The sequence below is a fragment of the Bradyrhizobium sp. 157 genome, from assembly GCF_023073815.1.
Classification (GTDB): domain Bacteria; phylum Pseudomonadota; class Alphaproteobacteria; order Rhizobiales; family Xanthobacteraceae; genus Bradyrhizobium.
This window is the reverse complement of sequence record NZ_JADPKF010000081.1, coordinates 1-111,734: the sequence shown is the minus strand read 5'-3', so window position 1 is coordinate 111,734 and position 111,734 is coordinate 1. Positions and strand designations below refer to the sequence as shown.

The window sequence follows — 111,734 nt, the reverse complement described above, 5'->3', positions numbered from 1 at the left end:
GCATGCCCCTACCGCGGAGAGAACCATGAACCCGGCAAGGATGTGGAGAGTCTTGACCGCAGGCCCGGAATTAGAGAACAGCCAGGGTCACTCTCGGACTTCGGCGTGCGCAGTTGCGAAGTCTGCTTTGGCGCGATGAACGGACATGGTCAGGCCGCTTCGGAAGGTCCGGGAAGGGCCAAAGCGGTCTTTCCGGCTTCCGGCTTCTCGCGGCAGGAGCGTTGTTGCGGCCACTTAGCCCTTTGTCTCTTCGATTTTATCGAGAACTCGCTCCGGCGCGATATCTGAGGCAGCTTCCTGAAGTTCTTCGTTCTGCGGGGGATCGATCTCCAATTTGGCGGCCATCTCATTCAGGAGCGCGACCACCTTTGTAATCTCATGTTCCGTGAGGAGACTGATCTGTAGATCCAACTCCGCCCTTCTATCTGCTTCGGCGGCCATACGATTTTGAGATATAAGCACAAAGGTCGAAAGAAAGATTGCCTCTACAGAGGCGATCATGGCAAGCACTACAAAACTTTGATCCCATGGTGAAATTCCCGGGAGCCAACGGACGTTTGCGGCTATCCAAAATCCAAAAGCAAAAAGGTGTAAGTACACAAATTGCATGCTGCCGGTGAACGAAGTTATCGCATCGGCAACCTTTTGCTGGATGGACGCATCGGATTGCTCGCGCTTTCTTCGTTCGACGAGCGCATGGATGTTCCGCTCGAGAGCGGGCTTCAGCCCCGGCGCAGCTTCTGGGCGGGGCGCTAAGGGTTTCTTCATGCTCGGAAACGGTCGCGCCTGAGGACGGTTCCTATTAATTGGCCTGCTCATGACGAACCTCACAGGGCAGATCGTCAGTCCTGAGGTCCCGATATCAGCGCCACCCTCATCAAGCGCTACGCGTCAAGACGCGCCTTTCGGGCGATGGTTCGGCTGCTTCCAGTTTGCCTCTATGAGCCGACCACGCAGAGCCAACCGGGCTTCGCTTTCCGCCAATAACAGAAAAACCCATTGTAAAGGAGGAGTTTGGTTCGATAGGATAGAGACAGGGGATGTCGCAGCCTCCCCGTTAAGTGGTGATCCCATGCAAGCGCTGCTCGCTTTCCTATGGAGCGAGCACCATGGATCTCCACCTACTTCTCCTCTTCATTTTCGCAACATTTTTAGGCGGCTTCGTCAGCGGCTTTTCCGGATTTGCGATGGGTATCGTCGTATCCGGCATTTGGCTGCACATCATCACGCCTATTCAAGTCGCGGCCCTAATCGCTGGCTATGGCCTGCTTACGCAAGGCTATGGCATCGCGAAGTTGCGTCACGCCTTGAACTTGCAAAGCGTTTGGCCGCTCACCTTGGGTACGGCCATCGGCATTCCAATTGGGGTTATGCTGTTGACGCATCTCAATCCCACCTATTTGCGTTTCGGTGTCGGCGTGCTGCTAATTCTTTACGCGACGTACAGCCTCGTACGCCCACCGCTGGGACCATTCAAGATTGGCGCTCCCGCTGACGTCGCGATAGGAATTGCGAATGGGCTACTCGGAGGCGTCACGGGCCTTGGCGGCATCATCTCAACGATCTCGTGCCAGTTGCGTGGATGGTCGAGGGACAAACAGCGCGCGGTCTTTCAACCAGTGCTGTTTTCAGCTTTCGTGATCATCTCGCTTTCGCAACTTCTCGCGGGGTCATACACGCCTCAAACCGTCAAGCTATATGGCGTTGGTCTTCCGTTCATGGTCGCTGGCATATGGATCGGCTTCAAGCTGTACGGAACAATCAACGATGAGACGTTTCGCAAAGCTGTATTGATATTGGTCCTCATAGCAGGCGCATCGCTGATCGTTTCGTCATCGGGATTTCTAAGTAAGACTTGAAAGGAGAGCTCCACGATCGAGCAGAAAGATTCTCCTCATCCGTTTGGAAACGATGATCCCGACCCGTGGTGCGTCGGATCAAGCGTTGTCTTTGCGGCGAGACAGCGCACGTAAGGGCAGGCTTTGCAATTGCGCTGAATCTGATGGGAATTGAGCTGCCACTGCCCGATATTGGGGCTTGCAACCTGCCCAAGCAGAATGAAGACAACTGAGTCCGCTTGGGTCAACAACGGACCTGGTCGCGCCCAGAAAAGAAGTCCGCTGTGCCCTCGTAAACGGACATCCTCAGCCTGAATGCTCAGGTCCGAAAAGTGCCAGGAACGGACATCGGAGATGCCTTCGAGACTGCGCGCCAGGCTCTAGAATTCAGGGTCGATGAGCGGGAAAAATGCTGAAAAAGTTGACGATTTTCCCCAATAATTCTGCCAAATATTGGCGTTTCGACTTCGAGGTTTACCCGACGAATTCCGACGGCTTTGCGTGGGGAGTATCTGATGAACTCGAGCAGCAACGCAGATTTTTCGACAATACTAAACCGCATTCTTGATACGGCGGCGGACAATCTCAGGATCGCAAAGATTCTGGTTCAAATGGGTCTCGATCCCAACAACATCACCTACGATGCCCTACTCAACCGGCTGCTAGAAATTGTGCTGGCCAACATCACGCTTGCCAATATGTTCGCTGTGATTGGTGCCACCTTTCTTGTAGCTACGTTGCTGATGCATACAATGGTGCCGCTGCGCATCGCGAACATGGTCGGCTGTACATTCTTCGTCGTCTTTGGCGCGCTCTCCGGAAGCGTCGGGACTTTTATCCTGTATCTGCTTTTCCTGCCGATCAATGCAATTCGCCTCCGCCAAATGCTCAAACTGATCAAGAGGGCACGCATAGCCACAGAGGGCGATACCTCATTGGAATGGCTCAAACCTTTCATGACCGAGCGCAAATATCGCAAGGGCGACAAATTGTGCAGCAAGGGCGATGCAGCCAACGAAATGTTTTTGATCATCACCGGAAAATTCCTGGTCACCGAATTCAGCGTAGAGCTTCCGCCTGGAAGTCTGATGGGCGAGCTTGGCTTCCTGACGCCGAAAAATCGACGGACGGCGACGATCGAGTGCATCGAGGGCGGCCATGTGCTGACAATTGAGTATGATAAGTTGCTGGAGATTTACTTTCAAAATCCGGAATTTGGTTATTACTTCCTCATCCTCACCAGTCACCGCCTGCTGGAGAATAATGCAAAGCTTGAAGAAATCATCGCACAGAACAAAATCGCACCGCCGATTGCAGTCGCGAGCGGTACGGTTGAACTTTAGAGGATGCTGAGCGAACAAGCCGATGTCCGCTAATCTGATGGTCCGGCCGTGCTCCTGCCCCGCCCGCGATACGCTTTGCAGCGGCGGCCAAATGCTCTCGATGTCGCAAATGGGTCATTCACGACCGGGTCGAGCCAGCAGCAAGTCCGGCCATGTCCGGAAAGCGGAAGTAAATTCAGAACATTGGCGGCACCATCGCTGGCCATTTCGGGTTGATGGGGCCGCCGCGAACGTGACCCAGCTCCAAAACTGGAGCCTCAAAAACTCGCGGCAAGCTATCTGGCGTTGATCAAGCTTGCATCAATCCGAATCTGGCTGCGTGCTAATGAGTCCACGCCTCTACCCCTTCACCGTCACCGCGCGCCCGATCACGGGCTGGGCGGCGACCGGCGGGTTGGCCGTTTGCGCCGCCAGCTCGCCGATCAGGCGGTCGGCGTCGGCTGCGATACCGTCTGGCGCGTGGATCACCAGCCGCTCCAGTGCCCAGCGATAGGAAGAAATGCGCCGCTCCAGGCATTGCTGGACCCATTGCACGATCAGTGTGTTCTCTTCCATGCGCGCGATCGCATCCGCCTGCTCGCGCGGCGACAATTCCGACACCATCTTCAGGCTGGCGCTGCGCTTGCGGTCGAGTTCTATGACGCGGCTCGCGGAGGCAAAGAACGGCTCGAACCTCGTGATGTCGTTGCGAACGTCCTCGATCAACTGCTGATAACGCGAGGTGTGCGAGCGGTGCGGCTCGTCGATCAAAGCGCGCCCGTAGGTGGTGCGGTCAAACACGACCTTCTGCCGCCATGGCGAAGGCAATGGCTGGTAATCGCCGAACACGCTCTTCCAAGCCGGCCGCGAATGCGGCGGTTCGATCAGGGGATACGCGAGATCGCGAAGCTGGCGTTCGTTTTCGGTGAGTTGGAAGTGTGAAGGCTTGAGGCCGACGCTGGCCGTGGCCTCGGCGCCCAGCCAGCGGTGCATGTCATCATTACGCATATCCGCGCGGGTGCGGCCGAAATCGCCGCCGCTGCAACCGCCGAGCGCTGCACTTACAACAAGCAACATGAGGGCCGGGAGTGACCGAAGCCCGGTGGTCCGGATCGGGAGGCGCAGCTCCGGCATTTCAAACGTCCGTCGTTCAGGGGCGCCGACGGCGACGGCGACCGGGCGCCGTCCCCTCTTCCGGCCCGCGTCCGTCGCCAGTTTCGCCGGCTTCGCGTTCGATGCGGACAACGGGAAGGATCAGCACAGTTCCCAGACCATCGCGTGGAGCGCCATCCATGATTGAGCCCAGCCGTCGCGAGGCCGCATCCGCCGGAAATTCAATGATGGTGCCCATATTCCGTTCTCTCTGGTTGCCGCGGTCACGATTTTGACCGGCGACATGCCATTATTCAGAACAGAACGTGGTTAACGGCATCTTAATTTGTGCAGGCGGTACAGTTACGGGTTCCGTGGCCCGCCGAAAGCTCACATTTTATCGGATTTCTTCAGGGGCTGTTTTCCTTAACCAACTCTTAAAACGCGCTGCGTAGGCTGACGCGAAGGATGATCGAAGTCGCGTACACCTGACATGACCGCAGCTCCATTGTTTCCCGGATTCGACGGGCTGATGACGCTCTCGCGCCGCGAGGGCGTCGATATCCGGCCGACTTTACTGCGCGTGCTGACCGATCTTTATGTCCAGACCAGCGCCCATTCCGCCGACGAGGAGCGGCAGTTCGTTGAACTGACGTCCCGCCTGATCGACCAGGTCGACGACGCCACCCGCGCGGCGGTGCGGGCGCGCCTCGCGATCTATCCGGCAACGCCGGTCGAGATCATGAACAGGCTCGGCCTGCGGCGTGCGCACCCCGACCAGCCCCTGCCGCTCGCGGCTGCGATTACCGCTACCCCGACCGACGCGCCGACCGTGAAGGCGCCGACCGAGGCGCAGTTGCGGATGGCGTCCAACCTGGCAATGCGGCCCAACGATGCTGCCGAAATCAGCGATATGTTCTTCGCGGCCGGTTCCAGCGAGCGCGCGCTGATCCTGCACAACATCGCCGATACGCCGCTGAAGGCCTCGGCGCGAATTCCCGCAGCCCGTGCCGCCCGCGCGCTTCATATCCTAGAGATGGCCGCGTTCGCCGAGGACGCTGAAAACTTCGCGCTCGAACTCGGCGACGCCCTGATCCTGCCCTCGCGGATCGCAACGCAAGTTGTCAATGATCCCGGCGGCGAGCCGCTGGCATGCGCGGCGAAGGCGCTCGACATGCCGAGCGCAATCTTCCAGCGCGTGCTGCTGTTCCTCAATCCGGAATTCGGCTCATCCGTGCACAACGTCTATCGCTTGTCGCGACTCTATGACCGTTTGAGCGAACGATCCGCGCTCGTCATGCTGGCCGCATGGCGCGGCTCGACCATGGCGGTCAGCCGCGCCAAATATCGCGCCGCGCTGTACGACGAAGAACGGCACCGCGCGCGTGCGGCGGGGTCGCAAACGCGTCCCGCGGTGCAGCCTGGAACCGCGCCGGCCACACGCACCGGCACCGACGGCTCAAAGCGCTAAGCTTTCGCCAGATCCAGGAAGTGCCGCCCTGCGCGGTCTTCGGTCTCGACGATCCAGGCGTCGGGATCGAAACGGAGTTCCTTGACGAGACGCTCCTCGACCGATTGCTCAGGCACCGGCTGCGGCGAGGCCGGCGCGAACAGCCGCTCGGCCGGGCGGCTCTCGTCGTAGACGGTCTGCGGCGCGGGCGCATACAGCATGGCGTTGCCGTCGAGCAGCGCCACCTTGACGAACACCGCCCCCGCCTCCTCCGCACCGCGCTTGCGCACGGCGCCAAAAATTCCCTCGGTCTGGCAGCGGCGCAGGTAAGCGGCCACCCAGATAGATGATTTCAATCGCATGGAAACGACGATAGGCCGACGAGCGACCGGAAGCTAGTCGATCGGATGCCCGATCATCGCCGTGAGCTCCTTCACCAGCCGATCGGACATCTGCCCGGTCACCGGGAGCTTGCGGTCGCGCTCGAATTTCGAGATCGCGGCTTGGGTGTCCGCACCGACCGCCCCGGTCGGCTTCAATTGGCCGTAGCCATATTGCGTCAGCGCGCGCTGCACCGCCGCCACGCGGCGCGCGCCAGCGCTTTGCCCATTTGCCGGAATCGGCGCCGGCGGACGCACCACATTGCTAGGCGGCGCGGCGGGTGCGCCGGTCGACTTGACCACCAGATTGGTCATCGGGTCGGCGTTCTTGGAATCGTTGTTCCTGGGCTCGGCGCTCTTGATCTCGACGTGTTTGGGATCGGCGCCCCTCACCTCGACCGGCCTGATTTCCGGCGGATCTAGATCGACCGGCCTTGCGGTCAATTCGACCGGGCGCGGACGCGGCAGTGGGTTCACGACGGCAACTTGCGGTGCCGGCAGCGTCACGACAGAGCCGAACATCGGCGAGGGATGGCGGCCGGCCTGCAGAAACAGCGCATTGGCGACGATGGCGCAGATTGCGGCAGCCGCGAGCAGGCCCGCGATCATGTCTTTCGGACTGTGCAGGAGAATGCGCATCACGAGGCCGCGCTCTTCCTCCGCTTCGATCGCAACCGCTTTCGCCCCGCGACGGCGGCGGCGCGGCATCTCGTCATCGTCGTCAATACGCCTAGGCACGTTTCTTCACCTGATGGACTTCATCCTGAGATTCGGGTCGCAGCGCCGGCTTCAGCGTCGCGACGTTGTTTGAAGTGGTCAGCGAAGGCGCAAAGTCAAGCGGCAAGGTCACAGCCACCGTGGTACCCTCGCCGACCCTGCTCTGCACAGTCATCTCGCCGTTGTGCAATCCAACCAGACCCTTCACGATCGACAGGCCGAGGCCGGTGCCTTCATGCTTGCGCTGATAGGTCTTGCCGGCCTGGAAGAACGGATCGCCGATCCGCGCGAGATCCTCCGCGGCGATACCAACCCCGGTATCGGTGACATTCAGCAACAGCCGAGATCCTTCGACCGCCGCGGAAACCGTCACGCTGCCGCCGCGCTCGGTGAACTTGATGGCGTTGGTGATGAGGTTCAGCGCTATCTGCTTGAACGCGCGGGGATCGCCGTTCATCACGGGCAAGTCCTCCGCTGCGCGGGTGATCAGGTCGACGCCGTTGTCGCGCGCCTTCAGCGCCAGCAAATTGCAGCAGTGCAACAGTGCCGCGCGCGGCGCGAACGGCTCCGGCGAAATCTCGAAATTACCGGTTTCCATCTTGGACATGTCGAGGATGCCGTTGACGACCGACAACAGATGCTGGCCGGAATCGTTGATCAACTGCGCATATTCCCTGCGCCGCGCAGCGTCGATCATCATCGCCTCTTCGTGCACGATCATCTCGGAGAAGCCGATGATGGCGTTCAGCGGCGTGCGCAGCTCGTGGCTCATGGTAGCCAGGAACCGCGTCTTGGAGGCATCCGCCTGTTCGGCGGCGGTGCGCGCCATTTCGAGGGCCTGCTCCTGGATCTTGCGGTCGGTGATGTCGCGCATCACGGCAACAACCTCGGCCTCGGGCGAAACCTGCTCGAGCGGCCGGCAACGCATCTCGACCCAGATGAAATCGGCGGAAGCATTCTGGCCGCGAGGCGCATCGCGGCGCAGGCGGAATTCGACGCTGCGCTGCTCGCTACCGCGCGCGGCATCCGACAGGGCCGTGAGATAGGCCGGACGATCGGCGACATGAACGCGGTCGAACAGGCCATGGCCGGTGAGCCGGGCGCCGGGCGTACCGAGCATGGCTTCCGCCGCCGGCGAAATGAACTCCACGGCGCCGCTGCGGTTATGACGCGAAATCACGTCGCTCATGTTTCGCGCAAGCAAACGGTAGCGATCTTCCTCGAGATAAAGCAGCGACACGGAAGTGCGCGCCAGCGATTCCGCGCTAACGGCCAGTCCCGCCGCATAGAGCGTTGCCGAAGCAACGCCGGCACCCATCAGGATGCCGTGCAGCGCCGCGTTCGGCTCCGCCATCGGCAGCAGGTGAAAATGCCCGAGCGCAATCAGCAAGGCGGCGCATGACAACGCAAGCGCAGAGGCAAACACGACCACGCGGCGCGAGGCCGACAGCGCCGCTTCCAGGGGAACGACGATGAGCCAGACCGCGGCGAACGATTCGATGCCGCCGGTGGTCACGGCGACCATCATGACAAGTCCCGCCAGCGCCAGCGCGGATAAAATATGCGCGCCCTCGTAGCGGCCGGTGCGCGACAGGAACCAGGACAACAGGATGGGTGCGATAAGCCAGGCGAAGGCAGCGACCTCGAGCGCTGTGGGCGCCCCGCGCATCGCCAGATAGACCGGAAAGGCCGCAAGCGCCACCAGGCTGCCGAGCAGCCGCGGCGCCATGAAAGCGCGATGGCGCGCACGCGTCAGCGCATCATATCGTGCCGAGGGATGCACCAGCGCATCGAGACAATCGCGGATGATACTCAAAACAGTCACGGCTCTCGCGCTTCGGCTTATTCGTCAGACAGACGCGCCGGAACGCCCCCTCAATCTTTGCGTCACCGTGTCAGAGTGAGCTTAAGCGAACGCTAAGGCCCGGCGCATGGCCGACCAACAACGCACATCCGCGGAGGTTTGACGTCTCACGCGACGGTCATTCGACGCGGATGGTGAACGACAGGTTTCCAGCGCGATCGAACTATGGTTTCGAAATGGTGGATGCGCGAGCGGCGCGAACTTTTCGCGCGGCGATGGTCGTCAATCGAAAATTTACGCCGAATCGAATCGTTGCGGTTTTCAGAAAATTTTCGGCGATTTTACCTCAATGCAAACACTTGCGATTTATCGAGGGCTGTTAGTCAGAAACAAAGCTAGCGGACTTAACCGCAATACAACCATAAGAGACGACCGGGGTCGCGAGATGTTTTTTCTGCTTCGCATGGCATTCTGGCTCGGGCTCGTGCTCGTGCTGTTGCCCAGAGAAAAGACGGCTGAATCGGCCAAGGTGCCGCAGATCGGCGCGTCCGAAGCCGTATCGGCTGCGACCGCCGCCGTCTCCGACATGGGCCAGTTCTGCAAGCGCCAGCCGGCGGCCTGCGAGGTCGGTGGCCAGGCCGCCACCGCGATCGGCCAGCGCGCCCAGGACGGGGCCCGCCAATTGTACAAGATCATCACCGACAAGAAGCCGGAGCCTCCCACCGTCCCCGACAAGAAGCCCGACCATACCAGCTCGATCGGCACCGCCGGCGACGCCGAGGCAGTGATCGCGGCCGCCTCACCCGCCGACGCGCTGACGGAGGACGATATGGCGATCGAATGGCGGATGCCGCGGATGCCATTGGCTTCAAAATAAGGCCGCGGAACCGGGTCCGTTCCGTCGCTTTCGTTCAATCCGCATCCTATATAAGACTTACGAAACGGATGCGGGCCAAGATGACGATCGACGAAATCAGAGACAATTTCGAGCTGCTGGAGGAATGGGACGACCGCTACCGGTACGTCATCGAACTCGGCCGCATGCTCGACCCGATGCCGGAGGCCGAGCATTCCGCGGAGAACAAGGTCAATGGCTGCGTCAGCCAGGTCTGGCTTTCCAGGCAGATCGACCGCAGCGGAAACGGCGAACCGCGGCTGAAATATCTGGGCGACAGCGACGCTCACATCGTGCGCGGCCTGATCGCAATCCTGCTCACGCTCTACTCCGGCCGCACCCCGCAACAGATCCTTTCAACTGATGCGCTCGCGGTGTTCGACGAATTCGGATTTCGCGAGCACCTGACGCCGCAGCGTTCCAACGGCCTGCGCTCTATGGTCGAGCGCATCCGCTCCGACGCGCGCGAGGCGCTTGCCGCGGCCTCGTGACCACCGTCATCGCGACCGTTGGCTTCTCGCAATAACTGGGCTTATTTCCGCTTCCGCGCCTGCTGGCCGAGGCCCATCTTCTTGGCGAGTTGCGAGCGCGCCACGGCGTAGTTCGGCGCCACCATGGGATAATCCGGCGGCAGGCCCCATTTGTCGCGGTATTGCTCCGGCGTCATGTTGTACTGCGTGCGCAAGTGACGCTTCAGCGACTTGAAGCGCTTGCCGTCCTCCAGACACACCAGATATTCCGGCGTCATTGACTTCTTCACCGACACGGCCGGCTTGGCTGGCTCGAGCGGCGTCTCGGGCCGGCCGCTCGACACCCGCATCAGCGCGGCATGGACCTGGCTTATCAGGTTCGGGATTTCCGAGGCCTGGGTCGGATTGTTGCTGAGATAGGCCGATACGATATTGGCGGTCAGTTCGACGGGCGTCTTGCCGGCGGGATCGGTCATGGCTCAACCTTTGGGATCACGAATGCATCTGTCGGCCACACGGTTCAGACAGTATCCAACCGCGGCAATACATCAGCGGAATCTCGTACGACTTGGCAAATATGAACGAAGTACCGGGAAACTGACAAGAACGGCGGCGCTTTATTTTCAACAACCGCTCTCGCGGCAAGTATTGCCGGTTCAGGACCGCTGATCGAGATGCGCGCGCAGTTCATCGATCGAGGCGAAGCGCATCATCCCCTCCGGCATCTGGGCCTCGATCGAACCGTCGGAGTAGAGGGAATATGCCATGCCATCGACGACGCCCGACTTCAGCACCGTCACCGCCGGCTGATCCTCCGTGCGCGGCGGTCCACCATTGGCTTCCGCAGGCGCTGGCGGCGTGCGGCCGCCGCGGCGCTGCAACGGGGTTTCACTGGGTTTTGCGCGCTCCGCTTTCGGCCAGGTATCCTCGAACGACGCCCGTGGCGGTTCGGCCGGCTCGACCGGCGGCACGGCGGGTGGACTGGAACGAAGGTCCGATGACAAAAGGTCCGGCGGCAGCGGCTCACTGGCGCGCCCCTGCGCGCGCTCGCGCTCTCTTCGCGACGTCGAAGAAAACAGCAAATTGCGCTTCGGTTTCGGAGCCGACGGTGCGGGTTCGGGGTGTGTCGGCTCCGGGATCGGGTGATCGCGCAGGACAGCCTCGTTCTGCCAAGGCGGCGGCACCGCTGGCGAGAAAAGCGGCGGTGCTGTTGGGGGGAATGGTCCGGGACCAGTGGGCTGTTCGGCGGCCGGGAAACCGCCGCCGAAGGAAGCGGAATCCCGCACCGCGGCCTCGCCGCCCGCTTCAGGCACGCCAGCGCCGAGCCGCCGCGCAACGTTCTTCAGCTCCCGGACCGCTATCCAGAGCGCGAGCATGATCGCGCCGGTGCAGACGCCGATCACGCCGGCGATGATCAACGTGTTGCCGGTGCTGAATTCCTTGATCGGGATCCCGAAGCCGATCGCCAGCAGCCCCGCCAAAACGAGGCCGATCGCGGCGACCAACATAACAACCATCATTGAACTAACCCCTCAGCCGCGCCCGAAACGCTCGCAAGCCGCCCAACGCCACGATACCGTCATATTGTGCGCCTCGCCACCCGCCAATTGCACACTGGATTTCGCATGGCGTTGTTCGGTTGCAGGAATCCCGGTCGCGGGTGTTTCGTGCCATTCAGGTGCCGTTCACTCCGGCGCCCGTAGTTTTACCACCTACCAATTACTGCCCTTTTGTTGCATTGCATCAGGGATTTACGCCACAATTCCCAATTACTTGGTAATGGAACTGCGCTATATGGGTACCCGGGGAATGAGGCTCAAGAATACTCAAGCTGGGCCATAGGGGACTCTAGGCTACCAATGTCATCCATCACGACTTCTGCCCTCGACACGCCTGCGCGGCGCTCGTTGGAGCGGACCTGTGACGACCTTGCCGTCTTCATGCTGGCTGTTGTCACCCTCGTCGCTGGCCTGACCTTCCGCGACTATGGGCTGGGCTGGGATGACTACACCCACGCCGAATATGCCGATCTGCTGCTGCGGATGTACGGTTCCGGCTTCAAGGATACCGGCGCGCTGTCGTTCGCCAATCTCTACATGTATGGCGGCGGCTTCGACATGGCGGCCGCCCTGCTGCACAAAGTCATCCCGCTCGAACTGTTCGAAACGCGCCGCCTGCTCGGCGCCGTCGTCGGCCTGATCGGCCTTGCCGTGACCTGGCGGCTGGCGCGGCGCGTCGGCGGCCCGCTTGCCGGGCTCGCGACGCTGCTCTTGCTGGCGCTGTGCCCGACCTTCTACGGGCACATGTTCATGAACCCGAAGGACGCGCCGTTTGCCGTCTCGATGGTGATCCTGATCCTGGGTCTGGTGCGCCTCGCCGAGGAGTATCCCGCGCCCTCGCCGCGAACCATCCTGATCATAGGCCTCGGCGCCGGCCTCTCGATCGGCTGCCGGATCCTCGGCGGGCTGGCGGTGATCTATGCGATGGTGGGCTTCGTCCCGCTGTTGATCGAGGACGTCCGCACGCAAGGCTCGCGCGAGGCGATCCGCCGCTTCGCCCATGTCGTGTACGTGCTGCTGCCCGGCCTCGTGCTCGGGTACCTGATCATGGGCCTGGTGTGGCCGTGGTCGATTATGGAGCCCGACCACCCCTTCAAGGCGCTGACCTATTTCTCGCATTTCTTCGAAAAACCGTGGAAGGAAATGTTCGACGGGGCGCTGGTCTCGGTGCCGGACATGCCATGGTCCTACCTGCCGACTCTGTTCGCGCTGCAGCTTCCCGAGATATTGCTCGCGCTTCTGCTCGCCGGCGTCGTCGGCACCTTCATGTCGCTGTCGCGCGTGGACGTGGCAGCGCGCCGCAAGACCATCTTCCTGATGTTGACGCTGGCGGCCACGCTGCCGCTGGTGATCGCGATGGTGAAGCGGCCGGCGCTCTACAACGGCATCCGGCATTTCGTTTTCGTGATCCCGCCGATGGCCGTGCTAGCCGGCGCATCGTTCGCCTGGGGTATGAACTGGCTGAAGAACAATCACCGTCGGTGGCAACCGGCGGCGCTAGCGGTGTTCACGTTCGGCCTACTGTTGCCGCTCAGCGAGATGATCCGCCTGCACCCTTACGAGTACACCCACTTCAATCACATCGCCGGCACTGTTCGCGGCGCCGACAAGATGTTTATGCTGGATTATTGGGGGCTGGCGCTGAAGCAGGCTTCCGACGGTCTGCGCGAGGAGCTGGTCGAACGGCAGGAATTTCCTCCACTGGGACGCAAGTGGAAGGTCGCTGTGTGCGGCCCGCAGCGCCCGGCGCAGGTGGCGCTCGGCCCCGACTTCACGATTGGCTGGGACAGCCAGTCCGCCGACTTCGCGATGACGCTGGGCGAGTTCTACTGCAAGGGCCTCACTGCGCCGGTCATGGTGGAAATCAAGCGTGACGATGTCGTGTTCGCGCGCGTCTACGACATCCGCGGCCGCGCCATCTCGACGCTGCTGGCGATTCCAGCGCCTTAAGTCGCAAGAGCATAACTGCCACCCGTGATGCCTGCCTTGCCGGCCATCCGGCACAGGGCTAGGCTCGCTCTCGAAATCAACAATTTTCGGGAGAAACCACGCCATGTCGCCAGCCGAAGCTCGCCTGAAGCAGGTTTCATCCGGCATGACGGATGCCGAGTGGAACCAGCGCGTCAATCTCGCCGCCTGCTATCGCCTCGTCGCGCTCTATGGCTGGGACGATCTGGTCGATACCCACATCTCGGCGCGCGTGCCCGGCCCCGACCATCACTTTCTGATCAATCCTTACGGCTTGATGTTCGAGGAAATCACGGCGTCGAGCCTGGTGAAGGTCGATCTCCACGGCAACCAGCTCAGCGAGAGCGAGTACAGCATCAATCCGGCGGGCTTCACCATTCACTCGGCGATCCATGAGGTGCGCGAGGATGCCGGCTGCGTGCTCCATCTGCACACGCCCGACGGGACGGCGGTGGCGAGCTGCATGGAGGGCCTGCTGCCGATGAACCAGACCGCGCAGTTCGTCACCCACGATCTCGCCTACCACGATTACGAAGGCGTGGCGCTGGACCACGACGAGCGCCCGCGGCTGCAGAAGGACCTCGGCAACAAGAACCACATGCTGTTGCGCAACCACGGCACCCTCACCGTCGGCCGTTCGGTCGCCGCCGCCTTCGAGCGCATGTACCATCTGGAGCGGGCGTGCACGATGCAGGTGCGCACGCGCATGCTGGGGCCAACCGCCTACCCGATCGAGCAGGCCGTGATCGACAAGAACGAGCGGCTGTTCGCCAATCCCGATTTCGCGGAACGGCGCTCGACCGAGCTGGTATGGCCGCCGCTGTTGCGCAAGCTCGATCGCATCGATCCGAGCTACAAGAGCTGAGCCCGAAGAGAAGGTCATCGCGGCGTGACGGTACTGGTGACCGGCAGTTCCGGCCATCTCGGCGAAGCGCTGATGCGTACGTTGCGGGCGCAGCGGCGCGAGACCATCGGTATTGACGTTCTGCCCGGCGTGTTTACGCACCACGTGGGCTCGATCACTGACCGCGCGTTCGTGCGCCGCTGCATGAATGGCATCACGACCGTGCTGCACGCCGCGACGCTGCACAAGCCGCATGTGGCTACTCACAGCCGGCAGGAATTTATCGACGTCAACATTTCAGGCACGCTCAATTTGCTCGAAGAAGCCGCCGCAGCCGGCGTTGCGGCGTTTGTCTACACCAGCACCACAAGCGTCTTCGGCGAGGCGCTGGTGCCACCGCCGGGCGAGCCGGCGGCCTGGATCACCGAAGATGTCACGGCCGTGCCGAAAAACATCTATGGCGTCACCAAGGCCGCCGCGGAGGATCTGTGCCAGCTCTTTGCGCGCAATGACGCGATTCGCACCATCGTGCTGCGCACCTCGCGCTTCTTTCCCGAAGAGGATGACAATCGCGCGACACGCGAGGCCTACACCGACGCCAACATCAAGACCAACGAGTTCCTCTATCGGCGCGTCGATATCGAAGACGTGGTCAGCGCGCATCTTTTGGCGGCCGACCGCGCGCCATCGACTGGCTTCGCGAAATACATCATCAGCGCCACCACGCCATTCTCACGCAACGACACGGCGGAACTGCGCAACGACGCGCCGCGTGTGGTCCGCCGTTACGTGCCGGAGTTTGAGGCTGAATTTGCGCGGCGCGGCTGGAGGATGATTCCAGGCATCGATCGCGTCTACGTCAACGACCGCGCACGTGCCGAACTCGGCTGGCAGCCGCGCCATGATTTCCGCGCGCTGATTGCGCGGCTGCAGGCCGGCGGGGATATCCGCAGTCCGCTCGCGCGCGAGGTCGGCAGCAAAGGCTATCACGATCGCGTCTTTCGCGAGGGACCCTACCCAGTGGAGTGACGGCGTGAGAGATATCCGGTGGACAAGCCACGCGGATGCGCTAAACTGCCTGTCACACACCCTCTACACGTCTCGGAATCAAACGCCGTCCAATCCCGGGCGGCGTTTTTGCTTGAGGCTGTCGTAGGATGGGTATCGCTTCGCGAAACCCATCATCTCGCCGCGCTAAGATAGGTCGCCGAAACTCGTGCCCAATCCCGCAAAATCGCCTGCCCAATCTTCGGGATACATTCCAAGCTTCACCATGCGGTGGAACGACGAAATGGGGCCAGTCCCTGACACGTGTTACAAGTCCATGCTCGACCGGATTGACATGGACGTAGTCGATGTGACACGCCAAATCGTCCTCATCGCGAATCGTATGTTCCCAATAGCGGCGCTGCCAGATGCCACGCTCGCTTTTGGCGGCGCGGCTGGCTGAAATCGGCTCACCGACAGTAAGGTTGCGTGAGAACGTCGATTTGATCAGCCGCCAGCGCGTCGCAAAATCTCGATCGGCTTCAGGCAGCGTCCAGACCGCATGTAGATGATCCGGGAGTACGACCATCGCGTCGATCGTGAATGGATGGCGTTGGCGAGTCTCACGAAACGCGGAGCGCAGGGCTTTCCGTCAGCAGCCGCAACCGGCGGTCGGCAAGATTGACCGTAAAGAAGAAACAACCGCCGGGGATGAAATTGCGACGGTAGCTGGTCATCTTCACTTGCCCATGCGGCGAGGTGATGGGTTTCGCTTCGCTCTGCCCATCCTACACGTCCTACTTCGCCTCCGCGAACGCGCCGAGGATCCGCGCCCAGGAGCGGATGCCCTTGTGATAGCTCTTGAGGTCGTACTTCTCGTTCGGCGAATGAATGTTGTCGTCGTCGAGACCGAAGCCGACCAGCACGGTGTCGAGACCTAACGTGCGCTTGAAATCCGCCACGATCGGAATCGAGGCGCCGGAGCCGATCAGGAGCGCCTCCTTGCCCCACTCGTCCGTCAGCGCGCGCTTGGCGGCCGCCAGCGGCTTCATGTTCCAGTCGAGCGCAATCGCCGGCGCGTTGGAATGGTCGGTGAACTCGGCGTTGCAATCGGCGGGCACGCGCGCCCTGACGTAATCGCGGAAGGCTTTTCGGATTTTCTCCGGATCTTGTCCCTCCACCAGCCGGAAAGAAACCTTGGCGGAAGCTTCCGCCGGGATTACCGTCTTCGAGCCCTCGCCGGTATAGCCACCGATGATGCCGTTGATGTCGCAGGTCGGGCGCGAGGAAACCTGTTCGAACAGGAGGCGATCCTTTTCACCGGCCGGAATGGAAAGGCCGATCGGCTTCAGGAACGATTCCGGCGTGAGGTTGAGATTCTTCCACTGCGCCAGGATGTCCGACGGCAGGTCTTTTACGCCATCGTAGAATCCGGGAATGGTGATGTGGCCGTTCTCGTCATGCAGGCCGCCGAGAATGTTGGTCAGCACCCGGATCGGGTTGCGCGCGCCGCCGCCAAAAATGCCGGAATGGAGGTCGCGATTGGCGGCCTTGATCTTGACCTCGTCATAGACGAGCCCGCGCAGCGAAGTCGTGATCGCCGGCGTGTTCTGGTCCCACATACCGGTGTCGCAGACGAGCGCGAAGTCGGCCTTCAGATCAGCCTTGTTCGCTTCCAGGAACGGCACGAAGTTTTTCGATCCGATTTCCTCTTCACCCTCGATAATGATGGTGATGTCGACCGGCAGCGATCCTGTGACCTTCTTCCAGGCGCGGCAGGCCTCGACGAAAGTCATCAACTGGCCCTTGTCGTCCTCGGCGCCGCGCGCGACGATGATCTTGCGGCCGTCGGCATGGTCGGTGACAACAGGCTCGAACGGCGGCCGGTGCCACAAATTGAGCGGATCGACGGGCTGCACGTCATAATGTCCGTAGAACAGCACGTGCGGCCGGCTGCCCCCGCCGCCATTGGCTTTCGCGACGATCGCCGGATGCCCCGCCGTCGGCCTCACCTCGGCCTTGAAGCCGAGCGTCGCGATATCCTTTGCCAGATGATCGGCGGCCGCCTTGCAATCGCCGGCAAAAGCCGGATCGGCCGAGATCGACTTGATCCGCAACAGCGCGAACAGCCGTTCAAGGCTGTTGTCGAAATCGGCGTCGATGTGATCGAGGATCGGCTGAATCTTGGCGTTGGACATGGCTTGTTATCCCTGGCTGCGAGCCTTGTTGTTAGCGTCAAGTTGTAGCTCGCCCGCGGTGTGAGGCAAGGCAACTTCTGCGGCAGACGGATGCAATATGTGCCAGACCAGGCCCGCCACCAGCAGGACGGTGGCGGCGAGATTGTTGCCATAGGCCTGCAGATCAACCGGGAACAGCGGCAGCGACAGGCACAGCAAGCCGCCCGCAACGGCGAGCAACATCCATGTCCCGGTTTTGACCGGCTGGCGCGGATCGTAAGCGGCGCGGTGGAGCAAAACAGTGATCGGGAAGAATAGCCACAGGAAGTAGTATTGGCGGGCCAGCGGCGAAGCTACCGTGATCAGGCAAAACAGGATGCCGATCTCTTCGGCATCCGACCGTTCCGTGCGGCGCGAGGCCGGCGGCATGACAGCGAGATAGCCGAGCCCGATCGCGAGCGAGATCGCCACGACGATCCAGTTCGCCGTCCTAAAATCGACGTCGATGATGTTCATCGTGCGCACGGGTTTGGCCGGATTGTCCTGGTTGTAGTTGATCGGCCGCGTCAGCCGGTGCGTCACCGCGATGATTGACTGGTTGACCCACGACCAGTTTTGCTCGTCGCGCTGCCCGAACCCCTTCTCCGAACTCGAACCCACCATGCCCTGGTACCAGGTCCTCAGTTCCGTGACATTGTGCTGGAAGCCGCGAAACGGCGCCGGCAGCACGAACAGAAACAGGCCGATGAAAACCAGCATGCTCGCGGCTGCCGCCCACTGTCTTCGCCACACCAGATAAGGCAACACCGCGACCGGAAACACCTTGATCGCGGTAGCGAGCGCGAACATGCTTCCCGCCATCCAGCCACGGTGATCGCGCAGCAGCCAGAATCCGTAGAGCATCAGCGCCAACAGCACGAGATTGGGCTGGCCAAGGTCGAACATATCGAACACGAAGGTGACGGTGACGAAGCCGGGCAGTGCTTCCAGCCATGGCCCGGGCTTGTGCCCTGATCCCGCCATCGCGTGCGAGAACTGGGCCGTCATCCACCACGCGACGATGTTGAGAAATGACAGGCAGAGATAGAGCGGGATCTTGCCTAACCAACTCGGGATCGCCAGCAGCACCGCCGACAGCGGCGGATAGATGAACTCGAAATAGGTGGCGGGGTCGTCAGGGTAGAGATTCTTGCCCTGCAGCACCTGCTGCCCCGCCCAGAACCAGAGCGGATAGTCCTTGGTCTTGCCGTTGCCCCAGATTTCCGGGACCAGCACGTCGGCCGTCAACGCGATGCAACAGACCAGAAACAGGATATCGAGCGGTCTTCGTAGCGACGGATATCTCAGCACACGCTCGTTCCGGATTCAGAGGAGATTACGTCGCAGCTCTTCACGCGAACCGACTGCCACTTCGCTCGAAAAAGTCCTATCGCCGCAGCAAGCCGCCGAGCGCGCCGCGCACCAGCGCGCGACCAACTGAACTGCCGAGCGATCCACCAACGGATTTGCCGAGATCGGCGACAATGCCGCCGACCACCCTGTTGGTGACGGACCGGGTGACGTCTCGCGCAATCACCTGCCCCGTCGACAGCCTGCCGCGCTTGACGTTGGTGCCGAAAATCGTGCCGACGATCGAACCGATCTGGCCGAGAATTCCGCCGCCGCCGCCAGCGCCACCATCTTGCCCTTCCGCAGGCGCCGCCGTCGTAGCTACCCGCTTCTGCAGCATCTCGTAGGCGGATTCGGCGTCGACCGCGGTATCGTATTTGCCCTTGACCGGGCTGTTGCCCATGATCGCCTTGCGCTCTTCCGGCGTGATTGGCCCGATCCGCGCTGTCGGCGGCCGGATCATGACGCGCTCGACCATGGTCGGCGTGCCACCGCCTTCAAGGAACGATACCAGCGCCTCGCCCTTGCCGAGCTCCATAATGACGCGAGCGGTGTCGAGCTTGGGATTCGGCCGGAAGGTCTGCGCCGCCGCGTTCACCGCCTTCTGGTCGCGCGGCGTGAAGGCGCGCAACGCATGCTGTACGCGGTTACCCAATTGGGCCAGCACCTTGTCCGGCACGTCGATCGGGTTCTGCGTGACGAAATAGACGCCGACACCCTTGGAGCGGATCAGCCGGACCACCTGCTCGATCTTATCGAGCAATGCCTTCGGTGCATCGTTGAACAACAGGTGCGCCTCATCGAAGAAGAACACCAGTTTCGGCTTCGGCAGGTCGCCGGCTTCCGGAAGCTCTTCGAACAGCTCCGACAGCATCCACAGCAGAAACGTCGCGTAGAGCCTCGGGTTCTGCATCAGCTTGTCGGCGACCAGAATGTTGACTATTCCCCGGCCGTCGCTGTCCGTCTTCATGAAGTCTTTCAGCAAAAGCGCCGGCTCGCCGAAGAATTTAGTGCCGCCCTGGTTTTCCAGCACCAGAAGCTGGCGCTGAATCGTCCCGATGGTCGCCTTGCTGACATTGCCGAAGCTTTGCGCGGCCTTTCGGATTTCGGCCAGCTCATCCTCCTCGGCATCGGGCCCCTTTCTGCCGCCAACTGGCGCGATCGCATCCAAGAGCGATCGCAGATCCTTCATGTCGATCAGCGTCAGACCGTTTTCATCCGCCACACGGAATGCGACGTTGAGGACGCCTTCCTGCACGTCATTTAGATCGAGCATTCGCGACAGCAAAAGCGGTCCCATTTCCGTCACGGTGGCGCGAACCGGATGGCCCTGCTCGCCGAACACGTCCCAAAACACGGTCGAGAACTGGTCGGGCTGGAATTTAAGGCCCATCTCGCCGGCGCGCTTGAGAATGAAGTCCTTTGCTTCACCGACTTCAGCAATTCCGGACAGATCGCCCTTGATATCGGCCGCGAACACGGGAACACCGGCGCGGGCAAAGCCCTCCGCCATCACCTGCAGCGACACGGTCTTGCCGGTGCCGGTCGCTCCGGTGACGAGGCCATGCCGATTGGCAAGCGCCAGCGTCAGCCAAGCCGTCTGTTCGCCCTTTCCGATGAAGATCTTCACGTCGGTATCGGCCGTCTTGTTATCAGAAGTCACCATCGCATCGCCTCTTCGCGCGCCGGGGGATTTGGTGGCGATCATATCGCATCCTGCCCGCCGATTGAAACGGTCAGCGATACATACGTGAGCATTCGCCCGCCTGTTCGTTCATGCTTCTCATACTTTTTCCGACCTTTGGCAGAAAAATCGAGAGCGCAGCGCAACAAGTCAGCGTGAATCCGGCATTCACTCTTGCATTGCTGCAACACTCGCGACTCGATCTAAGCCTTCGCACGCGCGGATCGCTTGTATTTCAGATCGCAGGCGCTCAAGATCAATTTAGAAGTACACGACCCGGTTAAACCGGTTGGGGACGGGGCAAATATGGACGAACTGGTAGGACAGCTGGCCTCCAAGGCCGGCATCGATCGCGCTGTCGCTGAAAAAACCATCGGCATCGTTCTGGGTTTTCTCCGTAACGAGGGCCCATCCGACAAGGTTCAGGCCCTGATCGACCAAATTCCGGGTGCCGAAGCCGCCATTGCGGCTTCCAGCAGCAATGGCGGCTTCGCGAGGCTGATGGGTGGAGGCTTGATGGCGGTTGGCACCAGGCTGATGGCGCTCGGTCTGGGCATGAGCGAGATTCAAAACGTGGCGCGTGAACTTTTCAGGTTCGGTCGCGACAAAATCGGAGCAGATCAAATGGGCGAAATCATTTCAGGGACACCGGGTCTCAGCGAGTTCGCATAGTCGTCTTGGTGAGCACTTCGGCCCGGGCACATTCTTTTTTTCATCTGGTATCATGACTTATCCCCTTTCCGAGATCGACGGCTTGACCGCCTACTCTGCCTCGAAACTGAAGTCGTTGGGCATTCGCACGACTGATGCGCTGCTGGAAGCCGCTCGCACCGTGAAAGGGCGCAAGTCGCTCGCAGCGAAGACCGGCATCAGCGAGCAGCAACTGCTCGAATGGGCCAATTTTTCCGACTACATGCGCATTCCCGGGATGGGCAAGGCCAAGGTAGGCCTAATGCGTGCCGCAGGCGTCACCACGGTACGCGAACTCGCCCATCGCAATCCGGCGCGACTCGCCCAGAACATGAAAGACGTGAACACGAAGCGCAAACTCGTCCGGGTTTTGCCCTCCGAACGATCTGTCGAGCAACTGATCGAGCAAGCGCGCAAGCTGCCGCCCAAAATTAGCTATTGAAGATCAGCGACTGAAGCGTCAGGCCGGCCCCGCGGTGCCGGCCCTCACGCCTTGACTCGGCGGCGCGGACCGCGCAAAGCGACCGCATGATGGCAGCCAAGCCCAGACCTCCCGCTGCGTCCGGTCCGGCCGGTCAACCGGTGCTGCCTGCGCTGCTCTCCAAGCCCTATCCGGCGGTGATGGGCGTACTGAATTTGACGCCTGATTCATTCTCCGACGGAGGGCAATTCGCCGCCCCGGAGCGGGCGCTGGCACAGGCCCGGCGGATGATCGCCGAGGGCGCCGATATCATCGACATCGGCGCAGAATCCACCCGGCCCTACGGATCGGAACCGATCTCGGTGGAAGAGGAATTGAAGCGCCTGCAGCCGATACTGTCCGACGTCGTCGCACTCGGCATTCCCGTGTCGATCGACAGCATGAAATCGGCCGTGGTCGCCTGGGCGCTCGATCAGGGCGCCGCCGTCGCTAACGACGTCTGGGGGCTGCAGCGCGATTCCGGCATGGCCGGGCTGGTCGCGGAGCGTGGCGCGCCCGTCATCGTCATGCATAACCGCGAGCGCGCCGATCCTGCTGTAGACATCATGCAGGATATCGCCGCTTTCTTTGGGCGTTCGCTCGACATCGCCGCGAAGGCCGGAATTTCATCCGACAAGATCGTGCTCGACCCCGGCATCGGCTTCGGCAAGACGCCCGATCAGAGCATGACCGCGCTGGCGCGGCTCGGCGAGCTGCACTCGTTCGGGCTGCCGCTGTTGGTCGGCGCCTCACGCAAGCGTTTCATCAGCACGGTGACGCCGTCGGAACCACATCAGCGCCTCGGCGGCTCGATTGCCGCCCATGTGCTGGCAGCCCAAAACGGGGCGCGGATCATCCGGGCGCATGACGTCGCCGAAACCGTACAAGCGTTGCGCGTGGCCGCAGCAATCAGGGAACAGGGATGAGCGATACGATCTTCATCACCGGCCTCGTCATCCATGCCCGCCATGGCGTAATGGAGCACGAGACCAGAGTCGGGCAACGGTTCGTGATCGATATCGAACTCTCCATCAACCTGTCGGAGTCCTCGCACTCTGATCGGCTGTCCGACACCGTGTCTTATGCCAGCGTGGTCGAGACCGCGACCGCCGCGTTCACGAACACCAACTACAAGCTTTTGGAGCGTGCGGCCGGCGCCGTTTCGGACGCGATCTTCGCGGCATTCCCACGCGTCCATGCGGTCAAGGTCACGGTCCACAAGCCGCATGCGCCGATCGCCGAGATCTTCGAGGATGTCGGCGTGGTGCTGATGCGCACGCGGCAATCGCCCTGACATGGCTGACGTCCTGATCGCGCTCGGCGGCAATGTCGGCGACGTTCGCGCGACGTTCAGGAAGGCCATTTCCAATATATGCGGCATGACGCAGGCGGCGTTGCTCGCCCGTTCCTCTGACTACATCACCCCGCCCTGGGGCGAGGAACACCAGGCGCCATTTATCAACGCCTGCATCGAGATCGAAACCAGCCTTGATCCGCATGCGCTGCTATTCACGCTGCACAAGATCGAGAAGAAATTCGGCCGCGACCGCGCTGATGAGACGCGCTGGGGTCCGCGCACCCTCGACCTCGACTTGATCGCCTATGATGACGTTAGCCTCGACAAGCCGGAACTGACGCTGCCACACCCCCGGCTGTTCGAGCGCGCTTTTGTGCTGGTGCCGCTCGCGGAAATTGCGCCCGCCCGTATCATCGCGGGACGCCGCGTTAGCGATGTGCTGGCTCAGCTTTCAACCGAGGGCATCCAGCGGTTACCTGACCACGATTGAGCCCGAAAAGACCCAAAACACTGTTTGGCTTGACGGCCGCCCCGTGGCAATTTCCGGCCAAATCAAGAGACGACCAGGGAATAGTGGGCCGAATGACCAATACTGACGAGCTGACGTTGGCCGCGGAGTTTCCGCCGGCGACCTATGACGACTGGCGCAAGCTGGTCGACGGGGTGCTGAAAGGCGCGCCATTCGAGAAACTGGTCAGCAAGACGTCCGATGGGTTGAAAATCGATCCGATCTATCGCCGCGCGAAAGGCGGAACGCCGGTCGCCGGCCGTCCAGCCGCCGCGCCCTGGCAGGTCATGCAGCGGATCGATCATCCCGACGCCAAAGTGGCCAACGCGCAGGCACTGCACGATCTCGAAAACGGCGCCACGGGGCTGACACTCGTGTTCGCTGGCGCCAATGGCGCCCACGGGTTTGGATTAGATCCTTCGGCCGAAGCCGTCGAAGCCGTCCTCGACGGCATTTATCTCGATGCCGGCATCGGCGTCGAGCTTCAGATCGGTCCGCAGTCCAGAATGGCGGCCATTCACGTCGCCGAATACATCAAACGCAAAGGGCTCGATCCCGCGGCCTGCGATATCCGTTTCGGTCTCGACCCGGTCGGATCCTGTGCGGTGTCGGGCTCCAGTCCCTATAGCTGGGACGAAATCGTGGCCGCGGTCACCAGCGCCATTCAGAGCTTCGCCGCGATGGGCTTCAAGGGCCCGTTCGCAGCCGCCGATGGACGGATAATCCATGATGCCGGAGGATCGGAAGCGCAGGAGCTTGCATTCGTGCTCGCCTCCGGCGTCGCCTATCTGCGCGCGATCGAGCAAGCGGGAATCGCGTTCGAAGATGCGCAAGGGATGGTCTACGCGCGGCTTGCCGCAGACGCCGACCAGTTTTTGACGCTGGCGAAATTCCGCGCGCTGCGGCTGTTGTGGGCGCGGATCGAGCAGGCCTGTGGCCTGACGCCCAAACCGCTGTTCATCGCCGCCAATACCGCCTGGCGCATGCTGACGCAGCGCGACCCTTATGTGAACATGCTGCGCGCGACGATGGCGACCTTCTCCGCTGGCCTCGGCGGCGCCAACGCCATCACCGTATTGCCGCACACGTTGGCGCTGGGATTGCCCGATCCGTTCGCGCGGCGCGTGGCGCGCAACACGCAACTGGTGCTGTTGGAAGAGTCCAATCTCGCCAAGGTGAGCGATCCGGCAGCCGGCTCCGGCGGCATCGAAACGCTAACGCGGCAACTCTGCGAAGCTGCATGGTCGCTGTTCCAGGAAATCGAGAAAGCCGGCGGCATGTTCTCCGCCCTCGAACAGAATCTGATCCAGAAAAAGGTCGCCGCGACGCGAGCCGCGCGCGAGCTCAACATCGCCAAGCGGCGTGACGTGCTGACCGGCGCCAGCGAATTTCCGAACCTGCACGAGGACGAGATCGCCGTGCTGGAAGCTACGCCGATCATGCTGCCGCCCTACGGCGAGGCGAAGTACAAGTTCGACCCGCTGCCGCCGATGCGGCTGGCCGCACCATTCGAGGCGCTGCGCGACAAATCGGACCAAAAGCTCAAGTCATCTGGCGCGCGGCCAAAGATCTTCCTCGCCAATCTCGGCTCGCCCGCCGACTTCACCGCCCGCGCCACCTTTGCGAAGAGTTTCTTCGAGACCGGCGGCATCGAGGCGCTCGACACGCAAGGATTTGCCGACCCGGCCGCACTCGCCGCGGCATTCACGGCATCAGGCGCGGCAATCGCCTGCCTGTGCTCGTCCGACAAGGTCTATGCGGAACACGCAGCACCCGCAGCAAAGGCCCTTCAAGCGGCCGGCGCGAAGCATATCTATCTGGCAGGGCGGCCCGGCGAACAGGAGGCCGCGCTGCGTTCTGCCGGCGTCGGCGATTTCATCTTTGCCGGCGGCGACGCGCTGGCGATGCTGCAGGCCGCCTGGCAGCGGATGGAGTGAGCATGACGCAAAGCAACCACAAGACGGTCCTGACCGGCGGCTGCCAGTGCGGCGCCATCCGCTTTGCGGTGTCGAAAGTGCCGCCCAAGGTCAGCATCTGCCATTGCCGGATGTGCCAGAAGGCATCCGGCGCCCCCTTCGCCTCCCTCGCCGATATCGAGCACGAGCATTTCACCTGGACCCGCGGCAAGCCGGCGACGTTTCAGTCCTCCTCCATCGCCGAGCGCGATTTCTGTCCGGCCTGCGGCACGCCCCTGACCTACCGGCTGATCGGTGGTCCCCGGATCGAGATCATGACCGGGACCTTCGACCGCCCCGACCTGGTAGTACCGACGCGGCAATATGGAACCGAATCCCGGCTCGGCTGGGTGGTCGGCATCGCCAATCTGCCAAGCCAGACCACGCAGCAGAATTACGGGCCAGAGAAGATGGCGACCATCGTCAGCCACCAGCATCCGGATCACGATTAGGGATTGGCGGCCTTCGATTTCACATGTGCTATGATGGGAACCATGAGCCGTATACCGAACTTCGCAGACGTCGCCTTTGAAGCCACTGCGCCCGCGCAGCCCGCAGGCAGCGCCGAGCCGTGGCTGACGCCGGAGGGCATCCCGGTCAAGCCGGCTTACAGCGAGGCCGATCTCGAAGGCATCGACTTCCTGGAAACGTGGCCGGGTGTCGCGCCCTATTTGCGCGGCCCCTATCCGACCATGTACGTCAACCAGCCCTGGACCATCAGGCAATATGCCGGCTTCTCCACAGCGGAAGATTCCAACGCCTTCTACCGGCGCAATCTTGCGGCGGGACAAAAAGGCCTGTCGGTCGCGTTCGACCTCGCCACTCACCGCGGTTACGATTCAGATCACCCGCGCGTCTCCGGCGACGTCGGCATGGCGGGCGTGGCGATCGATTCCATCTACGACATGCGCACGCTGTTTGCGGGCATTCCGCTCGACCAGATGAGCGTGTCGATGACCATGAACGGCGCGGTGCTGCCGATCCTCGCGCTGTTCGTTGCGGCTGCCGAGGAACAGGGCGTACCGCCGGAGAAGCTGTCCGGCACCATTCAGAACGACATTCTGAAAGAGTTCATGGTGCGCAACACCTATATCTATCCGCCGGCGCCCTCGATGCGGATCATCTCCGACATCTTCGCCTACACCTCGCAGCGGATGCCGAAGTACAATTCGATCTCGATCTCCGGCTACCACATGCAGGAAGCTGGAGCGACACAGGATCTCGAGCTCGCCTATACGCTGGCCGATGGCGTCGAATATCTGCGCGCGGGCCTTGCGGCGGGCCTCGACGTTGACCGCTTCGCGCCGCGGCTGTCGTTCTTCTGGGCGATCGGCATGAACTTCTTCATGGAAGTCGCCAAGATGCGCGCCGCGCGGCTGCTCTGGGCAAAACTGTTGAAGCAGTTCAACCCGAAGGACCCGCGGTCGCTGTCGCTGCGCACACATTGCCAGACCTCCGGCTGGTCGCTGACCGCGCAGGACGTCTTCAACAACGTGATGCGCACCACCATCGAGGCGATGGCGGCCACCCAAGGGCATACCCAATCGCTGCACACCAATGCGCTCGACGAGGCGCTGGCGCTGCCGACGGATTTTTCGGCCCGCATCGCGCGTAACACGCAGTTGTTCCTGCAGCAGGAAAGCGGCACCAACCGCATCATCGATCCCTGGGGCGGCTCCTATTACGTGGAGCGGCTGACGCGCGACCTCGCGGTGAAAGCATGGGGACATATTCAGGAGGTCGAGGCGCTTGGCGGCATGGCAAAGGCGATCGAAGCCGGCGTGCCGAAGTTGCGCATTGAGGAAGCTTCCGCCAAGACGCAGGCTCGAATCGACGCCGGCAAGCAGGCGGTGATCGGCGTTAACAAGTACAAGCCGGTCAACGAAGCGCCGATCGACGTTCTTAAAGTAAATAATTCCAATGTGCGCCGGCTGCAGATCGACAAGCTGAAGCGGCTGCGCTCCGAGCGCGACCAGAAAGAAGTCGATCAAGCGTTGGCCGCGCTGACGCGCAGCGCCGGCGAAGGCAACGGCAATCTGCTGGCGCTGGCGATCGACGCGGCGCGTGCGAAAGCCACCGTCGGTGAAATTTCGGACGCGATGGAAAAAGTGTTCGGGCGTCACCGCGCCGAGATCAAATCCATCACCGGCGTCTACAAGCGGGAGGCGTCCGCCATGTCCAACCGGGTCGAAAAAGTGCAGGCGCTGATCGATGCGTTCGAGACGGCCGAGGGCCGTCGGCCTCGCATCCTCGTCGCCAAGATCGGCCAGGACGGCCATGACCGCGGCCAGAAGGTGATCGCATCCGCCTTTGCCGACGTCGGCTTCGACGTCGATATCGGACCGCTATTTGCCACTGCCGACGAGGCAGCGCGGCAGGCGGTCGAGAACGACGTCCACATCCTTGGCGTCTCCTCGCTGGCCGCAGCGCATCTCACGGCCGTGCCGGAGCTCAAGGCCGCACTGAAGAAGCACGGCCGCGAGGACATCATGATCATCATCGGAGGCGTGGTCCCGCCGCAGGATTATGACGCGCTATATGCGGCCGGCGCCGAAGCGATCTTCCCGCCCGGCACCGTGATCTCGGACGCCGCCGAAGAGCTGATCCACAAGCTCAACGCCCGGCTCGGCCATAGCGAGGCGGCGGAGTAACCCTCCGCCGGGTTCAGGCTCTTCCAAAGGATAATCCTTGCGCGGCATTGCATTCCCCACGCTCATCCGGACAATTGGTTTGGCGGGCGCCATCGCAAGTACTGCGGCGCTGGGCATGGCGTCTGCCGCCGAGCCGAAGCCGGATTTTTCCATCAGGACCAAGTGGGTCGAAGCCAGCATCTTTCTCGACGCGAAGATCAAGACCGATCCAGCCCTGGCGGCGAACTGCCTGGCAGAAGGAAAGGCTTGGGCCACAAAGAACCGCGCCGATGCCGACAAGGAGCGCAAGCAGGATCCGGACCTCTTCCGCAACGCGTGGTCGTTCGAGCGAAAATACGAGACGCGCTCGGTTGTCGATGGCCGCTATGTCAGCATCATCAGGACCGATTACGAATATACTGGTGGCGCGCACCCCAACAGTTCGTCCGACACGATCCTGTGGGATAAGTCAGCGGGCAAACGCATCAGCATCCGTCCGTTCTTTACCGAAACGGCCGACAACGGCCCGACGCTGAAAGCGATGAGGCAAGGCATCATTGCCTCTCTCACGGCCGAGAAAAAGAAACGCGGCGCGGAAGGCACTGATACCAGCGCCATCGAAAGCATCGAGCCAAAACTTCTCAAGATCGGGCCAGTCGCACTGGCGCCATCGACCGAGGAAGGCAAGAGCTCCGGCCTGAACTTTTACTACGCACCTTACGCGGTCGGCTCCTATGCCGAAGGCGCGTATGTCGCCTTCGTGCCGTGGGAGATGTTGAAGCAATATCTGACGCCGGAAGGCGTCAGGATTTTCGGCGGTGCGCGACCGAAGGAAGACGAAGACCGGCCGCAATGACGGCCGCACCATCAAGCAGCACGGTGGCCTAGCGCTCGCTCCAGCGAATGGGTCCAGTCTGGAATCCAGGACTGGAACAGTGCTCGCCAACGATCCTCGTCCTGCGGCGCGGTGTCGAGCTTTACCGACCATTCGATAAAGGTTCGGTTGCCTTCGACGATTGGAAGCAGATGCATCGTCCCCTCGTAGCGCGTCGGCGCTGGAACGTCGGACTGCGATTCGGACGGGAATGGAAACGGATCGATGCCCGCATAGGTCAGTGAATGCGCCTGGTCGGAATGGCCCGCCAGCCGCTGCCTGATCCAGCTGCCGAGATAGCAGAAGCGCCTGACGGCGCCGACTTCGTCGCCGCCTTTGTTGTCTTCGATCACGCTTTCGGTGACGCCTTCGATATAGGCCGGATAATTGTTGAAATCGCGGATCAGGGCCCACACGGTTTCCAGGGGATGGTTCAGCACGGTGCTGTAATAGGCTGTTGTCATGGTTCTCTCCGCAATCGATCGCGGCTCGATGCTGGGCCGCACATGGATACCTATTCCGGGTAGCCCGATCGCCGCCACCCGATTTCCGGATGTGGCGAGATGCCCACCGGTGTTGAAACTGCTTCACTACCAATGCCTTGCGAGCGGAGCGTAAAGCCGCCTACAATGCGGACATTACAAGAGCGCCTGACCTCGCGGCGCCGCAGGGAGGATCACCATGTCCAAAAAGATTACCCGCCGCGCATTCGCGGCTTCATCTGCTGCTGCCGCAGCCGTCGCGGGCTTTGGTTTCAAGCCGGCTTTGGCGCAGGCCTACCCGGCTCGTCCCGTGACCGTGATCGTGCCCTGGGGTGCCGGCGGCGGCACTGATGCGACCGCGCGCATTGTCGCGGCGCTGTTGGAAAAGGATCTCGGCCAACCCTTCAACGTGGTCAACCGCACCGGCGGCTCCGGCGTCGTCGGACATTCCGCGATCGCGACCGCACAGCCCGACGGCTACACCATCGGCATGCTGACGGTGGAAATCTCGATGATGCACTGGCAGGGGCTCACCGATCTCGGGCCGAAGAGCTACACGCCGTTGGCGCTGATGAACGAGGATCCGCCCGGCATCCAGGTCAGTTCCACCTCGCCCTACAAGACCGTGAAGGAACTGGCGGATGCGATCAAGGCCGCCCCTGCCGGCAAGTTCAAGGCCTCCGGCACCGGCCAAGGCGGGATCTGGCATCTCGCGCTGGTCGGCTGGATGCAGGCGATGGGACTTGCCCCCAATCACGTGGCCTGGGTGCCGTCGAACGGTGCCGCGCCGGCGATGCAGGATCTCGCGGCCGGCGGTCTCGACCTCACCACCTGCTCGGTGCCGGAAGCCCGCGCGATCATCGAGGCCGGCAAGGCGCGCAGCCTCGCCGTCATGGCTAAGGCGCGCAACCCTGCATTCCCCGATGTGCCGACGCTGAAGGAAGCGATGGGCATCGATTATTCAACCGGCGCGTGGCGCGGCATTGCCGGCCCCAAGGGCCTGCCCGCCGACGTGGCGACGAAACTCACAGCGGCGCTGAAGAAGGTCTATGACTCCAAGGAGTTCAAAGAATTCATGAGCAATCGCGGCTTCGGAACGGTGTGGGGCGACGCGTCCGAGTTCGCCGCATTCATGGAAAAGGGCGACGCCCAGATGGGCGTGGCGATGAAGGCCGCCGGTCTCTCAAAAGCCTGATCTTGATCGGCTGACATCGTCTGATATCCGCGGAGCCGGTTCATGCGTCTACCCGATCGCGTCACGGGGTTGTTTCTCGTTGGCCTCGGCGCGGCTGCCGCGTATGGCGGCTGGCAGTTGCCGCCGGTGCCCGGCCAGCCGGTCGGACCCAACGTCTTTCCGCTGGTGATCGGAACGGGCCTGGCCCTGTGCGGGCTCGCGATTGCATTCGGGATCGGCCGCAGCTTTGAAGAGGAAGAACACCTTATTCCGGTCGAGGGCGGCCAGCCGCCGCCACCGACCGGCAAGCTCTATGGCCTGCGCGCCCTGCTCCCTCCGGCGCTATTGCTGTTCTACGTGGCGGTCGCCGAACAGGTCGGCTTCATCATCACGGCGGCGCTGATCGTGTTCGTTACGTCGACAGCGCTTGGCGCCCGCTGGAAGCTTTCGCTGCCGCTCGCCGTGCTGGCGCCGATCGGCATCCATCTGATCTTCTCGAAATTGCTGCGCGTGCCGCTGCCGGCCGGGCTGCTGCCGATGCCCTGGTGATCGATGCTTAACACCCTCACCCAAGCGTTTGCGCTCATTTCTACCTGGGAAGTCGTCATCGCGCTGCTCGCGGCATCGGTCTATGGCCTGGTCATCGGATCGCTGCCGGGGCTATCCGCGACCATGGCGACCGCTCTACTGGTCCCCGTCACCTTCTATCTGTCACCGATCGCCGCGATCGCCACGATCGTCGCCGCATCCACGATGGCGATCTTCGCCGGTGATATCCCCGGCGCGCTGCTGCGCATTCCCGGCACCCCCGCCTCGGCGGCTTACGCAGACGAAGCCTATGCGATGACGCGCAAGGGCGAGGCCGAACTCGCGCTCGGCGCCGGCGTCTGGTTCTCCGCCGTGGGCGGCATCGCAGGCACGCTGTCGCTGATGATCCTTGCGCCGCCGCTGGCCGAAATCGCGCTGTCGTTCTCGACCTTCGAATATTTCTGGCTCGCTTTCCTCGGCCTGATGTGCGCCACGCTGGTCGCGCGGTCTTCCCCGGTAAAGGCGATCGCCAGCATGTTCATCGGTCTTCTCGTCGCCTGCATCGGCATCGAAAACCCCGGCGGCGTGCCGCGCTTCACGTTTGGGATGACCAACCTCTTCGGCGGTATCGAACCGATCCCGGCGCTGGTCGGCGTATTCGCGGTGGCGCAGGTCATGCGGGCGATGCTGACACCGGAGCCGCCACCGATCCCGCGGCGTAAATTCGGGAGCATCATGGCGGGCCAATGGAAGCTCACCAAAAAGTACAACTGGCAGATGACGCGCGGGAACATCGTCGGCATCATCATCGGCGTGCTGCCGGGCGCCGGCGCCGACATGGCCGCCTGGGTCAGCTACGCCATGTCGAAGCGCTTTTCGAAGGAACCGGAGAAATTCGGAACCGGCCACGTCGAGGGCCTGGTCGAAGCCGGCGCCAGCAACAACGCCAGCGTCGCCTCGGGCTGGGTGCCCTCGCTGCTGTTCGGCATTCCCGGCGATACCATCGCGGCGATTGCTATCGGCGTGCTCTACATGAAGGGCCTCAACCCCGGCCCGACGCTGTTCACCGAAAAAGCGTCGAGCATGTACGCGATCTACCTGATGTTCATCATCGCCAACATCATCATGATCCCGCTCGGCATCATCATGATCCGGCTCGCAACCCACGTGCTGCGCGCGCCGCGTTCCACAGTGATGCCGGTCATCATGCTGTGCTGCGCCGTCGGCTCGTTCGCCATCGGCAACAACATATTCGGCGTCGTTATCGTCGCAACCTTTGGCGTCATCGGTTATGTCATGGAAGAAAACGGCTATCCGGTCGCCGCGATGGTGCTCGGCATCGTCATGGGCACCATGATCGAGCAGAGCTTTGTAACCTCGCTGATCAAGTCCGACGGCAGCGTGTTGCCGTTCTTCGAGCGGCCGATCGCCGCAATTCTGGCCGCCATGGCCATCGGCGCGCTGATCTGGCCTGTGCTGGTCTGGGTGTGGCGGCGGCTCAGGCGCGAGGCGCCTACCGCTGCGTCGGCGCGCTGACTGCGCCGGGCCCCTCGCCTGCAGGGGCAAGGCCGTAGTAAGCCAACGGCATAGTGAACTTCCCGTCGGCGCTGGGCGGGATACCGCCAGCGTGCTAGAATTTCACGACGACCACGATCGCACATACTATGAGCGGCTTGCGGACACAGACAGGTCCGCAATCAAATCTGTTTGTTACTTGCTGACATGCACTACTGGAATAAGCAAAATTTCGAAGGTCTCTCGAAGCTTTCTGAAGAGCTGGACGCGAACCCCAATCTAACGGCGCTGGCAAGCTATTGCCGCTTTCGCGAAAAGGGGTTGCGTCGCGAAGCGCTCTCCGCGCTTGAAGACTTTCTTCTAGCGGCGCGCTCATTTGACAGCGCCGTCGCCCGTTCGGCTGTGGTCACTATCTTGGAAGCAAACGCCCGGACAAGCGGGACCCATCAATTCCTTACGCAGCCCTTGGTCACCCGGTTTCTGGTACCGACACTTCGGTCAAGGATGGACGATGATCCGGCTGCGAGCACACCGATCCGATGGCTCGGCATACTTTCGCGTGATGATCAATTGCTTGATAGGGCTCTCTCGATGTGCCCCGAGGATACTCCAGTGCGAAAGATGTTGATCGGGGCTGAGCTTTCCTGTGCCGAATATGCGACACATCATCTCGATGAAACCATCTTCCTTGGCAGTGTTGATGGCGTGGTCACAGCCCTAGCCCGCGCCAGAGATCTCATAGCGAACGCCCCAGAGCCCGAGGCGCTTGCTCACCTGACATCCGAAGTGCATTACTTCGATGCCATGGTCGCCGACTGGATAACCTATTCGAAGGACCCGACAGGCTCCTTCCCCGAGTGGTGTACGAAGCACGGGAGGAAGTACGGCTATCCCATCAAGATCTACTACAAACGGTGAATTTGCCCGTAAACAAGTGGTTTCGAATACGATGAGCAAAAGCACCGTTGACATCAAGGTTGTCGCCAAGGACCTCCGCGCCGGTAGCCGCGCGGCGCTCGCGCGTGCGATCACCCTGATCGAGAGCAGGCGCGCCGATCACCAGGCCGCGGCGCGCGAACTGGTGCAGGCGCTGCTATCAGACACCGGCAAGGCGGTGCGCGTCGGCATTACCGGCTCACCCGGCGTCGGCAAATCCACCACCATCGACGCGCTCGGCATGTTCCTGATCGAGCGCGGCCATAAGGTCGCGGTGCTCGCAGTGGACCCCTCCTCGGCGCGCACCGGCGGTTCGATCCTCGGCGACAAGACACGGATGGCGCGGCTGGCCAATTCTGAAGCCGCCTTCGTCCGGCCTTCGCCCTCGTCCGGCACGCTCGGCGGCGTCGCCGCCAAGACCCGCGAGGCGATGCTGCTCTGCGAGGCGGCCGGCTTCGACGTGGTGCTGGTGGAGACCGTCGGCATCGGCCAGTCCGAGACCGCGGTCTGCGACATGACAGATTTCTTTCTCGCCCTGATGCTGCCCGGCGCGGGCGACGAATTGCAGGGCATCAAGAAAGGACTGGTCGAACTCGCCGACATGATCGCGATCAACAAGGCCGATGGCGACAACATCAAGCGCGCCAATCTCGCGGCAGCCGAATATCGGAGCGCGCTGCATATTCTCAGTCCCCGCTCAGAGCATTGGCATCCGCCGGTCGTAACCTATTCGGCGCTGACCGGCACCGGCATGGACACGCTGTGGCAGAAGATTCTCGACCATCGCACCGCCATGAACGCCTCGGGCGAGTTCGCAGGCCGACGGCGTGAGCAGCAGGTGAAATGGATGTGGTCGATGCTGGAGCAGCGCATGATGGCGCGGCTCCGCTCCGATGCCATGATCCGCGCCAAGGTGAAGAAGACCGAGGCCGAGGTCGCCGACGGCCGCATCACGCCGGCGGTTGCCGCCGAACAGATCGCGGAGTGGTTGCGCTAGGCGTCATCGTCCGCCTTGTGCGCAATTGCGCACTGGGGCGGACGATCCAGTATCCCGGGCGACAGCTTGGAATCACTTCACAGCCGGTGAATACTGGATGCCTCCTTCGCGGGCATGAGGACAGGATAAGCAATTGAGCGACAAGCTTCGCATTCTCATGACCGGTTTTGGTCCGTTTCCCGGCACGCCCTACAATCCGACGCAGCCGCTGGTAGACCGCCTCACGCGCCTGCGCCGTCCGGCCTTTGCCGACGTCGAACTGTCCAGCCACATCTTCCCCGTAACCTACAACGCGGTCGATCGCGAATTGCCGCTGGCATTGCGAAAACACCGGCCGCATGCGCTGCTAATGTTCGGCCTCGCCTCGCGGACCCCTTATCTGCGGATCGAAACCCGCGCCCGCAATGCCGTCACCATGCTCTGGCCCGACGCGGCACAAACCCGCGCTCGCAAAGGATCGATCGCCGACGGCGCCGATGCGCAAAGGTTCGGCCCGCACACAGCCAAATTATTGCGTGCGGCCAAGAACACCGGGCTCGATGCCCGCGCCTCGCGCGACGCCGGGAGTTATCTCTGCAACTACCTGAGCTGGCGCGCGATCGAATCCGTCCGTGGCGACAACGGGCCCCGTGTCGCCGCCTTCATTCACATCCCGCCGCTGGCGCGCAGCGGCGCGGCCAGGCGAAAAGGTTCTCCGCGCATCTCGCTGGAAGAGCTGGTCGATGCCGGCGAAGCGATGCTGCTGGAGATGGTGCGGTTGGCGCGACGGGCGGCACGATAGACGCACAATGCAGAGGGAAGAGCGGTAGCAAATATGACAAAGGGATTTGTGTATCTACTGGTTTCGCCAAACAGCAATTTTATCAAGATTGGAGGCACTGAGCGCCCGATAAGTGAGCGGCTTCGCGGGATCAACGGAACAGCAGCCTACGCTGATCACGGGCCTTGGCAACTCTCAGATTTCCTTCACGTAACCGACTGGCGCCTCGTTGAAGGCGGGTTACACCGACACTTCAAGGAGAGAAACGTTCGAGATATCGAGGGTCCCCATGAACTATTTGACGTTCCGCCATATGAGGCCCGCAAGCGATTGCGAAAAACAGACGCCCTCCTACGAATAGATCACTCAAAAACCGAAGCGCTGTTCACAAACGTCGACGTCCGCCTTTACCTTTACCGACTATTTCAGCTTTCCGGTTTGTTTGGCCACCTTGATATTCAAGGCGCCTGGACCTTGAGCATACTTCCGAGGACGAACGGTGGTCGCTGGTTTACATTGAACATTGGGACACATGAAGTCGCTTTCAGCGTGCGCAAGTCCGATAATGGAAAATACGAGCACTACTTGATACTTGACCGACTAATCCTCGATTTTCCTGAAACGATCATTTGGATCGGGCGCCAGGACGGGGCAGTTGAAGAGGCTCAATATGCATCGGCACAAAGAGCCGTATCGATTCGCTTCAAATCTGATTTTGCGAGTGCAGAGAGGATTTTCGGGCTGCCGGGTGTTCGTCGCGCTCTTGTTGCCTATTGGTCCGAATCCTTGGCTGATTTGCGGGAACGACAAGCGATTAGCGTGTATGCTCGATACCATTCCTACGACGCCGTGTCTCAACTCCTCGAATACAAGCGCGCCACAGACGAGGTCTCGGGTAGTTCAGATCAAAGGTTACGTTCAGGGAGACATTAACCCTACCCCCAACAATCGCGTCTCCCGTCCGCATCTTCACCATGCGGAGCCGCATTTCCGCGATACCTAGGGAAACGCGAATGCCACGACTTGCATCGCGCGAGGGCCATTCACCATGGACATGAACCGCCGCCGTCTTATTGGAGCGTCCGCCGTCGGTGCAGCCGGTGCGCTTGCGATGTCGCCTGACGCTGCGCGCGCGGCACCACCCACCTCCACGCTCGGGCGCGACGTCACGCAATATGGCGTCCGCCCCGGCAGCCCGGACGATCAGACCGCGAAACTGCAACGCGCGATCGACGAAGCCGCGCGCGCGCAAGTGCCGCTGGCGCTGCCGCCGGGGGTCTATCGCACCGGCATGCTGCGGCTTTCGAACGGCACCCAACTGGTCGGCGTCCGCGGCGCGACCAAGCTGGTGTTCACCGGCGGCGCCTCGATGCTGCAGAGCGAAGGCGCCAACAGCGTCGGCCTGACGGGCATCACCTTCGACGGCGGCCGCATTCCGCTGCCGACGCGGCGCGGCTTGGTGCATTGCCTCGGCGGGCGCGACGTCCGGATCGCCGATTGCGAAATATCAGGCAGCGGCGGCAACGGCATCTGGCTCGAGCAGGTCTCGGGCGATATTTCCGGTAACATCTTCACGAAAATCGCGACGACCGCAGTCGTATCCTTCGACGCGCTCGGCCTGATCGTCTCGCGCAACACCATCACCGATACCAATGACAACGGCATCGAAATCCTGCGCACCGCGATTGGGGACGACGGCACGCTGGTTCTCGACAATCGTATCGAGGACATCAAGGCCGGCCCCGGCGGTTCCGGGCAGTATGGCAACGCCATCAACGCCTTCCGTGCCGGCAATGTGATCGTGCGCGGCAACCGCATCAGGAATTGCGACTACTCCGCAGTGCGCGGCAATTCGGCATCGAATATTCACATCACGGACAACAGCGTCAGCAATGTCCGCGAGGTCGCGCTCTATTCCGAATTCGCGTTCGAAGGCGCGGTGATCGCCAACAACACGGTAGATGGCGCAGCCGTCGGCGTCTCCGTCTGCAACTTCAACGAGGGCGGACGGATTGCCGTCGTACAGGGCAACATCATCCGCAATCTCTTGCCGAAGCGGCCGATCGGCACCGCGCCCGATGACGATGCCGGGATCGGCATCTATGTCGAGGCGGACTCGACTGTCACAGGCAATGTGATCGAGAACGCGCCGTCGTTCGGCATCATCGCCGGATGGGGCAAATATCTCCGCGACGTCGCCATCACGGGCAACGTCATCCGCAACGCCTTCGTCGGCGTCGGTGTATCGGTACTGCCGGGCGCCGGGACAGCGCTGGTCAACAACAACATGATCTCGGAGACCCCGCGCGGCGCCGTGGTCGGACTCGACCATGCCCGCACGATTACGACCGACCTGTCAGCCGAAGGAGCACAACGCTATGCGCAGGTGATGGTCGGAGGCAATGCGGTGCGGCGGTAGTTCGCCCCCTCACCTGCCCCGCGCTACAGCGCGGTGCGCAACGCCGGATATCGTTGCTTGATCACGTCGAGATCGAGCGCCGGCAGTGGTATCTCGTCCAGTGCCAGCACATCCGGCATGGACGGCGCCTCGTCCGCCACGACGAGTTGGCTTTCCAGCGCGACCAGAACATCAGCGGGAATATCACTCGGCGGCGCGGCTGCAATCGGCGGCGGCGCGGCGACAATTGGTGGCGACTGCAGTTGCGGCTGAAGCTGCACGACCGGCGGGCGATAGCCCTCGTCGCGCGGCAGTGGCGTCAGCAGCAGCGGCGCCGTTCGACGGCGGCCTAGCCAGGCCAGGTCGATCGTCGTGTTGTCGAGCGAGGCTTCGCGGCTCAGCAGGTCACGCCAGGTTGCGACGGCGGCCTTGGCTTCCTGGATGTTTTCGAGGAATTCGCGTTCGGTGTGAAAGCGGCGCCAGCGCCCGGTCTCGAACAGTTCAGTGAGGTATTCCAACCGTTGCTCGGCAAGGCTGCACCAGCGCGCAACGATGTTGCGGCCACGTGCCACGTCTGCAGGATGTGCCATAAATCAGCCCGTAAGAGAGGGACGGACGCAGACGCAACCGAGACGAATCAGTGGGATGTGACTTGGATATTCTGTGGAAAACTTTTTCGTTGTCCAGTGCGTGAAGCTACGGAAGTACGCCGCAATCGAAGAAACCCGCACAAACACGGGTTAATCTGCTCTATTCGCGGTCAAGCCGCACAGCAGCATGCCCGCGTTGCGGGGAGCCTCGAATCATTTCATGCACGGGAAGAGTGTGCACCGCAGAGACGAGTCGGAAAACTTGCAGTCGCAAGCCGTCGCGGTGCCGCACGAAACGCAGCTTCGTCCAAAGACCTGCGCTGAAAATGAAAGACCCGTCCGGGGGGACAACCGGACGGGTCAAGCTATATGGGGCGCTTGGGGTGGATGGGCGCTCGCGCCGAATACAGCCTATGGGGAGGGATTACCGCTCCCACGTAGATAAGTCGCAGGACCCTCGCGGGACGTTCAAAACGCCGGACGATTTTTTTAACTTTGTGTTCGGGCAGATCGTCGGAAAATCGCTGCGCGGCAACTATTTTGCGGCGTTTGCGGCCGATTTGTCCGCTGCCATCGAGGGCGAGGCGTCGTTCAATGCGCGACTCACGGAAGTGTTATCGGCGGCCGGGTCTTGCGCCGGCGCTTTCTCCCCCGCCGGCTTGCCGGAAGCTGAAGCAAGCGGAACCGCTGGTGCGGCGGCCGCGGCGGTAACGGCGGCAAAGGCATCGGCCTCGCCTGCCCCAAACTGATCGTCACGGCCGGGGGTGCCGAGATCGCGGGCGGTCCTGGTCAGGATTGCGCGAACATCGCCCGGCTTCAACGAAGGATTGCGCTCCAGCATCAACGCCGCGACGCCGCTGATGTAGGCGGCGGAGAACGAGGTGCCGGATGTGATCTGGTATTTTTCATCCGGTGCCGGCAGCAAGATGTCCGCGCCCGGTGCGGCAACCGCGATGTGGTTACCGCGGTTCGATGCCGCGAACAGTCTTTCCTGCGCGTCGGTACCGCTCACCGCAATGACGTTGGGGTTGGCGGCCGGATAGAGCGGCGGCGATTTCGCACCGGCATTGCCGGCCGCAGCCACCATCAGGATGCCACGGGCCGCCGTCGCCGCGATGCCTCGCTCGATCAGCGGATCCTTCGGACCGGCAAAGCTCATATTGATGATCTGTGCGCCGTGCTCGGCCGCATAGTCCAATCCCCGGAGGATTACATAGGACGTGCTCTCCGCGCCCTTCGATCCCGCGCCGAACGCGCGGATCGCGATCAACCTCGCCTCCGGCGCGCTGCCCATCAGTTTGGCATGCGCGACGATCGCGCCCGCAATGCCGGTGCCGTGGACATGTGGACCTTCCTTGCTTCCGAGCGCGTCGAAACTGTCGGAAACCGAATTGGCAAGTTCGGGATGTTTGACGTCGACGCCTGAATCGATCACCGCAATGGTGACGTTCATGCCGCGGACCAGCGCGTGCGCCTGTGGCAACCGAAGCTGGGCGACAGCGTATTGCACGGCGTCGCCCCCGGTCGCAACCTTCTTCTGATCCTGCAGGAAGTAACGGAAATTGAGCTGCACCGAACGCACGCTGGCGTCGGCCGCGAGTTCGCGGCGAACGGTGTCCACCGGTCGGTTATCGACGATGCGGAACAGGCCGATGGTGCCGGCGAGCAGCGGGAAGTTCTGCGACGCGATGCGCTCCAGGCCATGACGCCGCGCCAGTTCGTCGGCCTCGGCGGTGGATAACGCACCGTCGATTTCGGCGACAAGTTCGTTCTTGACCGCGCGCAGATTGACCGCTGCCTGGACGTTGTTGTTGCCCGATCCGCTCTTGCCCTTCTTGGCCGAGGCGCCTTTGCCGCCGCCGGCCGTTATCACCGGACGATCGAAGCACTCCCCGTTTGGACCGCGAAGCGCAGCCTGGCAAGCCGGATAGAGGTTGGGCGAAAACCGCGCATGGGGCAGCGTCGACTGCACGCCGGCCCCCGGACGGACTCGCAGGGTCGTGGCGCCGATCCGGGACGGCGGCGTCCGTGCGACAGTATCGGCACGCACGCCCGGCCGCGCCGCGACGGTCGGACTGATCCGCGGCGTTACTGTCGGACTGATGGTGGGTACTCGCGCGCCAACGCTCAAACTGGGGGTGCGCATGATGCTCTGCGCATGCACCGCCGAGGGTCCGTACGCGATCAGTGGCAACAGCACGGCCGACAATACCCGTGCCGCACGCCGGGTCCTAGTCCGCCAACTCACGCCATCATGAACCATGGGACCTCAGCTTGCCCGGCCCGCGCCAGGCGACCTTATGGCGTTGCCACCGCCAGGCTGACTATCTTTTCACGCTGAAGCCTCTCCAGCAGAGCTGCGGCTTCGTCCTTGCCAACAGCCTTATTGCCGAATTGCAGGCGGAACATGCCGCCCTTGGCGCCATCGACGATGGAGGCCTGGTAATTGTCGAGCAAAGCGGTGATGTCGGCGATACGGGCTTCGGGCGCGAACCGTACCAGCGCGCGCGGCGGCGCGGCGCTGATGCCGAGATCGCGGGTGATGGGCGCCGACGACCGCTCGTTTACGCTCAGCGAAGCGGTCTGGAACGAAGCGGTCTGGTTCTTCATCAGCACGGCGCCGATCACGCCGGCCTGCAACACGAGCGCCACCGCGCCGAGGCTCGCCGACCAGGCAAGCGTACGCGGCGACAGGCTTGCGAAAAATTCCGACACCCGTGCGGACAGGCTCACCGAGCGCGAGGGCTTGCGCGCAGGTTCCGCCTCGATCGCAGCAAACAGCTTCTGCATGGCGCGCGCGGACGGCGCTCCGAGGCTCTCGTTGAGGCTGATCGTCTCGGCGTATTCTTCGCGGATGACGGCATACTGCCGGGCAAGCTCGGGATCCCCGGCAAGCGCTTCCTCGACGCGGCGTGCATCGCGCGTGCTCAGGGTGCCGGCCGCGTGGAAGGGCAACAGCATCTCGATTTCGCTGGGCTCGTGATCCAGCATTTTTTTGCTCGCTGCCATCATGGCCAACCTCGCTCTATGCCTGCTGCTTTGAGCAACTCGGCCAATTTCTTGCGCGCATAAAACAGGCGCGTCTTGACGGTGTTCTCCGGAATGCCGACGATTTCGGCCACCTCTTCCACGGACTTCTCGTGGTAGTAGACGAGATCGACGATCTCCCGATGCTCTGGCGAAAGTGCCGTCAGGCACTTGCGCAACGCTTCACCCGTGTCCTTCTTCTGCACCACCACTTCCGGACCGTCGGACGTATCCTCGATCGCGTTCGCGGTTTCCTCGTCCAGCCCAACGTCCTTGCGGCGCCTCAGTGCCGAAAGTGCCTTGAACCGCGTAATCGCCAAGAGCCAGGTAGTAACGGCGGATCGGCCTTCGAACTTGCCAGCCTGACGCCACACATCGAGAAAAACCTCGCTGATGAGGTCTTCCGCGACCTGCTCGTCCCTTACGAGCCGAAGCCCGAAACGGAACACCCTGACATGGTGCCTTCCATAAAGCACCTGCATGGCGAGCCGGTCGCCTTGAGCGATCCGAGCGATCAGAACTTCGTCTGAAGCCGCCTGTGTCGCGCTCAATGGCCGTCTCGCAAGATTGGTCGGACGGGGGTGGCCGGCGGTTCGATGTGAAGAGTGAGATTCTTCACATTACGGCAATGCCCGGATTGCATGTGTGATCTACCCCACAGATGAATCTTGCCACGCCATTTTGCCGGCGGAAAGGAGCCAAACCCCAGAATTGGTACCATAATACGGAAACACTTTCCTAAAACCGCGCCACCTTAGACCTTAGCAAGGCTTCGCCGGGAGGGCAGCATCTGCGTGACGCCCAGGGTTCTGCCAGGCGGGTTCCGCACTATCGGAATCCGGCAGATTTCCGTTGCGGAATCAGTGCAATGGCAGGGTTTTAACGGAGCCGATTCGACTTCAAAAGATACCAAACCTAAAGGCTTTCTTCCCTAAAGTTTCGTCCGGCATCACCAACAGCGGCGGGACATGAGCAGCGCGGCATCATTGCTTCAGGGGCAAGGCTCCCACAATGCGACTGTGCACGTCGACCGCCTGCCGCTGGAAGTCTTGAAGCGCCGGGCCGGCCAGCGCCGCCAGATGCTGGCCGTGCAAGGCGTCAGCTATTCGCTCATCACCTCGGTCCTGCTGGTCTATTGCTACGCCGGCACCGTGCCTACCATCATTCCATCGACCTATTTCCTTTCCGGCATCGGATTGGTGTCGGTTTTTGTCGTGTTGTCGGAAGCCCACTTCAACGACCGGTTCGAGGACCATTATCTCACGATCTACCAGGTCGCCGGCCACGTCGCGCTCCAGCTCTGTTTTCTGCTGGCCGCGCCACAGATCGGATTTGCCTTCCTGAGCGTCGTATTCCTGATCTTTGGGTTCGGCGCGCTGCGAATGACCTCGCGTCAGGCGATCATCACCTGGACCCTCACCATGATCGGCCTGGCGCCGATCTTCCTGTTTACCAGCACCCCGATCGGCCTGCCGATTACCACCCAGACAGAACGCGTCGCGGCCATGCTTTCCTTTGTCCTGACGATCGGACAATGCGCCTTCGTGGGACTGTACGGCAGCAGCATGCGCAAGATGCTCTACGACCGCAGCTTCGAACTGAAGGCGGCGTACAAGCGGATCGAGGAGCTTGCCGAACTCGACGAACTGACCGGGTCGTCCAACCGCCGCAGCATCATGCGGATGCTGGAGGAGGAGATTGCCCGCGCGAGCCGCAGCGGATCGCCGTGCGCGATCGCGCTGATCGACCTCGACTGGTTCAAGCGCATCAACGACGCCTACGGTCACCCGACCGGCGACGAGGTGCTGCGGACATTCTCGATCACCATGTTTGCAAACATCCGCAGCATCGACCGGTTCGGCCGATATGGCGGCGAGGAATTCCTGCTGGTGCTGCCCGACATGAACGTCGATCAAGCCATGCAGGCGCTCGACCGGTTGCGCGCCATTATTGCCGATCTCGACTGGAGCGCGTTCTCGCCGGGCATGAAGGTGACGATGTCGGCAGGCGTTGCAACGCTGAACCCGAACGAGACATCAGACACTTTCCTCGCGCGCGCCGACAGGGCGCTTTATTCAGCCAAGGCGCAGGGACGTAACCGGATTACCAGCGCCTGATCCGACATATTTTAGCTCTGGCGGCGAAGAAGCTCCGCCGCTTTTTGCTCCAGGACAGAGTCATGATTTCGAAGACCGCCACCTCTCCTTCTCCCGGAAACCTGCTCGACGAGTTGCAGTCCACGCTTGCGCACGGAACGGTCGCTCGCCGGGTAGAGACGCTGCGCCGGGTGACCGATCTCTTCATCAACGGCGCGGTGGATTATTCTGACGAGCAGGTCGGGCTGTTCGACGACGTCTTCCAGTGCCTGATCGACCACATCGAAACCTCGGCCAAGATGCTGCTGGCCAATCGTCTCGCCCCGATCGACAGCGCCCCGCCGCTCACCATCCGCGCGCTTGCATTCGACGACGTCATCGAGGTGGCGGGTCCGGTGCTGTCGCAATCGATGCGGCTCGACGACAAGACCCTGATCGAGAATGCGCGCAGCAAGAGCCAGGCGCATTTGATGGCGATCTCGACCCGCAAGACGCTGAGCGGCGCGGTCACCGACGTGCTGGTCCAGCGCGGCAACGATCAGGTGATCCAGTCGACCGTCAACAATCCCGGCGCGGAATTCACAAAGCGCGGCTTTACCCGTCTCGTCAGCCGCGCCGAAGGCGACGACGATCTCACCGCCTGCATCGGCATGCGTCCGTCAGTGCCGCGGCATCTCTACCTGAAACTGCTCGCCAAGGCCTCCGACACGGTGCGGCAGCGGCTGGAGGCCGCCAATCCGCAGCAGGTGTCCGAGGTGCCGAACGTGGTCAAGGAAGCAACGCGGCGCGCGCGTTCGGCGACCTCGACGATCACCAAAAACACCGCGATTGCGCACGCGCTGGTGAAGTCGCTGTACGAGGACGGCCGGCTCGACGAATCCGAGGTCGCGTCGTTTGCCGCGGCCGGCAAATTCGACGAGGCCAACGCCTCGATCGCGGCGCTCGCCAACGTGCCGGTGGCGATCGCCGAGAACATGATGATCGAAAGCCGGGCCGAAGGCGTGATGATTTTGGCGAAGGTCGCAGGGCTGTCGTGGTCGACGGTCAGGACCATCATCAGGATGCGCGACGAACTGTCTGGCGCGAAGCCGACCGATCTGGCGGCCTGCAAGGATACCTATGAACGGTTGCGGCCTTCGACGGCGCAGCAGGTGCTGCGCTTCCACCGCATGCAGCAGAACGTGCCGGCGTAGGTTCGCAGCCCGCTTCAATATTTCAGCAGCTTCGCTCCGGCGAGCGCGCCGATCGCCGCTACCAGCGCGGTCGCGATCGTGTACCAGGTCGCGACGAACAGCGGCGAATCATCCGTGCAATGCGAGGCATAGAGCGTTGCCGCCATTCCCGCCGACAACAGTCCGGCGACGGCGCCCGACAATGCAGGCCGCGACGGGGCCCCATGGCGCAACCCGAGCAGCGCGCCGGCCAGGATCGGCAACGACATCAGCGGGATCGCCGTCAGACAGACCCACGAATTCTTGCCGACCAGCCGCGTCATCATCGGCACTCGTTGCGGCATCATCATTTCGCCGCCGATCCCGGCGGTCAGAATTCCCACCGGCGCCAGCAGCAGCCAGCCAAATCCGCGCAGGGAAGCTTCAGGCCGCGAGAGATGCAGGCTGACGGCAGTTGCCGAGATCGCGAGCGCCAGTGTCACCGCGAATTTCAGGTCGAAGAACGGATTGCGCATCGCAGCCATCACGTCGGGCCTGACGCCGAGTTCCGTGAAGAACATCAACAGCGAAACCGGTGCCGCGGCCAGGAGCGCCAGCATCAGTGCGAAGCCGACCGGGCGCGCGCGGTGCGCGCTGTCAGCGGCCAACGTTCGAATGAGCTGATCGGTATCCATGCTCAGTTTTCCCGCAACTTCGCCGTCAAGCTGGTCAGCCCCCGGTGCAGCGCCACCCGCACCGCGCCCTCGCTCATCGAAAACTTCGCCGCCGTATCCTTGATCGAGGCGCTGTCGACCGCGATCGACTGCAGCACCTCGCGCTGCCGCGCCGGCAGCGTCTGGAGCTGGGCGGCGACCTCGCTTGGCGAAGCCGTTTCGGCCGGCGTTTCGCCCGGCAGCGTCTCGGCGAAATCGTCAATATCGACGAAAATGCGCCGGCCGCGGCGGCGGAGCGCATCGATCAGCTTGTTGCGGGCGATCGCGAACAGCCATGGGGCAAATGGGGCGGTGACATCCCAGGTATGCCGTTTCAGATGGACCGCCAGCAAAATGTCCTGCACGATGTCCTCGGATTGATCGACCGGTTGCCCTGCGCGCGCCAGACCGCGGCGCGCCGCAGCCCGGAGCACCGGCGTGACGGCCTTGAGCAGGCGATGATACGCCGCACTGTCGCCTGCAATGGCCGACCGCATCAGGCCGGTCCATTCGTCATCCCGTTCGCGCAAGAGCGCTCCTACCCTGCAATTCGGTCGATCTTTCAATTTGTTACATCAGGACGATCCGATCACGAACTCGTGATCGAGGGTCCCGTCGGCAGCTTGGGCTGGCTCCCTATCCGGGAATCGGGGCCGGCCGGCTGCGCGATGGCAGGCTCATAACATTGATTGCACGGACTCGCATCCGGCGTGGCCCGCTCTCTCTGGAGCAGTCCGCGCCGGCAAAAATTGATGCCAGCTCGTCGATGTAGCGCCATTGCCCAGCTTTTGCCCGGTCTTGCCCGAAGATTCCTATTTTCTGCCGTGCTCTAGACACCTGCGGGGTCTCATTTCGCCGCTGGGCGGCGGCCAATGGGGAGATTCCATATGACGATCCGAGCCAGCGCGGGGTCGGCCTTCATTCTTGCAGCAGGGCTTCTGTTGAGTTTCGCAGGACCATCGCCGGCGACGGCCGCCGGTGACGAGGGCGCCGCGGTATCGAAACCAGAGAACGCGACATCCGAAAAGTCCGTCAGGCAGGGTTCTCGTCACCTGAAGAAACGCTCCGCCGACCGCAAATCTACGCGCGCAGCAGCGAAACCCGAGGACAAAAAGCCTGAGGAAAAGCAGGTCGCCGATGCGGGCGGCGGCACTCCGTCCGCGATGCCCGAATGGCTCGCCAACGCCAACGCGCAAATGACCACAGCCGATGCGCCGCCCGACAGCGCCAAGGGGATGTCGGCCGCGATGTCTGAGAAGGCCAACACCGTCCTGCAAGCGGCGGGGGACGAGCCGGCTGACGCCGAGACGTCGGCCGATGCCACCGTAGTTGCCTCAGACCAGCTCAACGATGTCGATCGGGCGCTGCAGGCGACCGTTCCCGAGGACTCCGCCACGCAGACGGTCGCGATGGCTTCGACCAAACCTGCATCGGAAGCCTCCGATCAAGCCGCCAACAACGAGAGTTCCACCCTGGACAAGACCTCGCTGATCGGAAAGATCTTCATCGCCTTTGGCGCCCTGCTGACCATGGCCTCGGCTGCGCGGATGTTCATGGCGTAGCTATCGGGCTACCGGACGCGGCATCCCCGGATCGGGGATCGGTTCCAGCCCACTTGAAGCCCATCCCGGCAGCGGGCACATTGCCCGCGAAAAGAACTATCCGGGGTGGATCATGGCAACATTCGAAAACATCATTGTCGAGAGCAAAGGCGCGGTCGGCATCATTACGCTGAACCGGCCGAAGATGCTCAACGCGCTGTCGTTCGGCGTGTTTCGTGAAATCGCTGCCGCGGTCGATGACCTCGAGGCCGACGACAAGATCGGCTGCATCCTGCTCACCGGCAGCGAAAAGGCGTTCGCCGCCGGCGCCGACATCAAGGAGATGCAGCCGAAAAGCTTCATCGATATGTTCTCCAGCGATTTCACCGCCATCGGCGGCGACCGCGTTGCCACCTGCCGGAAACCGACAATCGCGGCCGTCAGCGGCTATGCGCTCGGCGGCGGCTGCGAGCTTGCCATGATGTGCGACATCATCATCGCCTCCGATACCGCCAAATTCGGCCAGCCCGAAATCACGCTCGGCACGATCCCGGGCATCGGCGGGACGCAGCGGCTCACGCGCGCGATCGGCAAGTCGAAGGCGATGGATCTCTGCCTCACCGGACGCATGATGGATGCGGCCGAAGCGGAGCGTTCCGGCCTCGTCAGCCGCGTCGTGCCGGCCGACAAATTGATGGAAGAAGCGCTGTCGGCGGCAGAAAAAATTGCCTCGATGTCGCGGCCTGCGGCCGCAATGGCCAAGGAAGCCATCAACCGCGCCTTCGAGACGCCGCTGTCGGAGGGGATGAATGTCGAGCGCAACCTGTTCCACTCGACCTTCGCGCTGGAAGATCGCGCCGAGGGCATGGCCGCGTTCATCGAAAAGCGCAAGCCGGTGAACAAGAATAGATGAGGCCGAGCTCCAGTTTTGTAGGGTGGGCAAAGGCGCGCAGCGCCGTGCCCACCATTCTTGCGCGAGGCACAAGTGATGGTGGGCACACGGAGCCTGTCATCGGGCGCGCGTTGCGCGCGACCCGGTGGCTTTGCCCACCCTACTGCACCGCGCCAGTGCCGCATTCACCAGCGCGCGATAGCCCCGTTCAGCGAACGTCGTCGGGCGATCGAGTCCTAACCGCGCCAGGCATTCGCGGCTCGAGGCATCCGGCGGCTGTCTTATCCCCTGCCACAGCAACCCGGGCAGACGCAGCGGCGTTCGCTGCGCTTCCCGCAGCAACTGCAAGGCCGGGATCAGCCGCTGCTCGACCTCGGTAAAATCGCTGCCGAACGGAAATGACGCCAATAGTCCTGCCTCGCGCGCAGGCTTCAACGCATCCGCGATCCGCTCCGGAAAATTCTCGCGATGCGCACGCGGAATTTCATGCTCCTTCGGCAGCTTGCCGGCATCTTTGGCGATTTTCGTCAGCTCATCCTGGAAACGCGAATCCGTGATCGCCAGCATCGCCGCGATGGTCTCGGCGTCCGATTTGCCCCTGACATCGGCAACGCCGTATTCGGTGACGAAGACGTCGCGCAGATGCCGCGGGATGGTCTGGTGGCCGTAGTTCCAGCGGATGTTGGAGTGCGTCCTCCTGCCCGCCTGTCGCGTCGCTTCCAGCGTGAGGACCGAGCGTGCGCCTTGAAGTGCGAACGCCTGCGCGACGAAATTGTACTGGCCGCCGACGCCGCTGACGACCTGGCCATTGTCGAGACCATCGGAGACCGCCGCTCCCATCAGCGTCGCCATCATCGCGTTGTTGACGAAGCGGGCGCCGACGCGCGCGCGGCGCTTGGCATCCTCGTCGCCATAGAGTTCGTTGGTGAACGATACCGGCATCATCTGGATGCGCGCGAGCTGGTTGGGCGGCATCTCGCGCAACGCGCGATAGAACGATTTCGGCCCGAGGAAAAATGCGCCGTGCAGCACGACGCCGTCGACCTCGCGCTTGAGAATATCGGCCTCGATCAGGCTAAGAAACGCCTCGATCAGCATTTCGCTGACGCCGTAGAGTCCCTTCTCAAACGGCGCGCTCTCCATCGGCTCCACGCCCGGCGCGAGCCGCTTCATGATGGCGCGGAACTGCGCTTTGTCGCGATGACGGACGATCAGCCCCTGCGCCAGCGCATCGCCAACTTGCCCGATGCCGATCTGCAGCGTGCCGCCATCAGGTACGAGACTCGCGGCGTGAAGCCCGATCGCGTATTTGGTGTCGCTGACCGGCTCGGCCGGCGGGGCGAATAGCGGAAAATCCGTCGCGGGGCTGTCGAGCACGGCGGAAAATTGGTCCGCCGGTAGATCGCCCACACCCGGCATGAACGGCAGTTCTGAATTGACTTGCGCGAACACCTTGAACGAAGCGCGCCCCTCGGCGCGGGCGCGCAGCAGATCAAGCGCTGTGTCGGTGTTGCAGCTCAGACTGTAACGGGTCACGCCGTCGACTACGCGCTTGGCCACCAATGGCGTGACGACGTTGAGCCCGCGCGCCAGCAAATACGATGCAGCATGGGTATAGTTTGCGGAGATGTAATGCTGCTGCGCGAACGGCACCTGCAGCCATTTGCCCGCCAGGAAGAAAAACTCGATCACCTTGACGTTGGGCGGCAGCTCTCCGACGTGCAGTGCATTCGCATAGGTCAAGTCGGGATAGTCACCAAACAGGCGATCAATCACGGGGCTGATGAAACGTTGTTCGAGCAGGCTCGAGGGCCGTGGCTTTTCCAGCGTCAGTGCCGAAAATAACGTCAGCTTGATCGAACGGTCGGCAGCGGCGCGCGCATACAGCGCGTTGACGACGTGGTTGGCCTTGCCGAGCCCGAGCGGCAATCCAACCACGAGATTGGTTCCGACATCGCGGATGATATCCTCCGCGATCGCTTCGGGATCGGCAAACAGCTTTGGCATCAAATGCGAACCTGGGCGTAGCTAGCAGGCAGCCGCCCTGGAATCGGACGCCAGCCACGAGAGCTATAGCCTATCTTCACCCAAAGATTCGTCTGTGACGAACCGGCAACAGCCAAGCACGGATTTCACCGAATTAATGTACTGATGTCGCGCGGCAGTTTGCCTGTGGCCATGGTGCCCCCTAAACAGGTAGACGACTGTCGGCGGGGGCGGACGGACAATGCATGATCCGGAATGACGGGTAACCGGCACTCCTGATGGTCATGCTCAAACAAGAAAATAGAGCGGGATGGCTCGAAGCAGGGTTATCACGTTCTCGTGTTGACTACGGAATCAAATGACTAGGCGCGCCGCCAGGGTTGGCCACGTTGAAAGATGGTTGCTTCGATCGGGCATTTGCCTTGCCGTGGCTTGCCTCGCGTTTGCGGCGCCGGCCGCGTATGGTGAAAGCCTCCCCGAGGCGCTGGCCAAGGCCTACCAGACCAATCCCGCACTCAATGCCGAACGCGCCCGTCAGCGCGCCACCGACGAGAACGTGCCGCAGGCGCTTTCGGGCTATCGGCCGCAGATCGTCGCTACTCTCTCCGCCGGCTTTCAGGCGGTGCGCAACCTCTTGCCCGACAACACCGTCCAGTCGGCGAACCTGAAGCCCTGGACCATTGGCGTGACCGTATCCCAAACGTTGTTCAACGGCTTCAGGACCGCCAACAGTGTACGCGTGGCGGAATTGCAGGTGCAGGCCGGTCGCGAGGCGCTGCGCAATGTCGGTCAGGGCGTGCTGCTGGATGCGGTCACGGTCTACACAAACGTTCTCGCCAACCAATCGCTGGTCGAAGCCCAGCGCGCCAACGTGGCGTTTCTGCAGGAAACGCTCGGCATCACCCAGAAGCGTCTGAATGCCGGCGACGTCACGCCCACCGATGCTGCACAGGCCGAGGCACGTCTGAGCCGGGGTCGCGCAGATTTGAATGCCGCTGAGGTCAATCTGGCCGTCAGCCAAGCGACCTATCTTCAGGTCATCGGCAACGCGCCCACCGTGCTCCGCCCTGCCGAAGCCGTGGATCGCCTGCTGCCGCGCAGCCGCGACGACGCCACCGGGCAGGCCTTCCGCGAACATCCCGCGGTGATGGCGGCAAGCTTCGATGTCGACGTCGCCTCGACTTCTATCCGCGTCGCCGAAAGCAGCTTGATGCCGACGATCACGCTGCAAGGCAGCGCCAGCCGCAGTAAGCAGTCGGACCCTACGCTCGGCACATTCGGGACCGACCAGGCTTCCGTGACCGGCCAGCTCACGCAGCCGATCTATGATGGCGGCATGGCCGCCTCACAGACCCGGCAGGCCAAGGAAATCGCAACTCAAAGCCGGCAGGTGCTGGACCAGGTCCGCAATCAGGCTCGCACCGCCGCGGTCGGCGCCTGGGTCGCCAATGAAGGTGCCAAGATTGCGGTTACGGCATCCGAAGCGGAAGTGCGCGCTGCCACCGTCGCGCTGCAGGGCGTGCAGCGGGAAGCGGCGGGCGGCCAGCGCACCACCGTCGACGTGCTTAACGCGCAGCAGGACCTGATCTTGGCAAAGGCGCGGCTGATCGGCGCGCAGCGCGACCGCGTCATCGCCTCCTATACGCTGCTGAGCGCCATCGGCCGGCTCGACGTCAAGAATCTCGGCCTCAAAACGCCGGACTATCTGCCGGAAGTGCACTACCATCAGGTGCGCGACGCTTGGCACGGCCTGCGGACGCCGTCCGGGCAGTAGGTTGTATTTTGTCGTGGTGTTAACCGGACGCTGATCATGTCCGGTATTTTCAGTCGCCAGCAACTCGCCTTGGCCTAAAACTCGGGTCCGTTCCCGCTCCCTTTTGATGATCAATTTCGCGAGGCCTCGTGGTTTCAAACATTCTGCGCTGGTCGGCCAACGGCCTGTTGATCCTCTTCCTGTTGGTAATTCTCCTGATCACCTCATTTCGCATGGCGGCGTCGATACGCGAGACCGGCGTGCGCGCCCAACTGGCGCCAAAGACCGGCCATCTGGTGCCGACCCGTTCGGGCGGCGTGTTCGTGCAGGAGAAGGGTCCGGCGAATGGCATTCCCGTGGTCCTGTTTCACGGCACGGCGGCGTGGAGCGAGCTATGGCGGCACACCACCGACGTGCTGGCCGCGGCCGGCTTTCATGTGATCGCGCTTGACCTGCCGCCGTTTGGATTCTCGGATCGTCCCGGCAGTTACACCCGGCAGAACCAGGCTTCCCGAATCAACGACGTGCTCGAGACATTGGAGGCCCCGCCCGCCATCATCGTCGGTCATTCCTTCGGCGCTGGTGCGGCGACCGAACTCGTGATGCGATATCCAGATCGGGCACGGGCCCTGGTGCTGGTCGATGCCGCGCTCGGATTGACGGCTGTGCCATCGGCGGCGCCTTGGGTGATCCAACCGCAATGGATCCGCGAAATCCTGGTGTCGCTGACCATCACCAATCCGATCGCAACGCAAATGCTGCTTCAATCGATGATCGCGAAGAAGGAGCGCGCGCTGCCGGAATATGTAGCGATCCTGCAAAGGCCGCTGGCGCAGCGCGACAGCACGAGCGATATCGCCGACTGGCTGTATTATTTCCTCGGCTCCGACACCAACGCCGCGAGCGCGGACCGCAATGCATATGCGAAGCTGGAAGTCCCCGTCGCGATCCTGTGGGGCGACAAGGACACCATCACCCCGGTCGAGCAAGCCCTCGACCTTGGAACGCTGCTGCCATCAGATACGGAGCTGACGTTGCTGCCGGGGCTCGGTCACATTCCGCAGATCGAGGACCCCGACCTGTTCAACGACGCCCTGCTCAAGACAATTGGAAAACTCTAGACTGGCCCCGAGATTCGCACCGGCCGGAGACATCATGGACATCATCAGATTGTGCGCCTGGGGCTACGCCGCCCTGCTCGGCTTCGTCATCCTCACCGGCTACATCCCGGCCTTCATCGACGCCAATGATATGATCTTCGGCCTGTTTCGCCGCACCTGGTATGCCGACGGCCTGCATCTGGTGTCGGCGCTATGGGCCGCAATTGCGGCGATGACCTCGCGTCGCGCCTCGGAATTGTTCTTCCAATTATTCGGCGTGTTCTATTTTGCCGATGGCGTGCTCGGCCTGCTTACCGGCAGCGGTTATCTCGACTTCGGCATCCTGATCAACGGCGTCCTCAACCTGCCGCTCTCGACGCGGTTTTTCGCCAACGCGCCGCATCTCGGCCTCGGCGGCGTGGCGATCGTGATCGGCTATCTGCTCGCGCCGCGGACGCGGACCGTCGTTCATGCTTAAATGGCTGCGGCGTACCCTCGCTGTCGTCGCAATCCTGATTGCGCTGACGGTGCTTGTGCCGCTGGCCTATGTCGAGGGCACGTGCCGGCCCGCGGCCAGCACATCGGCCTCGACCGCGCCGGCGGTGACCCTGCCCGCCATCGACGAGCCGGGCTACCGGCGCAAGCTGAACAACACGTTCTTCACGTTCCCCGAATGGTACATCGTCTATTCCTTCGAGGATTTCGGCCGCTTCCTCGACCGCTCCAGCGAAAGCCAATTCAACTATCTCGGACATATCTTCGGTTTCTGGCGCAGTTTCTGCACCATCAACCGCGCCGTGCCCGCGACAGGAGAATCGCTGGCCGAAGTGAAGACGATGATTTACGTGATCGGCATCAGCTATTCCGTCGAATATGCCATCAAAGGGTTCTACGAAAATACCATCGGCCGCGCGTTCGAATGGATCAGGGGCGAGAAGCACACCCCGCAGGATGAATTTGGCCGCGCCGTGCTGCAGGATTATTCCGCGTTCCTCTACACCATCCCCTGGTACAAATATCCTTTCCGCGAGAAGCTCGACGGTCTCCTCGCGATCTCGGCGCCGACGCCGAGCAAGGTGCGCAGTTGGGAGCGTGACTTCGCGCTCGGCGCGGAATACTTCGTCAAGATCGGCTATGCCTCGCTGATCCAGAAGGCGCTCGACGCCAGCAATGACAACGAGCCACGCGACATCATGCTTGCCGTCGCGACGCTGCCGCCGGAGCTACTGGCAAAAGAACCGCGCATCAAGCCGATCCGCGCACTCAACGCACAATGGCAGCTCGTGCAGACGCCGCGCTACAAGGCGTTCACCGATATCCTGCTGGGGCTGCTGGATCAGGGTTACGGGGTTGCGGAGATCGCGGGCAATCACGACATTTTCGTCACCGTGATTGCGCCCGACGCCGCCAAGCTCGATATCAACGGTACGACGGAGCTGTTTTCACTGGAACTCGATGCGAAGCCCGGCTTCCGCCGGGCGGGCCTGAAGGCAAGGATCGACCGGCTCGTCGATATCAACCGCGAGCTCAAAACCAAGGGTGCAAGCATTGAGCACTTCTATGACTACTGACGGGCGTCCGGAGAAGCGAGCTTGGCCATTGGGCCGGATTGCCGGCGGGATCGCCCTGGTCGTGTGCGGCTGGCTTGCCGTTGTCACCGCGTTGACCTTCGGCTCAGCCCCCGGCAAGTCAATGGCGGTGATAGGTCCGCCGGCCCAGGCACTGGCTGCTATCACCAAGGCCAACGGCCGTATTCTTGCGTCGAACAACTACGTCACCATCGCGCGTTCCGACGACGCCGATTTCGTCGGCCGTCTCTACGCGGCCGGCGCGCTGTTGGTGCTCGACGCCGAACAGGCGGGCGGCTGCAGCGGCCAGCCGCCAAAGCGGTTCACGGCGCAGCTTTGACGGACCAGAGTTCCAGTCATCCTGGCCGGTCCACCTCGAACGGCTTAATCCTTCCGTACCTTCAGCTTCTTCTTGCCGCTTGGGTACCCATTTCGACCGAAATCGCTGTATACTGGTGGCGGGCCGACCTCCGGCCGACGGGCTAAAGACCATGATCAAGATATCCATGAACCGAATGGTCGCGCCCCTGATAGGGCTTGTCGCGGCGAGTGGCATCGGAACGATCGTCGCCATGCAGTACGTCGGGCGCGAGCCGACTGCTGACAAGGCCGCAAGCGTCGCGCCAAAACCGGCCACTGACGAGACAGCCAAGGGACCGGCCGCACTCGCAAGCGCGCAGGCGGCGGCAAACGCGGTGACAGCCGCGCTGGCCGGATCGACCACAGCGCCCGAGAGCGGCGACGGCTTGCCGGCATTCGATGTCGCCCGCATCGAGCCGAACGGCGAAGCGGTAATCGCGGGACGCGCGGCGCCGGGCGTCACCGTGGAACTGCTGCGCAATGGCGAACTGCATGATCGCGTGGTCGCGGATCAATCCGGACAATTCGCGATGATCCCGCGCCCGCTTCCGCCAGGCACTTATGATCTGACGTTGCGCGCCAAGCAGCCCGACGGCAGACAAACCATGTCGAAGCAGAGTGTAACGGTGGCGCTTGAGCCGAACCTGAAGGAACGGCCGGTCGTGGCGCTGATGGCGCCAAACAAACCCACTGTCGTGATGTCACAGCCGGCCCAGCCAAAGGGGGAAACCGCCGCCGTGGTCGTGGAGGCGGTCGAGACCGAAGCCGGCGGCAAATTCCATGTAAGCGGCCGCGCGCGCGCCGGCGCTCCGGTGAGGCTCTATCTGAACGACAGCTTCATTGCGTCGGTAACGGCGGGAGCGGACGGACGCTTTGCCGTCACGATCAATGAAGGGATCGGGCCCGGGAACTACCGCGTAAGACTGGACGAGGTGGATTCGAAGTCCGGCGCGGTGCGTGGACGCGCCGAGGTGCCGTTCAACGCGCCCGATCCGGTGGTTACCGCGTCGGTGCCGCCGCGGACTTCACCTTCCAAACCAGACTCCGTCGCCTTGGCGAAGCCCCAGGTGGCGGATGCCTCGGCCGCCCTGCCGGACGTCACGAACTCATCCAGCGTCGTGGTGCCGAAGATCACGACCACCACGGTATCGCGCGGTGACAGCCTGTGGCGCATCAGCCAGGCCACTCTCGGCGCGGGCACGCGCTACGCCACGATTTACAAGGCCAACCGAGAGCAAATCCGCAATCCAAACCTGATCTATCCCGGCCAGACTTTTGTCATTCCCAACGGGGAAGCCAATCCTTAAGGAGTGCTCAAACGGACTTTCATGCTCCTGCCGTTCTAAAGAAATGGCCTTCGAAAAACAACGAACGCGTCAAAGACGCTGCTTGGTCGATACCGTACTCGGTCCTTGATGGCACCTTGGACGAATGCATCACCAAGTTTCTGCAGCAACCGCTCAGCCAACGTCATCTCTACGAGATTCATACCGCCCCACAGGGCGATTTGATCCCTAAAATAATCTCCGCCGAACTCGTGGTCGAAATTGCGAGGCTGCGAGATTTCTTGTGATGTCTATGATGACGATCTCGCTGTTCTGAGCAATGCACGATGCTCAGTAGGGCGGACAGGCATCACGACGCGTACTTCTGGTAAAATGTATTGGTGAACAACTCGCCCGGATCATACTTCCGTTTCGCTGCGAAGAAGTCGTTGATCTCTGGGTATGAGCGCTGCAACTGGTCTTTCGAATAGTAGAGCTGGTAAGGCAGGAAGAACCGGCCCTTGTGCGCGATGGTGAGGCCGATCAATTCTTCCGTCGCCTTCTTCATCCGCCGGTTGCCCTCTTCGTCCGTGGTCTGGTTGATGTAGAGCACCAGCGAGAACGCCGGCTCCGGCGAATAAGTCAGGAAATTGTTCTCCTGATGCACGACCCGCACCGATGCGTTCAGCAGATTGGTCTTGTTGTCGATCAGCACCTTGCGCATGCCATCGACAAACGAGACGAACTGGCTGCGCGGGATGAAATATTCGTGCAGGATGTCAGTATCGTCAGGTAGCGAGTTGCGCAGATAAGGCACGGAATCGTGCATCGGATCATTGCGGTTGACGAGACAGGCCTCCGCCGATCCGATCGCCTGCGCGCGCGTCACCGTGCAGTTTTCCATCCGATGCTCGATGTGCTTCTCGGAAAGCCACTTCATCTCCTGAAACAGCGGACCTTGCTTTGATAGGTTGATGGTCAGCCGCCGCAGCTTGGTGCCGCTGACTTCGCCGAGCGGCTGGCGCTTGAAATCGGTACCGTCGACCTTGGTGTAGGTATAGAGCAGCAGCTCCTTCAGGAACGTGCTCGGCGCGGTCGAGAGATGGCCGTACATCAGGCCGATATTGGTGTCCTTCTCAATCTCGCCGGCGAACAGCGCCGGAAATTCCTTGTAGTCCATCACGCGACGGCCGGTCTGGTACACGAGGTTGTCGGCAATACCGAGCTCGGCCTCGACGATTACGCCGAACAGGCCGTAGCCGCCGACCACGAGGTTGAACAGATCCGCATTCTCGGTCGACGATACCGTGCGCAGCGAACCGTCCGCCAGCATCACCTTCATCGACTTGATCGATTTCGCGAGCGCGCCGGCCTGATGGTCCATGCCGTGGGCATTGACCGAGATCGAGCCGCCGACGGTGAAGATGTCGGTCGATTGCATGGCGCGCACTGCAAAGCGCGGATGCAGCACGTTCTGGATGTCGTGCCAGGTCGCGCCCGGTTGCACCGTGATCGACCGCGTGCTCTCGTTGAGCACGATCTTGTTGAAGTCGCGCATATCAAGCACAATGCCGCCCTTGCGGAAGGCGTGCCCGCCCATGCTGTGGCGGACGCCGGCGGTGGTGACGGAGAGCTTGTTGTCGCGCGCAAAGGCCAGCGTCCTGGCGACGTCCTCAACGCTGCGCACCGCGACCACGCCATAGATTTCGGTCTTGTTGAGACAGCTCGCATCATTGATGCTGCCGCCAAGCTGCGACCATTTCACGTCCTTGAGCGGCGCTATCGCCTTGATCCGCTCCAGATCGATCTTCGCCTGCTCGCCGCCGCCGACCGCCGGGCCGCAATCCTTTTCGCCGGTAGGGTCGGCGGCCAGCGCCTGAAGCTTGCGATAGCTGTAAACGCCGAGCAGCACGACGACCACGGCGGCCACGGAGACGCCGGTTTTGAATTTTTGCGAAAATTTCTTCATGAATTGATTCCAGGGATAGGAGATATTCCGGGCGGGCGGATCTTTAGTCAAATTTGGGCGGCTTCTGGTTCGATAGACCGGTTGCGTTACCGAAGCGATAAGCCGGAGCGAACAAATGCAGAGCTGCCGCATACGCGTGATGGGGGCATCGGGTGCGGGCGTCACCAGCCTTGGCCGCGCGCTCGCAAGTGCGCTGGCGGTCCCGCATCACGACACCGACGATTACTTCTGGCTGCCGACCGATCCGCCCTTCCGGCATATTCGCGATGTTACGGAGCGCCTGACGCTGATGCAGGATATCTTCCTGCCGCGCGCGGCGTGGGTATTGAGCGGATCGCTTAACGGTTGGGGTGACGTGCTGATTCCAAATTTCGACGTAGTGATCTTCCTCACAACCCATCGCGAGATACGATTGCAACGGCTGCACGCCCGCGAGGCCACCCGATTTGGCGCCCACGCGGTGGCGCCCGGTGGCTACCGGCATGCAGAGACCGAGGAATTCATCGAATGGGCGTCGGGTTATGAGAAGGCAACGTGAGCCGTACGCAAGCAAAGCATCAGGCTTGGCTCGACAAACTGCCCTGCCCCGTGCTGCGGATGGATGGATCGCGGCCGTTGCCCGAACTGGTCGCGGAAGTTTGCGGAACGATCCGCGGCTAGAGCATGATGAAATTGGATTTGATTGCGACCACGAAGAAGGTGCGCTCCCTCTCCCGCTTGCGGGGGAGGCATAGGCGGCCCATGGCCGCCGTTCTTTAGTAGAACGCCGATGCGGAGCATCGGCTATGGGTGGGGGTGTCTCCGCGGGCGACACTGCCGAGTGGAGAGAGCCCCCACCCGGCGCTTCGCGCCGACCTCCCCCGCAAGCGGGAGAGGTGAAGCGCGTCTGCGGCCAAATCGAGCTAACCAAATTTCATCATGCTCTAGCGCGACGGCCCGCCGTGATGGGTGCCTTCTAGCGACCATTTGGGCGCCGGACGCTGCGATCCGCAAGAAGATCTTGGTCGACAACCCGGCGCAGCTTTACGGGTTCTGAAGCCCAGCGCCTGACATTGCGGCCCGCTGCTGTACGCGCGGGTCACAGTCAAAGTCGCGCAGCCAGTCGCCGGCCTTGCGCAGGCCGCCAAACGGAAACAGGTGAAATCCGGTGATCGGCGCGGTCGCCGCCGCAGGCGCCGCTCGCAATCCCCTGACGACGTCGTCAGGTCCGGTGTCCGTCAGTAGCCGGCCGAACCGGCCGATCTGGGCCCGCAGCGCGCGCATGGAATTACCGATGCCGCAACGGAGCGCGAATTTTGTCAGTGTCGCCGGCGTTGCCGGACCGGCCAGGCCGACGATAACAGGCAGATCGATGCCGGCGCGATTGAGGGCGCCGATCCATTGCAGGATCGGCGTGCTCTCGAAGCAGAATTGCGTGACCACATCGACCCGCGTTCCCGTCCGCTGCCCCCAGTCGCGCCATGCCTTCAGACCGTTGAGCGCTTCCGGCAGTTCGAGATAAGGGTGGCCCTCGGGATGGCCGGCCACACTGACGGATGCAATCGCGTGCGCCTCGAGCAAGCCGCTGGCGACAACATCGCGCGTCGATTTGAACGGACCTCTCGCAGCGGCGACATCGCCGGCGATCAGGAGAATGCGCGACACGTCAGCTTCGCCGCGTGCCCGCGCCAGGAAATCGTCAAATGCTTCCCGCGAGGGCATTTCGCGCGCCGCGAGATGGGGCACCGGATTGTATCCGGCGCGACGCAGCGCGGCAGCCGTCTCAATGTTGTGGCGATAGTTGTCGCCGGGCAGGAACGTGATCGTAACGTCGGTGCCGGCAGCGAAATGATCGCTCAGTTGCGCGACCTGATGCCCGCGCGAGGAGATTTCGACGGAGGCCTTCGACAGCAGCGCGGCTAATCTGGGGGATTGATCGGAGACGATCACGGACGCCTCCACTTGTCATGCTGGCGCGCGGCGGCGCGAGATCACATAGGTTTCGTCATTGAACCAGAGGCTGCCATGTTTCTTCAGCACACGGTCGGTGGCTTCGAGATAGCGGCCATCGCGAACCACTTCCGACAATCTGTTGTCCTCGATCTGCGCCACGTAGATCGCAGCGTTCCAGGCCGCAAACAGCGTCGAGGTCCCGATCGAACCGCTCACCTCGTCCGGCAGCATGTGCATGTGGTAGCGGAAGATCGAACGTGCATCGGAGGACGCATTAAAAGTGTAGTGGCGTGCGGCCGCGCCAAGCTCGTGCTTGACCTGGCGCAGGATCGCGTAGCGGTCGGTCTTGAAGGGATCGTCGCCCGGCCAGACCTGATCGATGATCTCGATGCCGGGATCCTTGCCGTGCGAATGGATGCCGATCAGCCGTCCGCCTGGACGCAGCGCCTTGACCAGCGGCGTCACGACTTTCGAAGCCTTGAACTCGACGCTCGCCCGCGCCCGGTAAGGCTGTGAGGCGATCACCAGGTCGTAATCGGCCATTACGCGGCCGGGCCGCGGCATGATCGGATCGAGCAGGAAGGAATGATCCTCACGCCGCAGCGTCAGGATCACGGGGCGCTGATACACCGGATTGCCCGTGGTCGGGCTGATGCCGGCGCGCCAGTTCTCGGCGAGGAAGCTTTCGAGTTCGCCGATCTGCTCGGCGAAGCCGTGCGCGGTGTTGCCTGATAGCGTGACGTCTTTCCAGATCAGGCCTTGCGCTGACGTGACCGAGCGTGGCGTCAGCCATGGCGCCTCGGCGTAATAGAGGTTGGTCACGACCAGCACCGTCGCAGGATGCTCGAACAGGCGGTCCGCCATCTTCTCCAGCATCAGGCGGACGTCTTCGTAACTGATTTCCTTCGCCACGACATAGAGCGGCATGGTGGGAAATCGCGCATGCACGGCCCGCATTACCCGCGACAGCACGGTGCCGTCGCCGACGCCGGCGTCGAAAATGCGAAGCGCCGGCGGCGCCGGCTGCAAATTGCCGAGTTCGAGCGAAATACGGTTGCCAACCTCGGTCTTCTCGCTGCAGGTCGAGACGAACAGCAGGTACTTTTGCCGGTTGTCGAAGAATCGGAAGCCCGGCGGCGCGACGGTATTGGCAGCGGCCGCGCCATTCAGCGGCTTGGTCGAAGGCAAACTGGTAGGTGCGGCAGCCGACGCCGGCAGGTGCTCGGCGAGATAGGCGCGGACCTTGTCGAGCGTGCCGGTCGTGATCCGGGCGCCGTCGCGTAAGCGCGACACCAGCTTGCCGTCATTGACCACCAGCCTCCCGAAGGTCGATTCGGCCGTGCGCGTCTGGCGGCAATAGTCGCGGATTTCGCCGAGAATCTGCTCGGCCGTAGGCGCCGATTTCGCCGGCGGCGCGTGGCCGTTTTGTTGCCCCGTAGATCCTTGGTTAGATCCTTGGCTTTCCTCGATCCGCATGGCTTGCTCCTGCGGTTGTCGCTGCCGTTATCAAGGAACGGCCGCCGGATCGCGTCAACCACAAACCGAGTGGGCAGGAAACATGGGCACATGCCCACAACTATTTAGCGTGCGCGGCGCGAAAACACCGAGATCAGCACCGGCAGCGTCACCAGGATCACGATCGGTGCCAGCATCATGCCGGTGACGACCACGATCGCCAGCGGCTTTTGCACCTGCGAGCCGATCCCCTCCGACACCGCCGCCGGCAACAGGCCGACGCCGGCCACCACGCAGGTCATCAGCACCGGCCGCAGTTGCAGCTCGCCGGTGCGGATCACCGCGCGCATCCGCTCATAGCCTGCGTCGATCAGCTGATTGTACTGCGACAGGATGATGATGCCGTCCATCACGGCAATGCCGAACAGCGCGATGAAGCCGATCGCCGCCGACACGCTGAAGGGAATCCCCGAGATCAACAATCCGAGCACGCCGCCGAAGATCGCCATCGGGATCACGCTCATCGCAAGCAGCGTGTCGACCATCGAACCGAAATTGAAAAATAGCAGCACGCCAATCAGCGCGAGACTGATCGGCACCACGATCGACAGCCGCTTGATGGCGTCCTGCAGATTGCCGAATTCGCCGACCCATTCGATCCGCGATCCCGGCGGCAATTGCACCTCGGCGGCGACCTTGTCCTGGGCTTCATGGATCGCACTGCCGAGGTCGCGGTTGCGAACCGAGAACTTGATCGGCAGATAGCGTTCCTGTTGTTCGCGGTAGATGTAGGCGGCGCCCGAGATCAGGTTGATCGAGGCGACCTCGCTGAGCGGGATCTGCGTGATCGTGCCGCCCTGCCCGGCCACGCCGATCCGCAAGTTATGGATCGCCTCCGCGCTCTTGCGGTATTCCGGGGCAAGACGAACGATGATCGGGAAATGCCGGTCGCTGCCGGGCTCGTAGAGGTCGCCGGCGCTGTCGCCGCCGATCGCGACCTTGATGGTCGCGTTGATATCGCCGGGCGACAGTCCATAGCGCGCCGCGCGGGCGCGATCGATATCGATCTGGATGGTGGGCTGGCCGAGCGAGGTGAACACCGCGAGGTCGGTGACGCCCTGCACGGTGCCGAGCACGGATTTGATCTTGTTGGCGGTGTCCGTCAGCGCCTGCAGGTCATTGCCGTAGAGCTTGATCGAGTTCTCGCCCTTGACGCCCGAGACCGCCTCCGAGACGTTGTCCTGCAGATATTGCGAGAAGTTGAATTCGACGCCCGAGAATTTGTCCTGTAACTCTCCGAGCAGTTGCGCGGTCAGTTCGTCCTTGTCCCGGGTGCCGGGCCATTCGTTGTTGGGCTTTAACGGCGCGAAAAACTCCGCGTTGAACAGGCCGGCGGCGTCGGTGCCGTCGTCGGGGCGACCGTGCTGCGACACCACCGATTCCACCTCGGGGCGCGCGCGGATGACCTTGCGCATCTCGTTGACGTAGGCGTTGCCCTCCTGCAGAGAAATGGTCGGCGGCAGCGTGGCTCGGATCCAGAGATTGCCCTCTTCCAGTTTGGGCAGGAATTCCAGCCCCAGCAGCCGCGCGAACGCAATCGTCATCAGGACGAGCACGGCAGCGCCGGCCAGCACGATCTTTCGGTTCGCGATTGCCCATTTCAATACCGGTACATACAGCCGGTCGAGCTGTTTCACGATCCAGGTTTCGGTTTCTTCCAGATGCGAGGGCAGAATGATCGCGCTCAGCGCCGGCGTCACCGTAAAGGTCGCGATCAGTCCGCCGGCCAACGCATAGGCGTAGGTCCGCGCCATCGGCCCAAAGATATTGCCTTCGACGCCGCTCAGCGTAAACAGCGGCAGGAAGGCGGCGATGATGATCGCCGCGGCAAAGAAGATCGAGCGCGACACATCGGCGGCCGCAGACAAGATCGCGTGGCTCTTCATCCCCATCTTGGTGTCGAAGGAGATGTCGCTGCGCTCGGCTTCGGACATTGCGGTGGTCTGCGTCAGCCGCCGGAAGATCGCCTCCACCATGATCACGGTGGCGTCGACGATCAGGCCGAAATCGATCGCGCCGACCGACAGCAGATTGGCGGATTCGCCGCGCAGCACCAGGATGATGACGGCGAAAAACAGCGCGAACGGAATTGTTGCGCCGACGATCAGCGCGCTGCGGAGGTCGCCGAGGAACACCCACTGCAGCAGCACGATCAGGATGATCCCGACCACCATGTTGTGCAGCACCGTATGCGTGGTGATGTCGATCAGATCCTTGCGGTCGTAGATCCGCTCGATTCTCACACCCGGCGGCAGGATCGAGGAATGATTGATGTCATGGACGAGCTTTTCGACCCGGGCAATGGTCGGCGAACTCTGCTCGCCGCGCCGCATCAAGACGATGCCCTGCACGATGTCGTCGTCCTGGTCGAGGCCGGCGATGCCGAGCCGCGGCTTCTCGCCGATCGTGACATGGGCGATGTCGCGCACCAGCACCGGATTGCCGCCCGACTGCGACACCATGGTGTTGCTCAAGTCGTCGATCGAGCGGATCAGGCCGACCCCGCGCACTACGGCGGATTGCGCGCCGATATTGACGGTGTTGCCGCCCACATTGATGTTGGCGTTGGAAACGGCCTGCAGCACCTGCGGCAGCGTCAGTCCGTTGGCAACAAGTTTGTTGAAATCGACCTGCAGCTCGTAGGTCTTGGTCTTGCCGCCCCAGCCGGTGACGTCGATGACCCCGGGCACGGCGCGAAAGCGCCGCTGCAGCACCCAGTCCTGCAGCGTCTTGAGGTCGAGCACGCTGTAATTCGGCGGCCCCTTCAGGCGGTAGCGAAAAATCTCGCCGGTCGGACTCAGCGGCGAAATGGTCGGCTGCACGTTGCCCGGCAACGGCGCGAGCTGCGACAGCCGGTTCAGGACCTGCTGCAACGCCTCTTCATAGCTGTAATCGAATGAGAACTGCAGTTTGACGTCGGACAATCCGTACAGCGAGATGGTGCGGATGGTGCGCAGGTTCTTGATGCCGGCGACCTGGGTCTCGATCGGGATCGTGATGTAGCGCTCGATCTCCTCCGACGACAGCCCCGGGCTTTGCGTCACGATGTCGACCATCGGCGGGGTCGGATCGGGATAGGCCTCGATGTTGAGCTGCTTGAACGCGATCAGGCCGCCCACCAGCACGGCGATGAACATGCCGACCATCAAATAGCGGCGGCTGACGGCTAGGGCGACCAGGCGATCCATTCAGACCGGAGCTTTCAATTAAGGGGTCAGCTGCCGGACGCGGCACGATCGATGAACAGTGCGCCCTTGGTAACGATCTGCTCGCCGGGCTTCAGATTGCCGACCACCTCGACGAGATCGCCGTTGGTGAGGCCGGGCTTGATCTGACGCAGTTCAATCGTCTTGTCCGGATGCGCGACCCAGATCCGAACCTGATCGCCTTCATAGATCAACGCCTGCTTCGGCACGCCGACTGCCGGACGATCGCCCGCCGAATAGATCGTGACGTTGGCAAACATTTCTGGCTTCAGCGTACCGTTCTTGTTGTCGACGGTGGCGCGGACGAGCAGCCGCCGCGTCGCAGGATCAATTGCGGTCGCGACGTAATTGATCCGCGCCGAGAGCGAACGGCCCGGCAGCGCCAGCACATTGAAGGTGGCTTCCTGCCCGACCGCGACGTTGGCGCAGTCGCTTTCGCGGACGAAGGCCGTCATCCAGACGGTGGAGAGATCGCCGATCACATAGACGGGGTCGCTGGCGCCGGCGTTGACGTATTGCCCTGGGCCGATCTTGCGTTGGACGACGGTGCCCGAGATCGGCGCGAAGATGGTGATTTCGGGATTGATGCGGCCCTTCTCCTGGAAGGTCGCGATGTCCTCGTCGGTGAGGCCGAGCAGGCGCAATTTGTTGCGCGCTGCCTGGACGGCCGTTTCCGACGAGCGCATGTCGTTCTGCGCCTGGATCAGCGTCGCCTGGCTCTGCTGATAATCCTTCAGCGGAACGGCCTTGCCCTCGAACAGATCCTTGGCGCGCGCCCCCTGCAACTCCGCCAGATCGAGCGCGGACTTCGCCTTGTTCATGGCGGTCATCGCCGCAATGAAATCGTTTTGTGCCTGAACGTTGTCGGCGGCCTCGATCACGAACAGCGGCTGGCCCTTGACGACGCTATCGCCTGGCTTGGCCAATAGCTTGGTGACCCGGCCCGCATAGGGCGAGAACACCGGCGTCGAGTGATCTTCGTCGATCGCGATCTTGCCTTCGGTGACGTGCTCGGCGCGGAAGGCTTGTTCGGTGACGGGCTGAATGGTCAGGCTGGCCCATTCGGCGGGGCTCGGCGTGTAGCGCTGCAAGCCCCTGCGGGACTGGCTCGAGATTTCCGAATGCCCGCCTTTGGGGCCGCCGAGATAGGCGCCGGCGCCATAAACGGCCGCCCCGGCCAGTACCATCAAGGCAATGGCCACGACCCATTTCTTTGAGTTAACCAATTGTAATTGCTTGCAAAGTTTGCCAAACATACGGCATGGGTTCCAGCGACAATTTGTCCCACCCTGCGCTATAGTGCCCAATTGGCGTCCCGCACAACCCAAAAAAGCAAAATAGCCGTACCGGACGCGATTAAAGTTTGGAGAGGCAGCCCTGAGCGAGGGGACCTGCTATTCGCGCACGGGCCATTGCGGCGGATGGCTGCCGAGCGGCATTGCCGGGCGGGCCCAGAATGCCGGGGTCTTCGACAGAAGCGCCGAGTGCCTCACCGACCGCAGCGTCCCGAAGCCCGAGTCCATCTCTTCGATGAAAGGCATCACCGCCTCCGCCTTGCGTTCCTCGATCGCAAAACCGTCGCTGACGCGCCCGAGATTCCACAGCCAGCGTCCGGTCTGCGCCAGCGACACCTGGACATGCCAACTGCCGCCGTCGCGCGCCTGGCGCGCCTTGGCCATCATGGCACCGAACGCCATGAAGTATCCGGTGGCGTGATCGAGCATCTGCGCCGGCAATTCCTTCGGCCCGTCGACACCGGCGGCCTGCCCTTCGGCATGGTTGAATCCGGTCGCCGTCTGCACCAGCGAGTCGAAGCCGCGCCGCTCCGCCCAGGGTCCGGCGTGACCATAGGCCGACAGCGTGACGTAAACGATACCAGGATTGATGCGTGCGGCATCCTCCGGCGAGAAGCCGAGGGCGGCGAGTGCGCGCGGCCGATAGCCTTGCGAAAAGATATCCGCCTGCGCCAGCAGATCGCGCAGCACGCCACGCCCCTGCTCGCTCTTGAGTTCGACAAAACTCGTCAGCTTGCCGCGCCCGGTATCGATGGTGAGCCACGGAATCGCCGGCAGTTCTGGGCCAGAGATCAGCAGCACGTCGGCGCCATGCGCGGCGAGCGTTCGCCCCGCAACGGGACCTGCGATGACGCGCGACAGATCAAGCACACGGATACCTGCGAGCGGCCGCTCGCCTTTGGGCCACGGCCTTGGCGGAGCCTCGCCAATCTTCGTGATTGAGATCAGCGGCAATCCGGCGAGCGCCTTACCATGCGCCGTGCTCTCCCATTCGTGATGCGAGCGCATGAAGGCGACGACGCCACCGCTCGTATAGGTCGCGGTCTCGAACGCCTCGCCGTCCCATTGCAACAGCGCGGCCTGCACCGCGTCACGCTCCGGCTTGCAGTTCAGCACCTTGCAGACGGCGTCGCGGTGATGGGGAAAATTGGTGTGCAGGCGCACGAAGCCATCGCGGGTCTTGTAGATACCGGCGATGGCGTCCCAGGCCGGCGGCGGCGGCTTGCCGTCGACGCGCAGATAACGTTCGCTCCGACATTCGACCATGGCATGGCGCATATCCAGCGCGACGTCCTGCGCCTCGCCGCTGCGCATTTTCCATATCTCGGCGGCTGCAAGCCCGGTTGCGGCGACGCTGACCTGCGCCGCGGCGGCGACGCGAAACGATGACGGCAGTTGCGGTTCGTCGCCGGTCAGCGTGAGCGCGCCGAGCGCGGACGGATCGCCGCCGATCGAGGTCCAGATAGCGGAGAGGATTTCCCTGGGGCTTTCCATCGGCGCGTCGCTTCCCTCACGTTCTTTTCAGCATCGCCTGCAACCTAGCCTGGATGGAGCGCCAGCGAAATCCGGGAGCGGTCTCGCAAGCAGCGAGGCTTAGACCCGGCCCCGGAATGATGGAAAACGAGAGGCTTTCTCGGTTTGAGCTTTCGTCGTGACCGCCGTCGTCGCTACAATGTGCAGGGGTCACATAAGGAAAAACAAAATGGACTTGGGCTTGAAGGGAAGAAACGCCGTCGTGCTCGGCGGCACGCGCGGCATCGGACGGGCGATTGCGGAAACGCTGGCGGGCGAAGGCTCGGGCGTCGCTGTGTGCGCCCCGCAATGCGGATCAGGTCGCGGCCACCGTTGCCGAGTTGAAAGGCCTTGGCGTGCGCGCGACCGGCACACCCGTTGATGTCACCGACGCGGCCGCACTGAAATCATGGGTATCGGACGCGGCCGGGGAGCTCGGCAGCATTGACATGCTGTTTTCCAATGCCGGCGCCATGGCGCAAGGCGGCGATCCCGCCTCATGGGAGCAGAATTTCCGGCTCGACGTGCTCGGCGCCGTCAACGCGTTCGAGGCCGCGCGTCCCTTGCTCGAAGCGAGCGCGCAGAAGACCGGCGACGCGGCCTTCATCATCATTTCATCGATCTCGGCGGCGCAAGCGGATAGCGCCAGCTCCTACGGCCCGATCAAGGCGGCGCTGATCCACATGGCCAAGGGACTGGCGCGGCAATACGCGGACAAGAAAATCCGCGTCAATGTGGTGTCGCCCGGCACGGTCTATTTCAAGGGCGGCATCTGGAACATGGTCGAGCAGAATATGCCGAAGCGCTACCAGGATGCGCTGGCGCGCAACCCGACCGGCCGCATGGCGACGCCGCAGGAAATCGCCAATGCGGCCGTATTCCTGGCGAGCCCGGCCTCTTCGTTCACGACCGGCTCGAACCTCGTCGTCGACGGCGCGATCTCGAACCGCGTGAATTTTTGAGGACATTCATAGGGTCGGCCGCGTGAGCGCCGTGCCTACCGTCCATCCGCCTCCCCGCCATCATTCCGGGGCCGCCCGCAGGGCTGAACCCGGAACCATTTCATAGCGCAAGATGCGGCCTAATGGATTCCGGGTTCGCGCTGGGCGCGCCCCGGAATGACGAAAGGTCTGAAACTCATTTGGACGCGCGGTTTGCGCGTAAGCTGCCGAGTCCGGCTTGCCGCGGCTGCGAAAGGCAGCAGGCATTGCGGAGGCCTTAACGTGTTGACGGGACTGGCGGGGTTGTGAGAGATCGGCTTACAACTCACGAACCAAACCGGTCAATTTGAATCGATAAGCTAAGGGAACTTTACGAACTTACCGTCACTGTGGCGGCTGCTTCGATGACCCAGCCGCTGGGTCGAACGACGGATGGCCACGATGATTGTCGACGAGCAAAGGACAAAGGTGCAGCGCGAACCGCGACGCCAGCTGCGCAAACGGCCGACATGGATGACGATCGACAATGGAATGACGAAGATTGAATGCTTTGTCCTGGACGTCTCACCGGGCGGCGCCAAGATCGCGACCGATGCCCCGTTCGACGTCAGGGACAGCTTTGAACTGGCGCTGGTGCCCGAACATACGACGCGCCAGTCATGCGAAGTGGTCTGGCGCCGGGGCAAGACCTACGGCGTGAAATTCCTGTCTTGAGGAGCGGTGGGGGCCGCAGCAGCTTGAGGATATGACCACCGCGGTGGCCTCATGGTTCGCCCGGCGATGCGAAGCATCGTCCGGAGACGACGCCTTGCGAACACCAGCATTGAACCTCACTGGGGAGCGGCATCTTTGCCACGCCTCGAAGGGCCGTCTGTCGCCTCGTGGCCCCCTCGCCGCCGGAGTGCCATCCCGCCCCGCCCTACTCTCGTCGCCATTGGCTTCGATATGTGACTGTATTATTACAGTCAGATGTCAGTTCGATTACGGCGGAGCGGCGAATGAGCTTGGAATGGCAGGCGCGGTCGGGTTCCCTGGCCTGGTCAAATCCCGTGTCCTGGTGGTGGGGCCTGTTGACGCTGGTGAGCGGTGTCAACATCGCCATCTGGTTCGCGCTGTATCGCGAGCTTCCCGTCCAACCGACCGGCGCTGCCGGCGGCACGTCCGGCATCGGGATGATGCTGCTGTTCTGCGCGGCCTATGTGTTCGGCTGCGCCTTCAGGTCGTTTCTGCCGCGCGCCGATGTGCAGCGGATCTGCCTGTTCGACACCTGGCTGTCGAGCGTCATGGTCGGACGTTCGGTGGCGACCGTGGCCGAGATCTGCTTCGTGGCGCAATGGGCCATTATCCTGCACCAGCTCGGCACGATGACCGGCGCGGAAACGGCCGTGAATGTCGCGTGGGTGATCGTCCCGCTGATCCTGATCGCCGAATGCCTCTCGTGGTATGCGGTGCTGACCAGGAATTATCTCGGCAATGCCATCGAAAATTCGCTGTGGGCGGTCGCCTTCTTCGCCATCGGCGTCGGCCTTTGCCGCCTGCTTCCGGAATTCAATGGCGCGGTTCGCGTAAGCCTCGTCGTCGCCATCGCAGGCATTGTGGGCTTTCTGGCGTTTCTGATGACGATCGACGTCCCGATGTACTTGAAGCGCTGGCGGACCGGGGATGCCGATGGCGACAAGCGCCTGACGCCGCGCGAGGGCCTGCGCGATGTCAGCACGCGCTGGGTCGTGACGTACGACCTGGCGGAGTGGAAAGACGAGATTGCCTGGATGTCGCTCTATTTCAGCCTGGCCGTCTGGTCCAGCCTTGCGCTGTGCGTCTTCTATTCGCTCGAACATCATTTGCCGCAGTACCGGACCGAAGCGGCGATCACGAGTGCAGCGCCGAGCACGACCGTCGTCGGCAGCACCCGATAAGACAACAGCCACCGCGCTGAAACTTTACGTCGCATTGCCGCGTTACCCGCATGTGTCGCGAGTAGCGCGGCTTTGTTTTCAGAAGGGCGTGTTTTGGACCGGTTTCAGGTAGGTATCCATTTTCTGACGCTGGCCGCAGCTTTCGCGCTCGCCATACCGATCGGTTGGGATCGTGAAAAGCGGGCGCGGAGCGCTGGACTGCGAACTTTCCCGCTGGTCGCGCTGGCAAGCTGCGGCTTCGTGCAGGCCAGCGAACAGTGGATGGTGAATTCTCCCGATGGCATGTCGAAGGTGATCGAAGGCGTGATCACCGGCATCGGCTTCATCGGCGGCGGCGCGATCCTCAAGCAGGGCACCACGGTGCAGGGCACGGCGACGGCGGCAAGCCTGTGGGCCACCGGCGCGATCGGCGTTTCCGTCGGCCTCGGCAGCTACGACGTCGCGGTGACGATCGCAGCGTTCACATTCCTGTCGCTGAGGCTGCTGACGCTGGTCAAGGATGAGCGCGATCTCCAGATCGGCCAGGATGGCAAGGAGGAAGAGAAGAAGGATTGAGTGCCCGGCCCGGGTGAGCCAAGGTTCGATTGTACCGGAACTAGCCGCGAGGGACCACGTCGCAGGAGCGACGCCTACGATGCATAGCAGTCACCGCACCGTGAGGGTGTTTCGTCGCCCGCGGACAGCATGAAATATCTGCGCCTCGCGCGAAGCCATTTTCTCAGCCGAAGAAAAAGTCCGGAAACAACATGATGTTAGGGTAACGCAATGATCAAACCTGGAGTTCGATCATGTGGAACCTCATCAACATACTGTATCGGGAATATTGCCTGGCCCGGTTGGAGGAGATGCGCAGGGTTCACCTCTCGCACTGAATACCGGTGGCGCGAGCAAGTGTCGCAAATGATGTCTACGGTTCAGCCAGCCCACTTGCGGTGAATCGACTCAGGAGAATTCATTCGGATCGAGATCCAAGGAGGAGGATATGCAGCCATCGACAGACGATCTGCTGATACGCCAAATCAGTGCCCTGATATCAGCCACCGCTGCTGCGGCGTGCAGCAACAGAGAACACGCCCCATTCGTGGAGGCAAGGATGTACGAAAAGCTTGCTGCACATTGCGCCGAGAAGCAGACACTTGCAGCAGCGTTTGCGAAAAGCGGCGTCGGGGCGACACGGAGCGGACTGATCTACTGGTAACGGAAAACGTGTCCAGACGAAGTCGTCAAGTTTCGGCGTCCGTTCTCGCGCGAACCTGAAGAGCGTTCACGCCTGGGCCGCTTCTGATCCTCGCCGGCGATTTGCCGTCTCGCGCTGTATTCTCGCCGGCGCTGCCAGAGCTTGAAGAAACTCCACCGGCACCGGGAACACGATTGTTGAATTCTTCTCCCCCGCAATGTCCTGCAGCGTCGACAGGTAACGCAATTGCATGGACTCCGGCCTCTTTGCGAGCATCTCGCCTGCTTCTACCAGTTTCTCGGCGGCCTGCTGCTCTGCTTCGGCACCTATAATTCTTGCGCGGCGGTACCGCTCGGCCTCGGCTTGACGAGCTATGGCACGAATCATGCTCTCGTTGATATCGACATGCTTGATTTCGACATTCGCGACCTTGATGCCCCACGCATCGGTCTGGCTGTCGAGAATTTCCTGAATGTCGCGATTGAGCTTGTCCCTTTCTGCCAGCATCTCGTCCAGCTCATGCTTGCCAAGCACGGACCGGAGGGTGGTCTGCGCCAGCTGGCTGGTGGCCGCCATGAAGTTTTCCACCTGGATAACCGATTTATCGGCATCTACGACGCGAAAGTAGATAACCGCGTTGACCTTTACGGAGACATTGTCTCGAGAAATCACGTCCTGGCTGGGAACGTCGAGCACGAGCGTACGAAGATCTACCCGAACGAATTGCTGGACAATCGGAATCAATATGATGAGCCCGGGACCTTTCACACCGGAAAAGCGTCCCAATGTGAAAACGACCGCACGCTCATATTCCCGCATGATGTGAATCGCCGACAGGAACACCGCAATGATCACGGCTGCGATCACGATGAACGGGAGGATATCTGTTACAAATGTCGGCATGGTTTCACTCCTCATGATTTCGGTGAGGCGTCAGGATCTGGTTCGACGAGCAGTTTCAGGTTCTGACGTTCGAGAACACGCACGCGATCGCCTGGGGTGAACTCAGTTTCCGATTTCGCCGCCCAACGTTCTCCCTTGACCAGGACCTCGCCCTTGCCGTCGGCCCACCACAGCACCTGGCCCGCGCTGCGCAGCAGAGCCGCTTCGCCTGTGGTCACCTCGCGCTGATGCGCCCGCCAGACCGCCGCGAGCGCAATCACCAGGAATCCCGCACTGGCAATGGTGGCCGCGGCGACCACCGGCCATGAGAGATGGAAACCCGGCACGTCGCCGCGAAACAGGAACAGCGAGCCAACGGCGAACGAGATGACGCCGCCAATTCCGAGCACGCCGAACGAGGGCAGAAACGCTTCTGCAACCATCATCGCGATGCCTAGCAGCAACAGGCCGGCACCGGCGTAGTTGATCGGTAGGAGATTCAGGGCGTAGAGGCCGACCAGCAGAGCGATTCCACCGATCACACCCGGGAAAACGGCGCCTGGACTGATGAACTCGAATAGAAGCCCGTAGAGCCCGATCAGCATGAGTATGTAAGCGATGTTCGGATTGGTAATCGTGGCCAGAATGCGATTGCGCCAATCGGCCTCGATTGCCGTCGTGCTCAGGCTCCCGGTATGCAGCCTGACCTGTTGATCGTTGATCGTTACGGTTCGGCCCTCGGCCTGGGACAACAGATCGGATAAATCCTTCGCAACAATCTCGATGACGCGCTGCGACTGGGCCTCGCTCGCGGTGAGAGTGGCGGCTTCCCGGACGGCTTTCTCCGCCCAGGAAACATTTCGTCCCCGAAGCTCTGCCAGTCCCCTGATGTACGCAACTGCATCATTGATCGCCTTCGCCTCGCCTGCATTGGCCGGCAACGGGGTTCCTTTCTTGTCACCGTCTTTCTTCTCACCGTCTTTCTTATCGTCGTTGCGCCAGCCGGAGCCGCCGCCGAGCTGGACCGGCGTGGCTGCACCGAGATGCGTGCTCGGCGCCATCGCGGCGAGATGGCTGGCATAAACAATGTAGGTGCCGGCGCTGGCGGCTCGCGCTCCGCTCGGGCTCACGTAAGAGATCACAGGAATCGTGGATTTAAGTATCTCTCCTATGATCTCGCGCATTGAGGGGTCGAGACCACCAGGCGTATTCAGCCTCAGCACGATCAGCTTCGCCTGTCGCCGACGCGACTCCTCAAATCCGTCGCGGATATATTCAGAAGTCGCTGGCCCAATCGCTCCATTCACATCCAGAAGAATGGCGACGTTCGCCGGCTCGCTACTTTGTCCAAGTGCTGCTCCGGAGCCAAGTACGAGCAATGCTACGGTAATAAGCCTGTAAAGAAAGTGCACCATGGTAAGTCGCTCAAAAGCTTGCGCGCCGAAACAGTCACAACCAGGCGGCCCATTCGCAGGTGAACCTGATTTGTTACGGCTGGAGCGCAGGATCTCGGTGCCTGGCGGGCGGAAGCCCTGATGCGCAAAGCGCGCTCGCAAGTCATATGAAGCGAACGCACATCCGAAATCCGGGTTCCCCAAACATACGCCTGCCGAACGGATTTCATCTCGGTGTGCGGCCAACACGGCTCAATGAAAATCCCGCGACGGCGGCAAAATACGGACGTCGCGCGGATGACGGATTTTTTGCACGGGATCATCCGGATGCTCGCGGCGATCGTCATTGAGCAGTTCGACCAGCGCGGGCCCCTGATGCTTGCCGGCTTAACGCATCATCGGCGAGGCCGCCCGCCCAACATTTCTTTGCGGTACTGCTCCATCACCTTCGGCCATACCGCGAGGTTGATGATACTGGTCTCGTCCTCGAGCGCCCTCCAACAAGCGTAAGCATCGCTGACGTGCCCTGCGGTGCCAGATAAAAAACATGGCGCGCCCCATGAAATCCGCATAATCTCAGCGCGCTCTGTCGGTTTTTTAATCCTGCCTTGGAGCTTTAATCATGACCAAAACATCATTCGCGGTTGCCGCCATAGCGGCGGCTGGATTTTCGCTTGCGCAACCCGCATTGGCACAATCAGACGACAAGCTCGGCACGGTGAATTTCGCAACATCGTGCAAACCGGAAGCGCAGAAGCTCTTTAACCAGGGGATGCTGTATCAGCACTCGTTCTGGTATCGCGCCTCGCAAAAAGTATTCGAGGATGCGCTGAAGGCCGACCCCGAATGCGGCATTGCCTATTGGGGCATCGCGCTAAGCTTGTTGTGGAATCCCCACGTTTCGCCGCCCGCAAAGAATCTCGCCGAGGGCGCGGCCATGATCGCGAAGGGCAAGGCCGTCGGCGCCAAGACCCAACGCGAACGTGACTATATCGACGCGCTCGCCGTCATGTATGCCGATCATGAGAAGGTCGATCACCGCACCCGCATTCAGGCCTATGCGAAGGCCATGGAGCAGCTGGCGCAGCGCTATCCCGGCGATGACGAGGCGCAGATCCATTATGCCCTCGCGCTCAATACTTCGGCATCGCCTGCCGACAAGACCTACGCCAGCCAGCTCAAGGGAGCCGCGATCCTGGAGCCGATCGCAGAACGCCAGCCGCAGCATCCAGGCGTATCGCATTACCTGATCCATCTCTACGACTATCCGCCGATTGCCGAGAAAGGCCTCAATGCGGCGCGGCGCTACGCCAAGATTGCGCCAGCTTCGCCTCATGCCCAGCACATGCCGTCGCACATTTTCACCCGCGTCGGCTATTGGACTGAATCGATCGCATCCAACGCCGAGGCCGCGCGCGTTGCCAAGGAATCCGGAGACCTCCACGATCAGCTGCACGCCATGGACTATCAGGTCTATGCCTACCTGCAGCTCGGGCAGGACGACAAAGCCAAGGCCATCATCAACGAGATGACGGCGATCACCGGCTTTACCGAGACCTTCCTGCAAGGGCCTTACGCGCTGGCCATCTCGCCGGCACGTTACTTGGTGGAACGCGGTGACTGGAAGGCGGCTGCGAATCTTCAGGTCCGCCCAAGCCCGCTGGCCCAGGTGCAGGCGATTACCTATTCCGTGCGTGCGCTCGGGGCGGCTCGCTCGGGCAATCCTGAAGCCGCCAAGGCCGACATTGCCAAGCTCGTCGAGCTTGGCGACAAGTTGCGTGCAGCAAAGGACGCCTATTGGTCGGAGCAGGTGGACATCCAGAGGCAGGTCGCCGCCGCCTGGGTTCTCTATGCCGAAGGCAACCAGGATGAGGCGCTGGCCGCGATGAGCGCGGCCGCCGATGCCGAGGACAAGACAGAAAAGCATCCGGTGACTCCGGGCGTCCCGAAGCCGGCGCGCGAGCTATACGGCTCCATGCTGCTTGAGCGTGGCATGCCCAAGGAAGCGCTCGCCGCTTTCGAAGCGACGCTGAGGAAGGAGCCCAATCGGCTCGGCGCCTATGCGGGTGCGGCCATGGCTGCCGAAAAATCCGGCGACCTTGCCAAGGCGCGGGAGTATTACGGCAAAGTCGTCGCGATCGCCGAAGGCGCAGACAAGGAGCGCACTGAGGTTGCCGACGCGCAGGCCTTCCTGCAAAAGCGCTGAGGCGGAAGGCAGGGCAGCACGTTATGAAAGCATATTTTCTGCCAATCCTACTGGGGATTCTCGTGACGCCGGCCGGTGCTGCCCAGCCGCTCCAAGTGATCGGATACTCAGGTCATCTCGGCGAGTGGGAGTTGACTGCAACGGTTACGGAAACAACTCCCGGCTCGACGACGGAATACTCCGGGCCTTTGACGATGAAGCACGTCGGCATCTGCACCCAGGATGGCCCGGAGGAGAAAACAGGTTCACTGCGTTTTCGAATCGCGGCCTCATCGTCCAGATTGAATGCAACAATATCGGTTGCCGGTGTCGAGTGCACTTATAGCGGACAATTATCGGACTCATATACCGGTACGATGAATTGCCCTGGTCGACAGGGAGTCCCCCTTAAGCTCTGGGTGAAATAGCAGGCGTCACCTGCTGCGTAGTGCAGACGCCGTCGACGTCAATGAAAATCGCGGGACGGCGGCAAGATACGGACGTCGCGCGGGTGGCGGATTTTTTGCGCGGGATTATCCGGATGCTCGCGGCGGTCGTCGTTGAGCGGTTCGACCAGCGCGGGCCCTGCAGGCACCGGATGCTTGCGGCTTAACGCATCATTGGCGAGGCCGATCAGGTCGCGGGAGCGGTCGAACATCCGCTGCGCCACCAGATGCGTCACCTGCTCCGGGCTGCTCTGGATGTAGCCTTCGACCAGGATGAGGCGCGCGCCCATCATCTCATCGGGAAGCGCGCGCGTGTCGTCTCCGGATGAGCCACATCGCACATCTGACGAACCAGTCTGGCGCTCCCAGATAACGGAATGTTTCAGGCGCTCCCTGGTCGTCGCGCTCTTGGTTGTTCAGATCGGAGAAATAGTCCTGTTTGGTGGCGTACCATTCCAGTGTACGCACAATCTCTTCCTGCAAATGCTCGCTGTCCGGCAGCTTGCTGAGGAAGTTCAGTTCGCGCCGAAGACAGATCGCCTCGATCCTGTAGCGGATCGTCTCATCGTAGTCGATGCCCCACACATCCAGCCTCGCGTGCGTCGCTTCATGGATGATCGTGGAGGCGATCATCTGAAGCGTCGTTGTTTCCGCAAGAACAAAACGCTCATCAAATACGCAAGCGTTTAATGATGAATTGTAGTGTGCGAGAGCGCTTGGAAGCAGGTAAACCCATACTCGTTCGAGATTGCGGATGACCCGGGAGTAGTGAAGCGCGTCGTGATCCTTGATCAGTCGAAGCGCTTCCTCGACGCGGCGGAGGGCGGGATGAGGCTCGGCTTCCCTGGTCCCTACCCAAAGTCCATCAATCTCTCGACCCCTCGACAACCAGAGTTCGATTCTCTCGACGCGGGATGGCTTTCGATCAGGCTTTCTGACCACGACTAGACCGCGCGATATCCGCGATGGTTCCAGGCACTGCAAATGCTATCTCGTCGTCATGCCCGAGTCCGACCTTCGCCAGGACTATAGGCTTATCTCTCTTTCAAGTTGCTTAGGGGTTTTACTCAAATCGTCTTGATTGTCGGGACGGTGTGACGAAGTAGCCAGCGTCGAAATCCGCAGCCGCCATAGATTCCGGGCTCGCGCTAAGACGCGCCCCGGAATGACGCTGCTCAGTGGAAATCCCGGGACGGCGGCAAGATGCGGACGTCGCGCGGATGGCGGATTTTTTGCGCGGGATTATCCGGATGCTCGCGGCGGTCGTCGTTGAGCGGTTCGACCAGCGCGGGCCCTGCGGGCACCGGATGCTTGCGGCTTAACGCATCATTGGCGAGGCCGATCAAATCGTGGGAGCGATCGAACATCCGCTGCGCCACCAGATGCGTCACCTGCTCCGGGCTGCTCTGGATATAGCCCTCGACCAGGATCAGGCGCGCGCCCATCACCTCTTTCCGGTACTGCTCCATGACCTTGGGCCACACCACGATGTTGGCGATGCCGGTCTCGTCCTCCAGCGTCATGAAGACGACGCCCTTGGCGCTACCCGGCCGCTGCCGTACCAGCACCACGCCGGCGCAGCGGATACGGCGGCGGTCGTTTTTGTGGTTGACATCCTTGCAGGGAACGACGCGCTCTTTCGTGAACATCTCGCGTAAAAATTCCATCGGGTGGCCCTTCAGCGACAGCCGAACGGTCTGATAGTCGGCGACCACCTGCTCCTGCAGCGGCATCTCCGGCAACGGCTTGGCATTCTCGTCGGGCTGCTCGCGGGCGACCGCGGCCTGAAACAACGGCAGCGGCACGTCGTCCGGCAGCCGCCGCACCGCCCAGAGTGCTGCGCGGCGATCGAGGCCGAGAGAGCGGAAGGCATCGGCATCGGCGAGAAGGATCAGCGCGCGTTTCGGCAGGCCGGTGTCGCGGGCGAATTCCTCCAGCGAAGTGAAGGGCCGGCGTCGGCGGGCGGCGACGATGCGGTCGGCCCAGTCGGTAGTCACCTCTCCCGCTTGCGGGGGTCGAGACGAGCGGAGCTCGCTCTGAGGTCGGATCGCATCGAATGATGCGATCCGGGTGGGGGAAGCTCTCTCCACACGGGCAGTGTGACTCGTGGAGGCACCCCCACCCCGACCCTCCCCCGCAAGCGGGAGAGGGAGCACAGTTCCTTTGCGGCTCGCCAAATCGGATTCTACCTTTAACGTATCCCGGAACGACGGCTGCATTCGCTTCAACCGCTCCTCGTCCTCATCGAGCCAGTGGAAGCCGTCGATCTGGCGGAAGCCCAAGCGCACTGCGCAGTACTTGCCCTGCCCCTGCTCCAGTGTGTTCTGCGCAAAACTGTAGGACACGTCGATCTCGCGGACCTCGACGCCGTTCTTGCGGGCGTCACCGACGATCTGGGCGGGGGCGTAAAAGCCCATCGGCTGCGAATTCAATAATCCGCAGCAGAAGGCATCGGGATGGTGATGCTTCAGCCATGACGAGACATAGACGAGTTGCGCGAAGCTTGCGGCATGGCTTTCCGGAAAGCCGTAAGAGCCGAAGCCCTTGATCTGCTCAAAGCAATTTTTGGCGAATTCGAGATCGTAGCCGCGCCGGACCATGTTGCCGATCAACTTGGATTCGAATTTTCCGATGGTGCCGACGTTGCGGAACGTCGCCATGGCGCGACGTAATCCATTGGCTTCTTCCGAGGTGAATTCCGCGGCCTCGATCGCGATACGCATCGCCTGTTCCTGGAACAGCGGCACGCCGAGGGTCTTGTGCAGAACGTTGCGCAATTCATCCTTGTTGCCGCCTTTTGGATAAGGATACTGGATATCCTCTGGCTTCATTTTTCGGCGCTTTAGATAGGGATGCACCATGTCACCCTGGATCGGACCCGGACGGACGATCGCGACTTCGATGACGAGATCGTAGAACGTCCGCGGTTTCAACCGCGGCAGCATGTTCATCTGCGCCCGACTTTCGACCTGAAAGACACCGAGCGATTCACCCCGGCACAGCATGTCGTAGACCGGCTTCTCGTCTTGGGGAATCGTCGCCAGCTCCCAGCGCTCACCCTTATGCTCCGCGATCAGATCAAAGCTCTTGCGGATGCAGGTCAGCATGCCCAGCGCCAGCACGTCGACCTTCATCATATGAAGCGCGTCGACGTCGTCCTTGTCCCATTCGATGAAGGTGCGGTCGTCCATCGCCGCATTGCCGATTGGCACATAGGTGTCGAGCCTATCCTGCGTCAGCACGTAGCCGCCGACATGCTGCGACAGATGGCGGGGGAATTCGATCAGCTCGGAGGCCAGCGCAACCGCGAGTTCGACCATCGCATTTTGGGGGTCCAGCCCGGCCTGCCGGACCTGCATCTCATTGAGGCCCTTGCCCCAGCTTCCCCACACGGTATCAGCAAGCGCTGCGGTGACGTCCTCGGTCAACCCCAGCGCCTTGCCGACGTCGCGGATCGCGCTGCGCGGGCGGTAGTGGATGACTGTCGCAATGATCGCGGCGCGGTGACGGCCGTAGCGGCGGTAGACATATTGCATCACCTCCTCGCGCCGCGAATGCTCGAAATCGACGTCGATGTCGGGCGGCTCCAGCCGCTCCTTGGAGATGAAACGCTCGAACAATAGATCGACCTTGGTCGGATCGACCGAGGTGATGCCGAGCACGTAGCAGACGGCGGAGTTGGCCGCCGATCCCCGGCCCTGGCACAGGATATTCTGGCTGCGCGCGTAGCGGACGATATCGTGCACGGTGAGAAAATAATGCGCGTATTTCAGCTCGGCGATCAGGTCGAGCTCTTTGCGCAAAGTGGCGCGCAGCTTCTCGTCGATCACCCCGCCGAAATATTTGTCGACACCGGCCCAGGTCAGGTCTTCCAGATGCTGTTGCGCAGTCTTTCCCGGCGGCACTGGTTCATCCGGGTACTGGTATTTGAGCTGGTCGAGCGAAAACGAAATGCGCTTGGCAAAGCGCATGGTTTCCGCGATCGCCTCGGGCAGATCGCGAAACAGCCGCGCCATTTCGTGCGCAGGCTTGAGATAGCGTTCGGCATTGGCTTCGAGCCGCCTGCCGATCGCGTCGATCGTGGTCTTTTCTCTGATACAGGTCAGCACGTCCTGCAGCGGTCGGCGGGCGGGATGGTGGTAGAGCACCTCGTTGGTCGCCAGCAGCGGGACTTTTGCGGCAAGCGCCAAACGATGCAGCCTCGCGAGGCGGCGTTTGTCGTCGCCGCGGTAGAGCAGGCTCGCGGCAAGCCACACGCCATCGGCATCAGAGTTCTTCAGGCGCTCCAGGGTTGCCTGCGCGCTCGCCACGTCAAAGCGATGCGGCAGCGCCAGCACCAGAAGCTGGCCCTCGGCGAAATCGAGGAGGTCATCGAATTTCAGGTGGCATTCGCCCTTTTCGATCCGCGTGATGTCGTCGCCGCGTTTGCCGCGGGTAAGTAACTGACAGAGCCGGCCGTAAGCCGCGCGGTCGCGCGGATAGACCAGAATGTCAGGCGTGCCGTCAATGAAGACGAGCCGCGCGCCGATCAGAAGCTTTGGCTTATGCGTAACGGCAGGATTGTCGAGCTCGCTCCAGGCGCGCACCACGCCGGCCAGCGTGTTGTGGTCGGCGATGCCGATCACGGGAATACCAAGCTCGCTCGCCTGATGGACATAGGCGCGCGGGTCCGAGCCGCCGCGCAGGAACGAGAAATTGGTGGTGATGCCGATTTCGGCATAATTGGGCACAGGATTTTTCATGCGAACAATCCATGCACGAACCATCTGATAGGAGCGGGTTCGTCTCCCTCGTCCGCCGGTTCGCTCTCATAGAGCCCATCGCGAAAAATCCAGAAACGAAGTCCCGCTTCATCCTCGATGCGGAAATAATCCCGCGTCGGGCCATTGCCGCCCGGCTTCCACCATTCCATCGCGATGCGTTCGGGCCCCTCCACCCGCACCACCGCGTGCGTGACGCGCCGCCAGGTGAATTGATGCGGCGGGCCGTCGGGCACGGTTGCGAACGGCACTTTTATCGGCTCTGGCTTTTCGAACAGCCGCAACGGGCGCAGCGGCGGCTCGCCCTCGATGCGCTCCGGCCAGGCGGCCTGGGCGGCTGCCGCCAGATGATGCTGCGCTGGCACGGACAGCACCGCGCGTTCGGGAATATGCGTATCCTCCGGCAGATGCACGACCACGCGTTTTCCGCCGATGCGCGCAGCGATGCGGTCGATCAGCGCGGACAGTTCGTCATTGTCATGAACGTTGGCATCGAGATCGCGCTGCTGCTGCACCACGATTTCGGTGCGGCTGGCGGAAAGGCGGATGAGATCGAAACCGAAACCGGGGTCGAGGGGATCGTTGAGCGCATCGAGCCGCTCGCGGAACAGGCGGTCGATCACTTCTGGCTTCGTCACCGGACGCCCGGTGTCTACGGGAATCGTCCGCACCGCGCCATCGGTGCGGAAGAAGCTCGCTTCCAGTCGCCGCGCGCCCTTGCCCTGCTTGTCCATCGCCGTAACCAGCATCGCGGCGAGCGCGGACAGGTTCATCGCGATCACGGTATCGGTGGCGACCGGATCGGGAAAGCGTTTCTCCACGATGTAATCCGGCAGCGGTTTTCGCGGGCTGATCGGCGCATCGCCCTGCCCGAGTGCCTGCTGCAACAGCGCCGTAAAAGACGCACCGAACCGCGCCGTGATTTCGTGGCGCCCGCGCGAGGCGACGTCGCCGATGGTCTTTAGCCCGGCGCGGCGCAGGCCGGCGGTGATGGCATCACCGGCGCCGAGCGCAGATACCGGCAACGGACTGACGGCTTCGGCCTCCTCGCCATCGGCAACGATCTTTCCGGAGGCGTGGCGCGTCAGCGTGCGGGCGCAGATCGCGGTGGAGGCGATTGCGGCGCTGATGGCAAAGCCGCGGCGGCTCAGCGCGCCGTTGACGATCTGCAGCAACGCACGCTCGCCGCCGAACAGATGGGCGCAGCCGGTGATGTCGAGATAGAGCCCATACGGCAGATCGAGCGCTACCAGTGGGGTGAAGCGGTCGCACCAGTCGGCGATGTCTTCGAGCGTCTTGCGGTCGGCGACTTCATCCGCGTCGTACACCGTCAGCTCGGGGCAGATCGCGCGGGCATTGGCGAGCGGTAGGCCGATCGAGAGGCCGGCCTGGACGGCGACCTCGTCGAGGGAATGGATCAGGATGGCATTGTGCTGCTTGGCGACGACGACGGAGGGGAAGATTTGCGTCATCTCGATAGTGGGACTCGCGGCGACACCCTCACCCCAACCCTCCCCCGCAAGCGGGAGAGGGAGCGCACCGGTCGTGTTGTTAGAGATATCAACCCGGGCACTGCTGTCGTTCCCTCCCCCCTTGCGGGGTCCGAGGCGAGCGAAGCTCGCTCTCGAGGTTAGGGAGAGGGATGGCGGCAACGGCGGTGCTTGTGGCTTACCCCTCTCCCCAGCCCTCCCCCGCAAGGGGGGAGGGAGCGCACTGCCCGTGTCGCAGACAGCATCGCTCGAAACCGCTTTGCAATTTTCAGCTTGCGCGGCGCTGGCCGGCGAAAGCTTGCGCTTGATGCGGTCGATGGGCAGGCGTGGCAGCCAGAGGCTGAGGATACGCCGACGGTTCACTGAATAGGCACTCATCACAATTCCATTCCATGATCCAGCGGCCGACCGGGCCATGACGGTTACGAACGAGCTGCGCGTCGAATACCGGCGCGCCCCAGGCGCTCCAAGGCGCCGCAGGCATTAAAGGCGCCGCAGGTATTGAAGACGCGCCCGGCGGCGAATGCGCCGCGCGCACGATCCATCGGGTCTCCGCGGTCGAGGGGCGCGGCTCCGCCGCCACCCGCAGCAGCAATGCGGTGACGCCCGAGGCTGCTGCGGCCAGCGTGAGCTTGCGGCTGGCGACGAGATCGAGCTGACGCGCCTGTCCCCAGACTTCCAGCACGACGGCACCGAGCGCGTCGCAGGCCAGCGCGTCGGCGGTGGTCCGCAGCGCGGCGTCGGTGTCGATGGCGCGCACGGTGACGAGCAGCCGCGGATCGAGACCCAATTCGCACAGCCCGCTCATCGACAGCGCGCCCGCTTCAATTTCCGAAAAATCCTGCCGTACCCAGACCAGCGGCCGGCGTGGCGATACCCTTCCCGCCAGCCCTGCGATGAAGCCGGTTGCTGATGCGCTCTGGTGTCCCTCGGCGAACACTTCATGCACCGTTGCGAGCGCAAGCCCACCCTGCAGCACGGCATCCGCCGCCTTATGGCCAAGCGCAATCTTATTGAGGTCATGCGCATCGCCATGCGCCTCCAGGCGCTCGATGCTTCCGCGCAAACTCGCAAGCGTGCTTGTGCGTGCGGTGCTCATCCGCCGTTCCTTCAGAAAATTGGCCTTTACCGCTTCTTCCCGAGTGAACGCGCGGCTGGCTCATTTGTTCATGATATGTTCTAATATAAAGCTAACAGCGTCGGCAGAGTCAATCGAGATCGACGCTTTGCCAATTCATGAGCGGAATCAAAGGGATTCAAATGGCTGGATTTTGAAGACCGTCATGGCCGGGCTTGCCGCCTTCGCTAAAGCTTCGGCGGCCGAGTGAGCTTGTGGCCCGGCGAAGCCTTGGCGGAGACGGGTCCCGGCCACGTCTTAGTCGCCGACGAAAGGAAAGACGTGGATGCCCGGGTCAAGCCCGGGCATGACGAGAACGGAGAGTGTGACATGCGCAACATCACCCTCGATAGCCAAACCGATTTCGATGGCTGGCGTAAAGCGGCCCGCGCGCTGGCGCTGAATGACGTGAAACCGTCCGACGTGAGCTGGCGCGTGGCTGACGATGCGCCCGAACTGTTCGAGCCGATCGCGCCGCCGCTCGAGCCGCCACAGGGCACCTTCAACGTGCCGGCCAGATTCGTCGAACTGGCGGAGGCTACCATCCTGCACCGCACCCCCGAGCGCTTCGCCCTGCTCTATCGCCTGCTATGGCGGTTGCGAACGCATCACGATCTGCTTGAACTCGCGACCGATCCTGACGTGGCTGAGATCACCGCGATGGCCAAGGCCGTGCGCCGCGACGAGCACAAGATGCATGTCCTTGTCCGCTTCCGCGAAATAGGCCGCGAGCAGAACTCGCACTTCGTCGCCTGGTTCGAGCCGGAGCACCACATCGTCGAACTGGCCGCCCCGTTCTTCGCGCGCCGCTTCGCCGACATGCCGTGGTCGATCCTGACGCCTGATCTCTGCGCGCATTGGGACGGCCTCGTTGTCTCGTTCACGCCGGGCGTCAGCAGAAGCGAAGCCCCTGGCGCGGACCGGCTGGAGGAAACCTGGCGGCGCTATTACGCCAGCATTTTCAATCCCGCCCGGCTGAAAGTGCAGACCATGCAAAAGGAGACGTCCCGGAACTACTGGCGGAACCTGCCGGAGGCTTCATCGATTAAACCCCTGATCGAAAGCGCCGGACACAGCGCAAACGCGATGATCGCGAATGCCGCGACCGAGCCGCAGAAGCGACCGGAACTGCCGAAAGCCAGCCATAAGGCAAGCGAAATGCCCCGCAAACACGCCGATGATATCGAGACGCTGCGCGAAGAAGCCGCCGATTGCCGCGCCTGTCATCTTTACAAGAATGCCACCCAGACCGTGTTCGGCGAAGGCCGCCAAACCGCGCGGATCATGCTGGTCGGCGAACAGCCCGGCGACAAGGAAGATCTCGCCGGAAAGCCGTTCGTGGGGCCCGCGGGGCAAATGCTCGACCGCGCGCTGGAAGAAGCCGGCATCGATCGCCGCACGGTTTACGTCACCAATGCGGTGAAGCATTTCAAGTTCGTCCCGCGCGGAAAGATCCGCCTGCACCAGAAGCCGAACACCCCGGAAATCAAGGCATGCCGGCAATGGTACGAACGCGAGCTGGCCGCGATCAAACCCGATCTGGTGGTGGCAATGGGCGCAACCGCAGCGCAAAGCGTGTTCGGGAAAATTACGCCGATCAACAAGAACCGCGGCCGCGCGATTGATCTCGCCGACGGCACCAGGGCGCTGGTGACGGTACACCCGTCCTATCTGCTGCGGTTGCCGGACGCCGATGCCAAAGCGCGCGAATACCGGCGCTTCGTCCAGGACCTCAAAATCGCCGCCGACGTGCTGCGAAAATCGGCACATGCGGCCTGAATTCCGCCAGTCCGACAGCCGCAATTTCTGGTGAAATATAACGGGAAAATTGACAATCCCGCTTACAACCATTAATTGATAGAAGACACAATCGCATTCTCAAGGGAATGTGGGACGTCTGCTCACGCTACGATGCCCCACATGGTCGACGCGCTGCGCGGTTCCCTACCTCCAGCCCCGGCGCCGCGCAGCGCGCGACCCACTTCCTCCAGCGCCTTGCGTTGTACGCAAATGGGACCGCTCGGCGTTCTACCGATGCGGACCTTCCAGCGGTATAGATCGAGCGCTTCTAGCCTCTCGCCGCGGCCTCCAGTTCTGCAATATCGAACTTGACCATCTTCAGCATGGCTTCCGTAACGCGCTTGGCTTTTGCGGGGTCGGGATCATTCATCAATTCGCCGAGCCGTTTGGGCGCAATCTGCCAGGACAGGCCCCAACGGTCTTGCAGCCAGCCGCATTGCTCGATCTTACCGCCTTCCCTCAAGGCATCCCACAAATGGTCGATCTCGGCCTGCGTGTCGCATTCGACCATAATCGAAAAACTGTGGTTGAACGGGTCGAGGGGACCCGCCTCGATCGCCATATAGCGCTGGTCGCCCAGGCTGAAGGCTGTGATCTTGACGCTGCCCGCAGGTCCGCTCGGAGTGTCGGCAGGCACGGTCGAGGTCCAATGGACCGCAGAGCCAGGAACCAGCGAAGTGTAGAAGCCAATCGCGGCCTCCATGTCCTTCTCGAACCAGAGATGCTGTGTAACCTTCATCGATGCTGCCTTTCTCCATCAGACACCAGCCGGCGCGCGGCTGCTCCTGCGACAAGGACGGATGGAGGGAGCGGCGTTCCGACAGGGGCGGTTAAAAATATTGTGGAATTTCCTTGAACCAGGTCTGGCCTGGACAGCGCGCATCCCTGGCTGTACGCGGCCGGGAGAGCCCGACTGTCATTAACGGTTCGCAATCTCCTGATGGCATGGGTGCTGATGCTGCCGGCCCGATCTGCTGTCGGCGAATTCTACGTACTGTTCTCGAACCTGCTCTGACGTTATCGGCGATGCGGTCGGGACGCTGCCGTGGCAGGCCTCGACGGATAGCGGGAGACCGGAACCAAACTGCGGCCTTCTGCTTTCCGCAAAGTACCTGACGGATGATACGGCAGGACATCGACATTCACACAGCTCGCAACAGCTCTGCACCCGGAACCCGCCATGACCAAAAGGCCCCCGAATGGCACCAAGCCCATCCACGACCCGATTCGGGCGGAAATGCTGGACAGTTTCGATGAGGAACTGGAACTTGAGATCGACGACGATCGCCTTGATGCGCTGACCAATGAATTTGCCGACCATACGGCAGAAGAGACGATCGATCGGCGCGTGTACTTCAAGGAATTATTCCGACTGCAGGGTGAACTGGTAAAATTGCAGACCTGGGTGCAGCACCACCAGCTCAAGGTGGTGGTGCTTTTCGAGGGGCGCGATTCCGCCGGCAAGGGCGGCGTCATCAAGCGCATCACCCAGAGGCTCAATCCTCGAGTCTGCCGCGTCGCGGCGCTGCCGGCGCCAAACGAGCGTGAGCGCACCCAATGGTACTTCCAGCGTTACGTTTCGCATTTACCGGCGGGCGGTGAAATCGTGCTGTTTGACCGTAGCTGGTACAACCGCGCCGGCGTCGAGCGCGTGATGGGCTTCTGCACCGAAGATGACGTCGAAGAATTCTTCCGGTCGGTGCCGGAATTCGAGCGGATGCTCGTGCGCTCCGGAATCACCCTCATCAAGTACTGGTTTTCCATCACCGATGAAGAGCAGTATTTGCGCTTTATGATGCGGATCCACGATCCGCTCAAGCAGTGGAAGCTCAGCCCGATGGATGTGGAATCGCGCAGCCGCTGGGAGCAATACACCAAGGCCAAGGAGGCGATGCTGGAGCGTACCCACATTCCGGAAGCTCCCTGGTACCTCGTCGAGGCCGACGACAAGAAAAAGGCACGGCTGAACTGCATCGCGCATCTGCTCGAACAAATTCCCTACCAGGAAATCAAGCGCGAGCCGGTGGTACTGCCGCCGCGGGTTCGCAACCCGGAATATAGCCGCGGGCCGATTCCACCCGAAATGTACGTACCGTCGCGCTATTGAGCGCGGGACCAAGACTGTGCTCAGTCGAGACGAGCGGCAAATAATGAAGGCCTGTATTGGAGATACAGGCCTTCCCTCATGTAACCTCGCACTTCATGTGCGATCGAAGTTGAAGTGACGTACGCCCTTACGACGCCGCCAGCTTGTTCTCGACCAGCTTGATCCAGTACGAGGTGCCATACACGATCGCCTCGTCGTTGAAATCATAGGCGGGGTGGTGGAGCCCGGCGCTGTCGCCGTTGCCGCAGAAGATGAACGCGCCCGGCCGCGCCTCCAGCATGTAGGAAAAATCTTCCGCGCCCATCAGCGGCGGCATATCGTGAACGTTCTGGGCGCCAGCCACTTCCTTGGCCACCTGCATGGCGAATTCGGTTTGCTCGGCATGGTTTTGAGTCACGGGATAGCCGCGCTCGTAAGTGAGATCGATCTTCGCGCCGGTCATCCTGGCTACGCCCTCACACACCTCGCGGACCCGCTTCTCGACCGTTTCGCGCACTTCCGGCGTTAGTGTCCGCACGGTGCCCCTGAGTTCCGCGGTCTGCGGGATCACATTCCGCGCATTGCCGGCATGGAACTCGCAGATCGAGATCACCGCGGATTCCAGGGGATCGATGGTCCGCGACACGATCGACTGTAGCGCGGTAATAAGCTGAGAGCCGACGAGCACAGAATCAATGCACTTGTTCGGGCGCGCGGCATGGCCGCCGAGTCCCTCGATCCTGATATCGATCGAGTCGGTCGCGGCCATCATCGGACCAGGCCGGATGGCGAACGAGCCGACCGGGATGCCCGGGCCGTTGTGCATGCCGTAGACCTGCTCGATGCCGAACCGGTCCATCAGCCCGTCCTGGATCATGGCGGCGGCGCCTGCCCCGCCCTCCTCGGCCGGCTGAAAAATCACGACCGCCTCGCCGGCAAAATTCCTGGTCTCGGCGAGATATCGCGCTGCCCCCAAAAGCATCGCAGTGTGACCGTCATGGCCGCAGGCGTGCATCAGGCCCGGCTTCTTGGAAGCATGAGGGAGGTTGGTTGCCTCTTCGATCGGCAGTGCATCCATGTCGGCGCGAAGCCCGATCACCCTGATCTCGCCCCTGCCGGGCTGCTTGCCCTTGATGACGCCGACGACGCCGGTGCGGCCAAGGCCTGTCGCCACCTCGTCGCAGCCGAATTCGCGCAGGCGGTCTGCCACGAATGCTGCAGTGCGGTGGACGTCGTACAGCAATTCGGGATTTTGATGGATATCGCGGCGCCAGGCCTGAATATCGGGTTGCAGATCGGCGACGCGGTTGACGATGGGCATGGGATTTCTCGAACCTCAGATTGGAACGTCAGACCTCTGTAGCATGCAAGGGGTGGTCCACCCAACAGCTGGGGACGCTGGGGACGCCGCCCATTCCCGGGGCGCCATGGCCGGGACTTGTACCAGCCGTCCACGTCTGACTATTAGGCATGGAGGGCGCGTGATGGGCGGAAACTGAGCATGCCGAAAAGGCTTGAAGTCGATTTCGATTATATCGTGGTGGGTGCCGGTACCGCCGGCTGCATCATGGCCAACCGCCTGTCGGCCGATCCCAAAAAACGCGTGCTGATCCTGGAGGCCGGCGGCAACGACAACTGGATCTGGTTTCACATCCCCGTCGGCTATCTCTTTGCGATAGGCAATCCCCGCTCCGACTGGATGTTCAAAACCGAGCCGGAGCCCGGCCTGAACGGCCGCTCCCTCGCCTATCCCCGCGGCAAGGTGATCGGCGGCTGCTCCGCCATCAATGCGATGATCTCGATGCGGGGCCAATCAGCCGATTACGATCACTGGCGCCAGCTCGGCCTCACCGGCTGGGCCTACGACGACGTAAAGCCGCTGTTCAAGCGACTGGAGGATCATTTCCTCGGTGAAAGCGAACATCACGGCATTGGCGGCGGCTGGCGGATCGAGGCGCCGCGGCTGTCATGGGAGGTTCTCGACGCGGTCGGCGACGCTGCCGAGGAAATGGGCATCAAGCGCATTGCGGATTTCAACACCGGCGACAATGAGGGCGTGAGCTATTTCCACGTCAACCAGAAGCGCGGCCGGCGCTGGTCGTCCGCGCGCGGTTTTCTCAAGCCGGTGCTCAACCGCGCCAATCTGCGGCTGGAAAAGCACGTGCTGGTCGACCGGCTCATCATCGAGAACGGCCGCGCCGTCGGTGTGCGCTTTATCCAGGGCAATGAGGTGATCGAGGCCCGCACCAAAGGCGAGGTCGTGTTGTGCGCGGGATCGATCGGCTCGACCCAGGTGCTGCACCGCTCTGGCATCGGACCCGCCGACTGGCTGTCGCCGCTCGGCATCGATGTTGTGCTCGACAGACCGGGTGTCGGCCGCAATCTGCAGGACCATCTGCAGCAGCGCGCGATCTACAAGGTCGAGGGCGTCCGCACGCTGAACGAGACCTACTGGTCGTTGGTCCGGCGCGGGATGATGGGGCTCGACTATGCCTTCCGCCGCCGCGGGCCGCTGACGATGGCGCCCTCGCAACTCGGCATCTTCACGCGCTCAGATCCGCGCCGCGCCCGCGCCAACATCCAGTTTCACGTGCAGCCGCTGTCGCTCGACAAGTTCGGCGATCCCCTGCACCGCTTCCCCGCCATCACGGTGAGCGCCTGCAATCTGCAGCCGACCTCGCGCGGCACCGTGCGCATCCGCTCGGCAAAGCCTGACGAAGCGCCGTCGATCGCGCCGAATTATCTCTCGACCGACGACGACCGCCAGGTCGCAGCCGATGCTATCAGAACCACGCGCCGGCTAATGAAGCAGAAGCGGCTCGAGCGATATCGCCCGGTCGAATACCTGCCCGGCCCCGGCGTCGGCGATGACGATGAATCATTGGCAAAGGCCGCCGGCGATATCGGCACCACGATCTTCCATCCCGTCGGCACCGCGAAGATGGGCACCGCGAGCGACCCGATGGCGGTGGTCGACGAGCGGCTGCGCTTCTTTGGGCTTGCGGGCTTGCGCGTCGCCGACGCATCGGTGATGCCGACGATCACGTCGGGCAACACCAACACGCCGACGGCGATGATCGCGGAAAAAGGTGCGACCATGATCCTGGAGGATGGGCGCAAGTAGCTGCGTAACGAAGCAGCGCGCCTAACGGATCGTCCAGGCTACACGCTCACGCTACTGCGCCCTGCGATGATTCCTCGGCGTGACCGGCCTCTGCCGCAGTCGCGGCGCGGGCGCAGCCTCGTTGTAATACGCATTGGAATTGTAATAGGCGTTCGATTGATCGAACGACCGGTATGCCGGCCGGCCGCCGAGCACATCGGCATTGGGATAGTAGAACGAAAAGGCGCCCGGCTCCTGGATCGCGGCTTGCGCGAACACGGGCGTTGCGATCGCGGTCATCAGAAACGCGGCGGCGAGTGTTGGGATAGACTTGGTCATTGGTGATATCCTCTTTGTCGTGAAATCACTCCACCCAATTGGGTATCGCACCGCAAAAGCGGATAGCCGTGCGACGGCTCTCACCGCGATTTGAAAAGCCGTGCTTGAAAGCGCGCGATGGCGTGAACGCGCGCGGAATCATCATCGAGGAAGTTGATACCGACAAATTGGGGTTGGGCCGGCCTGCCCCTACTCGAATATCAGCGGAGGAGCGCAGCGGCGGGAGGATGATGCGAAAGACCACCGTCTTCCAGTTGCAAGATCCGCAAAACTGACACAGATTCCGGCTATTGCCGGAGAATAACGGCAAACGTCGGATCGGAGGGCACGTCCATGATCAAAGTAAGTGTAATGTATCCCAACACGCCCGGTGGGCGCTTCGATCACGATTACTACCGCGACAAGCATATGCCGCTCGTGAAGGCGCGCATGGGGGACGCATGCAGGTCCTACACGGTTGACAAAGGCCTGGCGGGCGGCGCGCCGGGCGCGCCAGCGACTTATGTCGGCATGTGTCACATCTTCTGCGACTCGATCGAGGCGTTCCAGGCCGGTTTCGGACCCCATGCTAAGGAGATCATGGCAGACATCCCGAACTATACCGACCAGTCTCCGGTCATCCAGATCAGCGAAGTCGTCGTAGGTTGATGGCGTAGGCTTTTCGTTCGCGATGTAGGGCGGGTTAGCGACATCGTAACCCGCCCATCTTTGCGCTAAGACGGACAACGCTTCGCTAATCAGTCATACAAGGGGTTCCGGGCTGATTTGCTTTGCGCACAAGCGCAACTTCATGAGCGGACTGCGACAAACTGGCACGACGGGCAAATCAGTCAAAACCTGTCCAGCCCTTCGCGCAAAAATATTCCGCTTAACTTTCAAAGCAAATCATCGGCATAACTCCGCCCGTCTCACGGCAGATGAGGGGCGTTGGCCACGTCACGAACGCGCGGCGAGATGCGATGGACGCTGATGGCGCACAAGACGGTGGCGCCCGACGCGTACGGCGAAGTCGTGTGGTCCTGATGTCGCGGTGCTGGCATTAAGTCCGAGAGAAGCGAAGCTTCTCGGAGGCGACGGTGGCAATAGAGCCGTTCACCGGGGAGAGCTCGAAGTAAGCCGTAAAGCCATTGCGCAGGGAAGGCCGGGATGCTCCCGCTGTACCTGTATGCTCGTGTGCGTGTTCTTTTGCGCACTTTGCACACGAGACCGCGGGTGCGGCGCGCACCCGGTCTTCCCTGCGCCCTCTATGTTTCGGAAGGGCGAAAAGATGCAAAGCTCGGACGCCATGCGTCGCGAGAACGTCACTTCATATTCCGTCGTCGTCACCCGCGAAGGCGGGTGGGACCCAGTATTCCAGAGACGTCAGTGATCGAACCGATAGGCCGCAGCGTACTGGATACCCCGCATGCGCGGGGTATGACAGCGTTGGCGCCGTCAGCTCCGCAGCGCCTGCAGTCCCTTGAAGGTCAATCGCTTCGGGTCGCGCACGCCGGCCAGATAGAATTTGCGGATGAAGGCGGCGGCCGCCTCGCGGTCGCAATCAGTCAGCGTCACAAGGGCATCGACGGCAATTCGCTGGGCGTCCATGGGCTTCCTCGTGCTGTCAGGGGCCGCAAGCCACGCAGCGTATCGCGGCGCCGGTTAATCCGGCGTTAACCGTGAGGGCACTTTGAACGATTCGAGTTCAGCCACGTATACGCGAAATAACGCATGGGGCGTCCGGACGCACCTCGCGCAGCGGAACCGCTCACGAATACTGCATCACCCCGTCATCGATCTTGCCGTAGCGCAGGGTGACGATATCCAGCGCATAGTTCTGGTACAGCCGCCACGGCCGCTTCGAGCCCTGCTTGGGCAGTTTCGCAATCGAGCGCTGCACGTAGCCGGAGGAGAAATCGAGCGACGGCAACTCGGTGACGTCAGGATCGACATTATGCGGCATGCACTGCTTGTAGCCGTTGCGGTCCATATAGTTGATGAGACGGCAGACATATTCGCAGGTCAGATCGCATTTCAGCGTCCACGACGCGTTGGTGTAGCCGAACGCGGCCGCCAGGTTCGGAATATCCGAATACATCATGCCTTTGTAGTTCAGCGTTCGCGCGAAATCGACCGTGCGTCCGTCGACGCTGACTTCGAGGCCGCCGAGCACCTGCAGCACCAGCCCGGTCGCGGTGACGATGATGTCGGCTTCGAGCTCGCTGCCGTCCTTCAGGTTGATGCCGCGCTTGGTAAAGGTGTCGATCTCGTTGGTGACAACGGAAGCGCGCTTGTCGCGGATCGACTTGAACAGATCCCCGTCGGGCACCAGGCAGAGCCGCTGCTCCCACGGATTATAGCGCGGCGTAAAATGCTTAGCGACGTCGTATTCCGGTCCCAGCGCCATCTTGACGCCACCGAGGATCAACTGCTTGGCGCGGTCGGGCTTGCGCCGACAGAGCTGGAAGAAATACATGCCGAACAGCACGTTGCGCCAGCGGATCAGGTGATAGGCGAGCTTGGCGGAGAGATTCTTCCGCAGCTTGTTGGCAAGTGCATCTTCAGCCGGCCGCGCCACCACGTACGTCGGCGAGCGCTGCAGCATGGTGACGTGCGCGGCGGTCTTCGCCATTTCCGGCACCAGCGTTACGGCGGTTGCGCCCGAGCCGATCACCACCACGCGCTTGCCCGCGTAGTCGAGGTCTTCGGGCCATTTCTGCGGATGCACGATCTGGCCGGCGAAATCCGCGGTGCCCGAAAACTCCGGCGTATAGCCTTCCTCGTATTTGTAATAGCCCGAGCACATGAACAGGAAATTGCAGGTGAAGCGCACGGTCTCCGCCGCGGCCTCGCCAATGCTGCGTTCGGCCTCGACCGTCCAGTGCGAATCCGGCGACGACCACGAGGCGCGTTTGACGCGGTGGTGGAAGCGGATGTGCTTGTCGATGCCGTTGTCGGCAGCGGTCTCGCGCACATAGTTGAGGATCCGCGGCCCGTCGGCGATCGCCTTCGCCTCGGTCCACGGCCGAAACGAATAGCCGAGCGTGTACATGTCCGAGTCGGAGCGGACGCCGGGATAGCGGAAGAGATCCCAGGTGCCGCCGATACAATCGCGGCCCTCGAGGATCACGTAGTTCTTGCCCGGGCATTTCTCCTGCAGGTGATAGCCAGCCCCGATGCCGGAAAGGCCCGCACCGACAATGAGGACGTCGAAATGCTCGTTGGTGTGCGTTTCCATGACTCGATTAACGCTCGAACCACGGAAAAAGCAACCGGCAAACCAGCGTCTTCGGCTTTCACGATTCGTCGTGTATCGAGATCAGGCGACAGTCCGCAAGTGTGGCACGCTCGGTTGGCTGCTGGGCTGCGCGTTCATATTATCCGCCAGCCGCGCCCGGAACGTTGGATATCGCAACGCTTCGAGCGGCGAAAGCTTGGCAAGGTCGTAAAGCGGCTCTCGCAGCCAAGCTTCCCTTTCCTGCGGCCCTTTCGGCACGAAGTCCGGCAGCTTTCTCAGCGTCAAGCCGTCCCACAACTCCTGCCGCCGATAGAGCAACACCGAGACGGCGAAGACGCCAGCCATCACTGCCCACATCAAGCTCGCCAGCAGCGCGTTCGGCCATTGCCGATGAACCGCATTAACGAGCGTCACGTAATTGTGCAAAGCAGCGAATTTCGGCTTCAGATTCGTGATCTGCCCTTGCAGATTATAAAGGTTGGGCAGCACGTCGCCCTTGAACGGTATGGTCTTCAAATATTCGCTGAGCTCGCAGCCACGCTTGAAGAGGCGTCGACCGCCTCCCAAGTCGCCCATAATGTCGCACTCCGCCACGATCGCAGCCAGCAGGTCGGGCTTGTAGGTGCGGTTGGCAATATTCGATTTCAGCTCGTGCAATTTGGTGTCCAGTTCACGAATGGCCGCGTGCGGGGCGGTATCGTTGAACCAGCGATCGTCCTCCTTTTTCGCTGCACTCGCGGCGCTGATATTATTGAGGCTGGTGATGGCAGATTCGACGTATTGCAGCGGAGTGCTGTTCACGATGGTATAATCCGATGGCCAGTACAGGACGAAGGCAAAAACGAAAGCGATGGCCGAATAGATACCACCGGCATAGAGCGCCGTCCTGAACAGCTCGGGCCGATTTGCCCGGTACCCCACCCTCGCGGCGACTGCCTCCCTCGTCGGCGTCGAGGTCGCAGCCCAGCGCATCAGCAGTTGAAACAGCAGGGTCGACGGAAGCGCCATGCCGAACGCCATCAGAAGCATCGCGTAGAACCGCCCGCTTCCGCCCTGGTGAACAGCAAATGCCACCAGCGACGAAATAAGTGTAACGACAATCGTGGTAACAATCGTGCAGCGAATGATGACATCCGAACTGTATTTCCAGTCGCCACTGGCGAGTTCCTTCTCGCGCCAGCGATTAACGAAAAATGCGGCGAGCAGAAATACGAGGAAGGCCAGCGTGAGGTGCCATTTCTGCTCAACCGACTCATCATGAAACTGCATCGACCGGATTTTCAGCGCGACGAGGAAGACCGATGCCGTTGCGCCCAGATAGAACATCAGGTGAAACATGAATGTAGCGGGCGACCGTGGCGCGGGTGTGCTGACATTGAGTCTGAGCGACCTCAGCTTGGCATTGACGGCCGTTTCGTTTTCGCAGGCGCGCCACAGGATCGACGCGAGGAATACCGCGAGCGCATTCTTGAACGCGTCGATCTTCCGCGTCGTGCCTTCATCGGGGTCGCCACGATCCAGTTCCTTGGCCAGCGCGTCACGTTGGTCGCGCACGAAGCTAAACGCGCGCTCGTTCTCCGGTTGCCTCATCACCGGCTTGAACTGATCATCGCGATCACGCAGCAATTCCAGCCGCGAATAGAGAAACTTGGCGCGAATCCAATTCTGCCTGGAGCCCTCCGGATTGTCTTGCACCAGGCTCAGCGTTGCCGGGGAGAGCTCCCCCGCAGCCCGCAGCTCTTCATCCGCAAGGGGAAAGCTCCCGTCGAGAGCGACCGAGAGGTTGGTCACGGCATAAGGAATATAGGCTGCTTCATGGGCAATCGATCGCAGCCACCCTTCCATGCGGCCGAGATATTTGTTGTCGTCCCGGCTTCCAATCAAGGTGATGATGGAGGTCGCCGCAAGTGGCCAAACCGAATTATCGATCTTGGTGTCCGAACTGCCGGGAAAGTAGGACAGGATTGGCGCAATCGCGGTCGGGCCGATCGCCAGCAGAATGAAATAGAAACCCAGCATCAGAGCAATATAGATTCCCAAACCCTTCATGTATCTCGAATGAGAGGTCAACGACTCCGGAGCAAGCTCGATGAATTCACCGATTGTCGTTTTGGCGTAAGTGGGGACCTTGTAATGATCAGTCGAGAAAACAACGACGACGAGGACGCCGAACAGGAACGCCGCAATCTGCGGTCCGGTGACCTGCTGAATGATCGGGACATATTGCGTCCATTCGCACAAGGTTGAAAGAAAAGCCGGGCAATTGCGTCATCGTAGCCCTCCATCGAAATAACTTTCGGCTAGGCGTGCTGCTCTGCAAAGAATCTCGGGCTGGAAATAAAATGATCCTCAGGCCTCTGACGCGCCCAATGAACAAATTTGCGGAAAGCCTCCGCCGCCGGTTGGACAGACAACCTGCAGAACTCGGTCTCGGCCGACTCAAGCGAACCGTTTTCCTGCATCTTGTTCGAGGGAGCACCGCCGCCGCAAACCGCAAAGTATCGACAACGCGCCCGACAGAGATCAACGCCCTTGCGGATTTCCGCCTGGGTGCGGGCTACGAGGGTGCTGGCGAAAATCCGATCGAAATCATCAGTCAGAATGTTTCCGAAATTGAAATTGCGATGTGCCGGCGACCGCACTTCCATGAACTCCGGCGAGAACGTCGTCACATCGCCGTTTGCCGCGACGACCAGCACCTGCCAGGCATCGATCTGCTCATTGTGCAGCTCACCGCCGGCAAGGATACTGGCAATCCGTTCGACCTCCTTGATGTGGAGCGGATACTGTTCGGCGTAGGCGCGCTTGAGCAAGCCAAACAGGAATTCAGCGATCCCCTGCCCCTGATCCTTTCCGTTGAACGAACTAGACGCATGACAGCCTTCCGCCTCGTCGATCGAGAAGGACACGTGGGTAATGCCGTTATCGCGATAGAATTGGAAATATTCGTCGACCGCGTGCACCGAAAGCGGATGGAGAACGGTGACCACCTTCGGATGGATGCGCGCGGCATGCAGCTCACGCAGCGTTTGCATGACGAGCGACCAGGTCCCTTTGCCGCGTTTGGTCTTCCTGCGCGAATCGTGAAACGCTTGCGGCCCATCTATCGACAACCCGATCTGGGTCCCGGTTTCCTTCAGGAACGGAATCCAGTCCCGTCCCAGCGCAATTCCGTTGGACTGGACCGTGAAGCTCGCATCTCGCGGCGCGGTCCGGCGCAGTTCGGAGTATGCCTGACGGTACCAAGAAACAGGAACAACCGTCGGCTCGCCAGCATGCCAGATGATGGCAGGCGCGGCGTCTGGGGAAATTTGCGGAAAGACCTTGTCGCGGATAGCGCTCAGCACTTCGGCGCTCATGACCGATCGATTATCCCGGCCGCGCAGATAGCAGTAGTCACAACTGATGTTACAGAAGGGCGTGGGTTGCAGCACAATGAGGACGGGTTGCCACATAGCTCAACACCTTCGCCAAACCCCACTAAAGCAGTTGAAGAAATTGGACCATTGCGACAACTGGATCCGGCTCGGTTCCGCATGGCTCTCTGCACCGCCAGACGCACCCGGATTGCTGCGCAACGTATCTGCAAGGCTGCCAGATCGGAAAAACGCTGCCGGATTTGTGTCAATCGGCGCATCCGCGTGCCCCGAACTGGACGCGGCCGCAAGAACAAAGGCCAAAGGCCAAACTTCCTTAAGGTTCGACATCTTAGTCCTCCAGCCAGGACTTACGAACACAACCTCAGAATTTACAACTATGAAATGCACGTACTCTCAAAACAACGGCTTGCGTGTAATCCAGTTCACACATCTGAAATAAAACGGCCCCGGAATTCCGGGGCCGAGGGCTTTAAGAGGTCTGATCGACGGCAATCAATACCGGTAATGATCCGACTTGTACGGGCCTTCCGGCTTGACGCCGATATAGTCGGCCTGGTCCTTGCGCAGCTCGGTCAGCTTGACGCCGATCTTGGCGAGATGCAGGCGGGCCACCTTCTCGTCCAGCGTCTTCGGCAGCACGTAGACCTTCTTCTGGTACTTGCCGTCCTTGTTGTTGGCGAACAGTTCGATCTGCGCCAGCGTCTGGTTTGTGAAGGACGCCGACATCACGAAAGACGGGTGGCCCATCGCATTGCCGAGGTTTACGAGGCGGCCTTCCGACAACAGGATAATGCGGTGCTTGTCGGGGAATTCGATCTCATCGACCTGCGGCTTGATGTTGGTCCACTTCAGGTTACGCAAGCCGGCGATCTGGATCTCATTATCGAAGTGACCGATGTTGCAGACGATGGCGCGATCCTTCATCGCGCGCATATGGTCGATGGTGATGATGTCCTTGTTGCCGGTCGCGGTGACGAAGATGTCGGCGCGGGGTGCGGCGTCTTCCATGGTCGTGACTTCATAGCCTTCCATCGCTGCCTGCAGCGCGCAGATCGGATCGACTTCGGAAACCATGACGCGGCAGCCGGCCTGGCGCAGCGAGGCGGCCGAACCCTTGCCGACGTCGCCGAAGCCCGCGACCATCGCGGTCTTGCCGGACATCATGACGTCGGTGCCGCGGCGGATGCCGTCGACCAGCGATTCACGACAGCCATAGAGATTGTCGAATTTCGATTTCGTCACGCTGTCATTGACGTTGATGGCGGGGAACAACAGCGTACCCTTGTTCGCCATGTCGTAGAGGCGGTGCACGCCCGTGGTGGTCTCCTCCGAGACGCCCTTGATGTTCTTGGCGATCTCGGCGAAGTAGCCCTTCGGCTTCTCCTTCAGGAGGCGCTTGACGAGCGCATAGAAGATTTCCTCTTCCTCCGAAGTCGGCTTGTCGAGGAAAACGGTATCGCCCTGCTCGGCCCGGTAGCCGGCATGCACCAGCATGGTGGCGTCGCCGCCGTCGTCGAGGATCATGTTGGGCGTGCCGCCGCCGTGCCAGTCGAACAGCTTTGCGGTGTAGTCCCAATATTCGGCGAGCGTCTCGCCTTTCACCGCAAACACCGGAATGCCGGCGGCGGCGATCGCGGCGGCTGCGTGGTCCTGCGTCGAATAGATGTTGCAGGACACCCAGCGGATGTCGGCGCCGAGTGCGGCCAGCGTCTCGATCAGCACTGCGGTCTGGATCGTCATGTGCAGGGAGCCGGCGATGCGGGCGCCCTTCAACGGCTGCTTCGGACCGTATTCCTCGCGCGTCGCCATCAGGCCCGGCATTTCGGTCTCGGCCAGCGAGATCTCCTTGCGGCCGAATTCGGCGAGCGAAATGTCCTTGACGATGTAGTCGGTGAAGGCGGGCTTCTTGGCGGCGGCGGTGGTCATGGGGAGTTTCCCTTTGTTGAACTCGTCATTCCGGGGCGCGCGTGAGCCACGAACCCGGAATCTCGAAATCATGGAAAAAGATTCCGGGTTCACCGCTATCGCGGTGCCCCGGAATGACGTCGTTAAAACTAAACTGCGCGCTTGAGCGGTTCGACCAGATCGGTCTTCTCCCAGGAGAAGCCGCCTTCATTGTCGGGCGTGCGGCCGAAATGGCCGTAGGCCGCGGTACGGGCGTAGATCGGGCGATTGAGATCGAGATGGGTGCGGATGCCGCGCGGCGTCAAATCCATCGCCTTCGCGGCCGCCTTCTCGAGCTGGTCCTCCGGCACTTTTCCGGTGCCATGGGTATCGATATAGATCGACAGCGGACGCGCCACACCGATCGCGTAAGCGAGCTGCAGCGTGCAGCGATCAGCGAGACCGGCGGCGACGATATTCTTGGCGACATAGCGCGCGGCATAGGCCGCCGAACGGTCGACCTTGGTCGGATCCTTGCCGGAGAAGGCGCCGCCGCCATGCGGGGCTGCGCCGCCATAGGTATCGACGATGATCTTTCGGCCGGTGAGACCGGAATCGCCATCGGGGCCGCCGATGTAGAATTTTCCGGTCGGGTTGATGTGCCAGATGGTCTTGCCGTTGATCCATTCCTTCGGCAGCGCTTCGCGGACATAGGGCTCGACGATGTCACGAATCTGACTGGAGGTGAGGTCCTCGACCAGGTGCTGGTGCGAGACCACGATCTCGCGCACGCCGACCGGCTTACCGTTCTCGTACTGCACGGTGACCTGGCTCTTGGAGTCCGGACCGAGCACCTTCTCGCGACCGGCGTGGCGCGCTTCGGAAATCAGCCGCAGGATCTTGTGGGCGTAGAAGATCGGCGCCGGCATCAGGTCGGGCGTCTCGTTGGTGGCGTAACCGAACATGATGCCCTGGTCGCCCGCGCCCTCTTCCTGGTTGCTGGGCTGCTTGGCATCGACGCCCTGGGCGATGTCGGCCGACTGCGGATGCAGCAGAATCTCGATGTCGGCTTTCTCCCAATGGAAGCCTTCCTGCTCGTAGCCGATGTCCTTGATCGCCTCGCGAACAACGCTCTCGATCTGGTCATTCGTCACCGAGCTCGGACCGCGCGTTTCGCCAGCGATGACGACCTTGTTGGTGGTGGCAAGCGTTTCGCAGGCCGCGCGGATCTGCCATGGGTCGATGCCCGCCTTCGGGCCTTCCCGGTAGAACAGGTCGACGATCTCGTCCGAGATTCGATCGCAAACCTTGTCCGGATGACCCTCGGAAACCGACTCGCTGGTGAAGAGATAGGACGCGCGCATCAAACAACCCCTTGTTCCCGCCGGATGCCGGCGGCTGTGTGTGTCGTGTATCCCGGAATGTCAGTCGCGCCGCCGCGAAATGACGTAGGATTCGTCGTAAAACCAAAGCCCATTATGCTTGCGCAGAACCTCTCTGGTGGCATCGAGGGCTCGGCTGTTTTCAGTCATTTCCGCCAACCGGTCGTCTTCGATCTGGGCGACATACACCGCCGCATTCCACGCTGCAAAGGCCGTCGAGGTTCCGATCGAGCCGGTGACCTCGTTGGGCAGCGCTTCCATATCATAACGGAAGATGGAACGGTTATCGGCGTAGGCATTAAAGTTAAGGTCCCGCCCGGCCGACCCCAGCTCGTATTTCACCGCGCGCAATAGCTCATGGCGGCTCACGGCGAAAGGATTTTCTCCCGGCCAGACCGACTGGATGATTTCCAGCCCCGGATCCTGCCCGTGGGAGTGAATTCCGATCAAACGGCCCCCTGCCCGCAAGCTCCGGGCCAGCGGCGCAATGATCCGCTTGGCGCGGAAATTCACAGAGGATTTGGCCCGATAAGGTTGGGAAGCGATCACAAGATCGAAATTGGCCTCGGTCCGGCCGGCCCGTGGGATGATCGAATCAAGCAGGAACCGGTGGTCCTCCCGGTACACGACCAGCGCCACCGGGCGTTCATAGATCGGCATGCCCGATTTGGGGCTGATATTTGCCCGCCAGTTTTGCTCCAGAAACGGCCCAAGTTCTGCAATCTGGGCCTCGAACTCCCCCGACGAGCCCCCCCGCAGGGCGACCTCGTGCCAGATCATGCCCGCCGCGGCGGCAGGAGACGCCGGCGTCAGCCAGGGCGCCTCGGCGTAATGCATATTGGTCAGCACGATGACAGTCGCCGGGTGCTCGAACAGCCGGTCCGGCACCTTGTCGAGCGTCAGCCGGACGTCCTCCAGGCTCAACTCCTTGCCGGCGATATAGAACGGCATATGGGGAAAACGGCCGTGCATCGAGCGCAACACCCGCGCGAGCACGGTGCCGTCGCCGACGCCGGCGTCGAATACCCGAAGCGCCGGCGGGCGCGGATGCAGGCTGGAGAGCTCCAGCGCCACCCGCTCGGCAATCACCCGCTTTTCGCTGCAAGTATGGACGAACAGCAGGTATTTCTGCCGGTTCTCGAAGAAGCGGAAATTGCCGCGGGGATCGCGCTTTTCCGGCGGCACTTCAAGGCCGCGCGGCGGCGGCAGCCCGCCGGTGGACGCCGCGATATAGGCCTGGATCCGATCGAGCGTGTCGATGGTAATGCGCTTGCCCTCGCGCAGCCGATGCACCAGCTTGCCGTCATTGACGACCCGGCGTCCGAACGTCGTCTCCGCCATATCGGCCTGGCGGCAGAATTCGGTGATCTGGCTAAGGATTTGGTCGTTTTTCATCGCGCGGGAATTGGGAAACTTCGGTGGGCAGCGCCAAGTGGCCAGTCTATCCTACCACCTTCTGCCCACCGAAGGAAATACCCCCGGCTTTGCGGTCAGGATAGACCGGGCTGTCCTTGAACCCGGTTCCCGCAACAACTCGCCGCTGCTCGGCGAGGCTGATCTAGTGGAGAAATGACGGCGCTTGCGCCGCACTCACCCCCCGTCATTGCGAGCGAAGCGAAGCAATCCATCCGTCAGCGTGTGCGGAGAGATGGATTGCTTCGCGGAGCCTGTCATCGGGCGCGCATTCGCGCGACCCGTTGGCTCGCAATGACGCTGAGAGACCTACCTCCCCCACACCTCGTTGGCCACTTCCACCACGAGGCTCAACTTCGCCCACTGCTCCTCCTCGGAGAGGATGTTGCCTTCCTCGGTGGAAGCAAAGCCGCATTGCGGCGACACCGCGAGCTGGTCGAGCGGGGCGAACTTGGCGGCCTCCTCGAGGCGACGCTTGATGTCGTCCTTCTTCTCGAGTTCGCCGAACTTGGAGGTGATGACGCCGACCACCACGACCTTGTTGCCCTTCGGCAGGTAACGCAGCGGCTCGAAGCCGCCGGCGCGATCGGAATCATATTCGAGGAAATAGCCGTCGTAATTGGTGCCGGCCAGCATGGTCTCGGCGACCGGCTCGTAGCCGCCGGACGAAATCCAGGTCGAGCGGAAATTGCCGCGGCAGACATGGGTGGTGATCACCATGTCGGCGGGCCGCTCGGCCAGCGCGTAGTTGATCACCCGTGCGTAGATTTCCTGCAGGCCGTCGGGGTTGTCGCCGCGATCGCGCGCCTTCTGCAATTCGTCCTGCGAGCAGAGATAGGCCCACACGGTGTCGTCGAACTGCAGGTAGCGGCAGCCGGCGTCGTAGAACGCCTTCACCGCCTTGCGATAGGTCCTGCCGAGATCGAGGAAGAACTCCTCCAGATCAGGATAGACCTCCTTCGAGATCGACTTGCGGCCGCCGCGGAAATGCAGCACGGCCGGCGACGGGATCGTCATCTTTGGAGTAACATGCGCTCTGTCAGCATGCTTCTTCAGGAAGCGGAAGTGATCCAGCATCGGATGGTTGTCCGGGAAGTCGAGCTTGCCGATCACGCGGACGGCGTCATGCCTCGTCTCTACCCCGGCGAACTGGATGCCCGTCTCTGGGTGGAACAATTCGCAGCCGGTGAGCTTGGCGAGGAAATCGAAATGCCACCAGGAGCGCCGGAACTCGCCATCGGTAGCGAGCTTCAGCCCGATAGAGGCCTGCTTGTGCACGACCTTTTCGATCTCGAGGTCTTCGGCCTTGCGCAGGTCCTCCGCCGTGATCTCGCCCTTCTCCAACTTGGCGCGCGCCTCCTTGATGCGCGGCGGCCGCAACAGACTGCCGACCTCGTCGGCGCGGAACGGGGGCTTTGTTCTCTGCATGGTCTCAACTCCCATATTCTAGTGCGCGGCGGCTCCGGCGACGCCGAGATAGCGTTCAAGCACCGCGGGATCGGCCTTCAACGCGTGGCTTGCCGCATCATGCACGATCGCGCCGCGTTCCAATATCACAACCCGATCGGCCAGCCCCAGAATCTTTTGCGCATTCTGCTCGACGATAACAGAGCAGATGCCGCCGGCCCGGGTGATGGTGCCGAGCGCCCTTAAGAGTTCTTCAACGATGATCGGCGCCAGCCCCTCGGTCGGCTCGTCCAGCAGCAGCACCTTGGGATTGAGGGTCAGCGCGCGGCCGATCGCCAGCATCTGCTGCTCGCCGCCGGAGAGCTGGTTGCCGAAATTGCTGCGGCGCTCCTTGAGCCGCGGAAACATCTCATAGACCTTGTCCACCGTCCACGGACCAGGCTGGGCCACCGCGGTCATATTTTCCTCGACCGTCAGCGAACGGAAGATATTGCGTTCCTGCGGCACCCAGCCGATCCCGGCCCGCGCCCGTTGGTCCGGGCGCATCGCGGTGATATCAAGCCCGCCGAGCGCAATGGTTCCGCCGAAACGGCGGGTAATACCGACGATCGAATTGATCAGCGTGGTCTTGCCGGTGCCGTTGCGCCCCAATAGCGCCAGCACCTGCCCCTCGCCCAGCGACAGCGACAGCGAAGGCAACACCACGGCTTCGCCGTAGCCGGCGCGCAAGGCATCGATGGCGAGAAGCTCAGGCATGGGCCGCCTCGCCGAGATAAACCGCCTTCACTTGCGGATCCCGCGCCACTTCGTCCGGCGGTCCCTCCACCAGCATGGCGCCGTTGACCAGCACCGAAATACGGTCAGCGAACGAGAACACCAGGTCCATGTCGTGCTCGATCAAGAGCACCGTGACGTCGCGCGGCAGGGCAGCGACCGCCGCCAGAATATCGTGACGCTCGCTCTCGGGCACGCCGGCCGCCGGCTCGTCGAGCAGCAGCACGCGCGGTTTGGTCGCGATCGCGACCGCGATCTCGAGCAGGCGCTGCTTGCCATAGGGCAGCGTCGCTGTGCGCTCGTTCATCACGTCGAGGAGATGAAAACGTGCGAGCGTTTCCGCGACGTCGCGATTGACGTCATCGCGCGTGCCCATCCGGCGCCACCAGTCGCCGCCGCGGCCGAGCCGTTCGGACACCGCTAGCCCGACGGTTTCCAGCGGGGTCAGGTCGGCATAGAGCTGGTTGATCTGGAAGGTGCGTGAGAGCCCGCGCAGCACCCGCTTGTGGACCGGCAGATCGGTGATGTCATGACCCTCGAGCAGGATCCGCCCGGCATTGGACTTCAGCACGCCGGTCAGAAGATTGATGACGGTGGTCTTGCCGGCGCCGTTCGGCCCGATCAGGGCATGACGGGCGCCCTGCTCCACCTTCAGCGACAGGTCATGGGTGACCCGCAAGCCGCCGAAGGATTTTTCCAGTCCCCTGGTTTCCAGCGCGATCGTCATGGCGCGTCGCTCTCGGGAACGGCAACGACGGCCTTGCGTCCGAAGACCTGGCGGATGATGAGGTTCGGCCCCCAAAGCACCCAGCGATGGATGCGCTCGCGGCCGACCAACACCATCACGACCAGGACAAGACCGATCCAGAACATCCAGTATTGCGGCGTGATGGTCTGAAACAGTTCCTGCAGCATCTTAAACACGACGGCGCCGATCAGCCCGCCATAGAGATAGCCGGTGCCGCCGATCACCAGCACCAGCATCAGGTCGGCTGAGCGTTCGAACGCGAACACGTCGAGCGAGGCCAGCGCCGTGGTCTGGGTGAACAGCGCCCCGGCAATGCCGGCGTAGAACGCGGCAATCGTATAGATCGCGATCAGGCGCTGGTTGACCGGCACGCCGATGGCCGACGCCCGCAGCGGATTGTTCTTGATCGCGCGCAGCGACAGACCGAACGGCGAATTCACGATCCGCCGCGCTAACAGAAACAGCAGGAACAGCACGATCAGCGAATAGAAGAAGCCGGTCTTGCCGAACATGTCGAACGCGAACAGGCCGAGGATCGGCTGCATCTCGATGCCATGCAGCCCGTCGGTGCCGCCGGTGATATTGGAGAACCGTTCCGCCAGAGCTTCGAGCAACAGCGCGATGCCGAGCGTCACCATGAGCCGCGTCAGGTCAACACCGCGGATGACAAGGAAGCTGGTCAGGAAGCCGAGTATCATGGCGACGAGACCGGCGACCACCAGTGCGATCACCGGCTCGTTGATGATGCCATGCAGGGCCAGCAAGCCCGCCGAATAGGCGCCCACGCCAAAGAACGCGGCGTGCCCCAGCGAGACAATGCCGGCGTAGCCGAGGATCAGATCGAGCGACAGCGTGAACAACGCCAGCCGCAAAATATCGGTCATGATCAGATAACGGGACGGAAACAGGAACGCGCAGGACAAGACAAGAATCCAGAACGCGATCTCGGCCGGGCGCCAGCGAGCGCGGGCGATGTCATGGGATGAAACGTCGGAAATTGCGATCATCGGAGACTCAACGCGCGGCGGCGCGGCCGAACAGGCCGTTCGGACGCCAGATCAGGATAACGATCATGATGGTGTAGATGACGAACGGCCCCATCTTCGGCACGTAATATTTTCCGGCGACGTCGCCGATGCCGAGCAAAAGCGACGCCAGGAAGGGCCCGGTGATGCTGGAGGAGCCGCCGACGGTGACCACGATCAAAAAGTAGATCATGAATTTTAGCGGGAAATACGGATCGAGCCCGAGGATCTCGGCGCTCAGCGCGCCGCCGAGGCCTGCAAGGCCACAACCAAACGCGAAAGTGAAGGCGAACACCTGGGGCACGTTGATGCCGAGGCCGCTGGCGGCGCGCGGATCGTCAACCGCCGCGCGCAGGCGGCTGCCGAAGCGGGTTTTCGCCAGGACCAATTGCAGCGCCACAGTAAGCAGGCCGCAGATCACGATGATCATCAGCCGGTAGCGGCCGATGCCCACGCCAAAGAAATCGAACTGCCCTTCGAGCGCCGCCGGCAGCTTGATGAAGATCCGCGACGATCCCATGATGTAATCGACCGCCGCCACCGACATGAAGGTGAGGCCGATCGTGAACAGCACCTGGTCGAGATGGCTACGGGTGTAAAGGTGGCGGTAGAGCGTGCGCTCCAGCGCCACGCCTATCGCGGCGGCCGAAACAAAGGCGAGCGGAAGCGCTGCGAAGAACGGCCAGCCGGAATTATTGACCAGCACCGCGCAGATATAGCCGCCGGTCATGGCGAAGGCGCCATGGGCGAGATTAACGAAATTCATCAGCCCCAGCGTCACCGCCAGCCCGCAGGCGAGCACGAACAGCAGCATGCCGTAGGCGACACCGTCGAACAGGATGGTGAACAGCGTGGTCATGGAAGCGAACTTAAGCCAAGGCCTGAAGAGAAACTGACTGCTACGGCGTCATGGCCGGGCTTGGCCCGGCCATCCACGTCTTCCTTACCACCCGCTGCGAAGAAAGACGTGGATGCCCGGGTCAAGCCCGGGCATGACGTGGAGAGGGCGGGAGGTGCGCCCTCCGAGGATGACGACTTCGTCGTCACTTCTTCGTCTTGCCCGAATCCTTCACCGCCTCAAACGTCGCGAACTCGACGTTGTAGAGTTCGCCGTCGACCTTCTCGACTTTGCGGATGTAGATGTTCTGCACGATGTCGCGGGTTTCCGGATCGATCATGATCGGGCCGCGCGGGCTCTCCCACTTCATGCCCTTCATCGCCGCGATCAGCGCGTCGCCGTCAGTCTTGCCGCCGGTCTTCTTCAGCGCCTCGTAGATCAGGCGAATGCCGTCATAGCCGCCGACCGCCATGAAACCCGGGCGTTGGCCGAAAGCTTTCTTGTAGGCGGCGACGAATTCCTTGTTCGCGGCCGAGGGATGCGCCGCGGAATAGAGATGCGCCGTGACGGTGCCAAGCGCGGCGTCGCCCATGCCGTTGAGCAGGTCGTCGTCCATCACGTCGCCGGGGCCGATCACCTTGATGCCCGCCTTGTCGAGGCCGCGTTCGGCATACTGCTTCATGAAGTTGCCGCCTTGGCCTGCCGGCACGAACACGAACACGGCGTCCGGCTTGGAATCCTTCATGCGCTGCAAGAACGGAGCAAAATCAGGATTTTGCAGCGGCACCTTCACCTCTTCGACGATCTCGCCGCCACCGGCGGTGAAGTTCTGCTTGAAGAAGTTTAGGGCGTCGTTACCGGGCGCGTAGTCGGAGGTCAGGGTTGCGACCTTCTTGATGCCGTTCTTGGCGGCCCAGTCACCGATAATGGTGGAGGACTGCGCCAGCGTGAACGAAGTGCGCACGATATAGGGTGAGCGCTCGGTGATGATCGAAGTGCCCGCTGCCATCACGATTTGCGGAATCTTCGCCTGCGTCGCCAAGGGCGCTGCCGCAAGCGCTGCCGGCGTCACGCCAAAACCTGCGATGAAATTGACCTTCTCGTTGACGATCAGTTCCTGCGCCAAACGCTTGGTGTTGTCGGGAACCGCCGCGTCATCCTTCAGGATGACTTCGATCTTCTTGCCGGCGACGGTATCGCCGTTCTGCTGCATGTAGAGCTTGACGGCGTTGTCGATCTGCTTGCCGGTCGATGCCTGGCCGCCGGTCATCGGCAGGATCAGGCCGATCTTGACGACGTCCTGGGCGTGGGCCGGCGCAAGCGCCAGCATCGCGGCGACCGAGCCTGCGGCCAGCAATATTTGACTACGAATAGGCATGAGCATCTCTCCCCCTGATCGGCCTTGTGTCTCGAACCGAGTCCCCGGCCCTTGATCTAACCATAACCCAGATTTTTCCGCCGGGTAGCGCGGCAACATGGCGTCCCTGGCCGCCCTTTTGTCAATCGGACCATCGGCGTGTTGCGGCGAAGAAGCCGCATAGCCGTAAAGGACGTGACGGTACTAATACGATCCGATATCGCTGCTCGAACCTGCCGCGATTGCCACTTATTTGTACGATTGTACAAATGAAATGGCCCTGTCAACAAAGAACGTTCTCGCCGGTTCCCCAAGGCAGCGCCCTAAATCCATCATCCTTAAAGGGTTAAGGTTGTAGTCATCTGCCAATGCCGACCAGCGCGCGCCATATTGCTACGATCGTCACCGTTGCCCTCGCGGGCTGCGGTTTGAGCGGCTGTGGGACCATCAACGAGAAGGTCGCAGCCGGCGTCAGCGATGCCATTCCGGCCTGGGCAGGCGGCTTGCCTGCCGACGCGCCGCCGCGCCCGGGAACCGCGAAATATGACGAATACATGCGGGAGCGCGAGCGCAAACGCCTAATGCCGGCTTCCGAACGCGACAAGGAGGCCAGCCCGGCTCCCGCCTCGCAAGGTGCGGCGCGCTAATCCATAAACACCACGGTCTTGCGGCCGTTAAGGATGACGCGGTCCTCGAGGTGATGGCGCATCGCGCGCGCCAGCACGCGGCGTTCGATGTCGCGGCCCTTGCGCGACAGATCTTCCGGTGTGTCGCGATGGCTGATGCGCTCGACGTCCTGGTCGATGATCGGACCTTCGTCGAGGTCGCGCGTGACGTAGTGCGCGGTGGCGCCGATCAGCTTGACGCCGCGCTCATGGGCCTGGTGGTAGGGCCGCGCGCCTTTGAAGCCCGGCAGGAACGAGTGGTGGATGTTGATACAGCGCCCCGATAGTTTTGCCGACATCTCGTCCGACAGGATCTGCATGTAGCGCGCCAGCACGACAAGGTCGGTCCCAGTCTCCTGAATCAGTTTCCAGACCGCCTCTTCCTGCTCGCGCCTGGTTTCCTTCGTCACCGGCAAACAATGGAACGGGATCTCGCCGAAATCGAGCGAGCTGTACGTCTCGCGCGGATGGTTGGAAACGATCGCGGTCGGGATCATCTCGAGTTCGCGGGTGCGCCAGCGATAGAGGATATCGACCAGGCAATGATCCGACTTGGAGACCAGCAGCATCACCCGGCGGCGATTGGCGCGGTCGCGCATCTGCCACTCCATGCCGAAGCGGTCGGCGATCGCGGTGAAACCGGTCTGCAAGGCCTGCAGTTCGACCGCGAGATCGGCGGCGGTGAATACCACCCGCATGAAGAAATTCCCGGTCTCGACGTCGTCGAACTGCTGGGCGTCCAAAATGTTCTGACCGTTATGGGCCAGGAAAGTCGACACCGCGGAAACGATGCCGGGGCGATCCGGGCAGGACAGGGTCAGGACGAATTGATGATCGGGCATGGCGGACTTGGCTACAATTCAGGCAGAAAGGGTGAAACCTCGGGATTTGCGCCCTGCTCTATCACCGCCGACGCGCTTGCGCCAATCCGGAAACCGGGGTCAGGATGAACAAAGCGCGAAGCAAAAGCGTTGGAGCGAGATCATGGCTGACAGATTGAACGGTTACCGCATCCTGATCCTGGAAACGCGCGAGGAGGCGCAGTTTTCCCGCCTGCTCACCGAGCAGGGCGCCGACGTGCTGCAATGTCCGATGTTCACCATCCACGACGCGCCGGACCCGGCGCCGATCGAAGCCTGGATCAGGAGGACAATCGAAAAGCCCTTCGACGATCTGGTGCTGATGACGGGCGAAGGCCTGCGCCGGCTGATGAAGGTCGTCCGGCGCATCGGCGTCGAACAGGAATTCATTGCCGCCCTCGGCAACGCACGCAAATTCGCCCGTGGCCCCAAGCCGGGCAAGGCGCTGCGCGAAATCGGGCTGGAACCGCAGATGACGACGGAGAAGCCAACCTCCGAAGGCGTCGCCGAGATGCTGTCGCGGCTCGATCTCCGCGGTCATCGCCTCGGCCTGCAGCTTTATCCGGACAAGGATCACAGCGTCCTCATCGGCGCGATCAAGGCGCAGGGGGCAGAAGTCGATACCGTGCTGCCTTACGTCTACGATGCGCAGGCCGCGGATGCCAACATCATCACCGCGATCGACGAGATGGCGGAAGGCCGCGTCGATGCGATCGCGCTGACCAATCTCGGCCAGATCCGCCGCCTGATGGAGGTCGCCCGCGCGCGAGGCTGCGAGGACCGGCTGCGCGACGGGCTCGACCGCACGCCGATCGCTTCCGTCGGACCGGCGGTTTCGGATGAACTCAAATCTCACGGCCTGCGTACCGATATCTATCCGGCGGAGGATGCTTTCTTCATGAGGCCGCTGATCTCGGCGATGGCGGCAGCGCTTGGCAAGAATCCGCCCCGCGCGGTGGCGAGAAACTGAGACAAGTTCAACCACAATCTGGATTACTTGCGACCGGCAAAACGTCCGCTTTGCCGCTGAAAGCGGACATTGCGCGCTGATCTCCGCATGTCCGCGACGTGCCAAAAAGCTGACGTCTGGTTATTGGTTGCACCGGTAAAGCGGCGCGCAAATTGTGTCCAATCTCACTTCTGTACAACGTCGGCTCAAGCTATTCTGAAGAGCCTCTAGGGTGGAGATTTTGTAGCATGGCGAAGCTAGTCTTTGGAATGAACCAGTCTCTGGACGGCTACGTCGACCATCAGGAATTTGCGCCAGGTCCCGCGCTCTTTCGTCACTTCATTGAGCAAGTGCGCGGCCTGACGGGCAGTGTGTACGGCCGCCGCATGTACGAGGTCATGCGCTATTGGGACGAAGACCATCCCGAGTGGACCCCGGAGGAACGCGACTTCGCGGCGGCGTGGCGGTGCCAACCGAAGTGGGTCGTGTCGCGCTCGTTGAAGTCAGTCGGCCCCAACGCCACTCTTGTCGAGGATGACTTCGAGGCGGTGATACGTGGGCTGAAGGCTCAGCTCGTTGGGGAGATTGACGTTTCCGGACCAGACCTAGCACGAAGCCTAACCGACCTTGGTTTTATTGATGAGTATCGACTCTACCTCCATCCAGTCGTACTTGGTCGCGGCAAGCCATTCTTCGCAGGCCCCCGGCCGCCGCTCCGCCTTGTGACCAGCGATCTGATTGGCGAGGACGTGATTAGGTTGACGTACGTTCCTACTTAATTACGCGACTTGCTCGACGGACTGCGCCGACGCGTCAGGTCCGTTCTGGGTCTTGGTTGTGTAAAAACGTCCTTCCTAGGGAAGTCGATGAGAGGCCAGGATCGGTTCAGTCTCAGGCTGCGATTGCAGCCATCAGCGGCTTGGCTCCGACGATGTTCATGACCCGTGT

Annotated in this window: 98 protein-coding genes and 2 pseudogenes; 50 read left to right on the top strand and 50 right to left on the bottom strand. The window is 62.0% G+C overall.

The window, feature by feature from the left end; genetic code table 11:
• Positions 1–234: 234 nt before the first annotated feature.
• Positions 235–768 (bottom strand): DUF1003 domain-containing protein, encoded by a 534-nt coding sequence (locus IVA95_RS22020; protein WP_247512377.1) that lies wholly within the window; start codon positions 766–768, stop codon positions 235–237.
• Between the two features lie 341 nt (positions 769–1,109).
• Here IVA95_RS22020 and IVA95_RS22015 point away from each other — a divergent pair, with 341 nt between their 5' ends.
• Together IVA95_RS22015 and IVA95_RS22010 are read left to right on the top strand one after the other, a co-directional pair.
• Positions 1,110–1,859, top strand: a complete 750-nt coding sequence (locus IVA95_RS22015) for a sulfite exporter TauE/SafE family protein (protein WP_247512376.1) — start codon at positions 1,110–1,112, stop codon at positions 1,857–1,859.
• A gap of 494 nt (positions 1,860–2,353) precedes the next feature.
• Entirely contained in the window at positions 2,354–3,181 is an 828-nt protein-coding gene (locus tag IVA95_RS22010) for a cyclic nucleotide-binding domain-containing protein (RefSeq protein ID WP_108523393.1), read from the top strand.
• A 339-nt stretch (positions 3,182–3,520) separates the two neighbouring features.
• On the opposite strand, the gene IVA95_RS22005 is transcribed toward IVA95_RS22010, so the two are convergent.
• Together IVA95_RS22005 and IVA95_RS22000 are read right to left on the bottom strand one after the other, a co-directional pair.
• Positions 3,521–4,294, bottom strand: coding sequence for a hypothetical protein (locus IVA95_RS22005; RefSeq protein WP_247512375.1), 774 nt, complete (start codon positions 4,292–4,294; stop codon positions 3,521–3,523).
• A gap of 16 nt (positions 4,295–4,310) precedes the next feature.
• Entirely contained in the window at positions 4,311–4,511 is a 201-nt protein-coding gene (locus IVA95_RS22000; RefSeq protein WP_247512374.1) for a hypothetical protein, read from the bottom strand.
• Positions 4,512–4,745: 234 nt separating this feature from the next.
• Here IVA95_RS22000 and IVA95_RS21995 point away from each other — a divergent pair, with 234 nt between their 5' ends.
• Positions 4,746–5,723 (top strand): DUF2336 domain-containing protein, encoded by a 978-nt coding sequence (locus tag IVA95_RS21995; RefSeq protein ID WP_247512373.1) that lies wholly within the window; start codon positions 4,746–4,748, stop codon positions 5,721–5,723.
• Here IVA95_RS21995 and IVA95_RS21990 read toward each other — a convergent pair.
• Genes IVA95_RS21990 through IVA95_RS21980 form a run of 3 tightly spaced genes read right to left on the bottom strand, consistent with a single transcriptional unit; the run spans position 5,720 to position 8,624 of the window.
• Entirely contained in the window at positions 5,720–6,064 is a 345-nt protein-coding gene (locus tag IVA95_RS21990; RefSeq protein ID WP_213251748.1) for a DUF1491 family protein, read from the bottom strand. The genes IVA95_RS21995 and IVA95_RS21990 overlap by 4 nt on opposite strands.
• Before the next feature lie 33 nt (positions 6,065–6,097).
• On the bottom strand, positions 6,098–6,820 hold the full coding sequence (locus tag IVA95_RS21985) for a peptidoglycan-binding protein (RefSeq protein WP_247512372.1): 723 nt from the start codon (positions 6,818–6,820) through the stop codon (positions 6,098–6,100).
• Entirely contained in the window at positions 6,813–8,624 is a 1,812-nt protein-coding gene (locus tag IVA95_RS21980; protein WP_247512371.1) for an ATP-binding protein, read from the bottom strand. Before IVA95_RS21980 ends, IVA95_RS21985 begins: the two co-directional genes overlap by 8 nt.
• Before the next feature lie 424 nt (positions 8,625–9,048).
• Between IVA95_RS21980 and IVA95_RS21975 the strand changes: the two genes are divergently transcribed.
• Entirely contained in the window at positions 9,049–9,480 is a 432-nt protein-coding gene (locus tag IVA95_RS21975) for a DUF5330 domain-containing protein (RefSeq protein ID WP_247512370.1), read from the top strand.
• 80 nt (positions 9,481–9,560) lie between these two features.
• Positions 9,561–9,989, top strand: coding sequence for a SufE family protein (locus IVA95_RS21970; RefSeq protein ID WP_213251831.1), 429 nt, complete (start codon positions 9,561–9,563; stop codon positions 9,987–9,989).
• Between the two features lie 41 nt (positions 9,990–10,030).
• Here IVA95_RS21970 and IVA95_RS21965 read toward each other — a convergent pair whose 3' ends face one another.
• Together IVA95_RS21965 and IVA95_RS21960 are read right to left on the bottom strand one after the other, a co-directional pair.
• Complete coding sequence (locus tag IVA95_RS21965) at positions 10,031–10,444, bottom strand: MucR family transcriptional regulator (RefSeq protein ID WP_065728006.1); 414 nt, start codon at positions 10,442–10,444, stop codon at positions 10,031–10,033.
• A gap of 180 nt (positions 10,445–10,624) precedes the next feature.
• Positions 10,625–11,488, bottom strand: a complete 864-nt coding sequence (locus IVA95_RS21960) for a DUF308 domain-containing protein (protein ID WP_247512369.1) — start codon at positions 11,486–11,488, stop codon at positions 10,625–10,627.
• A gap of 339 nt (positions 11,489–11,827) precedes the next feature.
• On the opposite strand from IVA95_RS21960, the gene IVA95_RS21955 reads away from it, so the two are divergent.
• From IVA95_RS21955 to IVA95_RS21945, 3 genes are all read left to right on the top strand, one after another.
• Positions 11,828–13,477: a glycosyltransferase family 39 protein gene (locus IVA95_RS21955; RefSeq protein WP_247512368.1), complete on the top strand. Its 1,650-nt coding sequence runs from the start codon at positions 11,828–11,830 to the stop codon at positions 13,475–13,477.
• A 103-nt stretch (positions 13,478–13,580) separates the two neighbouring features.
• On the top strand, positions 13,581–14,360 hold the full coding sequence (locus IVA95_RS21950; RefSeq protein ID WP_247512367.1) for a class II aldolase/adducin family protein: 780 nt from the start codon (positions 13,581–13,583) through the stop codon (positions 14,358–14,360).
• Between the two features lie 24 nt (positions 14,361–14,384).
• The gene (locus IVA95_RS21945) at positions 14,385–15,368 is read left to right on the top strand and encodes an NAD(P)-dependent oxidoreductase (RefSeq protein WP_247512366.1); all 984 of its coding nucleotides are present in this window, start codon (positions 14,385–14,387) and stop codon (positions 15,366–15,368) included.
• A 165-nt stretch (positions 15,369–15,533) separates the two neighbouring features.
• Here the strand turns inward: IVA95_RS21945 and IVA95_RS21940 are convergent.
• The 4 genes and pseudogenes from IVA95_RS21940 to IVA95_RS21925 all read right to left on the bottom strand — a co-directional run bounded on the left by IVA95_RS21940 (position 15,534) and on the right by IVA95_RS21925 (position 20,558).
• Positions 15,534–16,063 (bottom strand): annotated as a pseudogene (locus tag IVA95_RS21940) (transposase).
• A gap of 60 nt (positions 16,064–16,123) precedes the next feature.
• Positions 16,124–17,524 (bottom strand): M20/M25/M40 family metallo-hydrolase, encoded by a 1,401-nt coding sequence (locus IVA95_RS21935; protein WP_247512365.1) that lies wholly within the window; start codon positions 17,522–17,524, stop codon positions 16,124–16,126.
• Positions 17,525–17,530: 6 nt separating this feature from the next.
• Positions 17,531–18,853: a glycosyltransferase family 87 protein gene (locus IVA95_RS21930; protein ID WP_247512364.1), complete on the bottom strand. Its 1,323-nt coding sequence runs from the start codon at positions 18,851–18,853 to the stop codon at positions 17,531–17,533.
• Between the two features lie 76 nt (positions 18,854–18,929).
• Positions 18,930–20,558, bottom strand: coding sequence for a helicase HerA-like domain-containing protein (locus IVA95_RS21925; protein WP_247512379.1), 1,629 nt, complete (start codon positions 20,556–20,558; stop codon positions 18,930–18,932).
• A gap of 324 nt (positions 20,559–20,882) precedes the next feature.
• Here IVA95_RS21925 and IVA95_RS21920 point away from each other — a divergent pair, with 324 nt between their 5' ends.
• The 9 genes from IVA95_RS21920 (at position 20,883) to IVA95_RS21880 (ending at position 28,972) form a co-directional block, all read left to right on the top strand.
• On the top strand, positions 20,883–21,248 hold the full coding sequence (locus IVA95_RS21920) for a DUF2267 domain-containing protein (RefSeq protein WP_247512363.1): 366 nt from the start codon (positions 20,883–20,885) through the stop codon (positions 21,246–21,248).
• A gap of 52 nt (positions 21,249–21,300) precedes the next feature.
• Complete coding sequence (locus tag IVA95_RS21915; RefSeq protein WP_213251828.1) at positions 21,301–21,708, top strand: DUF4332 domain-containing protein; 408 nt, start codon at positions 21,301–21,303, stop codon at positions 21,706–21,708.
• 89 nt (positions 21,709–21,797) lie between these two features.
• Positions 21,798–22,652, top strand: coding sequence for a dihydropteroate synthase (gene folP / locus IVA95_RS21910; protein WP_247512362.1), 855 nt, complete (start codon positions 21,798–21,800; stop codon positions 22,650–22,652).
• Positions 22,649–23,020 (top strand): dihydroneopterin aldolase, encoded by a 372-nt coding sequence (gene folB / locus IVA95_RS21905; RefSeq protein WP_247512361.1) that lies wholly within the window; start codon positions 22,649–22,651, stop codon positions 23,018–23,020. Before folP ends, folB begins: the two co-directional genes overlap by 4 nt.
• Position 23,021: 1 nt before the next feature.
• Positions 23,022–23,513, top strand: a complete 492-nt coding sequence (gene folK / locus IVA95_RS21900; protein WP_247512360.1) for a 2-amino-4-hydroxy-6-hydroxymethyldihydropteridine diphosphokinase — start codon at positions 23,022–23,024, stop codon at positions 23,511–23,513.
• A gap of 92 nt (positions 23,514–23,605) precedes the next feature.
• Complete coding sequence (locus IVA95_RS21895) at positions 23,606–25,468, top strand: methylmalonyl-CoA mutase subunit beta (RefSeq protein ID WP_247512359.1); 1,863 nt, start codon at positions 23,606–23,608, stop codon at positions 25,466–25,468.
• Between the two features lie 2 nt (positions 25,469–25,470).
• Positions 25,471–25,938, top strand: a complete 468-nt coding sequence (locus IVA95_RS21890) for a GFA family protein (protein WP_247512358.1) — start codon at positions 25,471–25,473, stop codon at positions 25,936–25,938.
• 42 nt (positions 25,939–25,980) lie between these two features.
• Positions 25,981–28,137, top strand: coding sequence for a methylmalonyl-CoA mutase (gene scpA / locus IVA95_RS21885; protein WP_247512357.1), 2,157 nt, complete (start codon positions 25,981–25,983; stop codon positions 28,135–28,137).
• 115 nt (positions 28,138–28,252) lie between these two features.
• A complete protein-coding gene (locus tag IVA95_RS21880; RefSeq protein WP_247512356.1) occupies positions 28,253–28,972 on the top strand; it encodes a DUF3298 and DUF4163 domain-containing protein in 720 nt (239 codons plus the stop codon).
• A gap of 11 nt (positions 28,973–28,983) precedes the next feature.
• On the opposite strand, the gene IVA95_RS21875 is transcribed toward IVA95_RS21880, so the two are convergent.
• On the bottom strand, positions 28,984–29,454 hold the full coding sequence (locus IVA95_RS21875) for an SRPBCC family protein (protein ID WP_247512355.1): 471 nt from the start codon (positions 29,452–29,454) through the stop codon (positions 28,984–28,986).
• Positions 29,455–29,671: 217 nt separating this feature from the next.
• Here IVA95_RS21875 and IVA95_RS21870 point away from each other — a divergent pair, with 217 nt between their 5' ends.
• The 8 genes from IVA95_RS21870 to IVA95_RS21835 all read left to right on the top strand — a co-directional run bounded on the left by IVA95_RS21870 (position 29,672) and on the right by IVA95_RS21835 (position 37,801).
• Complete coding sequence (locus IVA95_RS21870) at positions 29,672–30,667, top strand: tripartite tricarboxylate transporter substrate binding protein (protein WP_247512354.1); 996 nt, start codon at positions 29,672–29,674, stop codon at positions 30,665–30,667.
• A 42-nt stretch (positions 30,668–30,709) separates the two neighbouring features.
• Complete coding sequence (locus tag IVA95_RS21865; RefSeq protein ID WP_247512353.1) at positions 30,710–31,195, top strand: tripartite tricarboxylate transporter TctB family protein; 486 nt, start codon at positions 30,710–30,712, stop codon at positions 31,193–31,195.
• A gap of 3 nt (positions 31,196–31,198) precedes the next feature.
• Positions 31,199–32,710, top strand: coding sequence for a tripartite tricarboxylate transporter permease (locus tag IVA95_RS21860; RefSeq protein WP_247512352.1), 1,512 nt, complete (start codon positions 31,199–31,201; stop codon positions 32,708–32,710).
• 171 nt (positions 32,711–32,881) lie between these two features.
• Positions 32,882–33,607 carry a hypothetical protein gene (locus IVA95_RS21855; protein ID WP_247512351.1) on the top strand — a complete coding sequence of 242 codons (726 nt, stop codon included), beginning with the start codon at positions 32,882–32,884 and terminating at the stop codon, positions 33,605–33,607.
• 31 nt (positions 33,608–33,638) lie between these two features.
• Positions 33,639–34,622, top strand: coding sequence for a methylmalonyl Co-A mutase-associated GTPase MeaB (gene meaB / locus IVA95_RS21850; RefSeq protein ID WP_247512350.1), 984 nt, complete (start codon positions 33,639–33,641; stop codon positions 34,620–34,622).
• A 133-nt stretch (positions 34,623–34,755) separates the two neighbouring features.
• Positions 34,756–35,403: a pyroglutamyl-peptidase I gene (locus tag IVA95_RS21845; RefSeq protein ID WP_247512349.1), complete on the top strand. Its 648-nt coding sequence runs from the start codon at positions 34,756–34,758 to the stop codon at positions 35,401–35,403.
• A gap of 33 nt (positions 35,404–35,436) precedes the next feature.
• Entirely contained in the window at positions 35,437–36,315 is an 879-nt protein-coding gene (locus IVA95_RS21840; RefSeq protein WP_247512348.1) for a GIY-YIG nuclease family protein, read from the top strand.
• Positions 36,316–36,430: 115 nt separating this feature from the next.
• Positions 36,431–37,801, top strand: a complete 1,371-nt coding sequence (locus IVA95_RS21835) for a TIGR03808 family TAT-translocated repetitive protein (RefSeq protein WP_247512347.1) — start codon at positions 36,431–36,433, stop codon at positions 37,799–37,801.
• Between the two features lie 23 nt (positions 37,802–37,824).
• On the opposite strand, the gene IVA95_RS21830 is transcribed toward IVA95_RS21835, so the two are convergent.
• The 4 genes from IVA95_RS21830 to IVA95_RS21815 all read right to left on the bottom strand — a co-directional run bounded on the left by IVA95_RS21830 (position 37,825) and on the right by IVA95_RS21815 (position 41,948).
• On the bottom strand, positions 37,825–38,370 hold the full coding sequence (locus IVA95_RS21830) for a TIGR03809 family protein (protein ID WP_247512346.1): 546 nt from the start codon (positions 38,368–38,370) through the stop codon (positions 37,825–37,827).
• 535 nt (positions 38,371–38,905) lie between these two features.
• Positions 38,906–40,516, bottom strand: a complete 1,611-nt coding sequence (locus IVA95_RS21825) for a S8 family serine peptidase (protein ID WP_247512345.1) — start codon at positions 40,514–40,516, stop codon at positions 38,906–38,908.
• Between the two features lie 152 nt (positions 40,517–40,668).
• Positions 40,669–41,382, bottom strand: a complete 714-nt coding sequence (locus IVA95_RS21820; RefSeq protein WP_247512344.1) for a hypothetical protein — start codon at positions 41,380–41,382, stop codon at positions 40,669–40,671.
• Positions 41,379–41,948 (bottom strand): sigma-70 family RNA polymerase sigma factor, encoded by a 570-nt coding sequence (locus tag IVA95_RS21815; protein ID WP_247512343.1) that lies wholly within the window; start codon positions 41,946–41,948, stop codon positions 41,379–41,381. Before IVA95_RS21815 ends, IVA95_RS21820 begins: the two co-directional genes overlap by 4 nt.
• Positions 41,949–42,476: 528 nt before the next feature.
• On the opposite strand from IVA95_RS21815, the gene IVA95_RS21810 reads away from it, so the two are divergent.
• On the top strand, positions 42,477–43,514 hold the full coding sequence (locus tag IVA95_RS21810) for a GGDEF domain-containing protein (RefSeq protein ID WP_247512378.1): 1,038 nt from the start codon (positions 42,477–42,479) through the stop codon (positions 43,512–43,514).
• A 62-nt stretch (positions 43,515–43,576) separates the two neighbouring features.
• A complete protein-coding gene (locus tag IVA95_RS21805; RefSeq protein ID WP_247512342.1) occupies positions 43,577–44,686 on the top strand; it encodes a DUF2336 domain-containing protein in 1,110 nt (369 codons plus the stop codon).
• A 14-nt stretch (positions 44,687–44,700) separates the two neighbouring features.
• Here IVA95_RS21805 and IVA95_RS21800 read toward each other — a convergent pair whose 3' ends face one another.
• Both IVA95_RS21800 and IVA95_RS21795 read right to left on the bottom strand, forming a co-directional pair.
• A complete protein-coding gene (locus IVA95_RS21800; protein WP_247512341.1) occupies positions 44,701–45,339 on the bottom strand; it encodes a DUF1109 domain-containing protein in 639 nt (212 codons plus the stop codon).
• Positions 45,340–45,341: 2 nt separating this feature from the next.
• Complete coding sequence (locus tag IVA95_RS21795; RefSeq protein ID WP_247512340.1) at positions 45,342–45,887, bottom strand: sigma-70 family RNA polymerase sigma factor; 546 nt, start codon at positions 45,885–45,887, stop codon at positions 45,342–45,344.
• Positions 45,888–46,244: 357 nt separating this feature from the next.
• On the opposite strand from IVA95_RS21795, the gene IVA95_RS21790 reads away from it, so the two are divergent.
• On the top strand, positions 46,245–46,919 hold the full coding sequence (locus IVA95_RS21790) for a hypothetical protein (protein ID WP_247512339.1): 675 nt from the start codon (positions 46,245–46,247) through the stop codon (positions 46,917–46,919).
• Positions 46,920–47,031: 112 nt separating this feature from the next.
• The gene (locus IVA95_RS21785; protein WP_065744225.1) at positions 47,032–47,811 is read left to right on the top strand and encodes an enoyl-CoA hydratase; all 780 of its coding nucleotides are present in this window, start codon (positions 47,032–47,034) and stop codon (positions 47,809–47,811) included.
• A 96-nt stretch (positions 47,812–47,907) separates the two neighbouring features.
• On the opposite strand, the gene IVA95_RS21780 is transcribed toward IVA95_RS21785, so the two are convergent.
• Positions 47,908–49,797: an acetyl-CoA hydrolase/transferase C-terminal domain-containing protein gene (locus IVA95_RS21780; RefSeq protein WP_247512338.1), complete on the bottom strand. Its 1,890-nt coding sequence runs from the start codon at positions 49,795–49,797 to the stop codon at positions 47,908–47,910.
• Between the two features lie 337 nt (positions 49,798–50,134).
• Between IVA95_RS21780 and IVA95_RS21775 the strand changes: the two genes are divergently transcribed.
• From IVA95_RS21775 to IVA95_RS21750, 6 genes are all read left to right on the top strand, one after another.
• Entirely contained in the window at positions 50,135–51,550 is a 1,416-nt protein-coding gene (locus IVA95_RS21775; protein WP_247512337.1) for a TolC family outer membrane protein, read from the top strand.
• Between the two features lie 128 nt (positions 51,551–51,678).
• The gene (locus IVA95_RS21770) at positions 51,679–52,650 is read left to right on the top strand and encodes an alpha/beta hydrolase (RefSeq protein WP_247512336.1); all 972 of its coding nucleotides are present in this window, start codon (positions 51,679–51,681) and stop codon (positions 52,648–52,650) included.
• Positions 52,651–52,684: 34 nt separating this feature from the next.
• Positions 52,685–53,107, top strand: a complete 423-nt coding sequence (locus IVA95_RS21765; protein WP_247512335.1) for a hypothetical protein — start codon at positions 52,685–52,687, stop codon at positions 53,105–53,107.
• Positions 53,100–54,200, top strand: coding sequence for a hypothetical protein (locus IVA95_RS21760; RefSeq protein WP_247512334.1), 1,101 nt, complete (start codon positions 53,100–53,102; stop codon positions 54,198–54,200). The genes IVA95_RS21765 and IVA95_RS21760 overlap by 8 nt, the downstream gene beginning before the upstream one ends.
• Before the next feature lie 28 nt (positions 54,201–54,228).
• Positions 54,229–54,537: a hypothetical protein gene (locus IVA95_RS21755; RefSeq protein WP_247512333.1), complete on the top strand. Its 309-nt coding sequence runs from the start codon at positions 54,229–54,231 to the stop codon at positions 54,535–54,537.
• Positions 54,538–54,688: 151 nt separating this feature from the next.
• Positions 54,689–55,864 (top strand): LysM peptidoglycan-binding domain-containing protein, encoded by a 1,176-nt coding sequence (locus IVA95_RS21750; protein ID WP_247512332.1) that lies wholly within the window; start codon positions 54,689–54,691, stop codon positions 55,862–55,864.
• A gap of 328 nt (positions 55,865–56,192) precedes the next feature.
• On the opposite strand, the gene IVA95_RS21745 is transcribed toward IVA95_RS21750, so the two are convergent.
• A complete protein-coding gene (locus IVA95_RS21745) occupies positions 56,193–57,791 on the bottom strand; it encodes an FAD-binding oxidoreductase (protein WP_247512331.1) in 1,599 nt (532 codons plus the stop codon).
• A gap of 115 nt (positions 57,792–57,906) precedes the next feature.
• Here IVA95_RS21745 and IVA95_RS21740 point away from each other — a divergent pair, with 115 nt between their 5' ends.
• Together IVA95_RS21740 and IVA95_RS38825 are read left to right on the top strand one after the other, a co-directional pair.
• Complete coding sequence (locus IVA95_RS21740) at positions 57,907–58,329, top strand: hypothetical protein (RefSeq protein ID WP_247512330.1); 423 nt, start codon at positions 57,907–57,909, stop codon at positions 58,327–58,329.
• Positions 58,326–58,451 (top strand): hypothetical protein, encoded by a 126-nt coding sequence (locus IVA95_RS38825; RefSeq protein ID WP_256470249.1) that lies wholly within the window; start codon positions 58,326–58,328, stop codon positions 58,449–58,451. The genes IVA95_RS21740 and IVA95_RS38825 overlap by 4 nt, the downstream gene beginning before the upstream one ends.
• A gap of 363 nt (positions 58,452–58,814) precedes the next feature.
• Here IVA95_RS38825 and IVA95_RS21735 read toward each other — a convergent pair whose 3' ends face one another.
• The 5 genes from IVA95_RS21735 to IVA95_RS21715 all read right to left on the bottom strand — a co-directional run bounded on the left by IVA95_RS21735 (position 58,815) and on the right by IVA95_RS21715 (position 67,233).
• A complete protein-coding gene (locus tag IVA95_RS21735) occupies positions 58,815–59,720 on the bottom strand; it encodes a methylenetetrahydrofolate reductase (RefSeq protein ID WP_247512329.1) in 906 nt (301 codons plus the stop codon).
• 15 nt (positions 59,721–59,735) lie between these two features.
• On the bottom strand, positions 59,736–61,199 hold the full coding sequence (locus IVA95_RS21730; RefSeq protein ID WP_247512328.1) for a hypothetical protein: 1,464 nt from the start codon (positions 61,197–61,199) through the stop codon (positions 59,736–59,738).
• 104 nt (positions 61,200–61,303) lie between these two features.
• Positions 61,304–64,426 (bottom strand): CusA/CzcA family heavy metal efflux RND transporter, encoded by a 3,123-nt coding sequence (locus IVA95_RS21725; RefSeq protein WP_247512327.1) that lies wholly within the window; start codon positions 64,424–64,426, stop codon positions 61,304–61,306.
• A gap of 26 nt (positions 64,427–64,452) precedes the next feature.
• A complete protein-coding gene (locus IVA95_RS21720) occupies positions 64,453–65,700 on the bottom strand; it encodes an efflux RND transporter periplasmic adaptor subunit (protein ID WP_247512326.1) in 1,248 nt (415 codons plus the stop codon).
• 138 nt (positions 65,701–65,838) lie between these two features.
• Positions 65,839–67,233 carry a CoA transferase gene (locus IVA95_RS21715; protein ID WP_247512325.1) on the bottom strand — a complete coding sequence of 465 codons (1,395 nt, stop codon included), beginning with the start codon at positions 67,231–67,233 and terminating at the stop codon, positions 65,839–65,841.
• 208 nt (positions 67,234–67,441) lie between these two features.
• Between IVA95_RS21715 and IVA95_RS21710 the strand changes: the two are divergent.
• The 4 genes and pseudogenes from IVA95_RS21710 to IVA95_RS21695 all read left to right on the top strand — a co-directional run bounded on the left by IVA95_RS21710 (position 67,442) and on the right by IVA95_RS21695 (position 70,663).
• Positions 67,442–68,213: pseudogene (locus IVA95_RS21710) on the top strand (SDR family oxidoreductase).
• A gap of 411 nt (positions 68,214–68,624) precedes the next feature.
• The gene (locus IVA95_RS21705) at positions 68,625–68,906 is read left to right on the top strand and encodes a PilZ domain-containing protein (protein ID WP_247512324.1); all 282 of its coding nucleotides are present in this window, start codon (positions 68,625–68,627) and stop codon (positions 68,904–68,906) included.
• 284 nt (positions 68,907–69,190) lie between these two features.
• The gene (locus IVA95_RS21700; RefSeq protein ID WP_247512323.1) at positions 69,191–70,108 is read left to right on the top strand and encodes a hypothetical protein; all 918 of its coding nucleotides are present in this window, start codon (positions 69,191–69,193) and stop codon (positions 70,106–70,108) included.
• A 93-nt stretch (positions 70,109–70,201) separates the two neighbouring features.
• On the top strand, positions 70,202–70,663 hold the full coding sequence (locus tag IVA95_RS21695) for an MgtC/SapB family protein (RefSeq protein ID WP_247512322.1): 462 nt from the start codon (positions 70,202–70,204) through the stop codon (positions 70,661–70,663).
• A gap of 709 nt (positions 70,664–71,372) precedes the next feature.
• Here the strand turns inward: IVA95_RS21695 and IVA95_RS21690 are convergent.
• Positions 71,373–72,188, bottom strand: a complete 816-nt coding sequence (locus IVA95_RS21690) for a slipin family protein (protein ID WP_247512321.1) — start codon at positions 72,186–72,188, stop codon at positions 71,373–71,375.
• A gap of 11 nt (positions 72,189–72,199) precedes the next feature.
• A complete protein-coding gene (locus IVA95_RS21685; RefSeq protein ID WP_247512320.1) occupies positions 72,200–73,582 on the bottom strand; it encodes a nodulation protein NfeD in 1,383 nt (460 codons plus the stop codon).
• 276 nt (positions 73,583–73,858) lie between these two features.
• On the opposite strand from IVA95_RS21685, the gene IVA95_RS21680 reads away from it, so the two are divergent.
• Together IVA95_RS21680 and IVA95_RS21675 are read left to right on the top strand one after the other, a co-directional pair.
• Positions 73,859–74,071: a hypothetical protein gene (locus IVA95_RS21680; protein ID WP_247512319.1), complete on the top strand. Its 213-nt coding sequence runs from the start codon at positions 73,859–73,861 to the stop codon at positions 74,069–74,071.
• A 112-nt stretch (positions 74,072–74,183) separates the two neighbouring features.
• On the top strand, positions 74,184–75,767 hold the full coding sequence (locus IVA95_RS21675; protein WP_247512318.1) for a hypothetical protein: 1,584 nt from the start codon (positions 74,184–74,186) through the stop codon (positions 75,765–75,767).
• A gap of 445 nt (positions 75,768–76,212) precedes the next feature.
• On the opposite strand, the gene IVA95_RS21670 is transcribed toward IVA95_RS21675, so the two are convergent.
• From IVA95_RS21670 to IVA95_RS21650, 5 genes are all read right to left on the bottom strand, one after another.
• Complete coding sequence (locus IVA95_RS21670) at positions 76,213–76,482, bottom strand: hypothetical protein (protein WP_346658028.1); 270 nt, start codon at positions 76,480–76,482, stop codon at positions 76,213–76,215.
• A 4-nt stretch (positions 76,483–76,486) separates the two neighbouring features.
• The gene (locus IVA95_RS21665) at positions 76,487–77,134 is read right to left on the bottom strand and encodes a hypothetical protein (RefSeq protein ID WP_247512317.1); all 648 of its coding nucleotides are present in this window, start codon (positions 77,132–77,134) and stop codon (positions 76,487–76,489) included.
• A gap of 233 nt (positions 77,135–77,367) precedes the next feature.
• On the bottom strand, positions 77,368–80,934 hold the full coding sequence (locus IVA95_RS21660; RefSeq protein WP_247512316.1) for an error-prone DNA polymerase: 3,567 nt from the start codon (positions 80,932–80,934) through the stop codon (positions 77,368–77,370).
• Positions 80,931–82,424: a DNA polymerase Y family protein gene (locus tag IVA95_RS21655; protein WP_247512315.1), complete on the bottom strand. Its 1,494-nt coding sequence runs from the start codon at positions 82,422–82,424 to the stop codon at positions 80,931–80,933. Before IVA95_RS21655 ends, IVA95_RS21660 begins: the two co-directional genes overlap by 4 nt.
• A gap of 286 nt (positions 82,425–82,710) precedes the next feature.
• A complete protein-coding gene (locus IVA95_RS21650; protein WP_247512314.1) occupies positions 82,711–83,541 on the bottom strand; it encodes a DNA repair protein in 831 nt (276 codons plus the stop codon).
• A 348-nt stretch (positions 83,542–83,889) separates the two neighbouring features.
• Between IVA95_RS21650 and IVA95_RS21645 the strand changes: the two genes are divergently transcribed.
• A complete protein-coding gene (locus tag IVA95_RS21645; protein WP_247512313.1) occupies positions 83,890–85,338 on the top strand; it encodes a UdgX family uracil-DNA binding protein in 1,449 nt (482 codons plus the stop codon).
• 289 nt (positions 85,339–85,627) lie between these two features.
• On the opposite strand, the gene IVA95_RS21640 is transcribed toward IVA95_RS21645, so the two are convergent.
• Complete coding sequence (locus tag IVA95_RS21640; RefSeq protein WP_247512312.1) at positions 85,628–86,098, bottom strand: VOC family protein; 471 nt, start codon at positions 86,096–86,098, stop codon at positions 85,628–85,630.
• Positions 86,099–86,539: 441 nt separating this feature from the next.
• Here IVA95_RS21640 and ppk2 point away from each other — a divergent pair, with 441 nt between their 5' ends.
• Complete coding sequence (gene ppk2 / locus IVA95_RS21635) at positions 86,540–87,466, top strand: polyphosphate kinase 2 (protein WP_247512311.1); 927 nt, start codon at positions 86,540–86,542, stop codon at positions 87,464–87,466.
• Positions 87,467–87,593: 127 nt separating this feature from the next.
• On the opposite strand, the gene IVA95_RS21630 is transcribed toward ppk2, so the two are convergent.
• Positions 87,594–88,766, bottom strand: a complete 1,173-nt coding sequence (locus IVA95_RS21630) for a M20 aminoacylase family protein (RefSeq protein WP_247512310.1) — start codon at positions 88,764–88,766, stop codon at positions 87,594–87,596.
• 180 nt (positions 88,767–88,946) lie between these two features.
• Between IVA95_RS21630 and IVA95_RS21625 the strand changes: the two genes are divergently transcribed.
• On the top strand, positions 88,947–90,569 hold the full coding sequence (locus IVA95_RS21625; RefSeq protein WP_247512309.1) for a GMC family oxidoreductase N-terminal domain-containing protein: 1,623 nt from the start codon (positions 88,947–88,949) through the stop codon (positions 90,567–90,569).
• Between the two features lie 51 nt (positions 90,570–90,620).
• On the opposite strand, the gene IVA95_RS21620 is transcribed toward IVA95_RS21625, so the two are convergent.
• The gene (locus tag IVA95_RS21620; RefSeq protein ID WP_247512308.1) at positions 90,621–90,887 is read right to left on the bottom strand and encodes a hypothetical protein; all 267 of its coding nucleotides are present in this window, start codon (positions 90,885–90,887) and stop codon (positions 90,621–90,623) included.
• 333 nt (positions 90,888–91,220) lie between these two features.
• On the opposite strand from IVA95_RS21620, the gene IVA95_RS21615 reads away from it, so the two are divergent.
• Positions 91,221–91,535, top strand: a complete 315-nt coding sequence (locus tag IVA95_RS21615) for an EthD family reductase (RefSeq protein WP_247512307.1) — start codon at positions 91,221–91,223, stop codon at positions 91,533–91,535.
• Positions 91,536–92,321: 786 nt separating this feature from the next.
• On the opposite strand, the gene IVA95_RS21610 is transcribed toward IVA95_RS21615, so the two are convergent.
• The 13 genes from IVA95_RS21610 to IVA95_RS21550 form a co-directional block, all read right to left on the bottom strand.
• Positions 92,322–92,474, bottom strand: a complete 153-nt coding sequence (locus IVA95_RS21610; RefSeq protein ID WP_247512306.1) for a hypothetical protein — start codon at positions 92,472–92,474, stop codon at positions 92,322–92,324.
• A 160-nt stretch (positions 92,475–92,634) separates the two neighbouring features.
• Positions 92,635–94,104, bottom strand: a complete 1,470-nt coding sequence (locus IVA95_RS21605) for an NAD(P)/FAD-dependent oxidoreductase (protein ID WP_247512305.1) — start codon at positions 94,102–94,104, stop codon at positions 92,635–92,637.
• A gap of 81 nt (positions 94,105–94,185) precedes the next feature.
• On the bottom strand, positions 94,186–95,949 hold the full coding sequence (locus IVA95_RS21600; RefSeq protein WP_247512304.1) for a hypothetical protein: 1,764 nt from the start codon (positions 95,947–95,949) through the stop codon (positions 94,186–94,188).
• A 455-nt stretch (positions 95,950–96,404) separates the two neighbouring features.
• The gene (locus IVA95_RS21595; protein WP_247512303.1) at positions 96,405–97,559 is read right to left on the bottom strand and encodes a radical SAM protein; all 1,155 of its coding nucleotides are present in this window, start codon (positions 97,557–97,559) and stop codon (positions 96,405–96,407) included.
• Between the two features lie 417 nt (positions 97,560–97,976).
• Positions 97,977–99,410: an adenosylhomocysteinase gene (ahcY, locus tag IVA95_RS21590; RefSeq protein ID WP_247512302.1), complete on the bottom strand. Its 1,434-nt coding sequence runs from the start codon at positions 99,408–99,410 to the stop codon at positions 97,977–97,979.
• A gap of 128 nt (positions 99,411–99,538) precedes the next feature.
• Positions 99,539–100,732 (bottom strand): methionine adenosyltransferase, encoded by a 1,194-nt coding sequence (metK, locus tag IVA95_RS21585; protein WP_247512301.1) that lies wholly within the window; start codon positions 100,730–100,732, stop codon positions 99,539–99,541.
• A 60-nt stretch (positions 100,733–100,792) separates the two neighbouring features.
• Entirely contained in the window at positions 100,793–102,145 is a 1,353-nt protein-coding gene (locus tag IVA95_RS21580) for a hypothetical protein (RefSeq protein WP_247512300.1), read from the bottom strand.
• A gap of 327 nt (positions 102,146–102,472) precedes the next feature.
• Positions 102,473–103,591: a cobalamin-independent methionine synthase II family protein gene (locus tag IVA95_RS21575; protein WP_247512299.1), complete on the bottom strand. Its 1,119-nt coding sequence runs from the start codon at positions 103,589–103,591 to the stop codon at positions 102,473–102,475.
• 18 nt (positions 103,592–103,609) lie between these two features.
• Positions 103,610–104,326: an ABC transporter ATP-binding protein gene (locus tag IVA95_RS21570; protein ID WP_247512298.1), complete on the bottom strand. Its 717-nt coding sequence runs from the start codon at positions 104,324–104,326 to the stop codon at positions 103,610–103,612.
• Entirely contained in the window at positions 104,319–105,071 is a 753-nt protein-coding gene (locus IVA95_RS21565; RefSeq protein WP_247512297.1) for an ABC transporter ATP-binding protein, read from the bottom strand. The genes IVA95_RS21570 and IVA95_RS21565 overlap by 8 nt, the downstream gene beginning before the upstream one ends.
• Positions 105,068–106,099 carry a branched-chain amino acid ABC transporter permease gene (locus IVA95_RS21560; protein WP_247512296.1) on the bottom strand — a complete coding sequence of 344 codons (1,032 nt, stop codon included), beginning with the start codon at positions 106,097–106,099 and terminating at the stop codon, positions 105,068–105,070. Before IVA95_RS21560 ends, IVA95_RS21565 begins: the two co-directional genes overlap by 4 nt.
• Positions 106,100–106,106: 7 nt before the next feature.
• Positions 106,107–106,976: a branched-chain amino acid ABC transporter permease gene (locus IVA95_RS21555; protein ID WP_213253916.1), complete on the bottom strand. Its 870-nt coding sequence runs from the start codon at positions 106,974–106,976 to the stop codon at positions 106,107–106,109.
• A gap of 184 nt (positions 106,977–107,160) precedes the next feature.
• Complete coding sequence (locus IVA95_RS21550) at positions 107,161–108,333, bottom strand: ABC transporter substrate-binding protein (RefSeq protein WP_247512295.1); 1,173 nt, start codon at positions 108,331–108,333, stop codon at positions 107,161–107,163.
• A gap of 347 nt (positions 108,334–108,680) precedes the next feature.
• On the opposite strand from IVA95_RS21550, the gene IVA95_RS21545 reads away from it, so the two are divergent.
• Entirely contained in the window at positions 108,681–108,959 is a 279-nt protein-coding gene (locus IVA95_RS21545) for a hypothetical protein (RefSeq protein ID WP_247512294.1), read from the top strand.
• On the opposite strand, the gene purU is transcribed toward IVA95_RS21545, so the two are convergent.
• Positions 108,956–109,819, bottom strand: a complete 864-nt coding sequence (gene purU, locus IVA95_RS21540) for a formyltetrahydrofolate deformylase (RefSeq protein WP_247512293.1) — start codon at positions 109,817–109,819, stop codon at positions 108,956–108,958. The genes IVA95_RS21545 and purU overlap by 4 nt on opposite strands.
• Before the next feature lie 142 nt (positions 109,820–109,961).
• Here purU and IVA95_RS21535 point away from each other — a divergent pair, with 142 nt between their 5' ends.
• Together IVA95_RS21535 and IVA95_RS21530 are read left to right on the top strand one after the other, a co-directional pair.
• Positions 109,962–110,807 (top strand): uroporphyrinogen-III synthase, encoded by an 846-nt coding sequence (locus IVA95_RS21535; RefSeq protein ID WP_247512292.1) that lies wholly within the window; start codon positions 109,962–109,964, stop codon positions 110,805–110,807.
• Positions 110,808–111,034: 227 nt separating this feature from the next.
• Positions 111,035–111,565, top strand: a complete 531-nt coding sequence (locus tag IVA95_RS21530; protein WP_247512291.1) for a dihydrofolate reductase family protein — start codon at positions 111,035–111,037, stop codon at positions 111,563–111,565.
• Positions 111,566–111,734: the final 169 nt, after the last annotated feature.

Bases quoted from the DNA above. Each gene is read 5' to 3' on its own strand.
- IVA95_RS22020 (WP_247512377.1), bottom strand. From the start codon at position 768: ATGAAGAAACCCTTAGCGCCCCGCCCAGAAGCTGCGCCGGGGCTGAAG.
- IVA95_RS22015 (WP_247512376.1), top strand. From the start codon at position 1,110: ATGGATCTCCACCTACTTCTCCTCTTCATTTTCGCAACATTTTTAGGC.
- IVA95_RS22010 (WP_108523393.1), top strand. From the start codon at position 2,354: ATGAACTCGAGCAGCAACGCAGATTTTTCGACAATACTAAACCGCATT.
- IVA95_RS22005 (WP_247512375.1), bottom strand. From the start codon at position 4,294: ATGCCGGAGCTGCGCCTCCCGATCCGGACCACCGGGCTTCGGTCACTC.
- IVA95_RS22000 (WP_247512374.1), bottom strand. From the start codon at position 4,511: ATGGGCACCATCATTGAATTTCCGGCGGATGCGGCCTCGCGACGGCTG.
- IVA95_RS21995 (WP_247512373.1), top strand. From the start codon at position 4,746: ATGACCGCAGCTCCATTGTTTCCCGGATTCGACGGGCTGATGACGCTC.
- IVA95_RS21990 (WP_213251748.1), bottom strand. From the start codon at position 6,064: ATGCGATTGAAATCATCTATCTGGGTGGCCGCTTACCTGCGCCGCTGC.
- IVA95_RS21975 (WP_247512370.1), top strand. From the start codon at position 9,049: ATGTTTTTTCTGCTTCGCATGGCATTCTGGCTCGGGCTCGTGCTCGTG.
- IVA95_RS21970 (WP_213251831.1), top strand. From the start codon at position 9,561: ATGACGATCGACGAAATCAGAGACAATTTCGAGCTGCTGGAGGAATGG.
- IVA95_RS21965 (WP_065728006.1), bottom strand. From the start codon at position 10,444: ATGACCGATCCCGCCGGCAAGACGCCCGTCGAACTGACCGCCAATATC.
- IVA95_RS21960 (WP_247512369.1), bottom strand. From the start codon at position 11,488: ATGATGGTTGTTATGTTGGTCGCCGCGATCGGCCTCGTTTTGGCGGGG.
- IVA95_RS21955 (WP_247512368.1), top strand. From the start codon at position 11,828: ATGTCATCCATCACGACTTCTGCCCTCGACACGCCTGCGCGGCGCTCG.
- IVA95_RS21950 (WP_247512367.1), top strand. From the start codon at position 13,581: ATGTCGCCAGCCGAAGCTCGCCTGAAGCAGGTTTCATCCGGCATGACG.
- IVA95_RS21935 (WP_247512365.1), bottom strand. From the start codon at position 17,524: ATGTCCAACGCCAAGATTCAGCCGATCCTCGATCACATCGACGCCGAT.
- IVA95_RS21925 (WP_247512379.1), bottom strand. From the start codon at position 20,558: ATGGTGACTTCTGATAACAAGACGGCCGATACCGACGTGAAGATCTTC.
- IVA95_RS21920 (WP_247512363.1), top strand. From the start codon at position 20,883: ATGGACGAACTGGTAGGACAGCTGGCCTCCAAGGCCGGCATCGATCGC.
- IVA95_RS21915 (WP_213251828.1), top strand. From the start codon at position 21,301: ATGACTTATCCCCTTTCCGAGATCGACGGCTTGACCGCCTACTCTGCC.
- folP (WP_247512362.1), top strand. From the start codon at position 21,798: ATGGCAGCCAAGCCCAGACCTCCCGCTGCGTCCGGTCCGGCCGGTCAA.
- folB (WP_247512361.1), top strand. From the start codon at position 22,649: ATGAGCGATACGATCTTCATCACCGGCCTCGTCATCCATGCCCGCCAT.
- folK (WP_247512360.1), top strand. From the start codon at position 23,022: ATGGCTGACGTCCTGATCGCGCTCGGCGGCAATGTCGGCGACGTTCGC.
- IVA95_RS21895 (WP_247512359.1), top strand. From the start codon at position 23,606: ATGACCAATACTGACGAGCTGACGTTGGCCGCGGAGTTTCCGCCGGCG.
- IVA95_RS21890 (WP_247512358.1), top strand. From the start codon at position 25,471: ATGACGCAAAGCAACCACAAGACGGTCCTGACCGGCGGCTGCCAGTGC.
- scpA (WP_247512357.1), top strand. From the start codon at position 25,981: ATGAGCCGTATACCGAACTTCGCAGACGTCGCCTTTGAAGCCACTGCG.
- IVA95_RS21880 (WP_247512356.1), top strand. From the start codon at position 28,253: ATGGCGTCTGCCGCCGAGCCGAAGCCGGATTTTTCCATCAGGACCAAG.
- IVA95_RS21875 (WP_247512355.1), bottom strand. From the start codon at position 29,454: ATGACAACAGCCTATTACAGCACCGTGCTGAACCATCCCCTGGAAACC.
- IVA95_RS21870 (WP_247512354.1), top strand. From the start codon at position 29,672: ATGTCCAAAAAGATTACCCGCCGCGCATTCGCGGCTTCATCTGCTGCT.
- IVA95_RS21865 (WP_247512353.1), top strand. From the start codon at position 30,710: ATGCGTCTACCCGATCGCGTCACGGGGTTGTTTCTCGTTGGCCTCGGC.
- IVA95_RS21860 (WP_247512352.1), top strand. From the start codon at position 31,199: ATGCTTAACACCCTCACCCAAGCGTTTGCGCTCATTTCTACCTGGGAA.
- meaB (WP_247512350.1), top strand. From the start codon at position 33,639: ATGAGCAAAAGCACCGTTGACATCAAGGTTGTCGCCAAGGACCTCCGC.
- IVA95_RS21840 (WP_247512348.1), top strand. From the start codon at position 35,437: ATGACAAAGGGATTTGTGTATCTACTGGTTTCGCCAAACAGCAATTTT.
- IVA95_RS21835 (WP_247512347.1), top strand. From the start codon at position 36,431: ATGGACATGAACCGCCGCCGTCTTATTGGAGCGTCCGCCGTCGGTGCA.
- IVA95_RS21830 (WP_247512346.1), bottom strand. From the start codon at position 38,370: ATGGCACATCCTGCAGACGTGGCACGTGGCCGCAACATCGTTGCGCGC.
- IVA95_RS21825 (WP_247512345.1), bottom strand. From the start codon at position 40,516: ATGCGCACCCCCAGTTTGAGCGTTGGCGCGCGAGTACCCACCATCAGT.
- IVA95_RS21820 (WP_247512344.1), bottom strand. From the start codon at position 41,382: ATGATGGCAGCGAGCAAAAAAATGCTGGATCACGAGCCCAGCGAAATC.
- IVA95_RS21810 (WP_247512378.1), top strand. From the start codon at position 42,477: ATGCTGGCCGTGCAAGGCGTCAGCTATTCGCTCATCACCTCGGTCCTG.
- IVA95_RS21805 (WP_247512342.1), top strand. From the start codon at position 43,577: ATGATTTCGAAGACCGCCACCTCTCCTTCTCCCGGAAACCTGCTCGAC.
- IVA95_RS21800 (WP_247512341.1), bottom strand. From the start codon at position 45,339: ATGGATACCGATCAGCTCATTCGAACGTTGGCCGCTGACAGCGCGCAC.
- IVA95_RS21790 (WP_247512339.1), top strand. From the start codon at position 46,245: ATGACGATCCGAGCCAGCGCGGGGTCGGCCTTCATTCTTGCAGCAGGG.
- IVA95_RS21785 (WP_065744225.1), top strand. From the start codon at position 47,032: ATGGCAACATTCGAAAACATCATTGTCGAGAGCAAAGGCGCGGTCGGC.
- IVA95_RS21780 (WP_247512338.1), bottom strand. From the start codon at position 49,797: ATGCCAAAGCTGTTTGCCGATCCCGAAGCGATCGCGGAGGATATCATC.
- IVA95_RS21775 (WP_247512337.1), top strand. From the start codon at position 50,135: ATGACTAGGCGCGCCGCCAGGGTTGGCCACGTTGAAAGATGGTTGCTT.
- IVA95_RS21765 (WP_247512335.1), top strand. From the start codon at position 52,685: ATGGACATCATCAGATTGTGCGCCTGGGGCTACGCCGCCCTGCTCGGC.
- IVA95_RS21760 (WP_247512334.1), top strand. From the start codon at position 53,100: ATGCTTAAATGGCTGCGGCGTACCCTCGCTGTCGTCGCAATCCTGATT.
- IVA95_RS21750 (WP_247512332.1), top strand. From the start codon at position 54,689: ATGATCAAGATATCCATGAACCGAATGGTCGCGCCCCTGATAGGGCTT.
- IVA95_RS21745 (WP_247512331.1), bottom strand. From the start codon at position 57,791: ATGAAGAAATTTTCGCAAAAATTCAAAACCGGCGTCTCCGTGGCCGCC.
- IVA95_RS21740 (WP_247512330.1), top strand. From the start codon at position 57,907: ATGCAGAGCTGCCGCATACGCGTGATGGGGGCATCGGGTGCGGGCGTC.
- IVA95_RS21730 (WP_247512328.1), bottom strand. From the start codon at position 61,199: ATGCGGATCGAGGAAAGCCAAGGATCTAACCAAGGATCTACGGGGCAA.
- IVA95_RS21725 (WP_247512327.1), bottom strand. From the start codon at position 64,426: ATGGATCGCCTGGTCGCCCTAGCCGTCAGCCGCCGCTATTTGATGGTC.
- IVA95_RS21720 (WP_247512326.1), bottom strand. From the start codon at position 65,700: ATGTTTGGCAAACTTTGCAAGCAATTACAATTGGTTAACTCAAAGAAA.
- IVA95_RS21715 (WP_247512325.1), bottom strand. From the start codon at position 67,233: ATGGAAAGCCCCAGGGAAATCCTCTCCGCTATCTGGACCTCGATCGGC.
- IVA95_RS21705 (WP_247512324.1), top strand. From the start codon at position 68,625: ATGGCCACGATGATTGTCGACGAGCAAAGGACAAAGGTGCAGCGCGAA.
- IVA95_RS21700 (WP_247512323.1), top strand. From the start codon at position 69,191: ATGAGCTTGGAATGGCAGGCGCGGTCGGGTTCCCTGGCCTGGTCAAAT.
- IVA95_RS21690 (WP_247512321.1), bottom strand. From the start codon at position 72,188: ATGCCGACATTTGTAACAGATATCCTCCCGTTCATCGTGATCGCAGCC.
- IVA95_RS21685 (WP_247512320.1), bottom strand. From the start codon at position 73,582: ATGGTGCACTTTCTTTACAGGCTTATTACCGTAGCATTGCTCGTACTT.
- IVA95_RS21680 (WP_247512319.1), top strand. From the start codon at position 73,859: ATGACGGATTTTTTGCACGGGATCATCCGGATGCTCGCGGCGATCGTC.
- IVA95_RS21675 (WP_247512318.1), top strand. From the start codon at position 74,184: ATGACCAAAACATCATTCGCGGTTGCCGCCATAGCGGCGGCTGGATTT.
- IVA95_RS21670 (WP_346658028.1), bottom strand. From the start codon at position 76,482: ATGGGCGCGCGCCTCATCCTGGTCGAAGGCTACATCCAGAGCAGCCCG.
- IVA95_RS21660 (WP_247512316.1), bottom strand. From the start codon at position 80,934: ATGAAAAATCCTGTGCCCAATTATGCCGAAATCGGCATCACCACCAAT.
- IVA95_RS21655 (WP_247512315.1), bottom strand. From the start codon at position 82,424: ATGACGCAAATCTTCCCCTCCGTCGTCGTCGCCAAGCAGCACAATGCC.
- IVA95_RS21650 (WP_247512314.1), bottom strand. From the start codon at position 83,541: ATGAGCACCGCACGCACAAGCACGCTTGCGAGTTTGCGCGGAAGCATC.
- IVA95_RS21645 (WP_247512313.1), top strand. From the start codon at position 83,890: ATGCGCAACATCACCCTCGATAGCCAAACCGATTTCGATGGCTGGCGT.
- IVA95_RS21640 (WP_247512312.1), bottom strand. From the start codon at position 86,098: ATGAAGGTTACACAGCATCTCTGGTTCGAGAAGGACATGGAGGCCGCG.
- ppk2 (WP_247512311.1), top strand. From the start codon at position 86,540: ATGACCAAAAGGCCCCCGAATGGCACCAAGCCCATCCACGACCCGATT.
- IVA95_RS21630 (WP_247512310.1), bottom strand. From the start codon at position 88,766: ATGCCCATCGTCAACCGCGTCGCCGATCTGCAACCCGATATTCAGGCC.
- IVA95_RS21625 (WP_247512309.1), top strand. From the start codon at position 88,947: ATGCCGAAAAGGCTTGAAGTCGATTTCGATTATATCGTGGTGGGTGCC.
- IVA95_RS21620 (WP_247512308.1), bottom strand. From the start codon at position 90,887: ATGACCAAGTCTATCCCAACACTCGCCGCCGCGTTTCTGATGACCGCG.
- IVA95_RS21615 (WP_247512307.1), top strand. From the start codon at position 91,221: ATGATCAAAGTAAGTGTAATGTATCCCAACACGCCCGGTGGGCGCTTC.
- IVA95_RS21610 (WP_247512306.1), bottom strand. From the start codon at position 92,474: ATGGACGCCCAGCGAATTGCCGTCGATGCCCTTGTGACGCTGACTGAT.
- IVA95_RS21605 (WP_247512305.1), bottom strand. From the start codon at position 94,104: ATGGAAACGCACACCAACGAGCATTTCGACGTCCTCATTGTCGGTGCG.
- IVA95_RS21600 (WP_247512304.1), bottom strand. From the start codon at position 95,949: ATGGAAGGGTGGCTGCGATCGATTGCCCATGAAGCAGCCTATATTCCT.
- IVA95_RS21595 (WP_247512303.1), bottom strand. From the start codon at position 97,559: ATGTGGCAACCCGTCCTCATTGTGCTGCAACCCACGCCCTTCTGTAAC.
- ahcY (WP_247512302.1), bottom strand. From the start codon at position 99,410: ATGACCACCGCCGCCGCCAAGAAGCCCGCCTTCACCGACTACATCGTC.
- metK (WP_247512301.1), bottom strand. From the start codon at position 100,732: ATGCGCGCGTCCTATCTCTTCACCAGCGAGTCGGTTTCCGAGGGTCAT.
- IVA95_RS21580 (WP_247512300.1), bottom strand. From the start codon at position 102,145: ATGAAAAACGACCAAATCCTTAGCCAGATCACCGAATTCTGCCGCCAG.
- IVA95_RS21575 (WP_247512299.1), bottom strand. From the start codon at position 103,591: ATGCAGAGAACAAAGCCCCCGTTCCGCGCCGACGAGGTCGGCAGTCTG.
- IVA95_RS21570 (WP_247512298.1), bottom strand. From the start codon at position 104,326: ATGCCTGAGCTTCTCGCCATCGATGCCTTGCGCGCCGGCTACGGCGAA.
- IVA95_RS21565 (WP_247512297.1), bottom strand. From the start codon at position 105,071: ATGACGATCGCGCTGGAAACCAGGGGACTGGAAAAATCCTTCGGCGGC.
- IVA95_RS21560 (WP_247512296.1), bottom strand. From the start codon at position 106,099: ATGATCGCAATTTCCGACGTTTCATCCCATGACATCGCCCGCGCTCGC.
- IVA95_RS21555 (WP_213253916.1), bottom strand. From the start codon at position 106,976: ATGACCACGCTGTTCACCATCCTGTTCGACGGTGTCGCCTACGGCATG.
- IVA95_RS21550 (WP_247512295.1), bottom strand. From the start codon at position 108,333: ATGCCTATTCGTAGTCAAATATTGCTGGCCGCAGGCTCGGTCGCCGCG.
- IVA95_RS21545 (WP_247512294.1), top strand. From the start codon at position 108,681: ATGCCGACCAGCGCGCGCCATATTGCTACGATCGTCACCGTTGCCCTC.
- purU (WP_247512293.1), bottom strand. From the start codon at position 109,819: ATGCCCGATCATCAATTCGTCCTGACCCTGTCCTGCCCGGATCGCCCC.
- IVA95_RS21535 (WP_247512292.1), top strand. From the start codon at position 109,962: ATGGCTGACAGATTGAACGGTTACCGCATCCTGATCCTGGAAACGCGC.
- IVA95_RS21530 (WP_247512291.1), top strand. From the start codon at position 111,035: ATGGCGAAGCTAGTCTTTGGAATGAACCAGTCTCTGGACGGCTACGTC.